The sequence below is a fragment of the Marinobacterium sp. xm-d-530 genome (assembly GCF_013283365.1).
Classification (GTDB): domain Bacteria; phylum Pseudomonadota; class Gammaproteobacteria; order Pseudomonadales; family Balneatricaceae; genus Marinobacterium_E.
The window spans coordinates 1-115,343 of sequence record NZ_WBYM01000003.1; the positions used below are offsets into that span (position 1 = coordinate 1).

The window sequence follows — 115,343 nt, forward strand, 5'->3', positions numbered from 1 at the left end:
TTGTCTTGTTAAGCTTTTGTGCTCAACCTCAACAAGCGCCCACACGCATTACCTGATTAATTGTTAAAGAGCGTGCCACCGATCTCTTGGTGGCTGCTTGAGTACTCGTCTCAAGCGAGGTGCGTATATTACCGACACCCGATTTTTATTCAACCCCTTTTTTGTAAAAAAACTAACTTTTTTACAAATAAAACAGGTGGTGTTTCTTTTTACCCAGTTTGACTAGGAAATATTTACCAAATAGGCCTGCTTCAGAGCTGAAAATTTCGTTGCCTGACATATTATCGGCCATACCACAGGCACGATCATTTACGATGACAGCGTCACGCTGCAGTGCATCTTTGATCTGCTTACCGGAATTCGCCATACCCGCATCAACCAACAGTGTCGTCAACGGTGTATCCGAAAGATCCGTTGGAACCTGTGTCGCCGGAAGACCATCTTGCTTAAGCTGCTCAAAGTCAGCTTCACTTAACTGACTAATATCACCTGAGAAGAGTGACTCTGTAATTCGCTTAGCCGCTTCTACTGCATCATTACCATGCACCAAGCGTGTCACCTCTTCCGCGAGAATCGCTTGCGCTTGAGGACGACCAGTCGCTGCTTTATCTTCCTCTTCAATGTCAGCAATTCTCTCAACATCTAAGAAAGTGAAGTAACGAAGGAACTTGTAAACATCTGCATCAGCCGTCGACATCCAGAATTGGTAGAAGGCGTAGGGCGATGTTTTAGTCGCATCTAACCAGATAGTACCTGACTCGGTTTTACCAAATTTTGTTCCATCTGACTTGGTTACCAGTGGCAGCGTAATACCGAACACCTGGTTGCCATTCATACGGCGTGATAGTTCGATACCACCAGTAATGTTGCCCCACTGATCAGAACCACCGATCTGTAAAGTACAACCGTGCGACTTATTAAGCTGCTGGAAGTCAAAAGACTGAAGAATCATGTAGGTAAACTCTGTAAAAGAGATACCAGATCCCTCACGATCAATACGCTGTTTTACAGACTCTTTTGCAATCATCGAGTTTACAGAGAAGTGCTTGCCCACATCGCGCAGGAAGGTCAGTACATCCATGCCTCGAGTCCAGTCGAGGTTATTTACAACCTCGGCACTGTTATCGCCGTTATCAAAGCTGATGAACTGACTCACTTGTGCTTTGAGTTTATCCACCCAACCAGCAACCGTTGAATCATCGTTTAACTTTCGCTCCTGTGCTTTAAAGCTCGGATCACCGATCAAACCGGTTGCTCCACCCACAAGAGCCAAAGGCTTATGGCCATACTCTTGAAAACGACGCAATGTTAACAGCGGCACTAGGCTACCAATGTGCAGACTATCTGCCGTCGGATCGAAACCACAATAGAGCGTTACAGAACCCTTCTCTAGGTGTTCCATTAACTCATCTTCACTACTCATTTGCGCGACAAGTCCACGCGACTGAAGTTCAGCGATTAAATTGATATTTGCCATGGTTTGTTTCAATCCGATGTTTGCGGTCTTAATTTGAGAGGCGAGATTCTACCGATTGATCATCTGTTAGACAAATTTGATAAGGGATCCATTTGATTAAAATCATCGCTAAATCGCTTTATCTATCGGAATCTAGATGGAACTTTTATACAATTAACTGTCTAAGGGACAAACACTCTGTTTCAACTAATATCTGGCTGTAGGTTTGGCTAAAAATATTTTCAGAAAAGCGAAGCGATTTCCTAAGATGCACCTTGCCGTTGTTGGGTCTCTGTCGTTTATCGCCTTGATGCTCTCGATACTTCCTTCATCGGAGGTAGAAGCCACTCGATCTCAGATCGAACTTATCTCACCCAAAGCCCTTCCAGAAGCACAACTACCGGTGGCTGAAACCACCTCTTCAACCCTTATAGAACACAATGAGCAAACCTCAGCCACCACTGAAGTGGCAGAACAGCCACCCGCTATTGAGTGGCAACGCTTTAAAGTCAAAAGCGGTGACAACCTAAGCAAAATCTTCAAGCGTGCCGGCCTAGGTGCTAAAGATGTTCATAAGATTGCCCAGGCTGATAAAAAAACCAAGCACTTCAATGCGCTCCGTCCTGGCCAGACGCTCAGTCTTCACATTGAAGATAACCAACTCATCACACTGCGCATTGAAAAGAGCCTGTTAGAGTCAGTTGAGTTTTCGCTGACGGATACGGGTTATCAGCAAGAGACCCTAGTACTTGAACCCGAGATGCGCCAGCGGTTCGTCACTGGAGAGATCTCCAGCTCGCTCTACCTTGCAGCCAAAAGCGCCGGTCTATCTGAGAACATCACCATGAAACTGGCCGAGGTATTTGGCTGGGACATCGATTTTGCTCTGGATATTCGCAAAGGCGACCAGTTTAGAGTGCTGTTTGAAGAGAAGTATTTAGATGGAAAAAGAATTGGCGATGGCGACATTCTTGCCGCGGAGTTCACCAATAACGGTGATACTTTCGCCGCCGTTCGCTATGAAGACTCCAACGGTGACGTAAACTACTTCACTCCGGAAGGCCGCAGTATGCGTAAAGCTTTCCTACGCTCCCCTGTCGACTTCCGCCGAATCAGCTCAGGCTTCACACGCGAGCGCTACCATCCAGTGCTTGGCGTAAAACGTCCTCACCGAGGAACTGATTACGCTGCTAAAACAGGCACACCCATCAAGGCAGCCGGGGATGGCAAAGTTATTTGGCGCGGTACAAAAGGCGGATACGGTCGTACGGTCATTATCCAACACGGTGGCAACATCACTACGCTCTATGGCCACATGAGCAAATACAACAGCAAGGTTAAAAAGGGTTCACGCGTTAAGCAAGGCCAGACCATTGGCTACGTAGGTATGAGCGGCACTGCAACCGGCCCCCACCTGCACTATGAGTTCCGAGTTGCGGGGGTCCATAAGAACCCACAGACGGTGAAACTTCCTGCCGCACAACCGATTGCTAAGAAAGAGCGTGCCAACTTCAATAAAGTGGCTAACGATATGATTGCTTCACTTCAGCAGAAGGCTATTGAGCAACTGATTGCCAGTGAGAGTCGTGCAGCAGAGTAAAATGTTTCTGGGCCTCATGTCCGGCACCAGCTTAGATGGGCTCGACATCGCTCTTTGCTACTTCGAACCTGAGTATCAACTACTGCACTCTCGCTGTTTCGAATTCTCTGACGAACTTAAACAGCGCATCCTTCCCTTTATGACTAGCCAGCCCCAATCGATTGATCAGATGATGATCCTAGATAGGGACCTGGCCACTTTCGCTGCGGAAGCCATTCTGATCTTTCTGCATGATCACCGCATTGATCCTAAAGAGGTCAACGCTATTGGCTACCACGGTCAGACCCTACGACATAGACCAGACGAAGGCTGCACTCTGCAGGCAGGTAACCCTCATATTCTGGCCGAGATGACCGGAATCGATGTCATTGCCGACTTCAGACGACGCGACCTTGCAGCAGGTGGTGAAGGAGCGCCTTTGGTACCTGCCTTCCATCATTTTCTAACCGAGAAGATGCGCCGACCCTTTGCCCTTTTGAACCTTGGCGGCATTGCCAACCTCTCTCTGTTTACATCAAACGGAGATATTCAAGGTTTTGATACCGGACCTGCCAACACACTGATCGATCAGTGGATCTACCAACATAAGGGGGTTCACTTTGATGCAGAGGGTGCATGGGCGGCGAGCGGTGATATAAACCAACCCTTGCTTGACGCTCTATTAGACGAGCCCTATTTCCATCGAGCCGCCCCAAAAAGCACCGGTCGGGAAACTTTCAATCTAGAGTGGCTCAATCATAAACTCGCAGACTTTGATCAGCTACCGCCTGAAGATGTTCAAGCGACGCTGACAGAGCTAACCGCAGTGACCATTGCTGACGCTCTAAAACAGGCCAAGCTGACCCACTGTCAACTGATTCTATGTGGCGGAGGCGCGCGAAACGATCATTTGATTGAACGCCTAACAGCACACCTACCTGACTTCACCATTATATCCAGCGACCTATTAGGCTGGTCAGCCGATGCCATGGAAGCCGCTGCCTTTGCTTGGCTAGCTTGGGCTTTTAAAAACAAAAAAGCTGGGAATATCCCAGCTGTGACAGGCGCCTTCGGTGAGCGTCGCCTTGGCGCGCTCTTTCCCGCTTAAGGCTGAAGGACGTAGCGCAACGTCTCCACTACCTGCTCATTCGTCTTGGCCCAGGCTAGAGATTGAGCATCAACCTCTTTAAGTGGGTGAATCAAATCTTCTGCATGCAGAGTAATGTAAGGCTTACCCAAAGCAGCACAGTAGCCTGCATCGAATGCAGCATTCCACTGCTTATACTTGTCACCAAAACGAATCACAACCAGATCAGCTTGTTCGATCATCCCTTTGGTTCTAATTAGGTTCACTTTGGATGACTGGTGATCACGCCAGAAATTATCTGACTGCTCTCCCAAGTGGTCGCCGGCAGCATCACTGGCAGGGTGATCAGTGACCGGAGCCAAATAGGTAATATCCAGACCCAATGCTTCAGTACCTTGGCGAATCACATCACGCCAATCGGTATGAATTTCACCCGACATATACACTTTGTAACTCATGATAGCCCCCTAATAAAAAAGCCAGCCACTCTTGCTAGGAGCCGCTGGCCTATAGCATTCATTTAAATTGAGAAAGATGAACCACAACCACAGGTCGTTGTTGCATTAGGATTGTTGATCACGAACTGGGAACCCTGTAGACCCTCTTTGTAATCCACCTCTGCACCCACAAGATATTGAAAGCTCATCGGATCAACCACCATGGTCACTCCCGCATTCTCAACCACAGTATCATCTTCAGCCACAGACTCATCGAAAGTGAAGCCGTACGAAAAACCTGCACAGCCACCACCAGTAATGAAGACGCGCAACTTTAGGTTATCGTTCTGCTCCTCTTCAATCAGAGTACGTACCTTATTTGCAGCAGAGTCAGTAAAGATCATATCGGCATCAGCGGACATGAATACACACCTCAAAATTCATTGGAATGGGTGAATTCTCACAAAACCAAGTAAAACAGTCAAGAATTATGGCATCAACGCTACGTTAGTGAGGCCTGCATTCTCTTTTAGGCCAAACATAATGTTCATGATCTGAATTGCCTGACCAGAAGCACCTTTCACTAAGTTATCGATGACTGAGAGAACCACGACCGTATCATCATCTTGTGGACGGTGAACGCTGATACGACAGAAGTTAGACCCTTTTACACTGCGAGTCTCAGGGTGAGAACCTGCAGGCAACACATCGACAAAAGGCTCGTTGGCATAACGTGCTTCAAAGAGCTCTTGCAGACCCGAATCAACAGGGTCTTTCAACGTAGAGTAGAGCGTCGCGTGAATACCACGAATCATCGGCGTCAAATGAGGTACAAAGGTTAAACCGACCGGCTTACCCGCCGCCCAAGTGAGTCCTTGGCGAATTTCAGGGAGGTGGCGGTGGCCAGGCACACCATAGGCTTTAAAACTCTCGCTCGACTCACACAGCAATGTACCAACACTGGCGCCACGACCGGCACCGGATACACCCGACTTACAGTCGGCAATCAAACGGCGTGTATCAACCAAACCCGCTTCTAGCAGCGGCAAAAAGCCCAGCTGAGTCGCGGTGGGGTAACAGCCAGCACAAGCAATTAACTGCGCATCTTTAATCTGCTCCCGATTCAACTCAGGTAAACCGTAGACCGCTTTCTCAACCAGGTCTGGGCAGCTGTGGTCCAGCTTGTACCACTTCTCCCAAAGCGGTACATCCTTGATTCGGAAGTCAGCACCCAGATCGATCACGCGCACACCACGGTCAACTAACGCCGGCGCCATCGACATGGCAACACCGTGCGGCGTTGCAAAGAAGACAACATCACAGGCGGCCAAGCGGTCAACATCTGGCACGGTAAACTCTAGATCGTAATGACCACGAAGATTGGGGAACATATCAGCAACTGGCATACCCTCTTCAGAGCGGGAGGTAATCACCTCGACAGAGACTTCTGAATGGTTGGCCAACAGTCTAAGCAGTTCAACGCCGGTATAACCCGTGCCACCCACAATACCTACTTTAATCACGATAGTTCCACGCTCCATGTTAGCCATACTGACTGAGTCTTAAGAATTCAGGTGCTGTATAATACGCCACAGTGATTTCCAACTCCAGATTCACGATCCAAGGGATTTGTTCAGGCGTACTACTGACACTCCCTTGCTGGCTGTGGATAATGGTCAAAAATGTTTACCGAGGTTAAGTTGATGTCTAAGTCAGAACAGTTATTTGAAGCCGCCCAGAAACACATCCCAGGCGGTGTTAACTCGCCCGTTCGTGCGTTCAAAGGTGTCGGTGGCACACCGGTCTTTGTTAAACGTGCCGAAGGCGCTTACATCTTCGACGAAGATGACAAACAGTACATCGACTACATCGGCTCTTGGGGCCCTATGCTGTTTGGCCACAACTACCCTCCTGTGATCGATGCGGTGCGTGATGCCCTAAACCACGGCATCTCTTTCGGTGCACCAACAGCAATCGAAACAGAGATGGCAGACAAAATTTGTGAGCTTGTACCCTCAATGGAGATGGTTCGCATGACCAGCTCGGGTACTGAAGCGACCATGAGTGCCATCCGATTAGCGCGAGGTTACACCGGTCGCGATAAGATCGTTAAATTTGAAGGCTGCTACCACGGTCATTCCGATTCACTGCTGGTCAAAGCGGGCTCAGGAGCACTGACACTGGGCGAACCAAACTCACCTGGAGTGCCTGCTGCACTGGCGGAGCACACCATCACACTGCAGTTTAATAACCTAGAGAGTGTCAAACAGGCCTTCGCTGAAGTGGGTAAAGAGATTGCGTGCATCATCGTTGAGCCAGTCGCTGGCAACATGAACTGTATCCCTCCAGTAGAAGGATTCTTGGAAGGCTTGCGTGCCATCTGTGATGAATACGAAACCGTTTTGATCTTTGACGAGGTGATGAGTGGCTTCCGCGTAGCGCGCGGCGGTGCACAAGAGCTTTATGGTGTCACACCTGATCTTACCACTCTAGGCAAGATCATTGGCGGCGGCATGCCCGTTGGCGCCTTTGGTGGCAAACTGGAGATCATGCATCAGATCGCGCCACTGGGCCCTGTTTACCAAGCGGGCACCCTATCAGGCAACCCTCTAGCCATGCGTGCCGGCCTTGCTATGCTAACCGCGATGGAGCGTGAAGGCTTGTACGAAGAGTTAAGCGCGAAGACAGAATACCTCACCGAAGGGTTGAAGGCAGTAGCGGCTAAAAACGGCATCTCTGTGACCACGACCGCAGTAGGTGGTATGTTTGGTCTGTTCTTCACCGATCGTGAGAACATCACTGGGTTTAGTGATGCAACCGCCTGTGATGTTGAAGCGTTCGGAAAGTTCTTCCACCACATGCTCGACGAAGGAGTCTATCTGGCACCTTCAGCGTATGAAGCGGGCTTCCTTTCCGCCGCTCATACAGAGGCTGACCTAGACGCAACCATTGCAGCGGCTGACCGCGCCTTTGCGAAACTGGGGTAATCTGCGATGACTCTGTTGGGGCAAATACTCCTGTTGCTAGCAGCCATAGCTAGCACGCTCTACCTCTTCAGAGGGACGCAAGATGACCTCGATAGCAGCAGTGAGATCAAAGTCACTCGACTCTCACTGCTGAGCATGATCATTGCACTCATTGGCAGCTTCACCCTGACCAGTGACTCCATGGACAGTTCGACACTGCTTCGGATACTGAACAATTTGGCCCTCTATGCAGGGGCCCCTATGATGGCTAGCGCACTGCTGGCACGTGCGGTTCAGCGCAGCTTCACCATGCAAACCTGGGGGCGTTACCTACTGGCACTGATTGCCCTGTTTGAGCTCTGCCGTAGAATGGATGCCGGAGCAGGTTACGCTATGGTGTTGGCTATTGTTCTAATAGGTGCATTAGGAGCAGCTGCCTTTCTTAGCAAAATCAGATCCCAACGTGCTTCGTTTTTGAGTGCTGCACTTCTACTGGCAATCGCTATTTTCAGCTGGAAAGCCAACACCTCTGATCTACTACTCTACTTAGCCCTTAGTTTGACGCTTCTGTTTGCCTCCAAAGGATTGAAGGCCAAAGCTTCACAGGCATAAAAAAGCAGAGGCGGTAAACCGGCTCTGCTTTTTAATCACTGATATCAATTAGTAGCGGTTCAACATGCCATCAAGGATGTTTTTCGGCGCTTCTGCGTAGTTTTCAAACTCCATTGAGTAGGTCGCACGACCCTGGGATGCTGAACGAAGATCGGTCGCATAACCGAACATCTCACCCAGTGGCACTGCAGCACGAATCACCTTGCCTGATGTCGTATCTTCCATACCCTGAACCAGACCACGACGGCGGTTAAGGTCACCCATCACGTCACCCATGTACTCTTCAGGTGTCACGACTTCCACTTTCATCATCGGCTCTAGAAGACAAGGATCAGCTTCCATAGCGTACTTTTTAAGTGCTTGTGATGCGGCGATCTTGAAGGCCATCTCATTAGAGTCGACATCGTGGAAAGAGCCGTCGTAAAGACGCGCTTTCAGACCGATCAATGGGTAGCCCGCAAGAACACCGTTCTTCATCTGCTCAGAGATACCTTTCTCGATCGCAGGAATGTACTCTTTTGGAATCGCACCACCGACGATCTCATTGATGAACTCCAACCCTTCGTCATCACTTGGCGAGAACTCAACGACAACGTGACCATACTGACCACGACCACCTGACTGGCGGGCAAACTTGTGGTTTGCAACAACACTGCTGCGGATCTTCTCACGGTAAGCCACCTGAGGCTTACCGATGTTCGCTTCAACCTTGAACTCACGTTTCATACGGTCAACGATGATGTCTAGGTGAAGCTCTCCCATACCCGAAATAATGGTCTGGCCTGTCTCTTGATCGGTCTCAACGCGGAAGGATGGATCCTCCTGCGCCAATTTGCCCAGTGCCAAGCCCATCTTCTCTTGATCCGCTTGTGATTTAGGCTCAACCGCAACCGAGATCACTGGCTCAGGGAACTCCATACGCTCTAGAACGATCTTCTTGTCAGCATCACACAGCGTATCACCTGTGGTCACATCTTTAAGACCGATCATCGCAGCGATGTCGCCTGCACGAACCTCTTTAATCTCTTCACGGCTGTTAGCGTGCATCTGCACCATACGACCGATGCGCTCTTTCTTCTGCTTAACCGAGTTATAAACGCTGTCACCAGATACCAACACACCTGAGTAGACACGAACGAACGTCAAGGTTCCCACAAAGGGATCGGTAGCGATCTTGAATGCCAGTGATGCGAACGGCGCGTTGTCATCCGCTTCACGCGTTTCAACGGTCTCAGCAGCATCATCCAATGTACCTTCGATCGCTTTGACCTCAGTCGGCGATGGTAGGTACTCAATAACCGCATCGAGTACTGCTTGAACGCCTTTGTTCTTGAACGCAGAACCGGCTAGCATCAAAACAATCTCGTTATTCAGAGTACGCTGACGCAGACCCGCTTTAATCTCATCAATAGATAGCTCACCCTCTTCAAGGTACTTATCCATCAACTCTTCATTGGCTTCGGCCGCCGCTTCTAGCAGCTCTTCACGAAGCTCTTCGGCACGGTCCTGTAGATCAGCTGGAATCTCTTCTAGATCATAGGTCATACCTTGATCGGCTTCGTTCCACATGATCGCTTTCATGCTGATCAGGTCAACGACGCCTTTGAATTCATCTTCAGCACCAATCGGAATATTAATAGGTACTGGTACAGCACCCAGGCGCTGTTTAAGCTGATCAACCACCATGTAGAAATCTGCACCGGCACGGTCCATCTTGTTCACAAACACCATACGAGGTACTTCGTACTTGTTTGCTTGACGCCATACCGTTTCAGTCTGCGGCTGAACACCCGAAGAGGCACAGAGCACAACAACGGCACCATCCAGTACACGCAGTGAACGCTCTACCTCAATGGTAAAGTCAACGTGCCCAGGAGTATCAATGATGTTAACGCGGTGCTCATCGAACTGCTGATTCATCCCTTTCCAGAAACAGGTTGTCGCAGCCGAGGTAATGGTGATACCACGCTCCTGCTCTTGCTCCATCCAGTCCATGGTTGCAGCGCCATCGTGCACTTCACCGATCTTGTGTGACATGCCTGTGTAGAACAGAACGCGTTCGGTTGTTGTCGTTTTACCAGCATCTACGTGAGCACAGATACCAATGTTACGGTAACGATTAATTGGGGTAGTACGAGCCATTGATCAAACTCCTGAAACGTAAAAAGCCCTCGTCATAAACGAAGGCTTTAAAAAAGCGAATTTAAAGCTGGCGAAATGATAACACCATTTCGCCAGATAAAAACGCTTAGAAGCGGAAGTGTGCGAACGCTTTGTTAGCGTCAGCCATGCGGTGAACGTCTTCACGTTTCTTAACCGCAGCGCCACGGCCTTCAGCCGCGTCTAGTAGCTCGCCCGCTAGACGAAGAGACATGTCTTTTTCGCCACGCTTACGCGATGCGTCAACCAGCCAACGCATTGCAAGCGCCATACGACGTGATGGACGAACTTCAACAGGTACTTGATAAGTTGCACCACCAACGCGGCGAGACTTAACTTCGACCATAGGCTGAACAGTTTCCAACGCTTTATCAAACAGTTCCAAAGGATCTGCTTTAGTACGCTCTTCAACTTTCGCTAGAGCGCCGTAAACGATGCTCTCTGCTACAGATTTTTTACCGCTAATCATCAAGTGGTTGATGAATTTAGCCAGTGTGATGTTTCCGAATTTAGGATCCGGTAGAATTTCGCGCTTTGCAGCGACGCGTCTTCTTGGCATGGATAAGCCCTCAATAAATCGTTTAAAAGGTCTTCAGGTTACTCAGGCAATTAAGCCTGCCCTTACTCTTATCGTCTCGGTCTAGCTACCAGCGCGGACTAGGTCCTGCTTAACAGCTTCGCCGACTCTCATAGAGAGTAGACGAACTTAAGACTTAGGACGCTTAGCACCGTACTTAGAGCGGCCCTGTTTACGGTCGTTAACGCCCGCACAGTCAAGCGCACCACGTACAGTGTGGTAACGTACACCAGGTAGGTCTTTAACACGGCCACCACGGATAAGAACAACACTGTGCTCCTGTAGGTTGTGACCTTCACCACCGATGTATGAAGAAACTTCGAAACCGTTAGTAAGACGAACACGACAAACTTTACGTAGTGCTGAGTTCGGTTTCTTAGGTGTAGTAGTGTAAACGCGGGTACATACGCCACGACGTTGAGGACAAGCTTCTAATGCACGAACATCAGACTTCTCTACAACGCGTTTACGTGGTTTGCGCACCAGCTGGTTGATAGTTGCCATTAAGCAAACTCCACGTTTAGTTAAACAACAAAAAGACTAGGACCGAAGCCCTAGTCATTCAGGGGGCGAAATTTTAATCAATTCCACCCCTTCTCGTCAACGTCTTCTGAAATTATTCAGAATCTTCCACTGAAGCGTTCAATGCTTCAGTCAAAGCTGCTTGTACTTCTTCAGCACTTACAGTGACGCTAGATTCTGTATCCTGCATACGTTTGCGTTTGCGTTCGCTGTGGTATGCAAGACCAGTACCGGCTGGGATCAGACGACCCACAACCACGTTCTCTTTCAGACCGCGCAAGTAATCTTTCTTGCCGGTTACTGCACCTTCCGTTAGGACACGAGTTGTCTCCTGGAACGACGCTGCAGAGATGAACGACTCTGTTGCCAGAGAGGCTTTAGTAATACCTAGAAGCACACGTTCAAACTTAGCTGGCTGCTTACCTTCAGCAACCAATTTTTCGTTTGCGATTGTCACATCTACGAATTCAGCCTGTTCACCCTGAATGAATTCAGAATCACCGCTATCTAGGATCTCTACCTTGCGAAGCATCTGACGCACAATCACTTCGATGTGCTTGTCGTTGATGCCTACACCCTGTAGACGGTAAACGTCTTGGATCTCAGAAACGATGTATTTAGCTAGCTCTTCTACGCCCAATACGTGCAGGATATCGTGTGCACTTGATGGACCATCTGAGATCACCTCACCCTTCTCAACTGTCTCACCTTCGAAGACGTTAAGCGAGCGCCACTTCTGAATCATCACTTCGATTGGATCCGCACCATCAGTTGGAGTGATCACAATACGACGCTTACCTTTGGTCTCTTTACCAAAGCTGACAGTACCTGAAATCTCAGCAAGCACAGCCGCTTCTTTTGGTTTACGCGCTTCGAATAGATCCGCTACGCGTGGAAGACCACCGGTGATATCTTTGTTGACAGTACCCTCTTGTGGTAGACGTGCTAGGACGTCACCAACACCCACATCTGCACCATCTTGAAGGTTCAAGATCGCATTAGGTGGCAGCATGTACTGTGCAGGCATTGCTGTACCAGCGTGAAGAACGTCTTCACCCTTGGCATCAACAAGCTTGATCATTGGACGGATATCTTTACCTGCCTGTGGGCGGTCTTTGATATCCAATACTTCGATCGTAGTTAGACCTGTTAGCTCATCCGCTTGGCGCTTAACAGTGATGCCGTCTTCAAGACCAGCAAACTGAATGCGACCCGCAACCTCGGTTACGATTGGGTGAGTGTGCGGATCCCAGTTAGCAATGATTGCGCCTGCTTCGACAGTGTCGCCATCTTTCGCTTTGATCACTGCACCGTAAGGTACTTTGTAACGCTCGCGCTCACGACCGTGCTCATCGGTTACACCGATCTCACCAGATCGTGAAGAAGCGACTAGGTTGCCATCTGCACGCTCAACGGTTTTAAGGTTGTGTAGACGAATTTCACCGCCGTTCTTAACCTGGATGTTATCGACAGCAGCTGCTCGTGATGCCGCACCACCGATGTGGAAGGTACGCATGGTAAGCTGTGTACCCGGCTCACCGATTGACTGTGCAGCGATAACGCCGACAGCTTCACCGATGTTAACCTTGTGACCGCGACCTAGGTCACGACCGTAACAGCTTGAACAGATACCGTGGTGTGATTCACAGGTAATAGCAGAACGAACGATCACTTCATCGATCGAGCTGTAAGTATCGTCATTATCTAGACGTGCTACCCAAGCTTCATCCATCAATGTACCCGCAGGGATCAATACATCTTTACCCTGTGGATCAAGAACGTCTTGTGCAATAACACGACCAAGAACACGCTCACCTAGACCAACAACTACGTCGCCGCCTTCGATTAGCGCCTGGATCACTAGACCCTCTTCAGTGCCACAATCTTGCTCTGTGATAACCACATCCTGAGCAACGTCTACTAGACGACGAGTTAGGTAACCCGAGTTCGCAGTCTTAAGTGCCGTATCGGCTAGACCCTTACGAGCACCGTGAGTCGAGATGAAGTACTGAAGTACGTTTAGTCCTTCACGGAAGTTAGCCGTGATCGGTGTCTCGATGATCGAGCCATCTGGCTTAGCCATCAGACCACGCATACCTGCTAGCTGACGAATCTGAGCCGCACTACCACGTGCGCCTGAGTCGGCCATCATGTAGACAGAGTTGAAAGACTCTTGCTCTTCCTGCTCGCCTTCAGCGTTGATCACTGTGTCAGACTTCAGGTTGTCCATCATCTTCTTAGCAAGCAATTCGTTTGCACGAGACCAGATATCGACAACCTTGTTATATTTCTCACCCTGAGTAACAAGACCGTCTGCGAACTGACGCTCGATCTCTTTCACTTCAGTGTCGGCTTCAGCAACAATGTTCACTTTCTCATCTGGGATAACGAAATCGTTAACACCGATCGATGCACCTGAAAGCGCTGCTTGACGGAAGCCCATGTACATTAGCTGGTCAGCAAAGATAACCGTATCCTTCAGACCACAACGACGGTACGCCTCGTTAAGAAGACGCGAGATCGCTTTCTTCTTCATCGCCTGGTTGATCAGTTCGAACGGAAGACCCGTTGGAACGATATCAAACAGCATTGCACGACCCACTGTCGTATCAACGATTGCAGTGCGAGACTCTTCGTTACCTTCGATGTCGCGGATCGTTTCGTTGATACGAACCTTCACGCGAGCCTGTAGGTGAACCTGTTTAGCACCATACGCACGCTGAACCTCTTTGATATCAGAGAATGCCATGCCTTCGCCCTGCGCATTGATGCGCTCACGAGTCATGTAGTACAGACCCAATACCACGTCCTGTGAAGGAACGATGATCGGCTCACCATTTGATGGCGAAAGAATGTTGTTGGTAGACATCATCAAAGCACGAGCTTCAAGCTGCGCCTCGATCGTCAACGGTACGTGTACCGCCATCTGGTCACCGTCGAAGTCGGCGTTATACGCAGCACACACAAGTGGGTGTAGCTGGATCGCTTTACCTTCGATCAAAACAGGCTCAAATGCCTGGATACCAAGACGGTGAAGTGTCGGTGCACGGTTTAGAAGAACTGGATGCTCACGGATAACCTCATCAAGGATATCCCATACAAGCGGCTCTTCACGCTCAACCATCTTCTTAGCGGCTTTAATCGTAGTTGCGTAACCACGAAGCTCTAGCTTAGAGAAGATAAATGGCTTGAATAACTCAAGAGCCATCTTCTTAGGAAGACCACACTGGTGAAGACGCAGTGATGGGCCAACCACGATTACAGAACGACCAGAGTAGTCAACACGCTTACCTAGAAGGTTCTGACGGAAACGACCCTGCTTACCTTTGATCATGTCAGCAAGCGACTTCAGAGGACGCTTGTTAGAGCCAGTGATGGCACGACCACGACGACCGTTATCAAGCAACGCATCGACAGATTCCTGCAACATACGTTTTTCGTTACGTACGATGATATCTGGAGCGTTAAGGTCTAGAAGACGCTTCAAACGGTTGTTACGGTTGATCACACGACGGTATAGATCGTTAAGATCAGAGGTTGCGAAACGACCACCGTCCAGTGGTACTAGTGGACGTAGATCTGGTGGTAGAACTGGAAGAACTTTTAGGATCATCCACTCTGGGTTGTTACCAGACTTGTAGAACGCTTCAAGTAGCTTAAGACGCTTAGACATCTTCTTAAGCTTAGTTTCTGAGTTAGTCGCAGGAATCTCTTCACGAAGAACTGAGATCTCAGCTTCTAGATCGATCGACTTTAGAAGTTCGCCGATCGCTTCAGCACCCATACGAGCGTCAAAGTCATCACCGAACTCTTCCAGTGCTTCAAAGTACTGCTCGTCGTTCATTAGCTGACCGCGCTGAAGCGTCGTCATGCCTTCATCGATCACAACAAATGATTCGAAGTAGAGAACGCGCTCGATGTCACGAAGGGTCATATCTAGCATCAAGCCGATACGAGACGGTAGTGACTTAAGGAACCAGATGTGTGCAACTGGAGAGGCTAGCTCGATGTGACCCATGCGCTCACGACGCACTTTAGTCATGGTCACTTCAACGCCACACTTCTCACAGATAACACCACGGTGCTTCATGCGCTTGTACTTACCACATAGACATTCGTAATCCTTTACAGGGCCGAAAATCTTGGCACAGAACAGACCGTCACGCTCTGGTTTGAATGTACGGTAGTTAATCGTCTCAGGTTTTTTAACCTCACCATAAGACCATGAACGAATCATGTCTGGTGAAGCCAGAGAGATACGGATCGAATCGAACTCGTCGCTCTGACTTTGAGTCTTCAACAGATTAAGTAAATCTTTCATTATCTATAGCTCCTCACGGGAGGGGGCTGCAGCACTTGGCATACAGCCCGATGTTCAATTAGGCCCTTACTCGTTCTCTAGCTCGATATCGATACCGAGAGAACGGATCTCTTTGATCAGCACGTTAAATGATTCAGGCATGCCTGGATCCATGCTGTGGTCGCCATCGACGATGTTCTTATACATCTTCGTACGACCATTCACGTCATCGGATTTGACTGTGAGCATCTCTTGAAGCGTGTAAGCTGCGCCGTACGCTTCCAGTGCCCAAACCTCCATCTCACCGAAGCGCTGACCACCGAACTGAGCTTTACCACCCAGCGGCTGCTGAGTAACAAGGCTGTAAGAGCCGGTTGAACGTGCGTGCATCTTGTCATCAACCAAGTGGTTAAGTTTCAGCATGTACATGTAGCCAACAGTCACTGGACGGTCGAACTTGTCGCCTGTGCGACCATCGAACAGATCCACCTGTCCACTGTCATTCATGTCTGCAAGACGCAGCAGCGCTTTGATTTCAGATTCTTTAGCACCATCAAAGACTGGAGTCGCTAGTGGAACACCCGCTTTGAGGTTTTCAGCCAGAGCCAAGATCTCGTCATCGCTGAATGACTTAAGATCTTCTTTACGAGCACACTCTAGGCCGCTGTGCTGTGCGTTGTAGACGGCTTCAAGGAATTCACGAACTTCCTTAACTTTTTCAGCCTTCTTACGCTCAACTTCCAGCATGGTGTTGATCTTACGACCAAGACCTTTCGCTGCAGCACCCATGTGAGTCTCAAGGATCTGACCTACGTTCATACGAGACGGTACACCCAGTGGGTTAAGAACCACATCAACTGGCTCACCGTTCTCATCGTAAGGCATATCTTCGACAGGCATGATAACTGAGATAACACCCTTGTTACCGTGACGACCTGCCATCTTGTCACCAGGCTGTACGCGACGCTTAGTTGCTACGTAAACCTTAACAATCTTAAGTACGCCAGGCGCTAGATCATCACCTGTCTGAAGCTTGCTCTTCTTATCTTCGAAGCGCTTATCCAGCATTTCACGACGCTCTTCAAGCTGCTTCTTAGCCGCTTCAAGCATCTCTGCAGCTGCACTGTCAGATACGCGAATCTTGAACCACTCATCGTGTTTAAGATCAGCAAGGAATTCAGACGTGATCTCTTGACCCTTCTTAAGACCAGCACCACCGTCAGCTTTAAGGCCAACTAGTGTGCGCTCAAGACGCTCGAAAGTTGCTACTTCAACAATGCGGAACTCGTCATCAAGGTCTTTACGGATGCTTGCAAGTTCAGCTTGCTCGATAGCGATTGCACGCTCATCTTTTTCAACACCGTCACGAGTGAAGACCTGAACGTCGATAACCTTACCAACAGTACCTGTCTTAACACGTAGAGAAGTGTCTTTAACATCAGACGCTTTCTCACCGAAGATCGCACGCAGTAGCTTCTCTTCAGGAGTCAATTGAGTTTCGCCTTTAGGCGTTACTTTACCTACTAGAATGTCACCAGGACCTACTTCAGCACCAATGTGCACGATGCCTGATTCGTCTAGTTTAGCGAGTGCAGATTCACCAACATTCGGGATATCCGCAGTAATCTCTTCAGAGCCTAGCTTAGTATCACGAGAGACACAGGTTAGCTCTTGAATGTGGATCGTAGTGAAACGATCTTCTTGAACAACACGCTCAGAGATTAGGATCGAGTCCTCGAAGTTGAAACCGTTCCAAGGCATGAACGCGATACGCATGTTCTGGCCAAGGGCTAGCTCACCAAGGTCAACCGATGGACCATCGGCTAGGATATCACCACGTGATACCTGCTCACCTAGGTTAACGATCGCACGCTGGTTGATACATGTGTTCTGGTTCGAACGCACGTACTTAGTTAGGTTGTAGATATCTACACCTGCATCGCCTGCAGTAATTTCGTCATCGTTAACGCGAACAACCACACGGCTTGCGTCAACTGATTCAATAACACCGCCACGCTTAGCAACCACACAGACGCCAGAGTCACGAGCGATGTTGCGCTCGATACCGGTACCAACAAGCGGCTTATCAGCCTTCAGTGTTGGAACAGCCTGACGTTGCATGTTCGATCCCATCAATGCACGGTTCGCATCATCGTGTTCAAGGAACGGGATAAGAGCTGCCGCAACCGATACAACCTGACGTGGTGAAACGTCCATGTACTGTACGCGCTCTTTAGGCATTACGGTTGTTTCGTTCAAGTGACGAACAGTGACCAGCTCATCAGTCAGTTTGTTCTTCGCATCCACCGTTGCCGAAGCCTGTGCGATAACGAAGTTAGACTCTTCGATAGCTGATAGGTAATCGATGTCGTCTGTTACCTGACCATCAACAACGCGACGGTAAGGAGTCTCTAGGAAGCCGTAGTTGTTTGTACGAGCAAACACAGCTAACGAGTTGATCAGACCGATGTTTGGACCTTCAGGAGTCTCGATAGGACATACACGACCGTAGTGAGTTGGGTGTACGTCACGAACCTCGAAGCCCGCGCGCTCACGCGTTAGACCACCTGGGCCTAGTGCAGAGACACGACGCTTGTGAGTTACTTCGGAAAGCGGGTTGTTCTGGTCCATGAACTGTGACAGCTGCGACGAGCCAAAGAACTCTTTAATGGCAGCTGCAACTGGCTTAGCGTTGATCAGATCCTGAGGCATCAGGTTGTCTGATTCAGCCATGCTTAGGCGCTCACGTACAGCACGCTCTACACGAACAAGACCGACACGGAATTGGTTCTCAGCCATCTCACCAACTGAACGGATACGACGGTTACCAAGGTGGTCGATATCGTCAACAACGCCTTTACCGTTACGGATCTCGATCAGTGTCTTCATAACATCTAGGATGTCATCTTTAGACAGAATGCCTGAACCTGTCTCCTCTTCACGACCAAGACGGCGGTTGAACTTCATACGACCTACCGCAGAAAGATCGTAGCGCTCTTCAGAGAAGAATAGATTTTCAAATAGTGATTCTGCTGACTCTTTCGTTGGTGGCTCACCAGGACGCATCATGCGGTAGATCTCTACCAATGCTTCTAGCTGGTTACGAGTCGGGTCAATACGAAGAGTGTCAGAAACGAATGGACCACAATCCAATTCGTTAGTGTAAAGCGTTTCGAAACGTTCGATCTTAGCTTCTTGAAGCTTAGCTACCGCCTCTTCAGTCAGCTCGGTGTTACAAGGAAGCAGTACTTCACCTGTAGCAGGATCAACGATATCTTTAGCTAGAGCTTTGCCCACTAGGTACTCTGCAGGAGTCTCTAGTTGAGTCATACCCTCTTTCTGCATCTGACGGATGTGGCGCGGAGTGATACGGCGACCCGCTTCAACAATCACATCACCTTTAGGTGTAAGGATCTCGAAGCTCATTGTTTCACCACGTAGGCGCTCAGGAATAAGATCCATCTGAATCTTATCTTTCGATAGATTCCAGCCAGTCGTGTCAAAGAAGATATCTAGAATCTCTTCTGCTTGGAAACCAAGCGCGCGCATCAAGATAGTCGCAGGCAGTTTACGGCGACGGTCGATACGAACAAATAGAGAGTCTTTTGGATCAAACTCGAAGTCGAGCCAAGAACCACGGTAAGGAATGATTCGAGCAGAGTAAAGCAATTTGCCCGATGAGTGTGTTTTACCCTTGTCGTGATCGAAGAATACACCAGGTGAACGGTGGAGCTGCGATACGATTACGCGCTCAGTACCATTGACAACAAAGGTACCATTCTCAGTCATGAGCGGCATTTCGCCCATGTAAACTTCTTGCTCTTTAATGTCTTTAACCGCTTTCGTAGACGAATCGCGATCGTAGATCACCAGACGCACTTTAACGCGAAGTGGCGCTGCGTAGGTGATACCACGCTGCTGACACTCTTTTACGTCAAAGACAGGCTCACCTAGGCGATAACCAGCGTATTCCAAAGCAGCGTTTCCAGAGTAAGAAACGATTGGGAATACAGAATTGAATGCGGCATGAAGCCCCTCTTCGGTGCGACCTTCAGAAGTAGCGCCCGCCTCTAGAAACTTACGATATGAATCCAGCTGTGTCGCGAGCAGGTAAGGTAGTTCCATTACCTGACCGAGTTTACTGAAATCCTTTCGGATACGTTTCTTCTCAGTGTATGAATAAGCCATCAGTGTTCCCCAGCATGTGCATCTAGGTTGAGAAACCAAACTCGATAAATTATCGAGCAATTCGTTCCGTTAAAAAGTCTATCTACTAATAACGGAAAAAGGCCGGTGGCATTTTTGCCACCAGCCATACGCTTTTTAAGCAGCGTAGAGCTGCTTAATGCGCAGCAAGCTCAAGTTATTACTTAAGCTCGACAGAAGCGCCAGCTGCTTCAAGATCAGCTTTGATCTGCTCAGCTTCTTCTTTAGAAGCGCCTTCTTTAACAGTTGAAGGTGCACCGTCAACCATCTCTTTCGCTTCTTTAAGACCAAGGCCAGTTACTGCACGAACTACCTTGATTACGTTTACTTTCTTATCGCCAGCAGAAGCTAGAACAACGTCGAAGTCAGTCTTCTCTTCTGCAGCACCGCCAGCATCGCCAGCAGGACCAGCAACTACTGCAGCTGCAGCAGATACGCCGAATTTTTCTTCCATTGCAGAAACTAGTTCAACAACGTCCATTACTGACATTTCAGCAATTGCATTTAGGATATCGTCTTTAGACAGAGACATGATTAATTCCTTTATTAAATCGGTTACTTAGCAACCAGCCAATTAAGCTGCTTGCTCTTCTTTCTGAACGCGTACCGCATCGATAGCACGTACGAGCTTGCCAGCAGCTGCTTCTTTCATGCAGCTCATTAGCTTCGCTAGTGCTTCGTCGTATGTCGGTAGGCTTGCTAGCATTGCGATATCAACGATCTCGCCTTCGAAGGCAGCTGTTTTCAGCTCAAACTTGTCATTGCCTTTTGCAAAGTCTTTCAAGATACGGGCGCCAGCGCCTGGGTGCTCTTGAGAGAAAGCAATGATAGTTGGACCTACGAACGAGTCCGCTAGACATTCATAAGCTGTACCCTCTACTGCACGACGTGCTAGCGTGTTACGTACGACTTTAAGCCATACACCCGCTTCACGTGCCTGCTTACGCAGTGCAGTCATATCGCCTACTTCAACGCCGCGGGAATCCGCAACGACAGCAGACAATGCAGAGCCAGCAGCTTCCTGAACCTCAGCGACGATCGCTTTTTTCTGTTCAAGTCCTATTGCCACAATTTACTCCTGGTTGTCTTTCGACATATTTACCAACCACCCCGCTTACGCGAGGCATGAGTACGGCTAAAATGATTCCGAGGAATCTCACCGTCTGCGCAGGCTGGTTGGCCCATTAAGATGCCACTGAAGAATCAATAGCATCACCTGCGGTCTTTGACGGTCTTCGTCTCTGTCAGACAGGTCTGAAGACCCTCAAATACCTTTGCTGGAGGATTAAGCGTCTAGTGACGCAACATCCACCTGTAGACCCGGTCCCATAGTGGTAGACAGGGTTACTTTCTTAACGTAGACGCCTTTAGCAGACGCTGGCTTAAGTTTCTTAAGCTCAGCAAGTAGAGCCGCTACGTTTTCAGCGATTTGGTTTGGCTCGAAGCCTACTTTACCAACTGACGCGTGAATGATGCCGTTCTTATCAGTACGGAAACGTACCTGACCAGATTTAGCATTCTTAACTGCACCAGCAACATCTGGAGTTACAGTACCAACCTTAGGGTTTGGCATTAGGCCACGTGGACCAAGCACTGTACCTAGCGCACCAACAACGCGCATAGCGTCTGGGCTTGCAATTACTACGTCGAAGTCTAGGTTGCCAGCTTTAACTGACTCAGCAAGATCTTCAAAACCAACAACGTCCGCGCCCGCTTCTTTTGCTTTCTCAGCGTTTTCGCCTTGAGCAAATACAGCAACACGAACTTCTTTACCTGTACCGTTTGGAAGAACACTTGAACCACGTACAACCTGGTCAGATTTCTTCGGATCAACACCTAGGTTGATCGCAACATCTACAGACTCAGCGAATTTAACAGCAGAAACTTCTGAAAGAATCTGAGCAGCATCAGCAGCAGCGTACAATTTACCCGCTTCTACTTTTTCAGCGATCGCCTTTTGACGTTTAGTCAACTTAGCCATTACTCATCACCCTCCACAACTAGACCCATGCGACGTGCAGAACCTGCAATCGTACGTACCGCTGCATCCATGTCCGCAGCAGTAAGGTCAGCCATTTTAATTGTTGCAATCTCTTCAAGCTGAGCGCGAGTAACAGTACCCACTTTCTCAGTGTTTGGACGAGATGAACCAGATTTAAGACCAACCGCTTTCTTCAATAGGATTGAAGCTGGTGGAGTCTTAGTGATGAACGTAAAGCTACGATCAGCGTATACAGTGATAACCACTGGAATTGGCATACCAGGTTCCATCGATTGAGTCTGTGCGTTGAACGCTTTACAGAACTCCATGATGTTCACACCGTGTTGACCTAGCGCAGGACCTACTGGCGGACTTGGGTTCGCCTGACCTGCTTTAACCTGCAACTTAATGTAGGCTTCTATCTTCTTAGCCATTGAGCTACTCCTTTGGGTACAAGCGCCTCTCGGCTCCCCTTTACACAACAAAAACCGAGCAGCCTTTCAGCCACTCAGTTCGTTAAAAACCTTCGTTAAACTTTTTCGACCTGACGGAACTCAAGTTCAACCGGTGTTGAGCGACCGAAGATCAATACAGCCACTTTCAGACGTGACTTCTCGTAATCAACCTCTTCAACAACACCATTGAAGTCAGCGAATGGGCCATCATTAACACGCACCATCTCACCCGCTTCAAACATCGTCTTAGGACGTGGCTTATCAACACCACTCTCTACACGACGTAGAATCTCATCAGCTTCACGCTGAGTAATTGGTGCAGGCTTATCTGCCGTACCACCTATGAAACCTAGAACACGTGGCGTACTCTTAACCATGTGCCAAGTTTCGTCGTTCATAACCATGTTAACGAGCACATAACCTGGGTAGAACTTGCGCTCAGACTTACGCTTCTTACCATCACGGATCTCTACAACCTCTTCTGTTGGCACAAGGATATCGCCAAACAGATCTCCCATACCGTGACGCTCGATCGCTTCTAGCAGACCAGCCTGAACACGCTTCTCATAACCAGAGTAAGCGTGAACAACGTACCAGCGCATCTTTTCTGAACTCATAGAAACCTCTTAACCAATAAAGCCAGACACTACCCAGCCGAGTAGCGAGTCCAGACCCCAAAGCAAAAGACCAACAATCAATACAGCCACAACAACGATCAAGGTCGTCTGCAACGTCTCTTGACGAGTTGGCCATACCACTTTGCGAATCTCATTCTTCGCCTCTTTGAATAGACGGAAGAACGCTTTACCTTTTGCCGTTTGAAGTGCAACAAAGCCAGCTACAATTGCGAGCGCAACTAACGCAAGCACACGATAGAGCAGTGACTCGTTAGCGTAGACGGAGTTACCGACCACACCAACAGCAACGATCGCAATAACAACAAGCCACTTCAGGCTGTCAAATTTAGACACGTCGTCAGAAACTTTTGAGTTCACCAGAACCTCTACTAATCAAACACTTAAGCTAGATTTGCTGCATATAAACCACCTGTAAAAGGTGGCAGGGTAGGAGGGACTCGAACCCCCAACCTGCGGTTTTGGAGACCGCTGCTCTGCCAATTGAGCCACTACCCTATACAACAAGGGACGCGCATTATACCCGCCTAAAATCTCAGTTTCAACTGATAAAACCAAGAAATTCAGCAGCCTATGCGGTATTGAAAACCCACTTCAAAACGCTCTGACACCTACTCCAAGACGTAAAAAAAGGCAGACAATTAATCTACCTTACATATGTCATGGAGCTCATGGGCGGATTTGAACCGCCGACCTCACCCTTACCAAGGGTGTGCTCTACCCCTGAGCTACATGAGCGAATATCGTCGATTGGAGCGGGTAGCGGGAATCGAACCCGCCTCTTCAGCTTGGAAGGCTGAGGTAATAGCCACTATACCATACCCGCCGAAGGAGCTATCGAAATGGTGGTGGGAGATGGATTCGAACCATCGAAGCTTTCGCGTCGGATTTACAATCCGATCCCTTTGGCCACTCGGGAATCCCACCAGTACTTATTGCTGAAATGGTGCCGGCACCAAGAGTCGAACTCGGGACCTACTGATTACAAGTCAGTTGCTCTACCAACTGAGCTATACCGGCTCAGCAATGAAGTGGGGCGTATCTTACTGATCAGGTTTCAGCGTTGCAACCCCTTCGCAGGGTTTTTTTTCAAATTGAGCGCCAGGCCACTGTGTCGCGACCATTTCGATCAATTCTTGATCAAATTCAAACCCTTGTAGGTAGCTTACAGTCACACGAAAAGCATCACTTTGAATGGTGTTAACCTTTTTACGCAACTTGCTCTGTAAATCATCTGGGAACTGCTTTCGCAACTCATCGACGGCAGCATCATCAGGATAGACGCCCATCACTAGTGCACCATCGCGACTCTCGGGAACCCAACCCAGTGACGCCAGCTGATCGAGCAAGGCAACACGACGATCGGCATCTGCTGGCAGGGGCAATTCAACTTTCCAACCTTGCGCAACAGGAGGAATCTTTTCGTAAGCGAGATCTACTCCATAGCCTTCAAGCTGAATAAGCAACCTCTCTGCCTCATAGTCACTCTCTAAAGGCTGAAAATAACCACACTCCCTTGGACGCAATACTAACTGCTCGCTTGCATCAAGTTCATTGGGAAGTCGAAGCGCGGCAGGCCTGATGTCTGGCTGCCTGACGGTGTCTGCAAATCGGTACTCTTGCGCGTACCACAAAAACAGCAGCGCATTCCCTAAAAGCACTAACAACACCAACCAACGTAACATTAAAGTGTCACCCTCTCCGCCAAACTCAATCCATCTAACACCAGGTTTGGCAGACACTCAACCCTAGGTTCTGACTTAATATATTCAAAAAGCTTAAGAGCATCACCACCGGTTAACAGAACACTCGCCTGCTCATTGAAATCTGCTCTTAGAGCCATAATAGAGTGAGCCAGACCGGCAAATACTAACTCCGCACCTGATGAAACACAGCTAGCAGTATCGACTCCACCAAAGGGTTGAGCACTAGCCTCTTGCTCAAAACGGATGTTTGCCGTTTGCCCCAGCAGCGCACTCTGCAGCATTTGGTAACCTGGGGTGATAAATCCACCTGTATGCTGCCCATTTGCCGTCAATAGATCGATGGTCACCGCACTGCCGGCATCAACCAGTATCGCGGGCACTCCCTTCCCTCTCTGAAAAGCAGCCAACAAAACCAACCAACGGTCGACACCTAATCGAGAGACCTCCTCATATCCACAGCGCACACCCGCGCACTCTTTCGAAACACGAGCAAACTCTGGAGTACAGCCATAGCGCTGTTCCAGTTCCGAGGAGAGCCTTTCATTAACCTCTGACGCCGCAACTGAGCTAATCCAAAGAGCATCCACCGATGCATCAGGCCATTGAGGATCAACCAGTCTGGTCACACCCTCGCGTTCAACCCGATCTGATACCAGGCGCCACTTAACTCGACTGTTGCCTATATCCAGTTCAAGACGCACTGTTAACTCCTCGTAAACTAATCTCACCAGCAGAGTAACGGTTTAGCTTACCCTCAACCTCCACTAGCACCTCACCCTGCGCATCCACACCTCGGCAAATACCCTCCACTTCAGCGTGACCCATTAAGAGCCTAACAGGATAATCTTGGAATGCATGGACCGCCTGCCACTGCTGAGCGTATGCCGAGAAACCTTTTGTTTCAAACTCATTTAACAGTTGAGTTAATGATCGGACAATCTCAATCAAAAGCTGAGAACGAGTTAGCGTACCTGACATGTAGTTGCCCAAATCCGACCACTCTTGGTCAATGCTCGAATTGACACTGTCCGGCATCTTCACATTGATCCCAACACCAATCACAGCAGAACACTCACCCGTCAGATCGCCGGCCAGCTCGATCAATACCCCACCCAGCTTACGCTTCTCTAATAGGAGATCATTCGGCCACTTCAACTGCACTCCTGTCACAGCAAGCGAACTCAATGCCTGCTGAACAGCCAACCCAACCGCCAAACTTAGACCTTGGAGTGCTGCCGCGCCCCCTTTAAATTGGCAGCCCAGTGAAAGATACAAATTGGCCGCAAAAGGGCTCACCCACTGACGTCCGCGTCTACCTCGACCCTGCCCCTGATACTCAGCTGCCACTAACACTTTGCGACAGCCATCAGACATATGGGTTTGCGCAACACGATTGGTCGAGTCGACCGAATCTAAAACGTCGATGCGGTCATAGTTAAGAGAGGACAACTCATTTGCGATAAACTGTTCATCAAGCAGATCTAGACCGCCATTGATGCGATAACCCCGCCCTCTCGATGATTGAATAGCGATTCCCAGAGCACTGAGTTTATCTAACTCTTTTCGAAGTGCGGATGAGGATATGTCCAGAATCGCAGCCAGACTGTTACCACTGCGATACTGGCCATCTGCCAGCAGCGATAACAGTCGTTGCACGGTTACGCCTCGCTGCGGTCGTAGACGATGAATGCGTAGGGGTAGCGGTTCGGCTGATCGCCGGCAGGAAAAGATTGACGACCCAACTCTTGCCACTGGCCGTAGTCAATTTCAGGAAAATGAGCATCACCCTCGGGTTCAGCCTCTACCTGTGTCAGGTAGAGACGATCAACAAGAGGTAGCGATTGTGCATAGATCTGAGCACCACCAATAATGACAGCCTCCTCTACCCCATCGATCATAGCCTGTGCCTCACCGACCTCGATAGCCTCTTCTAGGCTTGCCACGATTTTGACACCTTCAGCACTCCAATTCGAATCTCGTGTAATGACGATATTCAAACGACCTGGCAGAGGCTTGCCAATCGACTCAAAGGTTTTGCGACCCATAATAATGGGCTTACCCATGGTCACCTCTTTGAAATAACGCAGATCTTCAGGTAGGTACCAAGGCAGTTTATTGTCATTACCAATAACGCGATTTAAACCCTGAGCGACGATTAAAGCTAATCTCATAACCTCTCCTACTTATACAGAAAATGGGTATTGAATGGCGTCATGGTACTGATAGCCAACCACTTCAAAGTCATCCGTTGTCACCCAGGTTTCGATATCCTCAAGCGATTTAATATCGGGATTGATCTTTAACTGCGGGCTAGGGAAAGGTTCGCGCTTAAGCTGCACGTCACGCATCAACTCCAACTGATCTTCATAGATGTGCGCATTGACGATCTTATGATACGCCTTACCTGGTTTATGACCGGTTATCTGGGCCATCAACGCCAACAACACATAGACCTGAACCTGATTAAAATTGAGGCCCAGCGGCACATCACAACTGCGCTGATAGGATGTTAAAAAGAGCTGATCACCCAATAGCGAAAAGGTGTGGGTATGCATACAAGGACGCAGACAACCAAGATGAAACTCACCCGGGTTGTAGAAGGTCAGGATTTCGCCGCGATCATCGATCCCTTTAGAGAGGTTATCAACAATCTTCTTAAGCTGATCGGTGACGCTGCCATCGGACGCCATCCACTGACGACCCTGCACTCCGTAAACACGCCCCATGTCATCCTCACCTTTACGAGCAGGATTATTCAACCAAGCACCATTCTCGTTTGCGTTAGCATTCCACGTATTACAGCCAATATCACGAAACTGAGCCGCACTATCGTATCCACGTAGGTAACCCAATAGCTCAGCAATAGCCGCTTTGTAAAAACTCTTGCGCGTTGTGACGAGCGGGAACTGATTGCCCGCGACATCATATTCAAGATTGGCATCAATCACTGTTAAACAACGCTTACCGGTGCGCTCATTACCCACCCAGACGCCTTCATCAATGATGCGTTGGCACAACTCTAAATACTGTTTCATCCAATAACCTTAGATTAATTTTTCGACGCAACTGGGCGCATAAGCAGATAAAGCCCAATCAAAATCATGGGTAGAGAGAGTAACTGACCCATTGTTAAAACATCAAACCCAATAAAGCCAAGATGCGCATCCGGCTCCCTAAAGAACTCTACAGCGCTACGAGCAAGGCCGTAACCTAACAAAAAGAGCCCTGAAACCGACCCCAACTTGCGCGGTTTCATTGAGTAGATCCAGACAATTGAGAACAGAACAATACCTTCGAGCAGCGCCTCATAAAGCTGCGAAGGGTGTCTAGCTAACAGGTCGTTGGCACGTGGAAAGATCACACCCCAGGTCTGATCAGTGGCACGCCCCCACAACTCACCACCGATGAAGTTACCCATCCTGCCAGCAGCCAAACCTAAAGGCACGAGCGGGGCGACAAAATCACCGATCTCGAAAAGCGATTTACCCTGACTTTTAGAGAACCAGAGAATGACAGCAACCACCCCTAACAAACCACCATGGAAGGACATCCCCCCTTCCCAAACATGGAATAACCAGAGGGGATTTTCTAAGAAGTAGTCAAAGTGGTAGAAAAGGACATAACCGACTCGGCCACCAAGAATGACACCTAGAGCACCATAAAAAATCAGATCAGAAAGCTGCTTTTCGCTCCATAGACCGGTTCGCTTTGCTTGAACAGTACCCAACCAATAGGCCGAACCGAATGCGAGCAGGTACATAATGCCGTACCAATGAATTTGAAGCGCACCAAAGCCGACCGCAACTGGGTCAATATCATGAGTCCAGATCACGCCAACCCCATCAAGTTAATCAGCAAGAAACGAACACCAATGACCATTAAGAAGATGGCAAAGATCTTTTTCAGGTGTTTTTGTGGCAGAGAGTGCGCCAATTTCGCACCGACTCGAGCAAACTGTGAACTGGCAATCGCAATGCCCACAAAGGCTGGCAGATAGATGTAGCCAACACTATAGGCAGGCATACCCGCCGCATCTTGGCCGGCCCAGATATAAGCCAGAGCACTGAACAGCGCGATGGGCAAACCGACTGCGGCTGAAGTGCCGACTGCTTCACGCATCTCACTGCCTCGAGCGGTCAAGTAGGGCACCGTCAAGGTACCACCGCCGATACCAAAAATAGAGGAGGCTCCACCAATGACTGAACCCGCAACACCCAACTCTAAGTTTTCAGGCGTGCTTTTACCCTGACGCGGCTTCAAATCGAAAGCCATCTGCACTGCGACCATACAGGCAAAAACTCCAAAGATGATTTGAAGATTATCACCACTTAACTGATCAGCGATCCAAACACCGACCATAGCACCAACGGCAACACCGACAGCGAGCGGCTTAAACTGATCAAAGCGAACCGCACCGCGTTTATTATGCGCCAGTACCGAACTGATCGAGGTAACCACAATGGTTGCAAGTGAAGTCGCTACTGCAGCGTGGGTCACAACGACCTCTGGCATCGCCTGAGCCGTAAAGCTAAAGATAAGAACGGGGACGATCAAAAGACCGCCACCAATACCAAAGAGCCCAGCCACAACGCCAGCCACCGAACCTAGAACTAGGTAGGTAATTAATGTCTCTATCATCTAATCGTTTCCTGGAAGAACGGGACGCGTCAACTGTGTCAGACCCGCGTTTTGAAGCGTTTCACGAAGCAATAGGTGAATATCTGAAGACTCATCCATTTTCATCACCTGCCCTAAAAGCAACGCTGCATCTTTATATTCAACACTGCGAATCGCCAACTTAACTTTAGGTAAGTTGGTCGAGTTCATTGAAAGCACGTCATAACCCATCGCCATCAACAGCAACGCACCGCCGGGATCGGCCGCCATCTCACCACAGATAGAGACCTGTTTCTGGTATTTGTGCGCCTCATTAGCAATCAACTGCAGTGCCTGCAACACCGATGGGTGATAGGTGGTGTAGAGATCAGCAACACGCGGATTATTGCGATCAACTGCGAGCAGATACTGAGTCAAATCATTAGAACCGACTGAGACAAAATCGATCAAAGGCGCAAAACGGCCAATTTGATAGACCGCAGCGGGCACTTCAATCATGACGCCAATCTCAGGCTTCTGAAGATCCAACCCCTCCTCCAACAACTCGTTGAACGCCTGATTAATCTGCTCCAGCGCCGCTTCCACCTCTTGAACACTGCTGATCATTGGCAGCATGATCCTTAAGTTATTGAGCCCCTCAGATGCCCGCAACATAGCACGCACCTGAACAAGGAAGATCTCGGGATGATCTAAGGTGACACGAATGCCTCGCCAACCAAGGAATGGGTTCTCTTCCTCAATTGGGAAATAGGGCAACGCCTTATCACCACCAATATCTAGGGTGCGCATGGTTACAGGTTTGGGGGCAAAGGCTTCCAGTTGACGACGGTAACTGTCCGCTTGCTCTAGTTCAGAAGGAAAAGTATCCCTAATCATAAACGGAATTTCTGTACGATAGAGTCCGATACCTTCAGCACCGCGTTTAACCGCACGCTCCACATCTGCCGTCAGACCGGTATTAACCCATAACGTCTGATTGAAACCATCTTGTGTCTCAGCGGGAAGGTCGCGAAGTTGATCCAGGTTAGCCTCAATCGCTCGCTCCTCTTTGAGAATAGAGCTGTAGGCTTCTAACAGATCATCTGTCGGGTCAACGTAGATCCTGCCTGAGTAGCCATCGACAATAACCTGACGACCATCAAGCTTGGTATAGGGCAGCTCAACCACACCCATCAGCGTTGGAATACCCATTGAACGAGCCAATATGGCGGCATGTGAGGAGCCAGAGCCGGTCACAGACACCATACCGACCAACTTATCTTCAGGCACCAAACCGAGCATAGCCGGCGAAAGGTCATCGGCAATCAAAACCGTGTTATCTGGGAAATCAGGAACCCGTTCAGCCCCCTCTTGTTGCATTGCCGAGAGCAGACGACGACCTAAGTCACGAATGTCAGTTGCCCGCTCGCGCAAGTAGGGGTCCTCCATATCGGAGAACTGCCTAACATGAGCTTGAATAACTTCCCGAAGCGCACCCTGAGCCCAGTTTCCTGCCTCAATCTTAGTTCGCACTTCACTTGGAATGGCATTGTCATCCAGCATACGGAGGTAGACTTCGAAGAGCGCCTGCTCCTCTGTTCTAAGGCGCGTCGCTAGAGAGTCAGAGACCTTCTGAATATCTTCCCGCACTTGAACCAGGGCGTGTTCGAAATCTTGCAGTTCTGCCTGGATATCATTGGCCGGCTTGTCAGGCACACTGCGTAGATCTGCAGAGAGCGTTGCCACATAGACATTACCGATAGCGACACCGGGTGCGCCAGCGATACCGACAAAACGCTTCGCCGTGACAGGCTCATCATCCTGTTTAGCGGCAGCAAAAACATCAAGAATGGAGCCGGTGGCCTCGGCATGGGCAATCACGCCAGCGAGCTGAGCCGACAGAGTAACCATGAAAGCCTCTTCAGACTCATCAAAGCGTCGAACTTCCCGCTGCTGAACAACCAACACACCGTGCACTTTACGCTGATGGATAATCGGCACACCAAGGAAGGCGTGGAAGCGCTCCTCACCGGTCGATTGTAGATAGACAACCGAAGGGTGAGTGAAGGCATCTTCAAGGTTGATCGGTTCTGCACGAGAACCGACTAAACCCACGATACCCTCAGTCGAGGATAGAGAGACTTTACCCACCGCGTCCTGATTCAAACCCTCGGTGGCACGAAGCACATAACGATTCGTTTGCGTATCGGTTAGGTAGATGGAGCACACTTCAGTCGACATTGTCTCACGAATGCGACGCACAGTAAGGGAAAGTACCGACTCAAGATCGGACTCACTGCCTACTTCCTGCACAATCTGACGCAATCGAGCGAGCATGCTCATGTGCGACTCCTTTTAGACATTGTGTGTCTAGCGTTTAACGATACGTGTCAAACGAGGAGATAACTCCCGCATCGCTTTACGATAAACCTCTTTTTTAAATGAGACGACTTGCCCTACTGGGTACCAATAACTCACCCATCGCCAACCATCAAATTCTGGGGTGTCCGAACAGTCGATTTTCACTGCCTCGTCACGACTCAACATGCGCAACATAAACCACTTCTGTTTTTGACCTATACAGAGTGGAAACTGATTACGACGAATCATGCGTTTTGGCAGACGATACCTTAACCAACCACGGGTAACGCCGAGGATCTCCACATCCTTTTTCGTTAGGCCGATCTCTTCATGGAGTTCACGATACATGGCTTGTTCAGCGGTCTCATCCGCATTGATTCCACCTTGTGGAAACTGCCACGCATCTTGACCACAACGACGCGCCCACAGAACTTGACCCAGCGAGTTAACCAAAATGATACCTACATTCGGTCTAAACCCATCTGAATCGATCACTTTGTTTTCCTTAAAAAACTTTAACTTATGGTCCTATTGTTCCACAGTACCAACTTTTAAGAAATAGACTATTCACAGTGTCTTGCCAGTCAGCTCAGACACCCGTATTCTCTGCAGCGAATCCTAAACACGAGAACCTTATGAAACCCTTGGCTATTTTTGATCTGGATAACACCCTACTCAACGGCGACAGTGATCACGCATGGGGGGAGTTTTTGTGTCAAAAAGGCATTGTTGATGAGACCGCCTACCGAGCCGCAAATGATCGCTTTTTTGAACAGTACAAAGCGGGTACGATGGATATCAACGAATTTCTCGAGTTTGCGTTAAAACCACTGACAGAGCACAGCAAAGCTCAACTAGATCAGTGGCACAACGAATTCATGTCCGAGGTTATTGAGCCGATCATCCTGCCTAAGGCTGAAGAGCTCTTAGCAACACACCGCGCCGCGGGAGATAGGCTGATGATCATCACCGCGACCAACAGCTTTGTCACAGGACCCATTGCTAAACGCTTAGAGGTAGATGAGTTTCTTGCCACTGAGCCAGAACAGCTCAATGGTGCATACACAGGAAAAATAGCGGGCACACCCTGCTTCCAATCTGGCAAAGTTACCCGACTCAACGAGTGGCTCAAAGAGCACAACGCCAACCTCTCTGGCAGCCACTTCTACAGCGATTCAATCAACGATCTACCTCTGCTTGAGCAGGTAGAACGCGCCGTAGCCGTTAACCCAGACGAACGACTAACAGCTGAAGCTCAGCAGCGCGGCTGGCCGATCCTTGATCTTCGCCGCTAATCCTACGCAACTGTTTTAAGCGGATTTTTTGGTATTCGCCAGCGTGTCATTAAGTGCACGCATCACATTTTTACGGGTTACTATTCCAAGCAACTTACCCTCTTCACAGACTGGGTAAACCTTAGGCTTACCACCTTCCATGCGCTCAGCCAGCTGCAACAGCGTCTCTTTAGGAGAGACCGTCAGTGGTTGGCGATACATGATATCGCTGACACAGGTGCGATCATCAAGATAGTAGCTACTTGAGATGAGGTAGCGCAGGCAGTCATGCTCTGACAAGAATCCTGAAATTTTGCCCTCAGTGTTAACAACGGGCAGACCCGGGTAGTTAGAATCAACAAGGTGGGCAACCGCCACCTCCAAAGAGGCAGACTCTTGCAGAGGCACGACCGAAGCATCCATTAGATCTGAAACCAGTTTCTGGGAAAACATTACTCTCTCCTATTGATTAGAGTCACACTTTAATTGTGGTTCAAAATCCAATTTTTTCCACACTCAGACTTAAGAGATAATCAATCAAATGATCTGGCACAAAAAAACGGAGCTAGGGCTCCGTTTTTCTCTTCCATAAATTCTGATCACTCATTCGCCAATAAGCGCATGAAATAAGCTTTCAGATACTCAGTTTCAGGAATCGCTGGGTGAATAGGGTGATCCGCTCCCTGATAGCCCTGTGCGAAAATTTGCCCCTGACGATCCAGCTCACGACTGTTGGTCCGTAGCATATCGACTAGACGGTCTGTCTGCAGGTGCATTGAGCATGATGCCGATACCAACACACCACCACGCTTCAGCAGACGCATCGCAAAGTTGTTGATACGTGCATAAGCACGCTCACCATTACGAATGTCTTTTTTGCGCATAATAAAGGCAGGTGGATCGACGATCACCACATCAAAGCGCTCTTTATCAGCTACCAGTGTTTTACAGATATCGAAGGCATCGCCTTGCAGAGCTCTAAATTTCGGCAGAGCATTTTGTAGACGCGCATTCTCTTCAGCCACTTCCAGTGCGCCTGCAGACGCATCAACACAGGCCACTTCAGACGCGCCGGCAGCCAGTGCTTGAGCACCCCAGCCACCCACATAACTGAACAGATCAAGGACCTTTTTACCCTTCACCATCGTCTGCATACGTGCTCGGTTTTCACGGTGATCGTAGAACCAACCTGTTTTTTGCCCCGTCAACAGGGGTGCAACTAGGTTAACGCCATTTTCAGACAGTGGTGACAGATCGCCGACTTCACCTTGAACCACCTCAACGTAGGCCTCAAGACCTTCGGTTTCACGGAACTTACCGTCATTACGCAACACAATGGCGGCCGGCATAAAGACCTTGTTCAAGGCATCAATCACATGATGCTGAACCTTCTCCATCCCTGCCGTCGAAATCTGTATCACAAAGATATCGTAGTATCGATCGATCACTAGGCCAGGTAGACCGTCCGAATCGCCATACACTAAGCGGTAGCAGGGCTGATCAAAACTCATCTCGCGCAAAGACAGTGCGATGTTGAGACGGTGCACAATCAGCGAGCGATCGAGCTCTTGCTCTGGATCACGACTAAACAGACGACCACAGATCAAGGTATTGGGGTTGATAATCGCACTGCCTCTTGGGCGACCTTGGGAATCTACAACCTGGACCTGCTCTCCCACCTCAAAATTTTTCAGGGGTGAGGCTTTATTGTCCACCTCATTACTGTAGATCCAGACGTGTCCTCCACGAAGACGGCGATCTGCACCCTGCTGTAGAACTAAAGATTTTGCTTTCATCTAGCGATTACCAAAAATAAAAATACCCCGGTTGGCATTGAAACTTTCAAGCCAACCGGGGTTTTAGTCAGATCAGATTACTCTTCTTCGCAAGCAGCTGAGTATTCGTCAGCGCTTAGAAGGTCATCCAATTCACTCTCATCAGTCAGTTTAAGTTTGAAGAACCAGCCATCACCATAAGGGTCGCTGTTAACCATCTCTGGTGCATCTTCAAGATCATCGTTAACCGCAACGACAACACCGCTAACCGGTGCATAGATATCAGATGCTGCTTTTACAGACTCAACCACACCTGCGTCATCACCAGCAGACACCTCTGCATCGATGTCAGGCAACTCAACAAATACCACATCGCCCAGTGCTTCTTGCGCGTGGTCTGTAACACCAATCGTTACAGTGCCATCACCCTCAACACGGATCCACTCGTGGCTGCTTACATACTTCAATTCGCCAGGAACGTTACTCATCTTTTATCACCTGATCTGATTATTCAAAAACTTTTTTGCCGTTGCGGACGAAAGGCGGACGGACGACTCGAACGTCGATCTCTTTTCCACGCATTTCAACTTTCGCAGCAGCACCAGTACCGGCAGGCACTCGAGCCAGAGCGACCGAGAAGCCTAAGGTTGGGGAGAATGTACCACTGGTAATTTCACCCTCACCAACACCGTCAACAATAACACGCTGATGCCCTCTTAAGACACCTCTTGTTTCAAGCACCAAGCCCACTAACTTATCGTAGCCGCCATTCGCTTTTTGCTGATCAAGAACCTCACGACCGACAAACTGTCGATCAGATGGTTCAAACGCCACCGACCATGCAATGCCGGACTCTAACGGAGTCACAGAATCGGTCATATCGCTGCCGTATAGATTCATACCCGCCTCCAGGCGAAGCGTATCACGCGCACCTAAGCCACAAGGTGCGACACCCGCTTCAGCCAGTGCAGACCAAAACTGAGCAACTTCATCATCAGGCACCATGATCTCAAGACCATCTTCACCGGTATAACCAGTGCGGGCAATAAACCAACCTTCCGACTCAAACCCTTGGAAGACCGATAGTTCGTTAATGGCCTGCTCACGCGATCCACCAAGAAGCGCAGCGACTTTTGCACGCGCCTTAGGACCCTGCACAGCGACCATGGCCAACTCAGGTTGCTCATTTAACGTCACATCAAAACCGATCGCTCGATCCGCCATCCAGGCCAAATCTTTCTCACGCGTCGCACAGTTAACCACCAAGCGGTACCACTCGTTAGAGGAGCCATTTTCGGTCATCAAGTAGATAATGAGATCATCGATAATGCCGCCCTGCTCATTGAGCATGGCTGTATAGAGCGCCTTACCTTTAACTTCTAAACGCGCGACATCATTAGCCACAAGATATTGAAGATACTTACGTGATTCCTGACCTGATACGTCAACAATGGTCATGTGCGACACATCGAACATACCTGCATCTTGGCGCACGATATTGTGCTCTTCTAGCTGAGAACCATAGTGCAATGGCATATCCCAACCGCCGAAATCGACAAGCTTACCGCCCATTGATGCGTGCAACTCATAGAGTGGAGTTTTGTGTCCCATTTACAGTCCTGTTATTCAATCAATAAACTCCGCTTCTCTGCGGAGTTTCAAAAAGGGACAAGAAGTTTACCCTAAAATGGGTTTAGTTCAATCTTTGATCAACGCTTGCCGACGCTGCTCGTCGCATCCGAGTCGGTAGATCGCCGGAAAGGCCCATCGCTTCTGACATAATGTGCTGCTTAATTGGCTCAACGCGATTGAAAAGACGCATACCAACACTGCGCGCCCATTCGATCGGAGCTGGTTGTGGAGCAAATAGACGCCTAAACCCTTCCATCACCGCGCTCATGCGCAGGTTACTCATCTGCCTTGAACGCTCATAACGCTTTAACACCTTCGCATCACCGATCGGCTCACGACGCATCTGTGCCTGAGCAATCACGTCGTTGAGCGCAGCGCTGTCCAAAAAACCTAAATTGACACCCTGCCCTGCAAGCGGGTGGATCGTGTGTGCAGCATCGCCGATCAGTACTCCTCCCTCAACAGCATAGTGCTTGGCGTGACGCTGTCTTAACGGAACCTTTTGAATACCAGTTGCCGACGCCACTCGGCCCAACACATCACGCGAACCAAAGCTGACGGCTGCACAAAAGGCATCCTGATCCATCTCTAATAGTTCTGCTGCATGTTTAGGCGAGGTCGACCAGACCAACGAGACATGATGAGCGCTTGCGGTCTTAAGAGGGAGCAGTGCAAGAGGGCCATCCTCTGTAAACCGCTGCCAACAGGTGTGTTGATGAGGCCGAGTCATCTCAAGCGTTGCCACAACGGCATGCTGACCATAGTCCCACTCATGAGTAGCCAGACCCAACTGCTTACGTGTATTTGAGTGGGCACCGTCAGCACCTACCACAAGCTGCGCAGATAAAAGATCACCATCTTCGAGCTCTATGAGTCGACTAGACTCTTGGAATCGCCCCAGTGTTTTAATACGTGAGGCGAAATTGAGCTTAAGATTTGCACGGTCAAGTGCCGCTTTTAATAGACCTAAAACAACCAGGCGATTCTCTACGATAAAGCCCAACTGCTTCTCGTGAATATCAAAACAGTCAAAATCGACCTCGCCACGCGTTTCACCGTCCCAGACATGCATTTTCTCATAGGGTTCTGCTCGCCAGCTAAGAATATGCGACCAAGCTCCCAAGGATTTCAGTAACTCGACTGAGGCCAGTGTGAGTGCACTCACACGAGAATCAAAAGCCCCCTGCATGAGTTGAGCAGCCTGATCATCAATGGTCGACAGATCCATACCAAACTGATCCAACACCTCAACCTTCAAACCAAGATCCGCCAGTTGAATCGCCGCTGCCAAGCCGGTCATACCTGCACCAGCAATGGCAACGTCCATTGAGCGAATAGCATTTTTATCAGTCATTGGACTTTAACCTCGCTGCCGGAGTATCCAAACCCATTGCAGCCCTCGCCAATAGAGTGCGCGCCGATGGAATCAAGTCGAGGGTTTGCAATGCCAAGCTTCGACCCAAACGGAGGGCAGGATTAGTAGAGCTAAAGATTTTCAATGCAGAGTCGCCAAACCCGATCGTACGACTTTGATCTTTTCGGCGCCCGTCAATGAACTCCTCCAACATGGCTAATGCACCAATATCTTGGCCCGCTTGCTTGGCCAGAATAATCCGCTCCGCTAACTCACAAACACCGCGCAAGGCTAGGTTGAACCCCTGACCTGCAATGGGGTGCAGAGCATGAGCGGCATTACCAAGAACCACCAAACCACGGCGAACCTGCTCATCAGCCAAGGTTAAATGCAGTGGGTAGGAGAATCGCTCACCCACTCCAATCAAGCGACCGGCACGATATCCAAAGGCTTGTTGAAGATCGGCCAAAAATTGCTGATCGATCTGCCCCATGCGGGAATTGACCTGATCGTCAGACAGCGTCCACACCAACCCCATTCGATGGCGCCCTTCGTGATCCTCGATCGGAAGCAGTGCAATGGGGCCATTTTCGGTAAAACGTTCATAGGCGATGCCATCATGAGGGCGATCAATTTCGACGTTGGCAATCAATGCATGCTGATGATAGGGGGTCTGGCGATACTCAATACCCATACGTTGTCTCAGCTCAGAACGTCCACCATCCGCCATGACCACCAGTGGTGCTGTTAAGGTTATCGACTCACCATCTTGATCTATCACTACATGACGCTGACCCTCCACCCACTCAACCGATTCAACGGTTGCCGGCGAATAGAGTTCGACCTGATCGCGCGCGGCCAGTACCGAGCTCATTAACACCTGACCTAACCAGTGGTTCTCGACAACATAGCCCAGTGCGTCGACGCGCTCCTGCTCAGCACTCATGGTCGTTTGACCCCAGCGTCCTCGGTCAGAAACATGGATCCGATCGATGGGAGTCAGGTGTTCATAGAGAAGCTCCCACACACCCATAGACTCAAAGGCGGTTCGGGATCCATAAGCCAATGCGGTAGAGCGTGCATCAAAGCTGGGCTGAAACTGAGGATTGGGCTTAGCCTGCATAGGGCTCTGCTCAACAAGAGCGATCTTAAGACCTAAGGATTTGGCAGAAGGTGTTAACGCAGCGACTAAACTGGCGCCCACCATGCCACCACCACAAATGATTAGATCAAACTGCGATTCATGCACGGCGCATCAATGCCTCTATCTCATCAATCTCTTTGGGTACTGCAGAGGTTAAAACTCGCGCACCCTCTTCTGTTACCAAAACATCATCTTCGATGCGAACACCGATGCCGCGCCAGCGCTCTTCGACGGTGTGATCATCGGGGGCGATGTAGAGACCCGGCTCAATGGTCGTAACAATGCCAGGAGAAAGCTCGCGCCACTCACCCTCTACACGGTAGGAGCCAACATCATGAACATCCATACCTAACCAGTGCCCAATGCGGTGCATATAGAATCGACGATAAGCGCCCGATTCAATTAACTGATCCACCTCACCCGACAGCAAACCGAGCTCAACCAACCCTTTAGTCAATATTTCGACAGACAACTGATGCAGAGAGTCCCAATTACAACCCGGTTTGACCGCGTCAATGCAGGCTTTGTTGGCGTCTAAGACCAACTGATAGATGGCACGCTGCTCTTCGCTGAACTGGCCGTTAGCAGGGAAAGTCCGGGTAATGTCACTGGCATAGTTATCCAATTCACAACCTGCATCTATCAGAATGAGATCACCCTCATTAATGGGCTGATCGTTGTCGATATAGTGAAGAATACAGGCATTTTTCCCTGCCGCCACAATAGGCGTGTAAGCTTGAAAACGAGCACCCTCAGCCATGCAGTGACTCTGAATAATCGCTTCCAGTTGGTACTCATTCATGCCAACCCGGCACTGCTGCATCGCTTTAACATGAGCCTCTGCAGAGATATCGGCCGCTCGCTGCATGATGGCGATCTCAGCATCGGATTTAAACAGACGCATCTCATGCAAAATAGGATCTGAATCACTCAAAGCCTTGGGAACTTCAGCGCCCGCTCGAACACGTTTAGCCAGATCCTGAATCCAACCTTTTACCCGGGAGTCCAATGCAGCATCGCGTGCTAACGGGTAGAACAGCTGATCAACGCCATCGATTAGGCTGGGAAGCTGTTGATCAATCTCTGAAAGATTGTATGCAGCATCCGCGCCAAAGGTCTCAATGCAACCCTCTGGACCTGCTCGGTAACCAGTCCAGATCTCCATTTCAGGATCACGTGGCTGACAGAACAGTACCACCGGCTGATCTGAACTTGGCTTAAGCAGCAACAAACCATCCGGTTCATTAAATCCCGTAAGGTAGTAGAAATCACTCGACTGCCTAAACGGAAACTCAGCGTCGGCGTTGCGGCTGACCAAAGAGGCCGCAGCGATAATCATGACCGAATTGTCAGGTAACTCAGAGAGCAGTTTAGCTCGACGCTCTTTGTAGATTGAGAGATCAATTTTCATCAGTGCATTACCGGTTTATCAGACTCAGTAGACTCCGCTTTATTACATTCACTAAATAGCAGCATGGCAGCCATACGAACGTACTCTTCCACCTCCATCAGGAGATTCTCGTCCTCTTCGGCCTGGCCGTCCGCCTCAATTTGCGCAATTTGCACCAGATCTTTAAGACCATCTTGCGCATCATTAGAGAGATGTTGCCCTTGATCGCCAATCGCCATGCCAAAACCTGCTAGGAACCCAGTCACCCAAAGGCCTAACTGCTCTGCACGCTCAGCCAGAGGTTGCTCATCATCCGGTAGTAAAATGGCCAACTCAAAAGCGGATGATTCCAGCTGTTCTAAAATCTGGGTGTAGAGTGCCATCAACTTTTCGCTGCTGCTCTCAAGAGCGATACGAGTGATATCCATTTGAGTGACACAAAACGCCTCAAGACTCGCTTTATCAAAACGTTTAGCGGCGGTGAGCTGCCCAACGATCGCGCCATGTAACTCAGAGGGTGAAAAGGCGATAGCCCCCTCTTCAATCATTAAATTGGCTAGTTGATCAAAATCTGGCGCGCTCATCGACTCTCACTTATTACGGTAGAAATAAAGGTTCAGATGCTATTCAGAGGGCGTTTAAGACGACCGCTTTCAAGAGCATTTATTGGGGATGATCCTAGCACTTTGCGGCCTTTGGAGCTATGCAGAACATTGACCCAATGCAACTGCCTGCTAATATGGTCGGAATTCAAAACGTTCGAGGCAGTCAATGTCAGAAGTAAACCCATCAACGCTCGCCACCAAAGTGGATCAATTGATCGAGTTGGTACAAAAGTTGGATGAGCAGAATCGTCACTTACAGACACAGAACCTGAAGTTGAAAGAGGAGCGTGCTCAGCTACTCAAAATACATGAGGGCACCCGTAGTCGTGTTGAATCGATGCTAAATCGCCTTCGTGTTTTGGAGAAAAGCTCATGAGTAACACACTGACCGTTGCCCTTCTTGATAAAGAGTACACACTTAGCTGCCCAGCCGGTGCTGAGGCAGGCCTTATTGCTGCAGCAGAAAACTTGGACGAGAAAATGCGTGAGATCTCTAGCAGTGGCAAACTACTGGGCATGGAACGTATCGCAGTGATGGCGGCTCTCAACCTGAGTTATGACAATTTGAACTCATCAAAAGCCGAAGCGAGCTCAAACGATGAATCCAAGCAGTTGATCGATAAGATCGACGCGACGCTTGCAAAATTTTCATAGTTTTTCCGGTCTTAAACCCTTTAATAGCGGCTTCATAGGGTTATAATTAACTCAACCCTGGGATGTTCGACAGTTGTTCAAGTCCCTCGAGCCGATAATCATTTTCCCGGATGCGGGGAATAGGTATTGTGAGCATGTCCGCGTGCGGAAAGCCTAATATATCTATACTCGTATCCACTCTGAACCTTCGGGTTCAGGGCCAAGAACACCACCGGCATCCTGGGGTCTTTTCTCTATGCTCAGTATCGAAGATAGAAAAACCATTCGTCTTGAGAAACGTCGAGCACGTCGTGCGCTCTCCAGTAAACAGCAGAAGCGTGCTGCACTCTCATTAGTTCACCAACTAAGAAAAGCCCCCTACTTTCATCGCGCTAAACGCATTGCCGTTTACCTAGCTAACGATGGTGAAATCGATCTTCAACCGCTCATCAAGTTGTGTTGGAAACTTAAGAAATCGGTCTACCTGCCGGTACTGCATCCGGTTCGACACAATCGACTCTGGTTTACTCAATATCAACCCAACACCTCAATGAACCAAAATCGCTACAAGATTTGGGAGCCAAAATTAAAGCGCTCACACTCTCCTGCCTGGGCAGTGGATCTAGTACTGATGCCGCTGGTTGCATTTGATCAGCAAGGTGGACGCATGGGCATGGGGGGCGGTTACTACGATCGAACCTTCGAATTCACACAGAAAAAAGGGTTCATGCACGGCCCTAAACTCATTGGCGTGGCACACGACCTGCAAAAGGTTGAGAAGCTACCGATACAACCTTGGGACGTTCCAATGCACGGCATTGCGACTGACAAGGGACGCTATATTGCTTAAAGAGTGAGATTAGATCGATTGGATCAACCCGGTCACTGCAACTCTGGTTACTAAGGTAACCGTGAGTAGCAGTAATAGGTCTGGAGATTGTTTCATTTTCATATTTTGAACTGAAACTAGGAGGCTTATTAAGTAAGACCTCAGCATCAGAAAAAAGTTCAAAATAAGTTCAAAAAAATTTCAAAATTAATATCAATTCACAAAATCAGGCTCGGCAAGGATAGCGCCACCGGCAATGTCAGCATCGATAACAGAGTCTGTGCAGAGAGAATATTTGCAACCAAAGGCGCATCTCCATTCAGCTGTTTTGCAAGAATATAGGCCGCTGAAGCCGTTGGTACCGACGCAAACACCATAAAAATCAGCAGCGACTCTGATGAGAGTTGAAGCATCGCACCAACCGCCACTGCCAGTAGAGGCATAACGATTAATCGAGCAGCAACGCCCATCATCAGCGGTAACCCTGAAGATCGCATCGCCTTTAAATTGATCCCCGCACCCACCGCCAACAGACCTAGCGGTAAGGCAACCTGAGCCAACAGTTCCAACACCGGTGTAACAAGAGAAGGTATGCCCAACTTAGAGAGGTTCAGCGCCAAACCCAGCAGACAGGCAAGAATCAGTGGATTGCTCAATATCTGTTTCAACACAGTTAAAACAGAGGGGCGTTTATCGCTGTAGAGGGCAAACACCAACACACAGAGTAGATTGAGCAGAGGGATCATGACGGAGGCGATGATCGCCGCAATCACTAACCCCTTACCGGGAATCAGGCTCGCAGCAATAGCCAGTGTGATGTAGGTGTTAAAACGCAGTCCGCCTTGGTAAACCGAAGTAAATGAAGCCGCACTGAATTTGAAAAGCCTCTGCAACGCGAGTAAGAACAGCGAGCCTAGCGCTAGAAGTAGTAGCACCGCTTCAATCAACACCAGAGATTCACTGCCATTAAAGTCAGCCGCGGCCAGCCGTGTCACTAACAGGGCTGGGAAGCAGAGGTAGTAGATGATCTTCTCTGCGCCGTTCCAAAAGTTGTGATCCACGAACTGGACTCGATTGATCAACACACCTAACAACAGAAGTGCGAAGACAGGCCAAAGGGCCGCAAAAATATCCATCAGTTATGCACTCTTGCCAAACAAAGTGCTAGTCTTTGAGACAAATCTAGTAACGATCATGCTTTAGAGCATCCTATCTGTGGAGCGACGACAATGAAATCTTTAGTGCTCAGCTTTATTGCTGATGATAAACCAGGATTGGTAAACCTTATCTCTGCAGCCATCTCAGAGCACCAAGGCAACTGGTCTGAATCCAGTCTATCGCAACTGGCGGGTAAATTCGCGGGCGTTGTAGTGGTTGATGTACCTACCGCAAACTTAGATGGTTTAACTCGCGCATTAGACGACCTAAAAGAGCAAGGCATTCGCGTCTCTTGTGAAGTCAGCAACAGTCAAGAGAGTGATACCGAGTATGAAACCGTGACGCTTGATCTGGTTGGACATGACAAACAGGGTATCGTTCGTGATATCTCCAATACCTTGTCGCTACTGGGCGTTAACCTCGCCAGTTTAGAAACCGAACTGACACCCGGCTCTATGTCATCTGAGCTTTTGTTTAAAGCCAAAGGTGAACTGCAAGTACCGAAAAGCGTTGATTTAGACAGCGTACAAGCAGCTCTTGAAGAGATCGCATCCGATCTGATGGTCGACATCACCTTTGCATAACGAGACCCTAAAACCAAAAAACTGCCCGTAGGCAGTTTTTTTGGTTTAGCAGCGCCGAATATTACTCAGCGCGTTTCGCCAACTCGTTTCGACCCGCCGCAACCGCCAAACGAACTTGGTTAGGTGCTGTACCACCAATATGGTCACGAGCGGCCACCGAGCCCTCAAGGGTTAACACTTCAAAGACATCTTCATGAATCTGATCTGAGAACTGACGTAGCTCTTCAAGAGTCATATCGGATAGATCTTTGCCTGTTTTAATACCATAAGCCACCGACAGCCCAACGATTTCATGGGCATCACGAAAGGCAACACCTGCACGCACTAGGTAGTCAGCCAAGTCCGTTGCGGTAGAGAAACCACGGCGAGCCGCTTCGCGCATCTCTTCAGGACGAGCCTCAATCGCAGGCACCATATCACCAAACGCGCGCAGACAGCCTTGAACCGTATCGACAGCATCAAACAAAGGCTCTTTATCCTCTTGGTTGTCTTTGTTGTACGCCAGCGGTTGTGACTTCATCAACGTCAGCAACGACATCAGATGTCCGTAAACACGGCCCGATTTACCACGTACCAGCTCAGGCACGTCTGGGTTCTTCTTCTGTGGCATGATTGAAGAGCCGGTGCAGAAGCGATCTGGAAGATTGATAAAGTTGAACTGTGCAGAGGTCCAAAGCACCAACTCTTCTGACATACGAGTCATGTGCATCAGCAACACGCTTGAAGCAGCACAGAATTCAATCGCGAAATCACGATCTGACACAGCATCTAATGAGTTGCGAGCTGGCATCGTAAAATCTAGAAGCTCTGCAGTGTAGTGACGATCGATTGGGTAGGTCGTACCGGCCAAAGCCGCGGCACCGAGTGGCATCACATTGACACGCTTACGACAATCCGCAAAACGCTCGTAATCACGACAAAGCATCTCGTACCAGGCCAACAGGTGGTGACCAAAGGTAACAGGTTGTGCCGTTTGCAGGTGAGTGAAGCCAGGCATGATTGTGTCAGCATTGCGCTCAGCCAGATCCAAAAGACCCGCTTGCAGACGCGTGATTTCAGACAGTATCTGGTCAATCTCATCACGCATGTAGAGGCGGATATCGGTCGCTACTTGGTCGTTACGCGAACGTCCGGTATGCAGCTTTTTACCGGTAATGCCAATCTTCTTAGTCAGTGCCGCTTCAATGTTCATGTGCACATCTTCCAGTGCAACAGACCATTCGAACTCACCACGTTCAATCTCAATGCGAATCTCACCCAGACCTTTAATGATTGCATCGCGCTCATCTTCAGTCAGAACACCCACTTTGGTCAGCATGCGTGCATGCGCAATAGAGCCCTGAATGTCTTGGCGATAGAGACGCTGATCAAAATCAACAGAGGCTGTGAATCGAGCCACAAACGCATCGGTTGCCTCACTAAAACGACCACCCCACTGCTGGTTCGTTTGATCACTCATCTCATTTACCTCTCTTGAAACTGTCTCGGTGGATGACACCGCATAAAATAGTGGCGCGATTATAGCACTCTCAGCCGATCTAATAACCCGTCCGGACGCTCAATTTAGTAGAGACATCTGATACACTTAGAAAATTCGAAAAAAAGATCTCTATTTGGAAGTTTCATGTCACGCACACTCCGCATTGCGACTCGCCAGAGCTTACTCGCTTTATGGCAAGCAGAATTCGTAAAAGCCCGTCTTGAAGAGCTACATTCCGATCTTAACGTTGAGCTAGTTACTATGGTGACCCGCGGCGATAAGATTTTGGATACCCCTCTCGCCAAAATCGGCGGCAAAGGCCTGTTCGTTAAAGAGTTAGAAGTCTCCATGCTGGAAGGACGCGCTGATATCGCCGTGCATTCAATGAAAGATGTACCGATGGAGTTTCCAGAGGGGCTAGGATTGTCTGTTATCTGTGAGCGAGAAACACCAACGGATGCGTTTGTCAGCAATACTTACAACCACTTTGATGAACTGCCGCAGGGGGCTGTGGTGGGTACCTCATCGCTTCGTCGCGAGGTGCAACTGCGTGAACGCCGTCCTGATTTAGAGATCAAAACCTTGCGTGGCAATGTTCAGACCCGCCTTGGAAAACTCGATGCCGGTGAATATGACGCCATTATCCTTGCATCAGCCGGACTGATTCGCCTTGAGCTGAAAGATCGCATTAAACATCAAATCGACTCTACCGAGAGTCTTCCCGCGGGTGGCCAAGGCGCAGTCGGTATCGAGTGTCGAATGGATGATCTAGAGACTCAGGCTCTGTTAGCACCACTGAACCACGACGAAACGGCGGCTCGTGTCATTGCCGAACGCGCTATGAACAAACGCCTAGAGGGCGGCTGTCAGGTTCCAATCGGTTGCTATGCCGAACTGGAAGGCGATCAACTCTGGTTACGCGGCCTAGTCGGTCGCCCTGATGGCACACTGGTATTGCGCGATGAGATTCGTGGTCACAAAGAGAGTGCCGAAGCCTTGGGGATTGAGTTGGCTGAAAAGCTCCTTGCAGCAGGTGCCGGTGAGATTCTAGAGCAGGTGTATGCCGAGCGCGGCTAAACCCAGCGTACTAACTACGCGCCCGGCAGCCATGCAGGGCGCGCTAACGTCTGCCCTGAAAAAGAGAGGCTTTACGCCTATCCCACTGCCTCTTCTCGAGATCATTCCTGAAGAGCTAGAGAACCCATCTACCCCTGGTCTGCAAAGCAAACTACTGGATCTCGACCTCTATCAACACGTCATCGTTGTCAGCCGTAATGCAGCCAGTATTGCCATTGATCTACTCGATCAACTCTGGCCTCAACTGCCTATTGGGGTGCAGTGGCACGCCATCGGCAAAGGGACGGCTGAAGAATTGGCCAGTTATGAGATTCATGCCAATACTAATGAAGGGCTCGATTCTGAAGCCCTTTTAACACTGCCTGCATTTGCACAACCCTCTGGAGAACGAATCCTAATATTCAAAGGCGTTGGCGGTAGAACACTCCTAGAAGAGACTCTAGTCGAGCGCGGTGCAAAAGTTGAAACCATCAGCCTATACCAACGCCAAATGCCCGAATACACTGACGCTGAACTTTCAGAATGTTTTAAACAGGCACCAGGCGCTATACTCATCAGTAGTGGCGAAGCGTTAGAGCATTTAGCGAAGCTTGCCGATGAGTGGGGCATGTTTGCCGATACACCCATTTTTGTTCCCAGTCAGCGTGTTGCCGATCTGGGAAATACCTTAGGTTTTACCGATATCACAGTCGCAGAAGGTGCTGATGACAGTGCCATGATCGCGGCCCTAGAGCAGCGATTTTAATAAAGGAATAGAGCGATGAGTCACTCCGATAAAGAGAATCAAACCGATCAAGTAGAAGATGCCGAGATTCTCGAAGCTGAAGTTGTCGAGTCAAAGGTAGAAGAGACCGTCAGCGAGCAGGCTGCAGATAGCTCCGAATTGAAAGAGGCCTCAGATGTAAAAGAGACCGGCCCAGCCAAAAAAAGCGCGTCAGCAATCTTAGCGACGATCATCAGCTTGGTTGCTCTAGGGGCGGTAGGTGCTGGCGGCTACCTTGCCCAGCAAAAACTCACCCAACTCGAAGAGCGCTTTAATCAGCGCAGTGCCGCTCAACAGCTGGAAGCCACTGCAGCGGTCAATGATGCCAATGCAGCAGTTGCCGAGTTGACTGAGAGCTTTCAACAGATCCAAGCGGAAAAAGTGGCACAAACGGCCGAAATAGCCACTCTACAAGAACGCCTAAGCGATGCCATCAAACAGGTTGAAGCCGGTCGTGAACGATCAGAAAGTGACTGGCGTTTGGCTGAGGCTGAGTATCTATTACGCTTAGCGAACCAACGCATCTTAATGGAGAACCGCGCCGAAGGTGCGCTGGCCCTCTTGCGCAGTACCGACACCATTCTTAAAGAGTTGGATGATGTCAGCCTCTACCCACTGCGCCAAAGCCTTGCCAGTGATATCTCTAAACTCGAATCAGTACCCAATTTGGACATAGAGGGCACCTACCTACGAGTTGCAGCACTGATTGAGCGTAGTAAAGACTTACCCACACTCACCTTAGAGCAACAGCGCCAGTTGCCTGAGCTGATCGACAACGTCATTTCTGAGCAGGTAGATGCCGAGACACAGCAGAACATCACCAATGGTTTTGCCAAAGCGATCAGCAAACTTGAGTCGCTGATCGTTATTCAACGACACGATCAGCCGGTAGAGCCGATCCTATCACCGGATCAAGGTCACTACCTTCGCCAAAATATCCAGATGTTGTTAGAACAGGCGCAACTGGCGCTATTACGTCAACAGCAGTCTGTATTCACAACCAGCTTGTCACGCGCGCAATCTCTGTTGATGCAGTACTTTGATAAGGATAACTACACAACCAGTGTTCTGATCCAATCCCTAGCGGAACTGACCACCCTGAATGTGTCGCCAACGATTCCGGACATCTCGGGATCCTTAAAGGCTCTGCAGCAGCATCAAAAAGAGATGGCTAACCTGCGCAGGGAGGCACAGTAATGAGACGCTTTTTAATCCTACTCTCACTCCTACTATTAGTAGGTGCTTGGGTCGGGCAGGCCATGATGAAAGACAGTGGATATGTCTTGATTGCCTACCAACAGGTCTCCATTGAGACCAGTCTTTGGGTGCTTCTGATCGCGGTGGTTCTGCTGTTCACATTGACCCACTGGCTATTCAATCTATTCTCGAACTGGCGCTCACCTGCCGAGAAGCTTCGCCGCTGGAGCGAAGCGCGCGGTGATAGAAAAGCCGGCACAAAATCCAATCAAGCACTGGATGCGGAACTGGAAGGTGACCTATGGAAAGCTCGCCGCCTGTTTATCCAAGCTGCAGAACTCAGTCGTACCCCTGCCCTATTCTATTTAGAGGCGGCTCGATGCGCAGCAGAGCAAGGGGATGAAAAAGAGGCACACCGCATTCTTATCAAAGCGGCTAAAGAGTCACCCGAGTCAGAGTTACGCCTTCAACTCGAGCAGGTACGTTTTGACGTTAAATCAGGTCACCATGAGCGGGCTGGCGAACTGCTCAGCAGACTTGCAAAAGAGCGCTCAAACTCAACCGCTGTAGATCGTGAAAAAGCGACGTTGCTGAGTGCGAAACGCGATTGGAACGCGCTACTGCCAATGCTACCGAGCCTGCAAAAGCGCAAGGTTTTAAACAGCAGCGACATACAAACTTTAAGACGCACAGCCGCTCTCTCTAAATTGAACAATCTAGAAGAGACGTCTCGCACTGCACTAGACCAGTGTTGGGAAGATCTGAGTTACGAAGCACAACAAGATCCAGAAGTTCGCCGCGCTTATATTGGCCAGCTAACCGCCCTAAACGAAACCGCTGATGCCTGCTCGCAGATCATTAAGTGGTTAGCTAAACACTGGGATAACGATCTAGCGGTTCGCTTCAGCGAACTGCCCTGTGACGATCCAGATTCCATGATCAAAACGGCTAAAGGCTGGTTAAAACAGCAGCCTGACAATGCGGCGGTAGAACTGGTTCTGGCACGTCTATCTCGTCGCGCTCAGTTATGGGGAGCCGCGTTAACGCACTACAGAAAATCACTCGAACTCAACCATCAGGCACAGACGTTGATCGAACTAACCGAGCTCTACCTACAGCTGGGTGAACAACGCGAAGCGTCTCAACTGTTGAGTTCCAAGAACGCACCGCTTCAACTGCCAACTCCGTCGGAAGCGGATCGCACGACACGACACCATTTAACTCATTAAGGATTGCACCGTGGCTGAACGTTTTATTGAGCGCTTGATGTATTCAACTCGCTGGATTTTAGCGCCCATTTACTTAGGACTTAGCTTAGCCCTGGTCGCATTGGCCATTAAGTTTTTCCAAGAAGTGATACACGTCCTGACCGATGTGACGGTTCTACCAGAGGCTGATCTCATTTTGATCATTCTCTCTCTTATTGATATCGCGTTAGTCTCGGGATTGATCGTCATGGTCATGTTTACAAGCTATGAAAACTTTGTCTCGCGCCTCGATATTCGTGAATCGACAGAAAAGCTCGAATGGCTTGGCACACTCGATACCAACTCTCTGAAGAACAAAGTCGCCGCCTCCATTGTTGCCATCTCTTCAATCCACTTACTTAAGGTCTTTATGAATGCGAGCAACATCGATAACGATAAACTGCTCTGGTACGTCGTCATTCATCTAACCTTTGTTATCTCAGCAGTGGCAATGGGCATGCTTGATAAGATCACCCGCAAAAGCCCTAAATGAGAGAGCTGATCGAGCAAAATTCGATCAGTAGTGATAGAATCCGCACAATTCAATTTGCTAGACCCCAACCACAGGAAAACCATGACCACACTGATTCTTGATGGCAGCGCCGTTGCTAAAAAAACCGAAGCTGAACTCGCTACACGCGTTGAAAACCTTAAAGCGAAAAGCGGCGGTCAAACGCCTGCATTAGCCACTATTTTGGTAGGCGCTGACCCAGCGTCAGCAACCTACGTGCGCATGAAGCAGAATGCCTGCAAACGTATCGGCATGGAATCAATCACGGTTGAGATGGGTGCAGAGACCACCACCGAAGAGCTGTTAGAGAAAATCCAAGAGCTGAACAGTAATCCAAACTGTCACGGCATCCTGCTTCAGCACCCAGTTCCAGAACAGATTGATGAGCGTGCCTGTTTCGATGCCATCGCTCTAGAAAAAGACGTAGACGGTGTCACCTGTCTTGGCTTCGGTCGCATGGCGATGCAGGAAGAGGCCTACGGCTCCGCAACTCCACAAGGCATTATGCGTCTTCTAGACGCTTATGACATTCCGCTTTCAGGTAAGAACGCTGTCGTAGTTGGTCGCAGCCCTATTCTAGGCAAGCCGATGGGCATGATGCTGTTAAACGCTGATGCGACTGTGACCATCTGTCACTCACGCACCCAAGGACTAGCCGACATTATCAAACAGGCTGATATCGTCGTGGGTGCGGTTGGCCGCCCAGAATTCATTAAAGCAGAGTGGATCAAAGATGGCGCCATCGTTGTCGATGCTGGCTACCACCCAGGCGGTGTGGGTGATATCGAACTTGCACCACTAGAGAGTCGTGTTGCTGCTTTGACTCCTGTCCCAGGCGGCGTTGGCCCTATGACCATCAACACTCTAATATTCCAGTGTGTCGCAGCCGGGGAAAAGAAGATATCTGGCTAAAGCTGAATGCTAACTGATTGCATTTAAAACCAACGAAGGAGAGCAGTAGCTCTCCTTTTTGTTTCTTATCGGCACAACGCAGACGGCTACTCACGACCCATTTGAGACACTCAAGTTAAATTTACACTCCACGTTTCAAAGGTCATTTCAGCATTATCGTGACATGTTTTCAGTGAATAAGATTTTGGTATAGGCAAACACAAAAATCAAAAAGCCTATACTCCAAAGTAGAGCTGATGACGCTATAACTATTGAATATTCCATGCCGAGTAATGACCCTGTAACGCGGTCAATCGCAGCAAAACTAAGGGCTAATACGGAACAAGTAACCCAAACATTAGCCTTAATAAGTCGTCCAGTATGGCCTAATGAAACTCTCGATATCATCGATAAGATCATAAGCCCCATCCCGCCAACCGTGATCGAATGAAAACCAATTGAAACACTTGGAATTAAATGCATTTTTGCCAAGGCGAGTAGAATAAAACCTAGACTCATAGCTAAGTAACTAAGATGTAAGGACCATACTAGTGGGACCTGCAACGTCACCCATAGCCTCCATCGCAAAGCCCTAAATAGATTTGAAATCCCTGCCACGAATAGAACGGCAATGCTAAGAGTGTTCGGTACAAAGTTTTGAGTCAACGTTGTAATAAACACAATCACAATGCTTAGAATCGAAAGTTGCTCTAACCACCCAATCGAGTTAACCCGAGGTGTCTTTGTTCCGTTGGCCGTGAACATGGGAAAGACTCGCCCCCCCATTATGCTCATTACTAGCGCTGCAAGGATGACCATGGCGTGCGAAATAGTGGTGATATCAACGATAGAGTCACTCGACAATGAAAAATGAAAGACAGCATTCATCATCGCCATCACAAGTAGGATAGGTACAAAAAAGAGATTCCTCCACATCTTGGCTTGCAGTATCGGGCGCGCTAAAAAGCCAGCACAGGCTGGCAAGAAGAGAAGATCTATAACGATTGTGTAATCACGAAAAAAGGCGGGTTGAAAGGCAAGTGTTATACGACCTAGAAGCCATGTCAGTACAAGAGCAGCTAACCACCATCCTTCAATGCATTTTCGCTTTGTCCAGGTTTGAACAGCAGTTAGGAGAAACCCAACCATGATTGCTGGAAAAAAACCGAATAGCATTTCATGTAGGTGCCACGCATAGGCACCGCCATATAGGTTCAATTCAATTAAACCCAGAAAGCTAAGTGCCCAAGCGGGTATGCTTAATGCACCAAACAAGGCACCTAGCCAGAAGAATGGTCTAAAAGCAGCATTCAAAAACGCAGGGTGGAGCTTCTTTGTGTTTTGTTCGTCAGTTATAGACCCGTCAATTTGTATTAGCGCCACAAATACTCTCTTAGTTTGTCGATGACTTAGATTTCAGCTCATTAACAATTGCATACAGTGAAGGCACAACAATCATGACCAATACTGTAGATGCTAGCAAACCGAACACAACAGAGATCACCAATGGTTTAAGGGTTTGCGCTTGAGTCGATGTTTCCGTGAGTAATGGAGCCATTCCCATTATGGTCGTTGAAACTGAAACAAAAATAGGACGAAATCTAGAGCGAACGGCTTCGCTGGCGGCTTCTATTACTGACTTGGTATCAGATGCTCTCTCTTTGATGACACCGATTAACAATATTGCATTGTTTACAACGATACCCGAGAGTGAAGCTGCACCGACAAGGGATGGCATAGATATGTTGTAACCCATTAAATAGTGTCCCCATACAACACCAAGAAAAGCCATTGGGATAGTTAAAAGCACTATAAAGGGTTCAACATAGCTCCTAAATTGGAATGAAAGAATCAGATATACACCCACGATTCCGATCAAGAAGCCACGAAGAATAGAGGCGACAGTTTCAGCCGAATTCGCTGCTTGCCCTGCTATTTCAAACGTAATACCCGAGTATTCTGATTGAATATTAGGTAACAGGTTTTTCTTTATGTCTGCAGTAATGGCATCAGCATTGGCTATACGGCCATCCACATCCGCTTGAATTGTTACAGATCTTGCCCCATTTCGTTGAGTAACTGAACTCCACTCTCTAGTTTCATAAAGCTGGACAACATTAGGTAAGAGAACTGTTGATCCATCACTCAGTTGTAGCTCAAAAGCCAACAGATCGTTGATGTCTTGTGTGCTGTTATCTGCAAACTTCACTTCAATCGCGTATTGGAGTTCACCAACGCGAATATCATCAAGGGTTTCGCCAAGAAACGCTCCTCGCAACTGATTAGCAATAGCTAATGGCGTTAAGCCTAAAGCTTGTCCGTCAGAAGTTATCTGCATGCCAAGTTGAGGCTTGCCAACATTTAGATCATGTTTGGAGTTTAATACGCCATTGTACTTCTCTACTTCACTTAATAGCTCTTGCGAAGCCTTCGAAAGCAAATTCAAATCCTCATGGAAAAGTCTTAGCTCTACGGCTATACCCTGCGGACCAATACCAGGCTCTGTAATAATTAGGGATGTGATGCCTGGTAATACCCCAATTTCACGTTTCCATATTTCAATGAGTTCATCGAGCGTTGTAGCTCGAATCTCTGCAGATAATAGATCCGCTGAAACCGTAGCCACATGACTTCCGCTCTCTCCAACAGATAAATTTCTTCCGAATCGAGTTATCACACGTTTCACAAGGTCCTGTTGTTGCGGTTGTTTAGACTTTAGCTCGATATTCACACGCGCAAGGGCTTCTTCCACCTGGCGGACAGCTTCCTCAGTTCTACCGAGCGATACCCCCATGGGTAGTAAAATTCGTGCTTCAATTACATCACCATCAATTTCAGGCATTGCTTCCCGCTTCACTACGCCTGAACCTAGGGCTCCAATAGTAAGGATCAATAATCCAACAGCGACTCCAACAACTAGCCAGCGATGATCAATAGCCCAGTCTGCTAGCCTGCCAACGCCCCGCTCTTTAAATGAATTAAAGATCTCTTCGAAGCGGACTTTGAATTTGTTGGGCGAATAATTCGATTTAGTTAGGCTTTGTTTTAGGTGGTGAGGAAGTATGAAAAAAGCCTCAACTAGGCTTGCTGTTAACGCAGCTAAAAGAACGACTGGAAGTACCTCAAGTACAGCGCCAAGCTCACCTGCTAAAAATGATAACGGCAAAAATACAGAAACAGTTGTAAGGAATGAAGAGACTACACCTGGAGCAACCGCTACAACGCCCTGAACTACTGAATTCAAAGTCACGTTACCATGAGAATGCACTGCTATGGAGTCGGATAATACAATCGAATCATCCATAACAATCCCTATAGCCATAAGTAACGCAACTACGGTGATCATATTTAAACTTTCACCAGTCAATGACATCCATGCAAAGGCGCCTAGAAACGCTACAGGCAATCCCATTGCTGCCCATGCTGCATAAGCTGGTCGGAAGAATAGGCTCATTACGAGTACAACAAGGACTAGACCAACGACGCCGTTTTGAACCAGCATTGTTAATCGATCTCGTATAATTGAAGTTACATCCTGAACGACTTCAAGGTGAATCGAGCCAATACCTCTGCTTTGCTCGGCTTTCACCGTATTTGTTAGGTCGTCGAGAGATCTTAAAGCGTCAGCATCCAGGGGTTTGTGTACTTCAAGTAGGATGACAGGAACGCCATCTAAATAGGCTGCGTTACTCGCTGGCTCATAATGCTCCTCTACGCTAGCGATATCACTCAGATTGATCACAGCACCATTGGTTAAGGTGATAATGGGTAGGTTGAATAGGGCATTCTTAGATAGCGCTTCGGAGTCAAATCTGATGTTGTATTCACCGCTTTCTCCTTCAAGAGTTCCAGCAGGAACATTAATGCTGTGTTGTTTAAGTGCATTGGCGATAGAGGAGGTTGTTAAACCGTACTCTTTCAAAACACGAGGATCAGCCTGTATTGACCAGGTTCTCTCCCCTACACCAGAACGAATGACTTTCGCTACAGTATCGAGTGAAGCTAACTTGTCTTGTAGAATCTTTGAGTAGTGATCAAGTTGTTCCAGTGGTAGCTCACCAGATACAGCGACAGAAGCCACAAGATCTGTGCGATGAAGTTCACGAATAATGGGAGCTTCCGCTAATAATGGAAATGAATCAATTGCCGAGATTTCAGTTCTTAGATTGCTGACAAATCTAACGGCATCCCCACTTGGCTGCATTGTCGCTACAGCGTGGGCTAAATTGTTTTGTGCTGTACAGACAAATTCACTCAGTGATTCAACCGATTGAACGGCATCCCATAGGGGTTCACATATTTTCTTTTCAACATCGGAAGGTGTTGCGCCACGATAAACAACAGATACTTCCGCTTCGACAGGGCGAAAGTCTGGAAAAGTCTCTCGTAGAAGGGTCGGTGCTGAAAACGATCCAACTGCTATAAACACTAACAGCAGTAAATTAGCTGAAGTGGGATGGGATGCAAACCATCTGATCATTTCGCCACCTCAATCCCAGTAAACTTTTGTCCTGGTATTGCAGTTATCAGAGAGTCGAGTATCAATCTGTCGCCTGCCTTGAGCCCGCGAGTAATTTTCACTTGGTTCTCTTGCATGAGACCAAGCTGAACTTCTCGAAACTCAATTTCATTCTCTTTATTTAGCAAAAGAACCTGATCTTGGTGAACCGCAGATAATGGAATTGTAATGACGCTTGAGGGCTGAATCGTTTTAAAAACCAACTCAATTGGTTGATTTGGTAACAGTGGGAAATTCTGTGCAGTGGAATGGCTCGAATATGGATCATCCACCCTTACTACGATTTGAAGGGTTCTTGCTCGGTTATCCAGCTCAGTACGAACAGATATTATCTCTGCCTTCCAAGATTCGCTTACGCTCCCAACTGTTCGCACTTCGGCAGAAACCAATTGATTTAAGGTTTGAGTTACAAATTCATTATTCAGAGTGGAAGGTGGCGTATTGAGACCAATTAAATCTCTGAACTTATCGATGTTTGCTTGTGCAGTAACATTGGCTGATTTAACACCCACCCCTTCAATTAAAGGCTGCCCAACGTTAACAGCCTGATAGTCTTCAACAAGAAGCTTAGAGATCCTAAGTGGGTAAGGCGCGACAATATCTGTTCGAGCTAAATCCCTATGTGCACGGTCTAGTGAGATACTTAACGCTTGCTTTTGAGCTAGCAGCTTCTGCTTTTTAGGTTCTACAAGCAACAAGCCATTATTAATGTCTGTAACGATCTTCTCTGAAGTCAGAGTGGCTCTTTGGACATCATCTAATTGCTTACGTGTTGCGGATCCGCTGGCATATAGCTTTTGGATTCGATCTAGATCCGCTTTTGCATATGTAAGCTGTCGCTGCTCTAAATCTAAGATCCGTTGCGTGTTTTCTGCCTCGGCATTCAGAAGTGAAAGCTCGTACTCAATACCAGTCAACTCAGCACTAATTTGAGAAATAGCAAGCTCATAGTCCAAAGGATCTATCTTGAGAATGACATCACCAGCGTCAACCCAAAGCCCTTCAACGATTGAGTCATTTGATCGGTAAATTTCCCCTTTAACCTGTGCAACAGCCGACCATTTGTCGCTTGCCTCAATTGTTCCCGAAATCGACATCTCTGAGAATGCTTCCTCGGGCTGAACAACTAGGTATTTAACCGCTTTGATTTCTATTAACGATGCGCTCTTTTCTGGTGGTTTGACGCCGTTGAGTAGTAATGCAGTTCCAGCAATTCCCACAACAATAGGAATTCCAAACTTTAAGTAACGAGTCCACTGCATCTTGTTACTTCCTTGCAAGAAACATTCGATTCAATAAACCATCTTTCATTATGAAATGATGGTAAAGAGCAGCTAAAACATGCCCAAGAACTGTTATTAAAAGTAATACCTTAAAAAGGTTGTGTGCATTGGCCGCAGCGTCAATATTGAAGAACCATGCCATTCCACCGCTAAGTACCATCATCAGTAAAATTGCATAGAGAAGCTTATGCGCTATGTTTGATAATCTGTTGCCGAGTAAGTCTTTTGTTTCATGGGTGCTTATTGACCTCAAACGCAATCGTATGAGTACAATTGCTGCTATAAAGATACCGCCAGCTACGTGTGATAGCACTAGCGGATCAAATGAAACAGACTTGCCTGATTGGATGAGTTCCCAAGCGTTTACAATAGAGTCATGAAGCACGTATTGAGCTATAACAAGGGCTACTGTACTCCAATGGAGTACGATTTGAGTTTTGCTATACCAGCGTAATTGATCGGACATGGTTTTGGGTCCTTAAACTATTAATTAGATAGCTCTAATGTTATGTTAGTATTTAATTACTTACAAGAGAAAACGTTTTGCTAAAAAGAATGTCCGCATCAAAGCGCAAAGATGAACTTATCAATGCACTTCTAGAGTTGGCTTATGAAATAGGACCAGACCGCCTTACTACCAGTGATATCGCAGCGCGAATTGGAGTCACTCAGGGAACGGTTTTCCGCCATTTCAAAAATAAAGATGAGTTGTGGGTAGCAGCAATACGCAAAGTCACTGATGGACTGAAGAGCGCATGGGCTGAAAATTTACTCCTATCCAAGGAGGTGGATGCCAAACAGCGAGTTGCTCGATTAGTCCATTGCCAGCTTGAACTTATTCAAAATACACCAGCTTTGCCCTTGATTCTCTTTTCACGTGAGTTAAACACGGAGAATGAAGAGCTGCGAACGATTATCAGAGAAACACTGTTTGTGTTTGATAGCCATCTCTCATCTCTGATTGAAAAGGCGCTCATTGGTCGTGACCAATCGGAAATTACAGTGCCTGATATAGCCAAATATTTAACATCGTTAATACAAGGTCAGGCGGTACGATGGGGATTAAGTGATAAGAGCTTCGATTTAGTAGCTAGTGGCAATCAATTATCCCTCAAATTGATTGATGTCTTAATTAGCTAGCCCATCAACTGTGAGCGGCGGCTATGTGCCGTTAGGCGATCCTCACTAATAGACTTCAGTAGTCAAAACATATTAAGAGACAACCTTTTGCGCCAATTTGATAAACAGAGCGCGCTCGTCATCACTTAAATTGGCTACCACTTGATCCTGTAACGCCTTAACCACCGGGGTGATCTCCTCCAGAGCCTTACGCCCTTCTTTGGTTAGCGTCACCAATTTAGCGCGTCGATCTTTGGGGTTTGATTTACGCTCTACCCAACCACGTTTTTCGAGTCGATCAATCACGCCTCCAATCGTCGCTTTGTCGTAGTGAATCGACTGCGCGATCTGTGACTGCTCCATCTCGCCATGCAACTCTATTGCCTGCATTGAGGCAAATTGCACCGACGTGACATCGGCACCGATACGCTTCATCTCATCTTGAAACACCTGATTCGACTGCTGACTTAAGCGACGTATCAGGTGACCAGGCATCTCGTAGTAGGACAACTCGTTCTCCAACACTTTTTACTGTTTGTTCCATCCTATTTGAAAAGAACTAGTTTGTATACTTACTAGTTTACAACCACATAAAACTTTGGTTACACTATGAGCACAAATAGTAAGCATACTTACTAACAAGGTTCTCTGAGCCGCACTAAGAGACAGAAGATAATAAGGAGTCTAGTGATGCAATATTACGAAGATGGTTTCCGTGGTGGTAACCCAGATCGCAAAAATGCTGCACCTAACCGTCGCGAATTCGCGCCTAATGCCATTCTTCCTGAAAAAGTCGATGTACTGATTGCAGGTACAGGCCCTGCAGGCCTCTGTCTGGCGGCTCAGCTCTCTCAGTTCCCCGAGATCAGCACGATGATCGTTGAACCAAGCCCAATGAATATCCAAAAAGGTAAAGCCGATGGTATCAACACGCGTACCATGGAGATGTTCCAAGCCTTTGGTTTTGCCGATGCCGTTAAGCGTGAAGCTTACTGGGTAAACCAGACCAACTTCTGGATGCCAGACCCAGAAAATCCAAAGAATATCCAACGCATTGGCCGTGTACAGGATGTTGCTGATGACTCATCTGAAATGCCTCACATCATTGTTAACCAGTCACGCATCCACCAGTGGTTCCTTGAGGTGATGGATAACTCACCGACGCGTATGCAACCAGATTACAACTGGTCGGTAGAGACGTTGGAAGTAAACCCATCTCTTGATGAATACCCAGTGACAGTGACTCTGGTGAACACCGGTGTAAACAAAGGCCAGAAGAAGATTGTTCGCGCTAACTACGTGGTCGGCTGTGACGGTGCACGATCTAACGTTCGTACCGCCATTGGTGGCGAGCTGCACGGCGATGCTGCTCACCAGGCTTGGGGTGTAATGGACATCCTAGCTAACACAGATTTCCCTGATGTTCGCCAGAAATGTTTGATCACCTCTGCCACTGAGGGCAACGTACTGATCCTTCCTCGTGAAGGTGGTTACATGTTCCGTATGTACGTGGAGCTGGATAAACTAAAAGAAGATGAGCGCGTTGCCAACCGCAAGTTCACATCGGATGACACGATCGCAGCGGCTAACCGCATCATGCACCCATACAGCATCGATGTGAAAGAGGTTGTTTGGTGGTCTGTTTACGAGATTGGTCACCGCATGACGGACCGTTTCGATGATGTGACTGATGAAGAGCGTGCAACTCGCAACCCTCGCGTATTCACTGCGGGCGATGCCTGTCACACGCACAGCCCGAAAGCGGGTCAGGGTATGAACGTATCAATGCAAGATACCTTCAACCTAGGCTGGAAGTTAGTCCACGTACTGACTGGTCAATCAGACGCATCTCTACTACACACTTACTCTAAAGAGCGTTGGACAGAAGCGAAACGTCTTGTTGAGACCGACCACGAGTGGGCGCGCATCATGTCGGCACCTCCTGGTACGTCTGAACTGGATAAAGGCGATGAGCCTCGTTTCGTTCGTGCCTTCAAAGAGAATCTGGAGTTCACCGGCGGTCTGGCCGTTAAATATGATGAATCAATTCTAACCGGTGCACAAACTTACCAAGCACTAGCAACAGGAGAAGAGATTGGACGTCGTTTCCACTCAGCGCCGGTTCTACGCCTATCAGATGCTAAGCACATGCAACTTGGTCACGCAGCTCAGGCCGATGCTCGTTGGAGAATCTACGCATTTGCAGGCAAAAACGACACCAGCTCAAGCTCTGCCATTCATACGCTAGCGGACTGGTTAGAGAACGACAGCAACTCACCGGTTGTTAAGTACACCAAGTCAGGTGCTGACATCGATTCAGTCATTGATGTTCGCGCTGTATTCCAGCAGACATTCTACGACTTGGATTACGATAAAATGCCTTCTCTACTGATTCCTAAGAAGGGCAAGCTGGGTATCCAGGATCATGAGAAAGTCTTCTGTGTTGATCATAAAGGTAATGGCGACATCTTCGATATGCGCGGTATCGATCGTGAGCAAGGCTGTATGATCGTCGTTCGTCCAGACCAGTACATCGCACACGTACTGCCACTATCGGCAACCGACGAATTGGCCGACTTCTTCTCCAACATCTTTGTTGAGCAGAACTAAGTTCAGATCCAAGGATCAAAGGCACCTCAGGGTGCCTTTTTTATTGCGCACATCAACGGTTTCGCGAAGTGAATTCCGCTGTTTTTCCGCTTGAGTGAATGAACGCCTTAACTTAAGGTTCTTATAGTGTCTTAACCCTAGGTAACCTCATGTCTAAACTGCTATGGCAGCCAAGTAATCAACGCATTGCAGCTGCACGCTTAACCGAATTCCAAAACCGCGTGAACGACCAGTGCTCACTGGCACTGTCGACTTATGATGATCTGTGGCAGTGGAGTATCGATCAGCCCGATCAGTTTTGGGGCTCGGTGTGCCAGTTTCTCGATATTGAGTTCAGTCAGCCAGCACAAGAGGTTCTACAAACCGGGATTGGAATTCGTGACGCCCGTTGGTTTGAAGGGGCCAAGCTCAACTTTGCCAAGCATCTATTAAAACGTCGCGATGACAGCATTGCGATCATTTTTCGGGGTGAGAATGGCAAACGCAGAACGCTGACCTATGCAGAGCTCTTTCAGCAGGTTGCATCGGTACAGGGCTACCTGAAAAAGATGAATATCGGCGCCGGCGATCGTGTTGCAGGTTACCTACCCAATGCGCCAGAGGCGATCATTGCGATGTTGGCCACCACAGCACTGGGAGCGGTTTGGACATCCTGCTCACCTGACTTTGGTGTCAATGGCGTCGTCGACCGGTTTGGGCAAGTTGAACCGAAACTGATCTTTACGGTAGATGGCTACCACTACGCAGGCAAACAGATTAACAACCTCGACAAACTACCGGAGATCGTTGATCGCATTCCCAGTGTAGAAGGGGTCGTGGTCTACCCGTTTCTGAATGATTCACCCGATCTAACGGGGATCAAGGGAGCACAGCCTTGGTCAGAGGCACTGGACGACCAAGCCGGCGACATCGATTTTGTTGAACTCCCTTTTGATCACCCGCTCTACATCCTCTACTCATCGGGCACGACAGGAGTTCCTAAATGCATCGTGCATGGCGCTGGCGGAACACTGCTCCAGCACATGAAAGAGCTAGCCCTACATACAGACTTAGGCCCTGACAGCCGGTTAATGTACTTCACAACCTGCGGTTGGATGATGTGGAACTGGATGGCATCTGGTTTAGCAGTTGGTGCTTCACTCGTTCTGTTTGATGGCTCCCCTTTCCACCCGACTGCCTCGGCACTGTGGGACATCGTGGAGCAAGAGGAGATCACTGCCTTCGGCACCAGCGCCAAGTACATAGCCGCGATTCAGAATGCCGGTTACTTACCCAATCAGCACCACAGCTTTGCTCAGCTTAGATCGATACTCTCGACCGGATCGCCACTCTCACCGGAAAGTTTCGAGTTTATCTATGACTCAGTTAAACAAGACCTTCATCTGGCCTCTATCTCAGGCGGAACCGACATCGTCTCATGCTTTGCGTTGGGTGTGCCGACCCTCCCCGTCTACTCAGGCGAGTTACAGGCCAGAGGCTTAGGTATGGCCGTTGATATTTATGACGATGAGGGCAACTCTTTGCTCGAGGAGAAGGGTGAATTGGTGTGTACAGCCCCCTTCCCTAGCCGCCCCATCGGTTTTTGGAATGATCCGCAGGGTGAACGTTACAAAGCAGCCTACTTTGAACGCTTCGATAACATCTGGGCGCACGGTGATTACGCTGAACTGACAAAACGAAAGGGCGTGATCATCCACGGTCGCTCTGACGCGGTATTGAATCCAGGCGGTGTCCGAATCGGTACAGCCGAGATCTACCGTCAAGTCGAAAAGGTCGCGGGAATCACCGATAGCATCTGCGTCGGGTTACCCAAAGAGGATGATGTCGTGGTAGCGCTCTATGTCGTGCTCGCAGACGGCCTGGAACTCACCGACGACCTAGTGGCCGAGATAAAACGCACCATCCGCAACAACACCACGCCGAGACATGTACCCGGTATCATCAAAGCGGTTACGGACATCCCGAGAACCAAAAGCGGAAAAATCGTTGAGCTAGCAGTACGCAACGTGCTGGTTGGCGAGCCGGTTAAAAATAGAGAGTCACTGGCTAATCCAGAGGCGTTAGAGCTGTTTGAAGGGTTAGGAGTTTAGGAATTAAAACGACCCAAACTAATTAATTTTTAAACTTAGCAATCGCTGCAAACTGACCTTGTGTGACTCTCAACAGGTCAGTTGGTGCCAACTCAATCTCAAGTCCACGTCTGCCAGCGCTGACATACAAAGTCTTCAAAGACTCGGCACTCTGATCAATTAAGGTAGCAAAAACTCGCTTCTGCCCCAGTGGACTGATCCCTCCAACCAAGTAGCCGGTTAAGCGCTGAGCAACCTGAGGATCCGCCATCGATACTTTTTTCTGTTTTAGCGCTTTGGCTGCGGCTTTGAGATCCAACGTTGCTGCTACTGGTATGACTGCGACCGCTAGCGCATTTGGGCCTCGGTCAGTCTCAAGCATCAAAGTTTTAAAAACCTGACCTGGGTCGAGGGCTAACTTATCTGCAGCTTCGAGGCCGTAAGCGGCCCCGGGTGCATGTTCATACTGATGCGTATTGAAGGATATTTTTGCCTTTTTGGCAGCATCAATAGCAGGGGTCATAGGTGAATTTAATGATTAAGGACGCGGAGCGTAGGCAAACACGTCAGATTTCATCTGACTCTGAGTAAAGCCCTGCTCTTCTAAAGCATCCAACAGTGCATACACCATTGCCGGCGATCCGCATGCGAACACCTCTGCTTTTGTCAGGTCGTCAACATCTTCCACAATGGCCGCTGGTAGTAAGCCCGTACGTCCACTCCAACCCGGGCTCTTATCTGGTTCACTAACGACAGGAATAAAGTGAATGTTGGCGTGGTGCTCTGCCCAGCTCTTCGGCAACTCTTCGAGATACATATCGTCTTCAACCCGCGCGCCCCAATAGACATGGATCGGATTTTTGCGCGCACTGGCGATCAGGTGCTCAACAATACTTTTCACCTGTGAAAAACCGGTACTGGCGGCAGCAAAGATGATGGGCTGATCGTCATTGAGCTCATCTAGATTGATGGTGCAGTCGCCCATCGCCAACTCCACTTCAACGCTCGGTTGATGCAGCAGGTGTTGGACAATCGAGTCGTTGAACTCACTGTCAGGCATGTGGCGAATGTGAAGTTCTAATTCACGACCTGCCTCGGGTGCCGAGGCAATAGAGAATGAAGCTTTTTTCCCGTCTGGCAGGCAGATATCTAGATACTGTCCCGCTTTAAATTCAGCGCCCGCTTGCTCAGACTCAGGAAGCAAAAGGCGGATACGGTAAACATCCCTATTTAACAGATCAGCCGATAAAATCGTCGTAACTTTCCTTGCCACGTTCACTCTCCAAATAACAGTCCACGCGATGCGTGAATTAACAATTTACTCTAGTCAGGTAACTAAATAGTGGGGACTTAGTCGTCGATTCCAAGATCAGCCCAGATATCATCTACTCGACGTTTCACCGACTCATCCATGGTAATGGGCTCTCCCCATTCACGATCCGTTTCGCCCTGCCACTTATTGGTCGCATCCAATCCCATTTTGGAACCCAACCCAGACACAGGGGATGCAAAGTCCAAATAGTCGATCGGGGTATTCTCAATCATCACCGTATCCCGAGCCGGATCCATACGCGTAGTAATGGCCCAGATGACATCCTGCCAGTCACGAGTGTTCACGTCTTCATCCACAACGACAACAAATTTGGTGTACATGAATTGACGCAAGAAGGACCATACACCCAGCATCACACGCTTAGCATGACCCGGGTACTGCTTCTTCATACTGACGACCGCCATGCGGTAAGAGCATCCTTCTGGTGGCAAGTAAAAATCGACAATTTCTGGGAACTGCTTCTGCAGAATCGGTACAAACACCTCGTTCAATGCAACGCCCAGAACAGCCGGTTCATCCGGTGGACGGCCCGTGTAAGTACTGTGATAGATCGCATCAGCACGTTTCGTGATGCGTTCCACCGTAAAGACGGGAAAACTGTCGACCTCGTTGTAGTAGCCGGTGTGGTCACCAAACGGACCTTCGTCCGCCATTTCGTCAGGGTAGATGTAACCCTCTAATACGATTTCTGCACTAGCAGGCACTTGCAGGTCGCTACCAATACAGGACGTCACTTCCGTTTTCCCACCCCGTAACAGTCCAGCAAAAGCGTACTCGGACAGAGTATCGGGAACCGGTGTCACAGCGCCCAGAATGGTCGCCGGATCCGCACCCAAAGCCACCGCAACCGGGAACGGCTCGCCTGGATGCTGTTGCTTCCACTCAAGAAAATCCAACGCACCACCGCGATGCGACAGCCAGCGCATGATCAGTTTGTTCTTAGCAATTTTCTGCTGACGGTAGATACCTAGGTTTTGACGCTTTTTGTTTGGGCCGCGAGTAATGACCAATGGCCAGGTCACCAAAGGACCAGCATCACCTGGCCAGCAGGTTTGAATCGGAATCAGATCCAAATCGACAGCATCACCCTCAAGTACCACTTCCTGACAGGGCGCCTTTTTGACTACCTTAGGCCCCATATTCAGCACTTGTTTGTAGAGCGGTATTTTGTCCAGTGCATCTTTAAAGCCCTTGGGTGGTTCAGGCTCTTTAAGTTGCGCCAGCAATTTACCGACATCGCGCAGTGCCGAAACGGACTCTTCCCCCATGCCCAGTGCAACGCGATCAGGTGTACCAAACAGGTTGCCTAATACCGGCATGTCATAACCAACCGGGTTTTCAAACAGCAGTGCTGGACCACCGGCTTTTAACGTGCGGTCACAGATTTCTGTCATCTCTAAATTGGGGTCGACAGGATGCGTTATTCGCTTAAGCTCACCACGAGCTTCCAGCTGGCTAATAAAATCACGCAGATCTCTGTACTTAGGTGTCGCCATACAATCCTCGGCAAAAACAAAAAAGGGCGAGTGGTAAATGCTCGCCCTGTTTCAATACTAAGCCAAATAAACGCTCAGATTGATTACTTACGCTTCATCGAAAGGAAGAACTCTTCGTTGGTCTTGAAGTCCTTCAGTTTATCGATGACAAATTCAGTTGCGGCCGCATCTTCCATTGGATCCAACAGCTTACGCAGAATCCACATACGTTGGAGCTCTTCTTCTGTTGTAAGAAGATCTTCACGACGCGTACCTGAACGACGAATGTTGATCGCAGGGAAGACACGCTTCTCAGCAACGCGACGATCCAGGTGAACTTCGGCGTTACCAGTACCTTTGAACTCCTCAAAGATGACTTCATCCATCTTAGAGCCCGTATCAACCAGAGCCGTAGCAATGATCGTCAAGCTACCACCCTCTTCGATGTTACGTGCCGCACCAAAGAAACGCTTAGGACGCTCAAGTGCATGCGCATCGACACCACCGGTCAGTACTTTACCCGAAGAAGGCACAACCGTGTTGTAGGCACGGGCTAGACGGGTAATCGAATCAAGTAGAATGACAACGTCTTTCTTGTGCTCGGTTAGACGCTTCGCTTTCTCTAGCACCATTTCAGCCACTTGTACGTGACGTGATGGCGGCTCATCAAACGTTGAAGCTACCACTTCACCACGCACCGTACGCTGCATGTCGGTTACCTCTTCCGGACGTTCATCAATCAGAAGAACAATCAGGTAACACTCTGGGTTGTTACGTGTGATGCTATTAGCAATGTTCTGTAGCATCAGTGTCTTACCGGCTTTAGGTGGAGAAACCACCAATGCACGCTGACCTTTACCAACCGGAGTCACTAGGTCTAAGACACGAGCGGTAATATCTTCTGTACTACCGTTACCGATCTCCATACGCAGACGCTTTTGAGCGAAGAGTGGCGTAAGGTTCTCAAACAGAATTTTGTTCTTGGCATTTTCAGGCTTGTCGTAGTTGATCTCAGCCACTTTAAGCAGTGCGAAGTAACGCTCACTGTCTTTCGGTGGGCGGATCTTTCCGGCAATGGTGTCACCCGTGCGCAGATTGAAACGACGAATCTGGCTTGGCGATACATAAATATCATCAGGTCCAGCTAGGTAAGAGGAGTCCGCTGAACGAAGGAAGCCGAAGCCATCCTGTAGGATTTCAAGAACACCGTCACCGTAAATATCTTCACCACTGCGGGCGTGCTTCTTAAGGATCGAGAAGATGACATCTTGTTTACGAGAACGAGCAAGGTTATCTAGGCCCATTTCTGCTGCGATATCGAGCAGTTCAGGCATGCTTTTTAGTTTGAGTTCGGTAAGGTTCATTTTTTCGTTATGAATAGTGTCGTGCACGACGAGAGCCGCGAGACAGGAATGATTGAAATTAGAAGAAGATTATTTGGGTTGGTCAGAAATCAACCAACGGAGTTAATATATAACCAGTTGGTGGTGCTGTCTAGCCAATAGACAAAGAAAAGGCGGGATATCCCGCCTTTTACCTAATATTTAGATGTTTGCGTCAACAAACGCCGTTAGCTGCGACTTAGACAGTGCGCCAACTTTGGTTGCTTCAACGTTGCCGCCTTTGAAGATCATCAGTGTTGGAATACCACGAATACCAAACTTAGGAGCGGTTTCAGCGTTTTCGTCGATGTTCAACTTACACACTTTCAAACGACCCGCGTACTCAGTCGCAACTTCTTCTAGGACCGGTGCAATCATCTTACAAGGGCCACACCACTCTGCCCAGTAATCAACCAGTACTGGACCTTCAGCCTTTAGGACGTCCTCTTCGAAACTTGCGTCAGTTACGTTTAGGATGTTTTCGCTCATCTGTTCTTATCTCCAATGCGTTTTACGCGAAGCGGTTGCAAGACTTGTCTTAACAAGACATCAACCTTAAATTGCAAAATAACTTGCCCAATAATAGCATCTGCTCACCAATAATGGGAATGATGTCGAGAACTGTGATGAATCCACTAATGAAACACCTGCGTGAAGTCACAGAGGACAGTGTTCGCGTTACCCTGACCCTGTTCAAAATACTCATCCCAGCCATCGTCATTGTACGCCTATTGGAGCTAATCGGTGCAGCCGACTTCTTAGCCGACACACTCAGTGCACCTATGGAGTGGCTAGGTCTACCAGCCATTGCCGGCATTGTATGGGCCACCACGCTGCTCACCAACATCTACGCAGGCTTAATTGTCCTATTCACCTACTCACAAGCCTGGACACTTGAGCAGATTACGTTGATGGGCATCCTGATGCTGGGTGCGCACAACTTGATTGTTGAGATCGCCATCACCTATCGAGGGGGTTGCCGATTATTGCCGATGATTCTAATTCGCATCGGCGGCGCACTCGGGCTTGCGATCTGTATGCACTGGGTCTACCAAGATATGCCCAGCATGCAGCAGCTGGTTAGCTTCGATTTTGCCCCAGAGATTGGTGACAACAGTTGGACCGCGTGGCTAAGTGCACAACTCGAGATGCTATTTTGGACCGTTGTCGTCATTTTTGGTTTGGTAGCCGTTCTAAGAATTGCCAAAGTGACGGGTTTAGAGCGCGCCATCGAATATCTACTTAGACCGATTCTCAAACTGATTGGTATTAAACGAGAAGCCCTACCGATGAGCTTAATAGGGATGACACTGGGATTAGCCTATGGTGGCGGATTACTGATTCGTGAAGCAGAGCGAGGCACCATCAGTGGACGCGATATTTTTGCCTCTTTTGCCCTTCTTGGCCTGTGTCACAGCCTGATTGAAGATACCCTACTGATCGCACTAACCGGTGCAGAACTGCACGGCATACTCTGGGCTAGATTGGCTTTTGCACTGATTATCATTGCCCTACTAACGCGGCTACTACCTCTGATATCAGATCAAACCTTCTATCGATTCTTCATGAGAAAGCAGGAGTAATATTAAAAACTGAGAGGCGGCTTTGAGTCGTTGAAGTTTTTACCGCCCCCAATCCTTACCACTCATTTCGACCAACCGAGACGCGGCTCGTCGAAAAGAGAAGGCTAGATCATTGGCGGCCGATAATTTTGCCAGTGACGCGCCATTTAGACCCGTTGCCGACCACTCCATATCTTCACCCTCTTTGGAACGAATCATGGTCGTCGCAAAGGAGCTTGAGTTGCCCCCTTTTTCACTAACAAACAACTCTTCATTGCCATCGCTGCGTTCAATTTGCGCTGAGAAATCGACAAACAGTTCATCGAGTGGGACGTTGGCTGCCAGCACCAAGCGGGTGCGAGATTCATAACACAGGTCAATGAGGGTCAAAAATCGTCGCCCTTCGTCAAGGTGATTGACGTCTAATTGCGGAACACCGTCGATGATGAGGACCGGAAATCGGTCGCAAAGGGAAATATAATCGGACGCGCCAAGCGGCTGGTGACACAACTCGGAAAAATCAAACCAGGCGCACCGGTCATTATGTCGTTTGACCTGGACGGTGCGGCCGAAGCGTACGTCAATGACCTCGTCCTCAGTTCCCGATACAGTGCCACCAAATATATCTTTAAGCTGCGACTGAATGTTGTTATTGCCATGTACATCCTTGTTTGACCAAAAATAGGAATGACCATCTGCTCGAGTTTCGAGTCGATAATCTCTGGCGGAATCCTCCATGGAGATAATGTCGAACCTGTCTTTTAACATGTCTATGAATGGCAAAAAGAGGGATCGGTTAATGCCTCCCTCATACAATGTATCCGGGGAGCGGTTTGAGGTGGCGACCACTACGACATTCCTATCCAATAATAATGAAAACAGTCGCTTCAAAATCATGGCATCGGCAACATCGGTTACTTGAAATTCATCAAAACAGAGGAGTTGAGCTTCCTGTGCCAATTGTTGTGCAACAACAGGCATCACATCATCTAGTGGGTGCTTCTGTTTGAAGACAAATAGGCGATGGTGCACGTCTAGCATGAATTCATGAAAGTGGACGCGGCGCTTGGTAATAGAAGCCTTAACCGACGCGTAAAAGAGGTCCATTAGAAAGCTCTTGCCGACTCCGACCGGACCATGGATATAGATACCGCGCGGTGGTGGACTAAAAGACCACAAATTGAGTTTCTTTCGAAGAGAGAACTGAGCGGACGCTAAGGATCGCCCAAGTGAAATCGGGCTGTTGCTAGTAGTACTGCTCGCTATCGATTTATCGGAACCCACAGGGACAGGCGGGAGCAAGGCAAGCGACTCATGCAGAGCATCGAGTTTTGCGGCTAGTGTGACTTGTGCCTCATCTCGTTGCACCTCCCCCGCATCCACCATGCGTTCATAAGCCTCAGTCACGGGGCCTATCGATAGGGGTCGCCGGGTGACGCAATGTTGTGCTGCCATATTCTTCCTAACCGTACTCATCATGAATCTGATCAGTAATACGGTATGGTAGGCAATATATGATCAAGTCTTTCATTGAAACCACTCATCGCGTTTCTCCTGTTTGTTAGATAGTTAAAATTTACCCCCAAGCCTCAGTAATATGAAATTAGATCTGTTTATCGGTCTGATAACCTTTTGGCTATAGTTTATAACGAGAGTTATTTGAGCTCAGCTCTGCAAAGGTCTGCAAACTGAGGCAGAACATAAATTGGCTTGTCCCCATCATAGAACTTCAGCTTTACGCCGAATTGGCGAGTCACTTCGTCGAAACTAGTCATCACCCCATGAACTAGAGGGCATGTTTTGGAGACGACAAACGTAAATTTGCTACCCCAACAGTTGTGAGGCTCACACAGACTATAAATTTCAAAAACGAAACCGCCCTCCTCTACGTACTCAACTGGATGCTCCACGGCACCGTTGTCCAGGTATTCAGCCAACCACTGATCTACACCAACCTCGCCTTCAAACAGACCGTTCCATTTCATCCGATAGTCCGGTTTGTCGATCACGTCTGTGAGATAGTCAGGCATTGGTTGTTTTAATACATCGGAGAAATCGTCACGCGTTGGGTTTTCTTCGGCTTGAACTGGAACCGCTAGCATTAACACGCTCAACACAGCTGCTATTTGATTGTTCATAGAAGAGCCCCTCTGTCCTGAGTGGATATCAGTCTCATTTATTTTTTTTGTTTCTGCTGCCCACTTGTTCACCTGCTTTGAAAGCTGCAAGTATTCCTGACAACCCCTTCTTATTTTTTGCCTCGCGAACCGCATCGATTTCAGATTGGTTCAAAGTTATGGCTGGTTTTTTGGACGTGAATTTTATGGAAACAATGAAGCCTACAGCGAAGAAGATGAACAACCCACCAAAGTGCCAAGCTTCAGAAAAACCAAGCCAACGAAGTATTTGGTATACAGGTCCGAGCCAGTCTGCGATTAAGTCCTCATCTAACATCGTTCAGACCCTCCTTTAAACCCTTGATATTTTTTTCTATTGAATCACAGATTAACTTACACCGCCAAAGCCAGGTGTTTCTTACATGGAGTACCCAAGGTTTAAGTTCGAAATTAGTTTTCACAGCAATAAAAAAGGCGACCTTAGGTCGCCTCTCTATACTGCATGCAGCCTCTTAAATTTGAGGGCCTGCAGCAATGATCTTCTCATCAACACCTTCAAATTTTTCGAAGTTGTTAACGAACTGTGCGGTCAGATCGGCACAAGCAGCATCATAATCGGCGCCGTTTGCCCAAGTATCACGTGGCACAAGTAGGTTGTCATCAACACCCTGAACGGTCACAGGCACTTCTAGGTTTAGACCAGGGATGTGCTTAGTTTCCACATCTTTAAGGTGTCCGTGTTGGATCGCTGAGATAATGCCGCGAGTCGTTGGGATGCTGAAACGCTCACCTGTACCGTAGCTACCGCCGGTCCAACCGGTATTCACTAGGTAAACTTTAGAGCCGTACTCTTCGATACGCTTGATCAGTAGTTCTGCGTACTCGCTTGGTGGACGCGGGAAGAATGGTGCACCAAAACAGGTTGAGAAGGTCGACTTGATGCCGCCGCCTGAACCCATCTCTGTAGAGCCAACCAACGCTGTGTAGCCAGATAGGAAGTGGTACGCCGCTGCCTCTTTGCTCAGGATAGAGACAGGAGGCAGTACGCCGGTTAGGTCACAGGTTAGGAATACGATGTTATCTGGCTCGTCACCCATATTAGTCGCCGAACGCTTCTCAACATGGCTCAACGGGTAGGCACAACGACCGTTCTCTGTCAGGCTGACATCGTTGTAATCCGCTTCACGACACTCGTCTAGAACAACGTTCTCGACGATTGCACCAAAACGGATTGCATCCCAGATGATCGGTTCGTTTTTCTGGCTAAGGTTGATTGTCTTAGCGTAACAACCGCCTTCTAGGTTGAAGACACCGCCTTTCGCCCAACCGTGCTCATCATCACCGATTAGGTAACGGCTTGGGTCTGCAGAAAGGGTTGTTTTACCAGTACCTGAAAGACCGAAGAAGAGCGTCGTTGAGCCATCTTCACCAATGTTCGCTGAACAGTGCATTGGTAGCACGTCTTTTTCAGGTAGAAGGAAGTTCTGTACAGAGAACATCGCTTTCTTCATTTCTCCCGCGTAACGCATACCGGCGATCAACACTTTACGTTGTGCGAAGTTCAGAATGACACAGCCATCAGAGTTGGTGCCATCACGCTCTGGCTCACACTCGAAACCAGCAGCGTTAAGAATTTGCCACTCTTCTTTACCCTTAGGGTTGTAGTCGCTTGGACGGATGAAGAGATTTTGACCAAAAAGATTTTGCCATGCAGTTTCAGTTGTCATACGCACTGCAAGGTAGTGACTTGGATCAGAACCGACATGCACTTCAGAAGTGAAAGACTCTTGCTCAGAAATGTACGCTTCAACACGCGCCCATAATGCATCAAACTTGTCTGCGTCGAATGGACGGTTGATTGGCCCCCAATAGATGGCATCGGATGTGCTTGGCTCTTGGACGATGAAACGATCCATTGGTGAACGACCTGTACGCTTACCGGTAGTAACGACAAGTGCACCTGTGTTTGCTAGTACGCCTTCATTGCGTGCGATAGCAGCCTCAACCAACGCGGCAGGCGTCAGGTTAAGGTGATTCTCTGCGATTGACTCTTTAGTCATCAACTGATCCCTTGGGCTTTAACCCATTTGTACCTAAAAGTTACCGTCCTCAAAGAGGGCGGAACGCGGAAAATAATTTAAATAATATTTTTGGTGGTTGGTTTGAAAGGTCGTGGCCAACTCTTTTTGTAGGTGCGCGATTATCTCATAGCCGGGGGCTCTAACAAACCCCCAGATCGATAACCTTTAGTGTAACGAGTCACTCTCGTTCAATGCCCCATCGTTGTGGAACAGTGCTTTAATGTCTTGCGCATCAAAATCATAGCTGCGATTACAGAAATGACAAGTTGTTGATACGACACCCTTGTGCTCTTCAGCAAGGCTTAAAAGTTCCTCTTCGGTCATCGTTTGCAGTGCGGCCGCACTGCGTTGACGTGAACAGTCACACGAGAAGCTTAACGGCTCGGGATCTGTGATACGTGCGCTCTCTTGGTGGAAAAGACGATACAACAGTGTCTCGTTATCCAACTCGAGTAGCTCATCGTTTTGCAGGGTTTGCGCCAGAGTAGAGATGTGATTCCAATCCTCATCGCCATTGCCAGCAGCCGGTAACACTTGCAGCATCATGCCAGCGGCACGCTGACCATTGGTGGTCAGAATCAGTTGCGTGGGTAGCTGCTCTGATTGGCGGAAATAGCCTTCGATACACTCGGCAACGCTCGCCCCTTCAAGCGGTACAATGCCTTGGTAACGCTGACCCTGTTCAGGCTCCATGGTCAACGCCATGCGACCATTAACAAAGGAGTGATCGAAACGCTCGCCGTGCTTCAGGGTCTCTTCGTCAAAACGAGCAATCGCACGGACCTGGCCTTTATCGTTGCACTCAGCAAGAAGCAGACGCAGTCCACTGTCGCCCTGTGCTTGAAGTGACAAACGCCCTTCGATCTTCAAGTTTGAACTGAGTAGCACAACCGCCGCCAACATCTCGCCCAACAGGTGGCGAATCTCATCCGGGTAGTCACCATAAGCAATCGCTTGCTGGAAACTCTCTTCAAGACCGACAACAACGCCTCGCACGTCGGCATTATCAAACAGGACGCGTTGAATTTGATCAGGTGTGCTCATCAGAAGACCTATAATAATTTAACAATTGGGGCGCGATTTTACGCGGAATTGGTGCAGGTTTCAGCTATCAATCTCGTAAATAACCTTTAACCCGCAACAACTCACGACGGCTCTTTTTATCCGGTCGTGCATCAGGCCCTGAGCCCAACTGCTTACGCATCGCTGCGTTCTCTTCGCGCTTATTGATACTGGCTTGAGTCTCAACGTAGAGTTTTTGAGCTTCTGGCGCGCCACGACGTTGATCAGAGAGTGCAACGATCTCGATCTCTTTCTCGTCGTAGCCCTGACGAATCTTAAGCTTGGCACCAATCTCAACCGCTTTACTGCACTTTGCTCTTTGCCCGTTGTAGTGCACCTTACCGCCTTCAATCATCTCTTTGGCAATGCCTCGGGTCTTGTAGAACCGGGCAGCCCAAAGCCACTTATCTAGACGGATACCGCTACTCATTCGTTTACCATTACCTCATTAAAATCATTGATCGACATAAAATCACAATCACTCATGTCGCGTGGGGGCATCTGCAGATCAGGCTGATCAATCGTTAGCAGATGCTTGATGCCGAAATCATGTGCGGACTGCAGAACCGGTAGACTGTCATCCACCATCAATGTACGCTCAGGGTCGAAGGGCTCATGCTTCATAAGAGTCTCCCAAAAGGCTTGCGACTCTTTCGGATAGCCATAGTCGTGTGAACTGATCACACCCTGTACCTCATCCGCTAAATTGGTACGAGAGAACTTTAAATCAACCCCTGCACGGTGCGAATTGGTGACAATCAGCACACGTCGGCCACTCTGTTTGAGCCAAGCAAGAAACTCGGGCACAGAGTGGCGATAGCCAATCTTATCGGCCACCTCATGTTTTAACTCAGCAATCGGAAGCTGAAAGCGTTCGCTCCAGTAGTCAAAGCAGTACCAGTTTAATGTCCCCTGCTCCTCCATAATGTTCGACAGGATATATTTCTTAGCCTCTTCAACATCGATTTGGTGAATCTCTGCGTAACGAGCAGGCAGAAACTCAAGCCAGAAGTGTGAATCGAAGTGAAGATCCAACAGGGTGCCGTCCATATCTAAGAAGACGGTGTCTATCTCTTGCCATTGAAGCATAATCGGGGAACACTCTAGGAAACGTTATTTGGATACCAGTATGCCGATCAAACCGGAAATTTTGAAGGTCACTAAGCCAGAGAAGAGTGCGCTGTTTCATGTCGAGCAGGTCGACCTTCGCTTCAGCAATGGTGAGGAGCGTCGATTTGAACGCCTGGCATCCAAGGGCCGAGGCGCCGTCATGGTGCTTGCCATCGATGCCCAACAGAACATCGTTCTGATTCGAGAGTATGCGACCGGCTTTGATGATTATGTCTTAACACTACCCAAAGGGGTGATCGATCCTGGCGAAGATGCACTACAGGCAGCCAATCGTGAGCTTCAAGAGGAGGCGGGTTTTGCTGCCAATCAACTTCAGGTTATCCGGAATATGAGCGCGGTGCCCAACTACATGGGCAACTCACTGACGCTGGTTGTGGCACAAGATCTTTATGAGAGTCGCTTAGAGGGGGATGAGCCAGAGCCTCTGGAAGTTGTGAAATACCCACTGGCGGATATCGAGACACTGGCGATGCAGAGTGATTTTCATGAAGGCCGAGCCATTGCCGCACTGTTTCTGGTCAAGCAATGGCTTGCCGAGCAGTAGTTACTGATCCGCAGACTTACAGGCCAACGTACCAGCTGCAATAACGCGATCCACGCGCTCAGAAAAACCAGCATCAGACCGATCACTACGCAGAATGCGACCGACTTCCAAGTCGTCAAAGCGCTCGTGGACATAATCGGTTAGACAGCTGCAGCGCGCTTCAGAGGCACCTGACACCAGACAACCGTTCATAAACGGTTCGTAGGTTTTGGATCCAAAGTAGTTAACACGAACAATGTAGATGGCGCCCATAACAACGGCGATCCACAACAGAACCTTTGACATGCTTTAAGCCTTGTAAATGATCAAGATGGCCGCATTGTAATCAGAGGTGAACATAATTTCAGCTATCTTTAGTTGCAGATACGAAACAACCGAGTGATCTAAAGACATTACTTTTTGTGCCATTAATAGTCGGGCGAAAGGTGATATGATCGCATCCACTAACTTACCGCCAGGGTTTTTATGCCCTGACTAACTGAAATGATTGGAGCATAAAATGAGCTTTGAACTTCCAGCACTGCCATACGCAAAAGATGCACTAGAACCACACATCTCTGCTGAAACTCTAGAATTCCACCACGGCAAACACCACAACACTTACGTGGTTAAGCTAAACGGCCTAGTACCAGGTACTGAGTTTGAAGGTAAATCTCTAGAAGAGATCATCAAAACGGCACCAGCTGGCGGCGTATTCAACAACGCAGCACAGGTATGGAACCACACCTTCTACTGGAACTGCCTATCACCAAACGGTGGCGGTGAGCCAACAGGCGCTATTGCTGACGCGATCAACGCTCAGTGGGGCTCTTTCGACAAGTTCAAAGAAGAGCTAAACGACAAAGCGGTTAACAACTTCGGTTCTTCATGGACTTGGTTGGTTAAAAACGCTGACGGTTCTCTAGAGATCGTTAACACTAGCAACGCAGGCACGCCAATGACTAACGGTCAGACTGCGATCCTAACTGTTGACCTTTGGGAACACGCTTACTACATCGATTACCGCAACGTACGTCCAGATTACCTAAACGGTTACTGGTCACTTGTGAACTGGGACTTTGCTAACGCAAACCTAGCGGCTTAATCAGTAGCCCGTCATTGAAAAGAGAGCTTCGGCTCTCTTTTTTATTGTCTACTGCACGCCTATTTCCGGTCCCACAACGCTCATCACGGTCTTAAGAATGATCGGCTGGGCTACCGCTTTAGGGTGTAAGCCGTCTGACTGCATCAGATCCCAATCGGTCGCCACGCCCTCTAATAAGAAAGGCACGAGTGGCGCATCAAATGCATCAGCTAGCTGAGGGAATAGATTAAAAAAAGCGCGGGTGTATCGTGGACCATAGTTGGGCGGTAGCTGAATACCAATCACAATCAGCTTTGCACCTGACTCTGTAATCTTATTGGCCAATGCTTCAAGATTGGTTTGAATAATATTCAGAGGGGTACCGCGTAAACCGTCATTGGCTCCTAACTCAAGCAGGACCCATTTAGGTTCGTGTAGCTCTAACAGATCGGGAAGTCGCGCCAGCCCCCCGGCTGTGGTTTCACCACTGACACTGGCATTTAATAACGTCAGACCGGAACCTTCCAAACGCTGTTCCATTAACTCTACCCAACCTTCACCCGGGGTTAATCCATAACCGGCCGAGAGGCTATCTCCCAACACCATAATATCCGCTGCCTTAACCGGCAGCGCTAACCCAAAAACGATGAATAAGTGCAGTATAAAATTCTTTAACAAAACGACCTCGAACCTTTAAAAGCGACGTAACAAACCCAAAATTAATAATAGTCGTAAGGGTATTAGAAGACTATTGGATCATTAAGAGGACACCATGACTTGCCGCTCCGTTCTACTTGAAGCAAAACAGCTGGGAAAACAGTTTAAGACCGGAAGCGGAACACTGGATCTGTTCGTCAATCTCAACCTAACCATTAATGCCGGGGAGACGATAGCGATCATCGGTAAATCTGGCGCCGGTAAATCGACGCTACTCAGTCTGCTTGCGGGGTTGGATACGGCCACCTCTGGGACAGTCGAATTTGAAGGTAAGCCTTTAGAGTCACTGTCGGATGCAGAACGAGCAAAACTCAGAGCCGATAAAATTGCCTTTATTTTCCAATCCTTTCACCTACTGCCCGAGCTAACAGCACAGGACAACGTCGCACTACCCCTTGAGATTCGCCAGCAGCAAAACGCGGAGGCAACAGCGTCGGAATGGCTACAAAACGTCGGGCTGGGTGATCGAACTGATCACTATCCTTCACAACTCTCCGGTGGCGAGCAGCAACGCGTGGCGATAGCGCGTGCTTTTGCAGGTAACCCTGCCCTGCTCTTTGCCGATGAGCCTACCGGCAACCTCGATGAAGCGACGGGGCAGCAAATCGTTGAACAGCTCTTCTCATTAAACGAGCAACAGGGCACAACGCTGATATTGATCACTCACGACCTTGAGCTAGCAAAACGCTGTCAGCGTCGAATTCAACTGAGTAATGGGGCTATCGAGGAGCTATCATGAGTTCTGCCATCCCCCGTATTGCAAGGCGTCAGCTGTGGGTCCAACTGCGGACCATTGAGTGGCGAGTATTAATCCTTGCGGCTCTACTCGCTGTGACACTGACCAGCTTTTTATCGATCGTCAGTGATCGTTTAGAGAGTGGCCTCCTCAGAGAGAGTGCCTCAGTGCTAGGGGCCGATCTAGTCGTTCGATCCAGTCGACCCATTAATGAACAACGCACGGACCTAGCTGAAGAGCTGGGGCTAACCACCACCCGAGTGATTCAATTTCCCACCATGGTCGGTGCTGGTGACAACCTCATCCTAAGCTCAGCCAAAGTAATCTCTGATCCCTACCCGCTCAGGGGAGAGGTGATTACTGATCCACCTATGCAAGTAGCGGCACCTGAGCCGGGAACCGCATGGGCTGAAGAGCGCATTATTGATCAACTGGGTCTGTCGATTGGAGATACCCTGCAGTTCGGTTACGCCGATCTAGTGCTTACCGCCAGGTTAAAGCAGTCCCCCGATAGAGGCAGCGGTTTCAACACACTCAACCCACATCTTCTGGTCAATCAGCAAGATCTTGAGAAGAGCGCGGTACTGGGTCCTGGCTCTAGAGCCGAGTTCCGTCTACTGATCAGTGGTGACAATGATCAGCTTAAAACGTACGAGGCACGTCTAAAACCGACGCTGGAGAACCACGAGCGGATACTGTCACTGATCAATGATCAACCGGTCACCGGTAACGCTCTCGCTAACGGTCTCTCCTATGTTCGCTTGAGTTCACTGACGACCCTACTGCTTGCATCACTGACCATTCTGTTGGCACTGCGTCGCTTCGGTCATGCACAGCAGAGTCGCAGCGCGCTCTTCTTAAGTATGGGTCTTACACCCAACGCCTTAGTAAGGCTCTATTTTTGGCAGCTTGGCATAGCCGCAACCCTTATCGCGGTGATTGGTGGTGTCGCTGGCACTCTTCTCGCTGGCCTAGCCGATATCTGGCTATCCGGTCTGCTTCCACAAGCGCTCCCTAACGCGCAGTGGAGTAGTTACTTAATAGGCCCTACGTTGGGGTATGCGATGCTACTTCTACTCGGCATGCCTCCAGCACTGGAGCAGGCCAAGGTGCCCGTTGCACAGTTACTACGAAGCGACCAGACAAACACGACTCAAAAAGCGAGCTGGGGGCTCTACCTCATCAGTCTGGTACTGCTAAGCGCCGTCTTACTGCTATTTTTGGCGGCGCCTGCCGCTGCTGCGGTATTACTGATCATGCTGGGTATCAGCGGCCTACTGTTCGGGTGGTTGGCCCAACTGATTCTGCACAGCCTCGGGCGTTTTTTAGCTAACCGCCTTGCCCTTGGGCGTTTGCTCATCATGCGTTTGCGCCAGCAACGTAAATGGCACCGATTACAAGCGGGGGTCATGGTTCTGTTGCTGATGCTGTTAAGCGTTATCTGGGTGGCTCGTCAGGACTTAGTCAAAGAGTGGCAAGCGCAGTTCCCTGAGGACGTGCCGAACTACTTCTTAATCAATATCCAAGAGTGGCAAAAGCCAGGGGTCGATCAGTTTTTGGCGGATCGCGACATTGATACCGAACTCTATCCCATGATACGCGGGCGATTAGTGGACCTTAACGATGCACCGATTAGACCTCAGCTCAACGAAGAGCAACTAAAAGATAACTCTCTACGCCGTGAGTTAAACCTGACCTGGCGTCAGCAACCACCGGTGCATAACCAAATCATCCAAGGTGAGTGGTGGGATTCAGACTCTAGCGAGCATCAGATCTCAATCGAGCGGGACATGCTGGAGGATCTAGGGCTTAAACTGGGTGACAAGCTCGGCTTTGACGTCGGTGGCCAACCCGTCAGTGGTGTCATCACCAGTGTGCGTGAAGTGAAGTGGGAATCTTTCCAGCCCAACTTCTACGTCATTTTTTCGCCAGCAGCACTGCAATCTTATCCGGGCACATGGATCACTAGCTTTAAACTGGCCGAGGAGCGCAAAGCACAGGCGAACGAACTGCTTCGCGAATTCCCGTCGTTAACCTTGATCGACATCGATCAACTGATGAAACAGCTCGCTGGCTGGTTAGAACGACTCGCTGAAAGCTCGGCTTTTGTGTTGATCATGACACTGGCGACTGGCCTTATTCTGGTCACTATCACCCTGCTCCAAGCTTTAGAACAGCGTAAAACTGAGGTGGCACTGCTGCAGACATTAGGGGCAAGAGCGACTGAGACCAAACAGCTTGATCTCTTGGAGTTTGGTCTTTTGGGTCTAGTGTGTGGCTCACTCGCTGTGTTCAGTGCAGAGATCACCTTGGCAGCCATGAATCAGTTTTTGTTGAAGATACCGCTCTCTGCTCACTGGGAGCTGTGGTTCACTCTGCCAATACTGGCCAGTTTCGCGTTTATTGCGATAGCCAGTCTGCTGCGTGCTCCACTTAAGATAGAGCAGTGCTATGCCATTCTTAAATCCCATGGGTAAAACTACGGCTAATTCCACTATTGGAGTAGTGTTATTTTTGATCAAAGATGTGTAGAATTCGCTCAAATTTTGATCTAAATCAACAAATTTGAGGGTTTAAAACCATGGCACACGACGAAAACTTCCGTGACAATTCTGGCTGGGGCTGGATCGCAATCAACCTAGTTGCTCTTGCTTGGATCACTATGCCAGTCAGCATCGCATTGACTCAGGTTGTTCAGTGGTAAGCCACTCAACCAACAAAAAAGGAGCCTAATGGCTCCTTTTTTTTGGCTGTACTTTTCCGACTTAGACAGTCAGTGTCTCAACACCCTCTGGCGTTGCCATCAGAACAATATCTGCAGGACGAAGCGCAAACAGACCATTGGTGACAACACCCACCAAGTCGTTCAACTCTCGCTCTAGCCCTTTTGGATTGAGGATCTCCATATCGTGGACATCCAAGATGATGTTGCCATTATCGGTTACAAAGCCCTGGCGGTATTCAGGCTGAACACCCAGCTTCGCTAACTCGCGAGCTACGTAAGAACGAGCCATCGGAATTACCTCTACCGGCAGAGGGAAAGCACCCAATACATCCACCTGTTTAGTCTGGTCGACAATGCAGACAAACTCTTTGGATGCTGCTGCGACAATCTTCTCGCGAGTCAACGCACCACCACCACCTTTGACTAGGTTTAGGTGTGGATCGAACTCATCGGCGCCATCGACGTAGACCTCAATGCCTGAGACTGAGTTCAAATCAACCACTTCAATGCCATGTGCGCGCAGACGCTCGGCAGAAGCTTCCGAGCTCGCCACGGCCGATTCAAATGCACCTTTGTGTGCTGCCAATGCATCAATAAAGCAGTTAGCCGTAGAGCCGGTTCCGATACCAATCACCGAATCCGCTTTTAATTTTGGCAGTACATAATCCAGTGCCGCTTGTGCGACAGCCTGTTTCATTTCGTCTTGAGTCATCAATCCATCTCTAAACAGTCAATTTTTGGGTGTTTTAGCAGCCATTTGCCTGGCTATCTAGACGCAATAGCAGTGAGTCTATACCATTTGCATCCATATTTCTTAAGCAAAACAGCTCTTGATCACTATGCAGCGATACATACGAAAAATTCTTGAAGCGCGTGTTTATGACGTAGCCGTCGAAACCGCACTGGATGACGCACCCGGTTTGTCCGAGCGCACAGGTAACAAAGTCCTACTAAAACGTGAGGATGAACAACCTGTCTACTCGTTCAAAATTCGTGGTGCCTACAACCGTATGGCTCAGCTGACCGATGAAGAGAAGGCGCGCGGTGTTATTACTGCATCCGCCGGCAACCATGCTCAAGGCGTTGCAAATGCGGCTAAGTACCTTGGTATCAAAGCGACCATTGTCATGCCCAAAACCACGCCAGACGTGAAAGTCACCAACGTGCGTCGCTTGGGCGGAAAAGCGGTTCTGCACGGTGATGCCTTTGACGATGCGCGCCAGCATGCTGCAAAACTGGAGCAAGAGAAAGGCTTAACGTACATCCCGCCCTACGATGATCCCGATGTCATTGCAGGACAGGGTACCGTTGCGATGGAGATGTTGCGCCAGCATACTGGCCCCATCGAGGCTATCTTTGTACCGGTCGGCGGTGGCGGCTTGATTGCCGGTGTTGCTGCTTACGTTAAATACCTTCGTCCCGAGACCAAGATCATTGGCGTTGAATCGGATGAGTCCGCGTGTCTTGCACTGGCTATGGAGAAGGGTCGTCGTGCCACACTGCCACAAGTTGGCATCTTTGCGGACGGTGTCGCCGTAGCTCAGATCGGTAAGCACACTTGGGAAATCTGTAAAGATCATGTCGATGAAGTGATCACCGTCAGCGTGGATGAGATCTGTGCGGCCATTAAAGATATCTTTGACGATACCCGTGCGGTGTCAGAACCCGCAGGTGCCCTAGCGGTTGCCGGCCTCAAACGCTATGTCGAGCGCGAGCAGTGCACCGGCAAAAATCTAATCGCCATCAACTCAGGGGCCAACGTAAACTTTGATCGTCTGCGTCATGTTGCTGAGCGTTCAGAGATCGGTGAAAAACGTGAGTTATTAATAGCGGCCAAAATCCCAGAGCGACCAGGTGCCTTTAAGCAGTTCTGTAAAACGCTGGGGAATCGCAACATCACTGAGTTCAACTACCGCTATAGCGACAGCGATGCGGCCGTGGTGTTTGCCGGTGTTCAAATCCGAAAAAACAACGATGGTCGCGAAGAGTTACTGGCCGAACTTAACGACGCATTAGATGAAGTGACAGACCTTACCGATAACGAGGTGGCAAAAAGTCATATTCGCTATATGGTTGGCGGTCACAAGCCTGATGCCTGTGGTGACGAAGCGCTCTTCCGCTTTGAATTTCCAGAGCGTCCAGGCGCGTTGATGAAGTTCCTAAATACTCTGGGTGGGCGTTGGAATATCTCAATGTTCCACTACCGCAACCACGGCGCTGCCTATGGACGCGTTTTAGTGGGTATGGAAGTGCCTAAGAAAGAGCGTTCTGAAGTGCGTAAGTATTTAGACGAGTTGGGCTACACCTGGTTTGAAGAGACCACCAACCCAGCCTACCAGCTCTTCCTAGGTTAACCGAAAAACATCAGTGGTGTTCTGGGGTCTCGGGTGAGACGTCGAACACCTCTTTAGTTAGCGCTTTCATTCCGTATACCAGCAACGAAATAGTTCCCCAGGTCAGACCCAGTAGGACACCAGCATCGACAATGCCGCGCCAAGGTTGCGGGATAGAGTGCACCACAATGATCAACACAATGATAAATGTGGTCAGTGAATAGCTGACGATTTTGCGCTTCTTAGTGGTATGGAAGAACCCCATGCAAAAGAGCGGTGCGAGTACCAAACGCGCAGGCGTCACATGGTGACGAAGGTAGCGAGCTCGCGCTGCTGCACGAGGTGAAAAGTTTTGCTGGAAGCCTCGATATCCCTCTGCAAATCCCATAAAAACCAACGAGAAAGCCAGTGCCACCCAATGGCCAAAACTCAATTCAGCAAACGGAAGTTCCAAAGCCATGGGGGCTAAGCGATAGATTGCACTGCTCAACAGAGCAACAACGCCAACAATACCCCAAACAGCTGCAATTGAACCCAACATAGAGAGTCGCCTTATATTCAAACAAGCGGGCAAGTATAACGAATAGTCAGGTCCTGACAACCGGGTGCGTTATTTGTAGTCCGCTTTATCAAGACCGTACTTACGCATTTTGTCAGAGAGGGTTTTTCTGGGTAGACCTAAGGCCGCCAGCGTCTCTTTGATTGAGCCAGCATGACGCGCCAATTCGGTTTGAATCAACGTTTTCTCAAAGTACTCAACGCGATCAGGCAAGCTCATTACGGTGTTCTGATTACTCTCCAACTCGCCCGCTTCCCCGCAATTGAGCTCACCGAGTAGCACAAAACGCTCCGCCACATTGCGCAGTTCGCGCACGTTACCTGGCCAATCATAGGCGACAAGTTGCTGAATCTGCTCCGGTGTTAGCGGTTCGACTTCACGGCCAAACTGACCTGAGGCGACCAGAGCAAAGTGTTTAAACAGCAGTGGAATATCCTCACGCCGTTCCCGTAAGGCGGGTAGATCGACTCGAACGACATTGAGTCGATAGTAGAGATCCTCTCGGAAATCGCCCTGGTCGGCAGCCTCACGCAGGTCCACTTTAGAGGCGGCGATGACTCTTAAGTCCAGTGAAATAGGGTCGTTCGAACCTAAACGCTCAATGACACGCTCCTCCAACACACGCAGCAGTTTAACCTGCAAAGAGATCGACATGCTTTCGATCTCGTCTAAGAACAGTGTTCCACCTTGAGCATGCTCTAACTTACCAATTCGACGACTTTTGGCATCGGTAAAGGCGCCCGCCTCATGACCAAACAGTTCACTCTCAATCAGGTTTTCAGGAACCGCCCCACAGTTAATGGCGACAAAGTTGGCCCCGCGACGGCTGCTGTTTTCATGGATATAGCGAGCTAGCAGATCTTTACCCGCTCCGGTCTCACCGTGAATCAAAATATCCGCAGGGGTATCAGCAACCGCTCGAACAATATTACGCAGCTGTTGAATGCGCGGACTGGCGCCAATTAAACGAGGGCCTGCCGCGTTGTGAGTGGCTAGTTCCTCTTTAAGCGCTCGGTTTTCGAGAGTTAACGAGCGCTTTTCGATCGCACGACGTACGACATCAATCAGCAGCTCAGAGGCAAAGGGTTTTTCAATGAAATCGTAGGCGCCATCACGGATCGCCGTTACCGCCATAGAGATGTCGCCATGACCGGTAATAATGATGACCGGAATATCAGAATCGATGGCTTTGATCTTAGCCTGTAGCTCTAAACCGGTCATACCCGGCATGTTGATATCGGTGACGACAATCCCCGACCAACCTGAACTGATGATACCCAACGCCTTTTCAGCACGATCACAGGTCACCACAGAGTAACCTTCAAGCTCCAGCGTTTGCCCAGCCGAATCCAAGATGTAGGCGTCATCATCTACCAGTAATACTTGAATCTCGTCAGCTCTAGACTCTGTCACTCGGACTCCTTAGTTGCTTGTGCACTGGGTGGTTGAGCCCTATTTAGAAGAATACGAAACTCGGCGCCACCCTCGGGTAAGTTGTGGGCGCTAAGCATACCACCAAGCTACTCGACAATCCGCTGCGAAATAGAGAGACCAAGCCCCAAACCAAGCCCCTGCTCTTTTGTGGTAAAAAATGGTGTAAAGATCTGCTCTAACGCCTCATCACTTAAACCGGGTCCGGTATCGCATACAGAGATGGCGATCTGCTCCCCGAGAAACTCTGTACGAACCTGAATCTGCTTATCTTCACTCTGCTCCATCGCTTGAGCAGCGTTGTTGATCAGATTCACCATCACCTGCTCCATACGCAGAAGATCCGCTTTCAACCAAATTTGATCCGAGTTATCGGGCCAGGTGATCTCAACATTTTGACGCTCTAACTGCCCGTAAAGGATAGACATAGCCCCATCGCGCAGATCACGCAGCGACACACTACTCTGTTGCGGATCTTGCTTACGCGAGAACTCTTTCAGGGGGTGCAGTATGTTGGCCATTCGCTGCGTCAGATTGGCAATCTGCTGCAGATTGCTCGTGACTCGTTCTGCATTATTCAGTGTCTGAAACTTCAAGGCGTTATCGGCGTAATTGCGAATTGCCGTCAGTGGTTGATTCAACTCGTGGTTTATACCGGCTGACATCTGACCAATGGTCGCCAACTTAGCCGCCTGTACCAACTCGTTCTGAGTTAACTGGTGATTTTCGATCTCGGACAATAGCTTTTTGTTGGCGGCCTGAAGGTCCTGAGTACGCTCTGCAACACGACGTTCAAGCTCATTTTGTGCACGCTGTAAGGCCTGTAAATGCTCGCGACGTTCGGTGATATCAACCAAGGTGACAATCAGGTGATAACGGCCACTCTGCTCCATGTTACTGAGGGTCAGTTCAACCGGGATAACGCTACCATTAGCGTTGAGGCAATCCACCTCCAGCTTCAGATGCTGTTCACGGGTTGCGACCTCTAACTCAATATAGCGCTTCAGTAGTAACTGATCCTGCGGCGACAGTAGCTCATGAAACGGCTTGCCGATGATCTGATCCAAGCGATACCCCAGCAGTCTCTCCAGCACCGGATTAAAGTACTCAATCTTACCTTCTGTATCGATCAGAGAGAGGCCAACCTGAGTATTATTAATCACGCCTTCAATGCGCGCTTCCTGCTCTTTTCGAACTCGGCTTTCACGCTCAGTATAGCGCTGACGCTCAATGCGAATGCGGCGTCGCTGAAAGGCCACAAGACTGGCCAGAACGATCAACACACCCAGTATCGTGGTAATCAACTGCACCACCAATACGCGATCTTCAACCGTTTGCAGATTGGCGAGATGGCGAACGGTCAGACCAGTGTTAGAGATCTGGTCCGCCAACAGCAGATACTGTCGTGTGTCGAGCTCGGCCGATGCTGCAGGGTTGTCACTCTCATTGCGCAGCACAGTAATGATCTCAAACTGCTCATCCTCCACACTGCGTTTAGCAATATTCAAAGAATTAAGCGGCTGATCACCGTATCGAAGACTTTCGGCTATCCGCTTCATCTGCTCATCTGACAGCGGGCTGAGTGTCTTAAACATCCAATCTGGCTCGGTACTGATAACGATAACGCCATCCTCATCTGACACCATCACTTCGGTGGCCGGGTTGTTCCAGCGCTCTTCGATCTGATCCAAGTCGATCTTAACGACGACAACCCCAATGATTTCACCATTGCGGTGCATCGGGTGACTGAAGTAGTAGCCCCGTTTATTCGTCGTACTGCCCAAAGCAAAATAGCGCCCCGACTGCCCTTTCATGGCATCGGTGAAATAGGGCCTAAATGAGAAGTTCCGCCCAATAAAACTGGTCTCTTTAAACCAGTTGCTGGAGGCTCTGGTGTAGCCCGCACTGTCCATCACATAGATATCCAATGCATTGACCAGATCAACGGCTCGTTGCAGATAGAGATTCGCCTGCCCAACACGCTCCTCTTCGGCGCCAGTGACCGCATCAGCCAGTAATTCATGATCGGCTAACAGTTCGGGCAAGCTACGAAAACGATCCAGTCTCTGCTCCACTGACACTCGGTAACGATCAAGCTCACTGGAGGCCTGCTGATGCAGCTCCTCTAATGCCTGTTGATGGGTAATCAGGGTCAAGTAGATCAAAGAGACGACAAACAGCGTAAGCACACCTAGAATCACTTCGGGTCGGAAAGGTAAGAACTGTTTGGGCGTATAACGCTCGGGCATCGACTATCCTGTATAGGCGTTTTAAATAAACAGATATCGATTTTTCCACCTTGCAGGGCATCCCTCAACCCCGATGTTGAATATGAAATTAAATCGTCTGCAATCCTCGTGGTTTCTGAAGGCTCTCTGATATACTTCGCCAACCAAGAGTAAGGAAGCTTCAAGGTGTTACAAGCAGTTAAAGAGAATCTGGATCGCCTCGTTGCAAGCGGTCATCAACATCTGTTGCGTGAGCTAGGTCACGGCATCGAGAAAGAGGCACTTCGAATCGACAGTGCCGGTCATATTGCCAAGACAGACCACCCCGCCGCGCTGGGTTCTACGCTGACCCATGGACAGATCACGACCGACTACTCTGAAGCTCTGATGGAGTTCATTACCGGAGTCAGCACCGATGTGCGCGACTCACTCAAAGAGCTGACCGAACTGCATCAATTCACCTACTCTTTACTAGGTCATGAATCGCTCTGGTGTGCCAGCATGCCCTGTGCGATCAAATCGGTAGATGACATACGCATTGCCGAATACGGCAGCTCCAACATTGGACAACTGAAGTACATCTATCGTGTGGGCCTTGAGCATCGTTACGGAAAGATGATGCAGACCATCGCAGGCATTCACTACAACTTCTCGATTTCGGAAGCCTTCTGGCCAGCGTGGAAACAGGTGTGCGACTCGGAACTTAGCGACCAAGATTTCGCCTCCGATCGTTACTTTGCACTGATTCGTAACTTCCGTCGTTACAGCTGGTTGCTGCTCTACCTGTTCGGTGCATCACCGGCTGTCAGCAAAGATTTCTTGCACTCTGTAGAGCACCACCTAGAGCCTCTCGACGATGATACCTATTACCTCCCCTACGCAACGTCACTGCGTATGAGTGATCTGGGCTATTCAAACAGAGCCCAAGAGGGGCTGAACGTCTGCTTCAACCATCTTGATACCTACTCAGACTCTCTTCAGGCTGCGATACACCAACCGCACCAACCCTTTGAAGCGATTGGTATTAAAGTCGATGGCCAGTATCGCCAGCTCAACTCCAATGTGTTGCAGATTGAGAATGAGTACTACAGTGACATTCGTCCGAAACGCGTTGCCTTCAGCGGTGAAAAACCTGTCCACGCACTGATGGAACGAGGGGTTCAGTACATCGAAGTACGTAACACCGATATCAACCCACTGCTGCCGATTGGTATCGATCTGCAGCAGAGCCTCTTTATGGACGCCTTCCTGTTAACCTGTTTATTTGCAGGTGAGCAACTACTTACTAGCACTGAATGCGCTATGGTAGCTCACAACAAAGACAAGATTGTCTCTGAAGGGCGTCGCCCAGGTCTGATGCTTGAGACTCTTGAGGGCGAAGTGTCACGTGAGCAGTTTGCTCGCGACATCCTCGATCAGGTGACTCTGGTCGCTGAATTACTCGATCAGATCCACGGCGGAAATGCCTATCAACAAGCGGTTCAAAAACAGTATGAACTGGTAGCTGATCCGCAGCTGACTCCTTCAGCTAAAATTATTAGCGAGCTGAAATCGAGCTCACTCACCTTCCAACAGTGGACGCTCAAAATGGGACAAGTGCACCGAGAGACTCTGTCACGCGAACCGCTTGACCCAGCCGTTAAACAGCGACTAACTGAAGAGGCTGAACAGTCACTGGCCAAACAGCGCGATGCTGAATCACAAGATGAAGCACCCTTTGATGAATTCCTTCAGCACTACCTAGCCTCCTAAGTGGAACTTAGTTATCACTTGCCAGCACTCTATCGATCGGCATAGACTGAAATCTCAGTTGGAGGTTTTGTTATGTTAGAGAACTGCAAAGATGCTCGTGAACGCTGGGGCGGTGTCAGCACCATTATTGACCATTGGCTGGATGAACGTGCCGCGTTAATTCGAATTCTAATGGAAATTCCCCATACTCAAGTGGGCGAAGAGTTGGATGCGCGACTGGGTGAATTTTGCCAACTCTTGGTAGACTACCTCTCATCAGGACACTTTGAAGTTTACCAACAGCTGGTAGCAGAGGGAGAAGCCTTCAGCGATTCACAACTAGCAGAGGCTCAAGCACTCCTTCCCAAGATTCAGATTTCAACCGATCTTGCGCTCGATTTTAACGACCGTTTCTCTGATCTGCCTGCAGCGACCGTTGAAGATATCCGCTACTTCAGCGAACAGGTCTCTAAACTGGGCGAAGCCTTGGCTGATCGATTTGAGTTAGAGGATCAGATGATCGCCATGCTGCATGAGACACATCGCGAAGCCGTTAGCTAAATTTGCGGGACACTGAAACAAAAAAGGCTGCCCAAATGGCAGCCTCTTTTATATATGAGCAATTTACTCAGCCGGATTGATCGCAAGCAGTTCAACTTCGAACACTAGCGTCGCGTTTGGTCCGATCATACCGCCAGCACCGCCAGGGCCGTAAGCCAGATCAGATGGGATCACTAGACGTCCTTTACCACCCTCTTTAATCATCTGCAGACCTTCAGTCCACCCTTTGATAACGCCAGACAGCGGGAAGGTCACTGGTTCGCCACGACCGTAAGAGCTATCGAACTCTTGGCCATTGATCAGCATACCTTTGTAGTGCACTTTGACGTTATCTTCTGCTGTTGGTGTAGGGCCTGCGCCCTCTTCCAAAATCTCTACCTGAAGACCCGTATCAGTAGTGACAACACCTTCACGCTTAGCATTCTCTGCCATGAAGTCTTGGCCATTTTTCAGGTTAGCATCCGCTAGTGCTTGCTCTTTCGCCTGTTCAGCTTCTAGCTTTTTCGCTTGGAATGCCATCATCACATCAGACAGCTCCTGCATGGTCATCAACGGCTTGTTGCCTTCGAACATGTCCTTAACACCCTGACTCAGTAGATCGTAGTCAAGAGAGTCGAAATCAGCCATTAGACGCTCACCAAGTACCAAGCCCATGCCGTAACTCAACTTTTGATCATCGGTCGTAAGTTCAGTCGCCTGAGAAGGTGTCGCTAGCATTGCAGAAGATAGAGCAAGCGCTAATACCGCTTTTTTCATTGGAAAATCCTTATTCGTGTTATCAATGAGACCAGTGTCTCTGAATGAGATGAAAGAAACATTAAAACCTATACACCGCAGGATTAAAACCCATTAGGTTTGCGGTTTCAGGCGTTGAAGAACGGCATCCTTATCCTGATCAATATCACTGACGCCGGCTGAGACTCTGTCCAAATTAGATTGCGCTGTTATCAGGTTCATCGCTTTAGGCTTGGGCGCAAGCCACTGATGAAGCATCGCTATCTCGACGCGCTCCATGTTCAGCTCCACCCCTTTTAAATGCTGATACAGGGCTTCAAGTTCGGGGTAGTCATTAAGCTGAGGTTTTAACGACATACGCTGCGACCGAATCGGCAAAATTTTTTGATGCCACGCCTCAATAGCGTCGGGAACCGAATCAGGCCATTCGATCTGCTCAGAAGCCGACCAGAGCGCGGCCAACATTAAATTGACTCGCCCACCTTTCGACTGAATCGATAGCATCGGCTTAGCGACTGACGGGTAGATCTCTAGGGCGAAAGACCACAAAGGGTTGTCGAGTTTTAATCCTGAAGGAACCACGATATCTCCAAATATAAGGAATCTAACAGAGAGGATTACGGCCCTTGCTGTGATAGACTTGCCGCCCATGATACGACTTGAACAGCTCAGTTTACAACGTGGCGCCCAGCGCCTAATTGACCACGCCGACCTAAACATCCATTTTGGTTGGAAGGTCGCCCTTATTGGTGCCAATGGCGTCGGTAAATCGAGTCTATTTAAGCTGATTCTAGGTGAGCTATCACAGGACACCGGGGAGCTACACAAACCCGCTCCTGGCAAGATTGCGCATATGGCCCAAGAGGTCTCCAGCAGTGATCGTTGCGCGTTGGATTATGTACTCGATGGTGACAAGGAGCTGCGCCAGCTGCAGAGCAAACTGGCCATTGCCGAGCAGGAACATAGCCCAGAGTTAGGTGAGCTTTACGCACAGCTGGATGCCATTGATGGCTACCGTGCCGAATCCCGCGCCCACACTCTACTCAATGGTTTAGGCTTTGCACCTAATGACGCTAGCAAACCCGTTCAGAGTTTTTCGGGTGGTTGGCGCATTCGTCTTAACCTTGCTCAGGCATTGATGTGCCGATCTGAACTGCTACTACTGGATGAACCGACCAACCACTTAGATTTGGATGCCACCATCTGGCTAGAGCAGTGGTTGAATCAATACCCAGGCACCCTGATTCTGATTTCGCACGACCGCGCCTTTGTCGATGCAACCGCTAACCAAGTCGTACACCTCTATCAGCAACAGCTCACCCTGTATAAAGGCAACTACTCCGCTTTTGAACGCATGCGCGCTGAACGACTCGCGCAACAACAAGCCGCTTACGACAAGCAGCAGGCACAAATAGCACACATCGAAAGCTTTGTGCGTCGATTTAAAGCCAAGGCGAGCAAAGCCAAACAGGCGCAGAGCCGCATTAAAGAGCTAGAGCGCATGGAGATGATCTCCGCGGCACACATCGATTCACCGTTTAGTTTTCGATTCGACTGTTCCGACAAACTCTCATCGCCCCTGCTGAATCTCTACAACACGGAACTGGGTTACAGCGAACAGAGTAAAATTCTTAACGGTGTATCACTTAGTCTTGTACCCGGTCAGCGAATTGGCCTACTGGGTAGAAACGGCGCTGGTAAATCGACCCTAGTCAAAAGCTTGGTCGGAGATCTACCTCTAATCAGTGGCGAGCGCTCCTGTGGTGAGCATCTAAAGATTGGCTACTTCGCACAGCATCAGCTCGAAGCACTGGATATGAACGCCTCGGTTCTGTTGCATCTGCTGCGTATTGCTCCTAAGGCAACCGAAGCTCAACTGCGTTCGTTTGCCGGTTCTTTTGGTTTCAGTGGCGATGATGCACTGGATCCGATTGGACGTTTCTCTGGCGGTGAAAAGGCTCGCCTTGCATTAGCATTGATCGCTTGGCACAAACCCAATCTGCTGCTGCTCGATGAGCCCACCAACCACCTGGATCTGGAAGTTCGTCACGCACTGACTCTAGCCCTTCAGGACTTTGAAGGCTCGATTATCTTGGTGTCCCACGATCGCCATCTACTGGCGAACACCGTCGATCAGTTTCTTCTGGTCGCCGAGGGCAAAGTGACCGAGTTTGACGGTGACCTCGATGATTACCACAAATGGCTAGCGACCCAACGGCAAGAGGACTCTTCACCGGTCATCGCATCGGAAGGCCGCTCACAAAGCGCCGCCGATCGGAAAGAGCAGAAACGCATCGAGGCTGAAAAACGCTCTAAATTACGCCCTTTGCGAAAAGCGCTTGAGAAGCTTGATGCGAAAATGGAGAAGCTCAATCAATCGTTGGAAGCCCTAGAGTCACAGCTTGCCGACACGGATCTGTATACGGATCAACGCAAAGATGAGTTAAAGGCCCTACTAAGCCAGCAGGCCGAAGCTAAAAGCGAATTAGAGGGTGTTGAGCTGGAGTGGTTTGAAACTCAAGAGCAGCTCGAAGAGCTTGAACAAGAGCACGCCTAGGCTAAATTCGACTCACTCGGGTCACTTGCTTAATAGCACGCAGCTTTTTCATAACCCGCGCCAGATGAACACGGTTGGTCACTGTCAGTTCAATGGTAACGGCATTCATCTGACCATCTTTCTCGCCTGACAGTAGCTGATTGACGTTCCCGCCTACTGAAGAGACCGCCATCGCCAGCTGTGCGATGATGCCTCGTTGTGATTCAACCTGAACTTCTAAAACGGTGGTGTACTCATCCTCACCTGTTTCGCCCCACTCGATGTAGATGTTGCGATTGGTGGTCTCGTCACGCTTACCGTTGAGGTTGCGACAGTCAGAGCGGTGCACCACCAAGCCACGTCCTGCCGAGATATTACCGACAATATTGTCGCCAGGAATGGGGTAACAACAGCGAGCAAAGTGCATGACCATGCCTTCTGCACCCCGAATCGAGATCGGTTTACCGTCTGTACCAATAAGTGATTCTGGTTCGTCAGATTCACCATCCGTCGGTTGTAGACGCTGAGCGATGACGTAAGCCATTCGATTACCCAATCCGATATCTTCTAACAGATCATCGAGAGTCTCGAAGTTCAAATCTTGTAACAGCTTGTCCAGCTTATTCTGATCAAGCTGTTGATCACTGATCTCATATTGAGCCAAGTACTGGTTCAACAGGCGACGACCTAACTCGATCGACTCATGCTGTTTTTGGTTCTTCAAGAAGTGGCGAATCGCTGTCCTTGCTTTACCGGTCACAACAAAGTTGAGCCAAGCCATATTGGGTTGGGCACGTGGGGTTGTGATGATCTCAACGGTCTGACCGGTTTTCAGCGGCTCTGACAGCGGCGATAGATGTCGATCAACACGACAGGAGATACAGGAGTTACCCACGTCGGTATGAACCGCATAAGCAAAGTCGACCGGGGTTGCCCCTTTCGGTAGCTCAAGAATGCGTCCCTTCGGAGTGAAGACATAGACCTCATCTGGGAACAGCTCTTTCTTAACGCTGTCGATGAACTCCATCGAGTCACCGGCAGCCTGCTGCATTTCAAGCAGGCCTTGTAGCCATTTGCGCGCACGGTTGTAAGAGCCTTCGGCACTGCTGCCATCGCCACTCTGTTTGTAGTGGCTGTGTTCGGCAATACCCTGCGCAGCGACGGCATCCATCTCATGGGTTCTGATCTGTACCTCAATAGTAATATCGCGTGCACCAAACAGATCGGTATGCAGCGATTGGTAGCCATTTGCTTTTGGGATAGCAATGTAATCTTTGAAGCGCCCCGGTACGGGTTTAAACAGGTTATGTACTGCGCCTAAAATTCGGTAACAGTTATCAACAGATGTCGTAACAATACGAAAAGCGAACACATCCATGATGCTGGCAAAACTGCGATTTTCGCTCTTCATTTTGCGATAGATTGAGTAGAGGTGTTTCTCACGGCCGGTCACTTCACCGACTAACTCCTCCTGTTTCAAGCGGCGATTAATGGCCTCCTGAATCTCAGAGATAATATCTTTACGCTGCCCCCGCGCTTGCACCACCGCACGGCGAATGTACTTAGCACGCATCGGGTGGAAAGATTTAAACGCTAAATCCTCTAGCTCTACCTGAACATCACGCATACCCAAACGGGCTGCAATCGGTGCGTAGATATCCAGAGTCTCTTTAGCGATACGACGCTGTTTATCTGGGCGCATAGCACCCAACGTACGCATATTGTGAAGACGATCCGCTAGCTTAACGATGATGACGCGAATATCTTCTGCCATCGCTAAGACCATCTTCTGGAAGTTTTCTGCCTGCGCTTCCGCTTTGCTCTCGAACTCAAGATGCGTCAGTTTAGATACACCATCAACAACTCGTGCAACGGTTTCACCAAACTGGCCAGAGATACCGTCAAAATCGATCTCAGTATCTTCGATGACATCGTGCAACATGGCTGCTATTAGACAGTCGCGATCCATGTGCATCTCAGCAAGAACACTGGCAACGGCTAGGGGATGGGTAACGTAGGGCTCACCACTTTTACGACGCTGACCATCATGGGCCTGTTCCGCGTAAAAATAAGCACGCCTTACCTTTCGGATCTCATCGGAGTCCAAATATTCGGTAAGGCGTTCAGATAGAGCGTCTATAGTGGGCATCAGTTATCGCTTAACAAACAATATGATAAGGATGATGCCCCACTTTGAAGAGAGTTGGAAGAGTTAGTCTAGAACTGGCTCGTCAAGGACAGCGCGAGTTGTGTGACCTTCGGCGATTTCACGAAGAGCAACAACCGTTGGTTTGTCATTTTCCCATTCAACTTTAGGATCTTGACCACCAGTAGCGATCTGACGCGCACGTTTAGACGCAACCATTACAAGTTCAAAACGGTTATCAAGATTGTCTAGGCAATCTTCTACAGTAACACGTGCCATGAGTAACCTCTTTAAAGAGTAGTAACAAATTCGAACCGGCGATTGTACAGAGTTTAGGCAGCTCTCTACAAGAGTTCAGCGAGTAAACTTTGCTGCGCCTGCTGTTGAACCGCCATTTCTAGACGATTTGCGGTAAATATTGCAGCCAATTGATCCAGTGCAGTGTCGAATTGGTCGTTAATCACCAAGTAGTCAAAGTCGCCGTAGTGGCTCATCTCAGATTCAGCTTGCGCCATACGACCGGCAATCACCTCGTCGCTGTCGGTGCCGCGACCGGTCAAACGACGCAGAAGCTCTTCACGACTCGGCGGTAAAATGAATATAGAGCGGGCTTCGGGCATCTTTTCACGAACGATTTCAGCGCCCTGCCAGTCGATCTCGAGAATCACATCAATACCTAGTGACAGTTGCGAATCAACCCAGCCTTTGGACGTACCGTATTTATTAGTGAAGACTTCCGCGTACTCGAGAAACTGTCCCGCTTCGATCAGACGATCAAATTCCGTTAGATCAACGAAGTTGTAGGCAACACCATCTTCCTCGCCAGGACGAGCAGCACGGGTAGTGTGAGATACCGACACACGAATGCGCTCGTCACGCTCCAACAATGCTTTTACGAGACTGGTTTTACCGGCACCGGAGGGTGCAGAAATGATGTAGAGGAAGCCCTGAGCTGCTTGCATAACAAAAACCCTGATTACTGAGTCGCGAATGATATAACAACTCAGCGCGTCTGTTTAGGGATAGATCAGTAACGCAGCTTACCGTTTTTACGGAATTCACTCGGCGTCATGCCGCGCACTTCCATAAACCTACGGTTAAAGTTGGCGACGTTGTTAAAGCCAACGCTGTAACAGATAGTAGAGATATACTGATCCGTATCGAGCAGTAGCTGACTGGCCTTGTTGATACGCATGCGCGTGACAAAGTCAGTAAAGGTATTGCCTGTAGCTTTACGGAAATAGCGAGAGAATCGGCTCTCACTCATACCAAACTTTTCAGCGACTTCCGCCATGTTGAAGTTGGTTGAGTAGTGCTCTGAGACATAGCCAACAATTTCACTGATCTCATCGAGATGGTGTTGATCATCTCGACTCTGCAACTGTACAGACGAGAGCAGTCGGTAGTTTTCATGCTTAGCCAAAACAGCCATTAACTCAATGAAATTGGCCAGACGATCCATACCTGAGCTGACTTTTATGCGATCCATCATCGCCTCAACTTGAGCGCTGATACCGTAGAATTCGACACCGTTAGCCGCACGATCCAAGAAATTCATTAAAGAACGCATTTCGGGAATCAATTCAGCACTGCGCACAAGAGGCTCGCGACGGAACTGCAATACCTTGTCACGCACTTCAACATGATCTTGGCCGTTAGGGTATTCCGTGGAGATCCAGTTATGAGGCAGGTGAGGCCCGGTCAGGACAAGCTGACCCGGCTGGAAGTGACCAATGTAATCACCGACAAAAACTTTGCCCTTGGTTTCGGTGATCAAATGAAGTTCATACTCTTCATGAAAGTGCCAACGAATCAACTGGTGAGGTGCACCATGCTCCAAAAAGCGAATAAAGCCCTCATCAATCTGCTCCTCATAACCGAGGTCAGGATGACGGTGAAAATCACTCTCTTTTTCTGGCGGTCTAATGACCTTCAAATCATTTGTTTGCATATGCACCTCGATGCTGACTCAGTCAGCTTATTATCAACGCCCCTCCCGACGTTCAATAAATTCATTCACCTGTTGGTAAGCGCTTCTCATTGCGGCCAACAAAATCTCATTGCCTGCCAACTCATTGAATAGCAGGCGCTCAGCAACAAAAGCATTTACCGGATCTTCTGCACCAACAATCGCGTCAGCCACTGCAGCATCCATTAGCTGATCTTCGTAAGTGTAAGGGATATCCCCTCGACGCTCACGAATCAAGAAAGCTAAAAATAGAGCCGGAAGAATAGAGACCGATTTTAGATCTAATCCACGCTCTAAACCATCTCGAATGGTTGGCAGAATGAAACCGGGGATCTTCGAAAAACCGTCCATGGCAACTCGTGCGTTGGTATCTTGAATGTTCGGATTAGAGAATCTATCCAACACCACATCACGATATTTTGCCAAATCCAACGGGCAGTCTGGCAACGCTGGAATGACATTGTCGGTTACATAATTATAACCCAACTGACAGATCTCTTTATCCTGCGTACCTTCATGGATATAGTCCATACCGGCTAATGTACCCGCCCAAGCGATACAGCTATGCGTCGCGTTTAGACAGCGTATTTTAGCCTCTTCGTAGGGGCCTACGTCCTCAACCATCTCTACGCCGACTTTCTCCCAAGCGGGACGCCCTGCAATAAAGTGATCTTCAATAACCCATTGAATAAATGACTCACCCATCAGAGCGGATTTGTCATCTATACCCGTCGCAGCTTTGACACGCTCTACCACATCAGCGGTTGGGCGCGGTGTAATTCGATCCACCATCGCATTGGGCGCTGAGGTATTGTTTTCGACCCAAGCTTTTAGCTCTGTCTCGTTACGCAGATCTAAAAACTGTAGGAAACCTTTCATGAAGCGATCACCATTCGAACGAAGGTTGTCGCAGTTCATTAGAGTAACAGGACCTGCACCCGCCGCTAAACGAGCCTTTAACAAACGCGCCAAAGCGCCGTAAAGCGTAACAACTGTCTCACCTTTAAGGTCAGTGACCAGGTCTGCATAGCTTTGATCCAGCTGATCTTGTGAGTCTAGGTAGTATCCCGCTTCAGTAACGGTAAATGAGATGATCTTTGTCTTCTCATCCACAGCGACCTCTGTCAGACCATTGAGCTCAGCATCGAATGGAATGATCTGTTTAATCGCCTCAATACGCTTATAGTCACGCTCACCCTGAGGCGTCACTGTCTCAAGCGTGTAAGCACCTGACGAGGCTTGAAGGGCTGCAATCGTATCGGCCATGTCAGGACGAATATTACCCCCGGCTAGAACCCAAGATTGATCACCCAGATCATGTAACCACTGCAAATAGAGCGCTTGGTGGGCTCGATGAAAAGAGCCCAAGCCTAAATGCAGGTTAATATTAGGTTGTGTATTACTCATACCGAGACCTCAGCGAATCGCCTCACCCTTCGCATCAAATTGATGCAGGTGAGAAGCGTCGTAATTGATTGAGACAGAGTCACGAACTTTGATGCTTGGCTGCTCATACTGGCGAACAATCAATTTCTCGCCACTACCTTCAAGGCAGACGTGAATCAGCGTTTCGTTACCCAGGGCTTCGATCAATTCAACCTGACCGGAAATAGCACCTTGTCCCGCATCCACAATAGAGAAATGCTCTGGGCGCACACCCACATCGACCGCATCGGCAGAGATACCGCTGAAGTAACTCGCAGAGAGTAGGTTCATCTGAGGCTGACCAATAAATTGAGCAACAAACTTGTTTGCAGGTGCTTCGTATAGTTCCATCGGCGTACCGACCTGCTCAATCACACCACCCTGAAGGACAACCACTCGATCAGCCAGTGTCATTGCTTCGACCTGATCGTGTGTTACGTAGATGCTAGTCGCGTTCAAATCACGGTGTAGCTCTGCAATCTCTACACGTGTTTGACCACGAAGAGCAGCATCAAGGTTTGATAGCGGCTCATCGAACAGGAATACTTTTGGCGAACGAACAATCGCACGACCGATCGCGACACGCTGACGCTGACCACCTGAAAGTTCCTTAGGAGTGCGCTTCAAGTAGGGCGTTAGGTTCAGCGTCTCTGCAGCCTTAGCGACCTTTTGATCAATAATCGACTGTTCTTCACCTTTGATACGCAGAGCGAACGACATATTCTCTTCAACCGTCATGTGTGGGTAGAGAGCGTATGACTGGAAAACCATCGCCAAATCACGCTTAGATGGAGCCTGGTGAGTGATCTCATTGCCATCTAACACTAGATCGCCATCGTTGATCTCTTCTAGACCGGCAATCATGCGAAGCAGCGTGGATTTACCACAACCGGATGGACCTACGAATACAATGAATTCGCCTTTGTTGATGGTAAGGTTAACCCCTTTGATCGCGTGTACATCGCCGTAGTACTTATCGACGTTTTTTAATTCTAAATATGACATGTGTAAAAACTCCAAATACTTACTTCACGGCGCCGAAAGTCAGGCCTTGAACCAACTGTTTCTGTGAGAACCAACCGATCACAACGATTGGTGCAATAGCCATTAGGGACGCTGCAGAGAGCTTCGCCCAAAACAGGCCTTCAGGGCTTGAGTAACTGACCATCATGGTTGCCAACGTACCAGCATCTGCTGCCCCGAGGTTTAGCGCCCAAAATGCTTCATTCCACGCCAGTACCAGACATAAGAGGCCAGTAGAGGCTAGACCACCAATACCCAGTGGAAGCAACACATGGCGAAACTCCTGCCAAACCGAAGCACCGTCCATACGCGCAGCTTCTAAGATTTCGTGTGGAATATCTTTAAAGTAGGTGTAGAGCATCCAAACCATAATAGGCAGGTTCATCATGGTGAAGATGATGACCAAAGCCGTCTTGGTATCTAACAGACCGAGTTGTTGGAAGATGACATAGATCGGAAGCAACGCACCGACTGCAGGCATAAACTTAGTTGATAGCATCCACAACAACAGACCATTAGTGCCCTTGGTAGGCGAAAACGCCATACTGTAAGCAGCAGGTGCAGCAATCAGTAGACCTAAGACAGTTGAAACAACCGAAGTGACCACAGAGTTCCAGGCAAACTGGACGTAGTCAGAGCGCTCGTTAACGACATGGAAGTTCTCCAGTGTCGGCTCAAAGGCCCAAAGACTAGGAACAGCGATAGCCTGCAGCTCTGTTTTGAACGCTGTAAAGCCCATAAATATAAGTGGAAAGAAGAGCAGCAACGCAATACCCCAAGCTGCTGCCGTTCTAGCAATAAGGGCTGGAGTCCATTTAGATTTTTTAGTACTCATCTTACTTCTCCAGATTTTTGCCGATGATACGGATCAAAAAGATCGCAACGATATTCGCTAGGATGATGGCAAAGACCGCGCCAGCTGATGCAACACCAATATCGAATGCCTGCAAAGCCTCATTGAAAATCAAGTAAGCAAGGTTGGTACTCTGTGTACCTGGACCACCGTTCGTGGTTGTGAAGATCTCTGCAAAGACAGACAGTAAGAAGATCACTTCAATCATGATGACAACAGAGATCGGACGAGCTAAGTGAGGTAGATACATGTAACGGAATTTCTGCCAGTAATTGGCACCGTCCATTTCAGCTGCTTCAAGCTGCTCGCGATCCATCGATTGCAGTGAGGTCATAAGAATCAAACAGGCAAAAGGGAGCCACTGCCAGCTGATCATTATGATGACTGAAAAAAGTGGCAGATCTTGAAGCCAGTTGATCGGGGTTAGCCCAAAAAATGTCCAAACTTGAGCCAACACACCATAAATAGGGTTCATCATCATGTGTTTCCACAAAAGTGCATTGACGGTTGGCATGACAAAGAACGGAGAAATAAGTAGCAGACGAACAATACCTCGCCCGGGGAATGTTTCATTGATGAGAAGCGCTATCGCTAATCCACCAATCACAGTAATAGCAACTGTCGAAGCAAGCAGAACCAAGGTATTGATAATGGCATCACTGAATGCAGGGTTGGTGATCATGAACTCGTAGTTCATCCACCCAGCAAAACCGGTGCTATCTGGTTGCATCAAGTTATAGAAAATCGACGAAAAATAGATCGTCAAAGCCAGTGGCACGACCATCCAGATCAACAGTGTGATCACAGCTGGACTTAGTAGTAACCGAGGCATTAAGCGACTGCTTCGAGATTGCGAAGACATAATAAATTACCGTAAATAGATCAGAAAAAGTGCCCCCAGCTAAAGATTAGCTGGGGGCTTTTTAGGGTAAAAGAATACTGAAACCCTAAATTACAGCTTGCTTAGTAGTAGCGAGCTTTACGCATTTCGCGGTCAGCGTAAGCCTGTGCTGCAGCCAACGCCTCTTCTACACTTTTCTCACCTGCAAGAGCAGCAGCGAACTGCTGACCAGCCGCTGTACCGATAGCCTGGAACTCAGGAATCGCAGCAAATTGAACACCTGTGTATGGTGTTTTCTCGAAGGTAGAGTCGTATGGATTTGCGCTGTTGATAGCATCCATCTCAGCGCTTGCGAAGTTAGCAGCTGCCTGGAATTTCTCGTTAGCGTAAGTCGATGCACGAGTACCAGTTGGAACACGGCCCCAACCGTTAGTCTCACCAACTAGGTTGATGTAGTCAGCAGATGTAGACCACTCTAGGAACTTCATTGCAGCATCTTTCTTCTCAGAAGAGGCTGGGATACCTAGAGCCCAAGCCCATAGCCAGTTTGCACCACGTTTAGTTTTCTGAACTGGAGCCTGTGCATAAGCAATTGAGTCAGCTACTTTTGACTGGGCTGGATCAGATACGAAAGATGCAGCGATTGTTGCGTCAACCCAAGAGCCACACTTACCTTCGTTCATTAGAGCAAGGATTTCGTTGAAGCTGTTAGCTGTTGAACCTGGAGGGCCGTACTTAGTCATTAGGTCGACATAGAAGTTAATAGCAGCATTCCACTCAGCAGAGTCTAGCTGTGGCTTCCAGTTCTCATCAAACCAACGCGCACCGAAAGTGTTAGCAATCGTTGTGATGAATGCAGCATTGTCACCCCAACCTGGCTTACCACGAAGACAAGTACCGTACACACCATTTTCTGGGTCATGCATTGCAGCGATTGCCTGCTCCATATCTGCCCAAGTTGGGTTGTATGGAAGAGTGATACCTGCTTTATCTAGTAGGTCTTTACGGTACATAACCATAGACGACTCACCGTAGAACGGAGCAGCGTATAGGTTACCTTCGTGAGATAGACCACCGCGCATCGCTGGTAGGATATCGTCTACGTTGTACTCAGCAGAGAAATTTAGAGGCTCTAGCCACCCTTTCTCACCCCAGATAGGCGCTTCATACATACCAATAGTCATGATATCGAACTGACCACCTTTAGTTGCGATGTCAGTCGTAACACGTTGACGAAGAACACCCTCTTCAAGAGTTACCCACTTAACTTTGATACCAGTCTCTTCTTCGAACTTAGGCGTTAGCTTCTGCATCTCGATCATGTGACCGTTGTTTACAGTAGCGATTACTAGCTCAGTGCCGCCGTGTGATCCAGCGAACGCTTGAGTTGATAGCATTACGGCACCTGCAACGGCAGCCGAGAGCATTTTTACTTTCATGACGTACTCCTGTCGATTTTTTTCTTGCTTTGACACTAAATGTACTTTTATTCGCAAATTCGAATATAACCCTTAGCATCTGAGCAACACAGTAGCATTAGATTTTTTCAAACACTTATACAAAAAAACTCAATGATTGTATTTTATTGCAATTCTATTTCGCATATGCGTTAACCAGTGCAATATAGTTTATAAATACGTCAAATAATGCAAAGTTTCGACGTTGAATATAGCCAATGCATTTTTTGGAATAAAAATAGTAGGTAGTTGAAATGTATTTAGGACTCGACCTAGGAACCTCTGGGGTTAAAGCCCTGTTAATGGATGACTCACAGCAGGTTGTGGGCAGCGAAACTGCTTCGATCACTGTCTCAAGACCTCACCCGGGTTGGTCAGAACAGGACCCTGCCGACTGGATTGCGGCCTGTGAAGAAGCGATTACTAAACTGAAAAGTCATCACCCAGAAGAGCTTGCTGCAACGCGTGCTATATCATTTTCAGGCCAGATGCACGGTGCCACACTGCTGGATGCTGAGGGCGAAGTACTTCGTCCATCTATTCTTTGGAACGACACTCGCAGCTACAAAGAGGCCGCTGAATTGGATGCTATGCCAGAATTTAGACAAGTATCGGGCAACATCGTATTCCCAGGTTTTACGGCACCCAAACTCGTATGGGTAGCAAAAAATGAACCCGAAATTTTTAACAAGGTAGCCAAGGTCCTTTTACCCAAAGACTACATTGCCTATTGGTTAAGTGGCGAATACATTTCTGAGATGTCCGATGCGGCCGGAACAAGCTGGGTAGATGTTAAGAATCGCTGCTGGTCAGAAGAACTTTTATCATTGAGTGGAATGACGCTTGATCAGATGCCTCGTCTTGTTGAGGGATCTGAAGCGGCAGGAAGGTTACGTACTGAGTTAGCCAGCAGATGGGGTTTGAGCAACGACGTAATCATTGGCGGCGGTGCAGGTGACAACGCAGCTTCGGCTATCGGCATGGGCGTTATTGATGAGGGCCAAGCCTTCCTCTCATTAGGCACTTCCGGCGTCCTATTTGCAGCGACCAATGGTTTTAAACCACTTCCAGAGAGCGCTGTTCATGCCTTCTGTCATGCCATCCCAAATACTTGGCACCAGATGGGGGTCATACTCTCTGCTACCGACGCACTGAATTGGTATGCCAGGCTAACGGGCAAGTCAGCAATAGAACTTGATGCCGCACTGGAGGCCGAGCCTAAGGGGCCTGCTAGCGTCACTTTTCTGCCCTATCTTTCGGGTGAACGAACGCCCCATAACGATGCGCAGGTAAGGGGGATGTTCATCGGCTTAGATCACAGTTCTGACCAGAAGCTACTGACTCAAGCCGTTATGGAAGGGGTCGCTTTTGCTATTCGCGATAATCTTGAAGCTCTTATTGCTGCAGGCTCATGCGTCAACGAGATCATTGCGGTAGGAGGCGGCTCAGGGTCAACGTTTTGGTTACAGACGCTGGCTAATATTCTGAACAGAACTCTGCTGCTTCCATCCGATGGGGATTTTGGTGCCGCCTACGGTGCGGCACGTCTAGCAATGCTGGCTCACCGGAAAGCTAGCCCTGAATCACTACTGACTCAACCTAAGATTGAAGCTCGCATTGAGCCAGATGCAACTCTGTTGAATCAATATGAAGCAGCCTATCAACGTTACCGCTCTCTTTACCCAGCAATTAAGTCACTGAATCTATAAAGAGTATGTTAGCGTAAAGCTTGGCTTTACCAATCTAGAATTAACGAAAACTTAGAAGGGGTTAGCATGCAGTTCAGCCGTTTAGGAACCAGTGGATTAAGCGTTTCAAGAATCTGTTTGGGCACAATGACCTGGGGTAAGCAGAACACCCAAGCGGAGGCCGACGAACAGATCGAACACGCCTTATCAGTTGGTATTAACTTTTTTGATACAGCCGAAATGTACGCAGTGCCGCCAACAGCAGAGACCTACGGTAAAACAGAAGAGATCATTGGTAACTGGCTTGCTCGAAACCCATCCCGTCGCAGCGAGATGATCATTGCCACCAAAATCGCAGGTATCGGGTTACCTTGGGTAAGAAGCGGCGGCCCAATTACAGGCAAGGCAGTGATTGAGGCGGTCGATAATTCATTGAAGCGCCTGCAGACTGACTACATCGATCTCTATCAACTACACTGGCCAAACAGAACTTCACCTCACTTTGGCAAGCATACTCCGAACTTCTTCAAGTTTAGCGACATTAAAGCGGCTGAACATGAAGCTCAAATGTTGGATATCCTTAAAGGTTTAGCGCAATGCATAAGTGACGGAAAAATCCGTCATTTCGGCCTCTCAGATGATACTACCTGGGGCATCAACACCTATCTAAAACTGAGCCGACAGCATGACCTACCCAAACCGGTCTCGATTCAGAATGAGTTTAGTCTGTTGCATGCGAAAGATTGGCCCTACTTGATCGAGAACTGCGTTCACGAAGAGATCGCCTATCTTCCTTGGTCACCGTTGGCATCAGGATTACTCTCTGGCAAATACGCTGATGGAGCAATGCCGAAAGGAAGCCGCTGGAGCATCTCAAACCCCGCTGCCCTGCATCGGAATACACCCCAGGCTCATGAAGCTGTTGCAGAGTACGTCAAGTTAGCCAAACAGTTTGGTTACACCCCGTCACAGCTTGCACTCGCATGGTGTGATCAGGTTGATGGCGTAACCTCTACCATTATTGGGGCGACCTCAATGGATCAACTAAAAGAGGACATCGCCGCTTTTGATATGCTACTGTCTGAAGAGCTACAAACTGAGTTAGCGGCTGTCTTTAAGCGCTACCCTCAACCCTTTTAAGAGGCGGCTATCCTGATAGCCGATGCAAAATAAGAGATTGATATGAGCGAACAATTAAAAGGCAAAATTGCCGCGGTTACAGGCTCTGCGTCAGGCATTGGTTTCGCCAGTGCCAAAGCGATGCTGGATGAAGGTGCCACAGTTATCTTTATCGATCGAAACGAGTCTGCGCTGTCTGATATCTGCAGTCGTCTTGGGGATAAGGCTCTACCACTGGTCATTGACCTGCTCGATCCGGAACAGTGCAAAGAGATGGTGCCACGCATTCTGGAGATGACTGGGCATCTGGATATCTTTCACGCCAACGCTGGGCTCTATGTCGGCGGAGATCTCATGGAGTCTGACGCTGACCAGATTGATCGAATGCTGAATTTAAATATCAATGTGGTGATGAAAAACGTACAAGCTGTGTTAGCGCATATGATTGAGCGAGAGACCGGTGACATTTTGGTGACCAGCTCGCTAGCAGCCCACTACCCGACGCCATGGGAACCTATTTATGCCTCATCAAAATGGGCGATCGACTGTTTTGTTCAGACGACTCGACGTCAGATGTTTAAGCACGGCATTCGTATTGGATCGGTATCACCTGGGCCTGTGGCAACGGGATTACTCTCGGACTGGCCGGAAGGTAAATTAAAAGAGGCTCGTGCCAATGGCAGCCTAATCGAGCCAGAAGAGATCGCAGAGGCGTTGCTGTTTATGTTGACTAGGCCACGTCATATGACTGTGCGTGACATGGTCATCATTCCAACGAATTTTGATCTCTGATGGGCGAGTAATTTTCGCTTCGCACCGAGTGCTAGCTCCTAAGGCAGGTTTCATACCTTGGAGCTAGCGTTAAAACTACTTCAGCTTTCAGAAATTCGCTTAACCGCTCTTCGCATCGACAGACGATAAAGAAGCGGAATCACAAACAGCGTTAGCACAGACGAGAAGCCCAAGCCCCATACGATCGAGGTGGCGACTGGGCCCCAGATCAGTGACTTACCACCCAGACCCGCTGCAAGCGAAAATAGACCCGCCATGGTGGTCAGGGTAGTAATCAATACCGGAATGACCCGTCGACGCGAAGCATAAAGCGTCGCATGCATCAGGCTCATGCCATTGCCAATTCGGTCATTGGCGGCCGATATCAGTACGATCGCGGCATTCACGGCAATACCGGCTAAGGCCACGACACCGTACATAGTGTAGAGACTGAGCGGGTTTTGCGTCACGATCAAGCCCAATACAACACCGGTAAACGCCAGTGGCACTGTCGCCAAGATCATTAATGGCTGCCAGTAACTGCGGAACTGCGTGCCCAATATTAGGTACATCAAGCCGACGCCGACCAAGAAGAGAATCGCAATCGAATCCATACTCTCTTGGATATCATCCAACTCACCCGAGAAGTCGAGATCGATGGCAGGATATTGCGCTTCGTACTCCTTCCAGCGCTCTAGCAAGAAGGCGTTGGCTTGTACGGTATCCATACCGCCAGAGCGAAGGTCAGCCTCTAAGGTGATTGCACGACGGAAGTTGTAGTGACGAATGTTACCCAACGACTGTTTACGCTCCTCTATTACCAACTCCGACAGAGGAATAGCACCGCCCGCGGGAACAGGAATACGGTAGCTAAGCAGACGCTCAAGAGAGGGTAGCGACTCAGGATTAGCACGAACACGAACATCCAGGCGTTCACCGGCATCTCGCATACTCGCGACAACTTCACCGTCGACCAATAGGCGCAGGGTGCGACGAACATCCGCAGGGTTCAAACCTGTACGATTGATCGCATCACTGTCTAACTCCAGACTCAACTCATAACGACCACGAGCCGCATCGTCTTCAACATCCACGAAATCTTCGTGACTGTTCAGAATTTCAATCAGAATGTTGGTAGCGTCGCGAATCTCTTGGTAATCATCACCACGTACCTTGACCGAGATCGGTTTAGAGGCAGGCGGACCACCCGATAGGCGCAAGAATGAGATGCGAATCGGACCGGCAATGTCACCCAAATCTTCACGCACCGCATCGGTCATCTCTTCAACTGTGCGCAGTTCAGGTGTTTTAGGGTTTAGACCGACAAGAATCTGGCCGTACTGCTCGCCAATACGCGGCTCTGTCTCGGTAAACATCTGACCGGCATAGCTTGCGATGGCGCGCACTTCCCCGTCACGCACATTTTGACGGACACGCTCTTCCACACGTGAGACCACCTCCATCGTTTTCGCGACAGGCGTCGCTGCCGGCATTTCAACGTTCACATAGAATAGGCGGACAGGATCGGCCGCAAAGAAATCCATCTTAATGTAGCCGTTGCCTAGGGCACCGACCGCGCCTATCAGTGGCAATACGGCGACAATCAGTGAGAGAACCGGACGGCGCAGCGCTTTGATCAACAGACGAACATAGGTGATCTGCACGCGGTGGGTCATGGTTTCACGCAGACGCTGAATTCGACTCGGTTTATCAAACCCAACCTTAGCCGCCAAAATGTGGGCAGGCAGCATCCAAAAGGCTTCAATCAGACTGATCGCTAGGGCGATCGACACCACCATAGGAATAACCTTCATGAACTTGCCCAAAATACCGGGCAGTAGCATCAGCGGTAAAAAAGCGGCGATGGTGGTCAGTACCGCCGCTGTGACGGGAGCCGCTACCTCTTTCAACGAACCCTGAACGGCGGCAATCCCAGTAAATCCTCGCTGTAGCCGATAGTAGATCGATTCGACCACAACGACGGCGTCATCAACCAACATACCCAATACAATCACCACACCCAACAGCACGGTGACGTTCAACGTTTCGCCCAGTCCCGCCAGTACCCAGAAGGTGGCTGCCAAAATAAAGGGGATGCCGATCGCTGTGAGCAGTGCGATGCGTGTACCTAAGAAGAGCCAAGCCACAACCAACACCAGGATCAGACCGATCAGTGCATTGTTCTCCATGATTTGGATCGACTTGCGCGTCGCAATGGTCTGATCATCAATCAAGACCATCTCGACACCGGTCTCAACCGATAGAGCATTTCGCTCATCCATGTAGGTCTGAACACGCTCAACCAATTCCAGGGTGTTGGCACCCTCTTTCTTCATTACCGCCAACAGCACAGCCGGTTTATCATCGACACGTACTAAGAAACTAGAATCTTCACGAGCGCGCTCGACACTGGCGACACGTGACAGTGGCACTTCTCCCGATGCCCCCAATACCGGTCGATTGGCCAGATAGCTTGGGTAAGCGGCCGTACCGACAACACGCACCAACCAGTTACGATCGCCTTGTACCAAGTTACCAGCCGCCTCATCTTGGAAGAAGGCAGTAACGGTGTTGGCAACCTGTTGTGGGGTAATGCCTAGGGCTTCCAGTTCAGAGACATCCAGATTGACCTGCAGTTCTGGGTCAGGCAGTGCCACAGGGTCGATGCGAGAAACGCCTTTAAGCTGGGACAGATCTTTGTCGATACGAGTCGCTTGCAGACGCAGGTTCTCGTCATCCGCCAAGCTGGTCACCGCCACCGTTGCGGCAGGGAAGGCATTGGAGCTGGTGATCTCCAGAATCAGTGAATCTAACGCAGCATCCGGCAGTTCAGATTCAGTGTTTTGTATTTCACGACGCAGATCGGCTAAGCGTTTATCGAAGGTACGATCATCGATGTCCTCAAAGCGCACTAGGATGCTAGAGATCCCTTCGCGTGAATTACTCGAAACAAACTTTACATCGGCCAGTGAACGTAACGCATCTTCAAGCGGATCCGTCACCTTACTCTCGACATCAAGTGCCGTAGCACCCGGTAGCGGTGTGGTGACGATGATCCAGTTGAAGTTGATGGTTGGATCTTGCTGACGGGGCAGTCCTTGATAACTCAACAGACCGACCGCCAGTACTAGCAAGAAGGTCAGGTTAGCTAGCACATGGTTAGTAATGAAGCGTTGCCACATATCAGCGCACCTCTACCGCTTCGCCCTCGACTGCGAGCAATCGACCCTCGGTAATGACCTGTGACCCCTTGGGAAGATCAACCGCCGCAGGCTGACCCTCTATGGCACTGTCGACTACGAAGAATTGTGCGACACCCTGCTTTTCAAGCAACAGACCAAGCTTCCATTCGCCATCCACTTTACGGCGAACCAACAGTTCAGAGGAGACGTGCGGTTGATTGGCGGTCCAGGTTAAACGACCCGTTGCACCAATCTCGGGCGTCGCTTCAGTAAAAATAAAACGGTAGGTCTGCGTGCGTTCGCGACGATCAATAATGGGCAATTTAGCTCTTAACTCAACCGCGAAAGATTGGCCGTTGCTTTCAAACCACACCTTGCTCTCAGCAACCCCTTTTCCAGGGGCGACTTTGGCTTCTAGTTCTGCCCCATCCGTTTGAACCAACTGAAGCAGAGGCATACCGGGAGCGGCTAAGGCACCTAGCTGAGCCATTCGTGCTGCAATGACTCCATCGAATGGAGCAACCAGCGAACAATTTTCAGTCGCAATACCAGCCAGTTCAATCTGACGGTTTTGCACATCGATGCGGGCATCCAATGAGGTAAGCGCCGTTTCACGCTGTTGCAGAGCATCGTCACCTAGATTGCCTCGTTTGTTCAGAGTCTTGGCACGTTCGTATTGATCACTCAAAAGTGGGCGTTGTGAGCGCAACTCACTCAAAACCGCTTTTTGCGTCGCCAACTGACTCTCGTAGGTACGGCAATCTAAATTCACCAGTGAGTCGCCCTGCTTCACTCGATCACCCACCTCAACATTAATCTTCACAATACGTGCGGAGAGTTCAGCACTCAGCGCTGCATCATTGGCACTGATAACTTCAGCAGGTGCTGAGAATGTTGGGTAGTAGACCAAGTCCGCTAAAGACTGGGTCGACACCACAGGTGCTGCGTGAACACTGTTAGATAGGCCAAACACTAAAGCAAAAAGAAGGGAGCGCATCATTAACCTCGATTGTGACGGATGGTCTAAAGATCTAGACCGATATCTACGCAGTCTAGCGAGGAATGGTGCATTGCAAAATAAAAGAGTGAGAGGGTAGCCGACTGCACCCTCTCTTCAGGGATCAGAACTATTTAAGATCAGCGGTTAAAGTAACCTGAGTTTCAGGGTCTACTTCATCTATATGGTGCTGATAGTTGGGGTGATCCACACCAACGGCAAGGGCCGCGCCCGCTTTAAGTGTCGCAATCATCTCATCAGTTAATTCAAAACGCATGAAGTGGACGGCACTGGTCTTCTCTTCAGTACTGCGTTCTAAATCTTCATCGGCTATCGCAAACACCTTTTCATGGCCGAATACCTGAACATAGGTTTTGTGTTCAAGCCCGACCAACTTACCCAGTGCCACTTTGCGCTCGTCTGGATCGGCAAATTCAATGAGCTGTGTACACTTCAGGTTGGTCCCATCAGGAATCAGCGGGTTGTAGGCATCCAACTCATCTTGAATACCCTCTTCATCGAAGGTTTTCTCGATACGAAGCATCTCTTGGATCTGGTAGCGGATGGTCAACTCATCTTCAAACTGAAGCGTGACGTTGGGACCAATAAAGACCGTTCTTCGACGGCGGTGCTCCAGTGCCTTTTTACGAAATTCAGGACGTTCTTTGTGGTAGGTTTCCAGCGACATTAACGAGTCGCGTACTAATTGGGTCATACTCTACTCCTTAAATGCCATAAGCCTTGCGCAATAGTGATATTGGGTGTGACTTTTCTGGCTGCTTATCGTGATTTTTATCGATACCTTGTGCGATGTGAGCTCCTCCCAATGGGCAGTCACTCGAAATATAATCCGGATCAAAATCAGCCATCTGACGGAATACCGGCTTACCTATCTTCATCGCTTTTTCATGAAACTCTTTCTTAACACCGTAGGTGCCAGCGTGACCACTGCATCGCTCTACTGTTTTTAGTTCGGTATCAGGAATCTGCTTCAACATCTCTTCGGTTTTCTTACCGACGTTTTGCACGCGACCGTGACAGGGAACATGGTAAGAGACTTTACCTAGTCCTTGTTCAAACTCCGCTTTCAATAGACCATCTTTTTGACGTGCGATCAGGTATTCAAACGGATCCCAAAATGCTTCCTGGACCAACTTAACCTCTTCGTCATCCGGGTACATTAGTGGCAGCTCTTGTTTAAACATCAAGGTACAACTTGGCACAGCCGACGTCAGCGCATAACCCTCTTTGGCTAACTTAGCCAGTTGCGGGATATTGATACGTTTTAGCGAGTCCACCCCTTCAAGATCGCCCTGCTCTAGCTTCGGCATGCCACAGCAGACCTCTTTCTGAGCAAAGGTCCAGGGAATGTCGTTGTGCTCTAGTACGGCAATAAAATCTTCACCAATACCCGGCTCGTTGTAATTGATGTAGCAGGTCGCAAACAGTGCCACTTTTCCGGGTGTGCGTTCACCCGCTACAACGTCAAAAGTCTCATTCGGCTTGGCTTTGCTGCGTAACTTCTTGCTTGCAAATGGAGGTAACCATGCCTCTTCGTCAACGCCTAAGGTCGCAGAGAGTGCTTTGCGTGTCGGCTTCCAATGGTTAACCGTATTAATCGTCTCACTGACAATGGGGATACCGGCTAGCTTACCGGTGGTGTCAGTGCTGGATAAAATCTTGTCGCGCATGGGGAGACCCTTCTCTTTGGTCTCAACCGCTTTAGCGCGCAGCATAAGATGCGGAAAATCTAAATCAAACGGGTGTGGAGGTACGTAAGGGCACTTCGCCATGTAACACATGTCACAGAGGTAGCACTGATCAACAACCTTCTTGTAGTCCTCTTTAGCAACACCATCGACTTCCATAGTTTCGCTTTCATCAATCAGATCAAACAGCGTTGGGAAGGCGTCACATAAACTCAGGCAACGACGGCAACCGTGACAGATATCAAAGACGCGCTCCATCTCTTGGTGAAGGTCATCTTTGTCGTAAAAAGTTGGATTTTTCCAATCCAGAGGATGGCGTGTTGGGGCTTCTAGGTTGCCCTCTTTTTTTGTACTCATAACACTCTCCAGGCAAAGATCGATAGGTCGAACAGCTTGCCCGACCTATCGTAGGCTGATTACGCTTCCGCTTTGTAAGCTTCCAGAGTTTTCTGGAACTTATTAGCGTGACTGCGTTCTGCTTTTGCAAGCGTCTCGAACCAATCAGCAATCTCGTCAAAGCCCTCTTCACGAGCTGCTTTCGCCATGCCTGGGTACATGTCAGTGTACTCGTGAGTTTCACCTGCAATCGCAGATTCCAGTGCTTCCGCCACATTACCTGCAGCTAGACCAGTTTCAGGGTCACCTGAACCACCATCGATTAGGTATTCCATGTGGCCGTGCGCGTGACCAGTTTCACCTTCAGCCGTATTACGGAATACGTTGGCTACTTCTGGAGCACCCTCGATGTCTGCCATGTTGGCAAAATATAGGTAACGACGGTTTGCTTTTGATTCGCCAGCGAATGCTGCCTTTAGATTCTCTTCTGTTTTAGTACCTTTGAGATCCATGATGTTCTCTCCTATTTTTGTTAGCTAACTAAACAGAGCTTGGACAAGAAAATTTCTTGTCTCACTTAAAAATACGCCAGGATCTCAAAATTGGCTTAATTTTAATTTTCTATGGTGCTGATAGATCTTTCCTATTCACCTTTCAACCCTAAAGCTGGCAACATAAAGCGGTCTCTTTAAGAAACGAAAAAGAGAGCTAAAAAGCTCTCTTTAATTAGTAATTCACCAGGCCGCTAAACCAATGCCTGATTTACATGTTCGGGTAGTTAGGGCCACCGCCACCCTCTGGTGCCACCCAACGAATATTCTGCGTGGGGTCTTTGATGTCACAGGTCTTACAGTGCAGGCAGTTGGCTGCGTTAATCTGAAGGCGTGGTTCGGCTTCATCTTCAAGCACTTCATATACACCGGCTGGGCAGTAACGCTGTGCTGGCTCGGCATACAGAGCAAAGTTAACGGTGATAGGAACACTGCTATCCTTCAGCTGTAGGTGACAAGGCTGATCCTCCTCATGCACGGTGTTCGAAATAAACACTGACGAAAGCTTATCGAATGATAGCTTTCCGTCTGGTTTAGGGTAATCGATCTTCGTACACTCGCTTGCTGGACGCAGCATCTCATGGTCGACGTGAGTATCGTGCAGTGTCACTGGGATACGACCACCAAAGATGTTCTGATCCAGCGTATTGAAAGCGCCACCAAGAATTGGACCAAACTTATGTAGAGCTGGGCCAAAGTTACGTGAGCTGTACAACTCTTGGTACAACCAAGAGTTTTTGTAGAGATCATTAAATGTGGTTGCCGTGTTTGACTCTTCAGCAATAGCAGAGACTACCGCTTCGGCCGCCAACATGCCCGACTTCATTGCCGTGTGAACACCTTTGATGCGCGAGAAGTTCAAGGTACCGGCATCACAACCGATCAATAGACCACCAGGGAAGGTCATCTCTGGAAGACAGTTGTAACCACCCTTAGCAATGGCACGTGCACCGTAAGAGACACGAGTACCGCCCTCTAAGTACTGCGCGATTTTCGGGTGGTGCTTCATACGTTGGAATTCATCAAAAGGACTGACCCAAGGGTTTGAGTAGTTCAAATCGACGATTAGGCCCACAACGACCTGATTATTCTCAGCATGGTAAAGGAAGAAGCCACCACTTGTACCGTCACTCAATGGCCAACCAGAGCCATGAATCACCAAGCCCTCTTTATGTTGCGCAGGATCGATATCCCATAGCTCTTTAATACCAAGACCGTAGTGCTGAGGATCTTTGCCCTCATCCAAGTTGAACTGACTGATCAGCTCTTTACCTAAATGACCGCGACAGCCTTCGGCAAAGAGTGTGAACTTAGCCTGCAGCGCCATGCTCGGCACGTAGCTATCTTTCTCTTCACCGTTTTCGCCAATGCCCATCGCACCGGTGAGAACACCTTTGACACTGCCGTCTTCGTTATAAAGAACTTCAGCCGCAGGGAAGCCAGGAAACACCTCAACACCCAAGGCTTCAGCCTGTTCTGACAACCAACGTGACAGATTGCCAACAGAGGCGATGTAACAGCCGTGGTTGTGCATCGTTTTAGGTGCCACAAAGTTAGGCACTGTAATCGATTTTATCTCGTTTTTCAGAAGGACGATTTCGTCTGTTTTCGCTTCAGTGACCAGGGGTGCGCCCTGCTCTTTCCAATCTGGGAAGAGTTCAGTTAACGCTTTAGGATCGACCACCGCGCCTGACAGGATATGACCACCCACCTCAGCCGCTTTCTCAACAACACAGACCATCAGATCAGCATTGAGTTGTTTGATCTTACAAGCAGCTGCAAGTCCCGCAGGGCCTGCACCTACAATTAGGACATCAAAGTCCATTACTTCATAATCCATTGATCTCTCCTAAAACGACTCAATCACTGAAATGTAAATTAAAACTGTTCGTCACTCAGCACAAATGCGGCATCAAGGCCCGTCATAATCGTTTGTGCATGAGCTTCTGCTCGTGGCAAGTAGTGCTCTGCATAAAAGCGCACGGTGGCAACTTTAGCGGCCAAAAACTCATCCGAGTAAGCAGAACCTGCTCCGCTTAAGGCTTTAGCTCGAATGGCCTCTTTTGCCATTAGGTAGGCGCCGGTGAGGTAGCCCATCTGCATTAAGAAATCGAATGCGACCGCACCCATTAAGCTGCGATCGGCAGCAGCACGATCAAGAATAAACTCTCGAATCTCTCGTGCGCGGGCCACGGATGCCACAAAACGATTGGCCATCTTATCAAGTCCGCACGCTCGAAGATCGGCTTCAATAGCCGCCATTTCATCAAGCAGATCCGCTAACGCTGCACCGTTATCGCTCAAGGTTTTACGACCAATCAGATCCAGTGCCTGAATGCCGTTAGTACCTTCATAAATGGCTAAGATACGGGCGTCACGGTAGTGCTGAGCCGCGCCAGCCTCTTCGATAAAGCCCATGCCACCATGAACCTGAATATTCAGAGAGGTCAGTTC

The 115,343-nt window shown here is 49.1% G+C and carries 106 protein-coding genes, 5 tRNA genes and 1 other RNA gene (1 of these 112 running past the window's edge); 32 read left to right on the top strand and 80 right to left on the bottom strand.

Going from position 1 to position 115,343, the window contains the following annotated elements; genetic code table 11:
• Nucleotides 1–181 precede the first annotated feature (181 nt).
• A complete protein-coding gene (tyrS, locus tag XMD530_RS05315; protein ID WP_173481805.1) occupies nt 182–1,477 on the bottom strand; it encodes a tyrosine--tRNA ligase in 1,296 nt (431 codons plus the stop codon).
• A gap of 205 nt (nt 1,478–1,682) precedes the next feature.
• Between tyrS and XMD530_RS05320 the strand changes: the two genes are divergently transcribed.
• Nucleotides 1,683–3,056 (top strand): OapA family protein, encoded by a 1,374-nt coding sequence (locus tag XMD530_RS05320; RefSeq protein ID WP_254442858.1) that lies wholly within the window; start codon nt 1,683–1,685, stop codon nt 3,054–3,056.
• 1 nt (nt 3,057) lies between these two features.
• The gene (locus XMD530_RS05325) at nt 3,058–4,143 is read left to right on the top strand and encodes an anhydro-N-acetylmuramic acid kinase (RefSeq protein WP_173506866.1); all 1,086 of its coding nucleotides are present in this window, start codon (nt 3,058–3,060) and stop codon (nt 4,141–4,143) included.
• On the opposite strand, the gene XMD530_RS05330 is transcribed toward XMD530_RS05325, so the two are convergent.
• The 3 genes from XMD530_RS05330 to argC form a co-directional block, all read right to left on the bottom strand.
• Entirely contained in the window at nt 4,140–4,580 is a 441-nt protein-coding gene (locus tag XMD530_RS05330) for a YtoQ family protein (RefSeq protein ID WP_173481803.1), read from the bottom strand. The two genes, XMD530_RS05325 and XMD530_RS05330, sit on opposite strands and share 4 nt — an antisense overlap.
• A gap of 62 nt (nt 4,581–4,642) precedes the next feature.
• Entirely contained in the window at nt 4,643–4,981 is a 339-nt protein-coding gene (gene erpA / locus XMD530_RS05335; protein ID WP_173481802.1) for an iron-sulfur cluster insertion protein ErpA, read from the bottom strand.
• A 66-nt stretch (nt 4,982–5,047) separates the two neighbouring features.
• Nucleotides 5,048–6,082 carry an N-acetyl-gamma-glutamyl-phosphate reductase gene (gene argC, locus XMD530_RS05340; RefSeq protein WP_173481818.1) on the bottom strand — a complete coding sequence of 345 codons (1,035 nt, stop codon included), beginning with the start codon at nt 6,080–6,082 and terminating at the stop codon, nt 5,048–5,050.
• 180 nt (nt 6,083–6,262) lie between these two features.
• Between argC and hemL the strand changes: the two genes are divergently transcribed.
• On the top strand, nt 6,263–7,546 hold the full coding sequence (hemL, locus tag XMD530_RS05345; RefSeq protein WP_173481801.1) for a glutamate-1-semialdehyde 2,1-aminomutase: 1,284 nt from the start codon (nt 6,263–6,265) through the stop codon (nt 7,544–7,546).
• Between the two features lie 6 nt (nt 7,547–7,552).
• A complete protein-coding gene (locus XMD530_RS05350; RefSeq protein WP_173481800.1) occupies nt 7,553–8,137 on the top strand; it encodes a hypothetical protein in 585 nt (194 codons plus the stop codon).
• 48 nt (nt 8,138–8,185) lie between these two features.
• Here XMD530_RS05350 and fusA read toward each other — a convergent pair whose 3' ends face one another.
• From fusA to rppH, 25 genes are all read right to left on the bottom strand, one after another.
• Complete coding sequence (gene fusA, locus XMD530_RS05355; RefSeq protein ID WP_173481799.1) at nt 8,186–10,279, bottom strand: elongation factor G; 2,094 nt, start codon at nt 10,277–10,279, stop codon at nt 8,186–8,188.
• A gap of 106 nt (nt 10,280–10,385) precedes the next feature.
• The gene (gene rpsG / locus XMD530_RS05360) at nt 10,386–10,856 is read right to left on the bottom strand and encodes a 30S ribosomal protein S7 (protein WP_173481798.1); all 471 of its coding nucleotides are present in this window, start codon (nt 10,854–10,856) and stop codon (nt 10,386–10,388) included.
• A gap of 147 nt (nt 10,857–11,003) precedes the next feature.
• Entirely contained in the window at nt 11,004–11,378 is a 375-nt protein-coding gene (rpsL, locus tag XMD530_RS05365; protein WP_173481797.1) for a 30S ribosomal protein S12, read from the bottom strand.
• A gap of 112 nt (nt 11,379–11,490) precedes the next feature.
• Complete coding sequence (gene rpoC, locus XMD530_RS05370; RefSeq protein ID WP_173481796.1) at nt 11,491–15,717, bottom strand: DNA-directed RNA polymerase subunit beta'; 4,227 nt, start codon at nt 15,715–15,717, stop codon at nt 11,491–11,493.
• A 66-nt stretch (nt 15,718–15,783) separates the two neighbouring features.
• Complete coding sequence (gene rpoB / locus XMD530_RS05375) at nt 15,784–19,884, bottom strand: DNA-directed RNA polymerase subunit beta (RefSeq protein WP_173506255.1); 4,101 nt, start codon at nt 19,882–19,884, stop codon at nt 15,784–15,786.
• Nucleotides 19,885–20,062: 178 nt separating this feature from the next.
• The gene (gene rplL / locus XMD530_RS05380) at nt 20,063–20,434 is read right to left on the bottom strand and encodes a 50S ribosomal protein L7/L12 (protein ID WP_173481794.1); all 372 of its coding nucleotides are present in this window, start codon (nt 20,432–20,434) and stop codon (nt 20,063–20,065) included.
• Between the two features lie 42 nt (nt 20,435–20,476).
• On the bottom strand, nt 20,477–20,971 hold the full coding sequence (gene rplJ / locus XMD530_RS05385; RefSeq protein WP_173481793.1) for a 50S ribosomal protein L10: 495 nt from the start codon (nt 20,969–20,971) through the stop codon (nt 20,477–20,479).
• A gap of 216 nt (nt 20,972–21,187) precedes the next feature.
• Nucleotides 21,188–21,883: a 50S ribosomal protein L1 gene (rplA, locus tag XMD530_RS05390; RefSeq protein WP_173481792.1), complete on the bottom strand. Its 696-nt coding sequence runs from the start codon at nt 21,881–21,883 to the stop codon at nt 21,188–21,190.
• A complete protein-coding gene (rplK, locus tag XMD530_RS05395) occupies nt 21,883–22,317 on the bottom strand; it encodes a 50S ribosomal protein L11 (protein WP_173481791.1) in 435 nt (144 codons plus the stop codon). Before rplK ends, rplA begins: the two co-directional genes overlap by 1 nt.
• A gap of 95 nt (nt 22,318–22,412) precedes the next feature.
• A complete protein-coding gene (gene nusG, locus XMD530_RS05400) occupies nt 22,413–22,955 on the bottom strand; it encodes a transcription termination/antitermination protein NusG (RefSeq protein ID WP_173506867.1) in 543 nt (180 codons plus the stop codon).
• Between the two features lie 9 nt (nt 22,956–22,964).
• On the bottom strand, nt 22,965–23,333 hold the full coding sequence (gene secE, locus XMD530_RS05405; RefSeq protein WP_173481789.1) for a preprotein translocase subunit SecE: 369 nt from the start codon (nt 23,331–23,333) through the stop codon (nt 22,965–22,967).
• 62 nt (nt 23,334–23,395) lie between these two features.
• Nucleotides 23,396–23,471, bottom strand: a tRNA-Trp gene (locus tag XMD530_RS05410).
• Between the two features lie 165 nt (nt 23,472–23,636).
• A tRNA-Thr gene (locus XMD530_RS05415) sits at nt 23,637–23,711 on the bottom strand.
• A gap of 13 nt (nt 23,712–23,724) precedes the next feature.
• Nucleotides 23,725–23,799, bottom strand: a tRNA-Gly gene (locus XMD530_RS05420).
• A 17-nt stretch (nt 23,800–23,816) separates the two neighbouring features.
• A tRNA-Tyr gene (locus tag XMD530_RS05425) sits at nt 23,817–23,900 on the bottom strand.
• Nucleotides 23,901–23,917: 17 nt separating this feature from the next.
• Nucleotides 23,918–23,993: transfer RNA gene (locus XMD530_RS05430), tRNA-Thr, on the bottom strand.
• A 23-nt stretch (nt 23,994–24,016) separates the two neighbouring features.
• The gene (locus XMD530_RS05435; RefSeq protein ID WP_173481788.1) at nt 24,017–24,658 is read right to left on the bottom strand and encodes a hypothetical protein; all 642 of its coding nucleotides are present in this window, start codon (nt 24,656–24,658) and stop codon (nt 24,017–24,019) included.
• Nucleotides 24,658–25,380, bottom strand: coding sequence for a type III pantothenate kinase (locus XMD530_RS05440; RefSeq protein ID WP_173482537.1), 723 nt, complete (start codon nt 25,378–25,380; stop codon nt 24,658–24,660). The genes XMD530_RS05435 and XMD530_RS05440 overlap by 1 nt, the downstream gene beginning before the upstream one ends.
• Complete coding sequence (birA, locus tag XMD530_RS05445) at nt 25,370–26,335, bottom strand: bifunctional biotin--[acetyl-CoA-carboxylase] ligase/biotin operon repressor BirA (RefSeq protein ID WP_173481786.1); 966 nt, start codon at nt 26,333–26,335, stop codon at nt 25,370–25,372. Before birA ends, XMD530_RS05440 begins: the two co-directional genes overlap by 11 nt.
• A gap of 2 nt (nt 26,336–26,337) precedes the next feature.
• Complete coding sequence (locus tag XMD530_RS05450) at nt 26,338–26,850, bottom strand: dihydrofolate reductase (RefSeq protein WP_173481785.1); 513 nt, start codon at nt 26,848–26,850, stop codon at nt 26,338–26,340.
• Nucleotides 26,851–26,862: 12 nt separating this feature from the next.
• Nucleotides 26,863–27,714: a thymidylate synthase gene (locus XMD530_RS05455; protein ID WP_173481784.1), complete on the bottom strand. Its 852-nt coding sequence runs from the start codon at nt 27,712–27,714 to the stop codon at nt 26,863–26,865.
• A 14-nt stretch (nt 27,715–27,728) separates the two neighbouring features.
• Complete coding sequence (gene lgt / locus XMD530_RS05460; protein WP_173481817.1) at nt 27,729–28,508, bottom strand: prolipoprotein diacylglyceryl transferase; 780 nt, start codon at nt 28,506–28,508, stop codon at nt 27,729–27,731.
• A complete protein-coding gene (locus XMD530_RS05465; RefSeq protein WP_173481783.1) occupies nt 28,508–29,317 on the bottom strand; it encodes a sulfite exporter TauE/SafE family protein in 810 nt (269 codons plus the stop codon). Before XMD530_RS05465 ends, lgt begins: the two co-directional genes overlap by 1 nt.
• A complete protein-coding gene (gene ptsP, locus XMD530_RS05470) occupies nt 29,318–31,612 on the bottom strand; it encodes a phosphoenolpyruvate--protein phosphotransferase (protein ID WP_173506959.1) in 2,295 nt (764 codons plus the stop codon).
• A gap of 33 nt (nt 31,613–31,645) precedes the next feature.
• Nucleotides 31,646–32,131 (bottom strand): RNA pyrophosphohydrolase, encoded by a 486-nt coding sequence (gene rppH / locus XMD530_RS05475; RefSeq protein ID WP_173481782.1) that lies wholly within the window; start codon nt 32,129–32,131, stop codon nt 31,646–31,648.
• Between the two features lie 140 nt (nt 32,132–32,271).
• On the opposite strand from rppH, the gene XMD530_RS05480 reads away from it, so the two are divergent.
• A complete protein-coding gene (locus tag XMD530_RS05480) occupies nt 32,272–32,931 on the top strand; it encodes an HAD family phosphatase (protein WP_173481815.1) in 660 nt (219 codons plus the stop codon).
• Nucleotides 32,932–32,946: 15 nt separating this feature from the next.
• On the opposite strand, the gene XMD530_RS05485 is transcribed toward XMD530_RS05480, so the two are convergent.
• The 8 genes from XMD530_RS05485 to XMD530_RS05520 all read right to left on the bottom strand — a co-directional run bounded on the left by XMD530_RS05485 (nt 32,947) and on the right by XMD530_RS05520 (nt 40,789).
• Nucleotides 32,947–33,363, bottom strand: coding sequence for a CBS domain-containing protein (locus XMD530_RS05485; RefSeq protein WP_173481781.1), 417 nt, complete (start codon nt 33,361–33,363; stop codon nt 32,947–32,949).
• 146 nt (nt 33,364–33,509) lie between these two features.
• Nucleotides 33,510–34,706 (bottom strand): class I SAM-dependent rRNA methyltransferase, encoded by a 1,197-nt coding sequence (locus tag XMD530_RS05490; protein ID WP_173481780.1) that lies wholly within the window; start codon nt 34,704–34,706, stop codon nt 33,510–33,512.
• A 77-nt stretch (nt 34,707–34,783) separates the two neighbouring features.
• Entirely contained in the window at nt 34,784–35,173 is a 390-nt protein-coding gene (gcvH, locus tag XMD530_RS05495) for a glycine cleavage system protein GcvH (RefSeq protein ID WP_173481779.1), read from the bottom strand.
• Between the two features lie 19 nt (nt 35,174–35,192).
• Complete coding sequence (gene gcvT, locus XMD530_RS05500) at nt 35,193–36,296, bottom strand: glycine cleavage system aminomethyltransferase GcvT (RefSeq protein WP_173506868.1); 1,104 nt, start codon at nt 36,294–36,296, stop codon at nt 35,193–35,195.
• Between the two features lie 82 nt (nt 36,297–36,378).
• On the bottom strand, nt 36,379–37,671 hold the full coding sequence (locus XMD530_RS05505; RefSeq protein ID WP_254442857.1) for a UbiH/UbiF/VisC/COQ6 family ubiquinone biosynthesis hydroxylase: 1,293 nt from the start codon (nt 37,669–37,671) through the stop codon (nt 36,379–36,381).
• Nucleotides 37,664–38,920: a 2-octaprenyl-6-methoxyphenyl hydroxylase gene (gene ubiH / locus XMD530_RS05510; protein WP_371731530.1), complete on the bottom strand. Its 1,257-nt coding sequence runs from the start codon at nt 38,918–38,920 to the stop codon at nt 37,664–37,666. The genes XMD530_RS05505 and ubiH overlap by 8 nt, the downstream gene beginning before the upstream one ends.
• On the bottom strand, nt 38,913–40,226 hold the full coding sequence (gene pepP, locus XMD530_RS05515; RefSeq protein WP_173506869.1) for a Xaa-Pro aminopeptidase: 1,314 nt from the start codon (nt 40,224–40,226) through the stop codon (nt 38,913–38,915). The genes ubiH and pepP overlap by 8 nt, the downstream gene beginning before the upstream one ends.
• Complete coding sequence (locus XMD530_RS05520) at nt 40,226–40,789, bottom strand: UPF0149 family protein (protein WP_173481775.1); 564 nt, start codon at nt 40,787–40,789, stop codon at nt 40,226–40,228. Before XMD530_RS05520 ends, pepP begins: the two co-directional genes overlap by 1 nt.
• A gap of 187 nt (nt 40,790–40,976) precedes the next feature.
• Between XMD530_RS05520 and XMD530_RS05525 the strand changes: the two genes are divergently transcribed.
• The 4 genes from XMD530_RS05525 to XMD530_RS05540 all read left to right on the top strand — a co-directional run bounded on the left by XMD530_RS05525 (nt 40,977) and on the right by XMD530_RS05540 (nt 42,293).
• Entirely contained in the window at nt 40,977–41,186 is a 210-nt protein-coding gene (locus XMD530_RS05525; protein WP_173482543.1) for a TIGR02449 family protein, read from the top strand.
• Complete coding sequence (locus XMD530_RS05530) at nt 41,183–41,464, top strand: cell division protein ZapA (RefSeq protein WP_173482544.1); 282 nt, start codon at nt 41,183–41,185, stop codon at nt 41,462–41,464. The genes XMD530_RS05525 and XMD530_RS05530 overlap by 4 nt, the downstream gene beginning before the upstream one ends.
• A 51-nt stretch (nt 41,465–41,515) precedes the next feature.
• Nucleotides 41,516–41,694, top strand: a non-coding RNA gene (gene ssrS / locus XMD530_RS05535) — 6S RNA.
• A gap of 5 nt (nt 41,695–41,699) precedes the next feature.
• Nucleotides 41,700–42,293 carry a 5-formyltetrahydrofolate cyclo-ligase gene (locus XMD530_RS05540; protein WP_173482545.1) on the top strand — a complete coding sequence of 198 codons (594 nt, stop codon included), beginning with the start codon at nt 41,700–41,702 and terminating at the stop codon, nt 42,291–42,293.
• 197 nt (nt 42,294–42,490) lie between these two features.
• Here XMD530_RS05540 and XMD530_RS05545 read toward each other — a convergent pair whose 3' ends face one another.
• Entirely contained in the window at nt 42,491–43,408 is a 918-nt protein-coding gene (locus tag XMD530_RS05545) for an AEC family transporter (protein ID WP_173498295.1), read from the bottom strand.
• A gap of 93 nt (nt 43,409–43,501) precedes the next feature.
• On the opposite strand from XMD530_RS05545, the gene XMD530_RS05550 reads away from it, so the two are divergent.
• Entirely contained in the window at nt 43,502–44,014 is a 513-nt protein-coding gene (locus tag XMD530_RS05550) for a glycine cleavage system protein R (protein WP_173484091.1), read from the top strand.
• A 61-nt stretch (nt 44,015–44,075) separates the two neighbouring features.
• Here the strand turns inward: XMD530_RS05550 and argH are convergent, their stop codons facing one another.
• Nucleotides 44,076–45,473 carry an argininosuccinate lyase gene (gene argH, locus XMD530_RS05555; protein WP_173498296.1) on the bottom strand — a complete coding sequence of 466 codons (1,398 nt, stop codon included), beginning with the start codon at nt 45,471–45,473 and terminating at the stop codon, nt 44,076–44,078.
• A 165-nt stretch (nt 45,474–45,638) separates the two neighbouring features.
• Between argH and hemC the strand changes: the two genes are divergently transcribed.
• From hemC to folD, 6 genes are all read left to right on the top strand, one after another.
• Nucleotides 45,639–46,571 (top strand): hydroxymethylbilane synthase, encoded by a 933-nt coding sequence (gene hemC / locus XMD530_RS05560; RefSeq protein WP_173481768.1) that lies wholly within the window; start codon nt 45,639–45,641, stop codon nt 46,569–46,571.
• Complete coding sequence (locus tag XMD530_RS05565) at nt 46,555–47,316, top strand: uroporphyrinogen-III synthase (RefSeq protein WP_173498297.1); 762 nt, start codon at nt 46,555–46,557, stop codon at nt 47,314–47,316. Before hemC ends, XMD530_RS05565 begins: the two co-directional genes overlap by 17 nt.
• 15 nt (nt 47,317–47,331) lie before the next feature.
• Nucleotides 47,332–48,531, top strand: coding sequence for a uroporphyrinogen-III C-methyltransferase (locus XMD530_RS05570; RefSeq protein WP_173506870.1), 1,200 nt, complete (start codon nt 47,332–47,334; stop codon nt 48,529–48,531).
• Nucleotides 48,531–49,760: a heme biosynthesis HemY N-terminal domain-containing protein gene (locus tag XMD530_RS05575; protein WP_173506871.1), complete on the top strand. Its 1,230-nt coding sequence runs from the start codon at nt 48,531–48,533 to the stop codon at nt 49,758–49,760. Before XMD530_RS05570 ends, XMD530_RS05575 begins: the two co-directional genes overlap by 1 nt.
• Before the next feature lie 10 nt (nt 49,761–49,770).
• On the top strand, nt 49,771–50,271 hold the full coding sequence (locus XMD530_RS05580) for a TIGR00645 family protein (protein ID WP_173481764.1): 501 nt from the start codon (nt 49,771–49,773) through the stop codon (nt 50,269–50,271).
• Nucleotides 50,272–50,352: 81 nt separating this feature from the next.
• Nucleotides 50,353–51,201 carry a bifunctional methylenetetrahydrofolate dehydrogenase/methenyltetrahydrofolate cyclohydrolase FolD gene (gene folD / locus XMD530_RS05585; protein ID WP_173481763.1) on the top strand — a complete coding sequence of 283 codons (849 nt, stop codon included), beginning with the start codon at nt 50,353–50,355 and terminating at the stop codon, nt 51,199–51,201.
• A gap of 153 nt (nt 51,202–51,354) precedes the next feature.
• Here folD and XMD530_RS05590 read toward each other — a convergent pair whose 3' ends face one another.
• The 4 genes from XMD530_RS05590 to XMD530_RS05605 are packed head-to-tail and all read right to left on the bottom strand — an operon-like array spanning nt 51,355 to nt 57,448.
• On the bottom strand, nt 51,355–52,563 hold the full coding sequence (locus tag XMD530_RS05590; RefSeq protein ID WP_217364165.1) for an NnrS family protein: 1,209 nt from the start codon (nt 52,561–52,563) through the stop codon (nt 51,355–51,357).
• A gap of 10 nt (nt 52,564–52,573) precedes the next feature.
• Nucleotides 52,574–55,660 carry an efflux RND transporter permease subunit gene (locus tag XMD530_RS05595; RefSeq protein ID WP_173506872.1) on the bottom strand — a complete coding sequence of 1,029 codons (3,087 nt, stop codon included), beginning with the start codon at nt 55,658–55,660 and terminating at the stop codon, nt 52,574–52,576.
• A complete protein-coding gene (locus XMD530_RS05600; protein WP_173498300.1) occupies nt 55,657–56,961 on the bottom strand; it encodes an efflux RND transporter periplasmic adaptor subunit in 1,305 nt (434 codons plus the stop codon). The genes XMD530_RS05595 and XMD530_RS05600 overlap by 4 nt, the downstream gene beginning before the upstream one ends.
• Nucleotides 56,962–56,965: 4 nt before the next feature.
• Nucleotides 56,966–57,448 carry a cytochrome b gene (locus XMD530_RS05605; RefSeq protein WP_173498301.1) on the bottom strand — a complete coding sequence of 161 codons (483 nt, stop codon included), beginning with the start codon at nt 57,446–57,448 and terminating at the stop codon, nt 56,966–56,968.
• Nucleotides 57,449–57,537: 89 nt separating this feature from the next.
• On the opposite strand from XMD530_RS05605, the gene XMD530_RS05610 reads away from it, so the two are divergent.
• Complete coding sequence (locus XMD530_RS05610; RefSeq protein ID WP_173506873.1) at nt 57,538–58,122, top strand: TetR/AcrR family transcriptional regulator; 585 nt, start codon at nt 57,538–57,540, stop codon at nt 58,120–58,122.
• A 72-nt stretch (nt 58,123–58,194) separates the two neighbouring features.
• Here the strand turns inward: XMD530_RS05610 and XMD530_RS05615 are convergent, their stop codons facing one another.
• On the bottom strand, nt 58,195–58,611 hold the full coding sequence (locus tag XMD530_RS05615) for a MarR family winged helix-turn-helix transcriptional regulator (RefSeq protein ID WP_254443635.1): 417 nt from the start codon (nt 58,609–58,611) through the stop codon (nt 58,195–58,197).
• 180 nt (nt 58,612–58,791) lie between these two features.
• Between XMD530_RS05615 and XMD530_RS05620 the strand changes: the two genes are divergently transcribed.
• A complete protein-coding gene (locus XMD530_RS05620) occupies nt 58,792–60,711 on the top strand; it encodes an FAD-dependent monooxygenase (protein WP_173481758.1) in 1,920 nt (639 codons plus the stop codon).
• Between the two features lie 149 nt (nt 60,712–60,860).
• Nucleotides 60,861–62,801 (top strand): acetoacetate--CoA ligase, encoded by a 1,941-nt coding sequence (locus XMD530_RS05625; RefSeq protein WP_173481757.1) that lies wholly within the window; start codon nt 60,861–60,863, stop codon nt 62,799–62,801.
• A gap of 22 nt (nt 62,802–62,823) precedes the next feature.
• On the opposite strand, the gene ybaK is transcribed toward XMD530_RS05625, so the two are convergent.
• The 5 genes from ybaK to trxA all read right to left on the bottom strand — a co-directional run bounded on the left by ybaK (nt 62,824) and on the right by trxA (nt 67,459).
• On the bottom strand, nt 62,824–63,303 hold the full coding sequence (gene ybaK / locus XMD530_RS05630; protein WP_173481756.1) for a Cys-tRNA(Pro) deacylase: 480 nt from the start codon (nt 63,301–63,303) through the stop codon (nt 62,824–62,826).
• A 15-nt stretch (nt 63,304–63,318) separates the two neighbouring features.
• On the bottom strand, nt 63,319–64,053 hold the full coding sequence (locus XMD530_RS05635) for an NAD(P)H-flavin reductase (protein ID WP_371731732.1): 735 nt from the start codon (nt 64,051–64,053) through the stop codon (nt 63,319–63,321).
• A gap of 77 nt (nt 64,054–64,130) precedes the next feature.
• A complete protein-coding gene (gene ubiD / locus XMD530_RS05640; RefSeq protein WP_173494634.1) occupies nt 64,131–65,609 on the bottom strand; it encodes a 4-hydroxy-3-polyprenylbenzoate decarboxylase in 1,479 nt (492 codons plus the stop codon).
• A gap of 83 nt (nt 65,610–65,692) precedes the next feature.
• Nucleotides 65,693–66,952: a transcription termination factor Rho gene (rho, locus tag XMD530_RS05645; protein ID WP_173481811.1), complete on the bottom strand. Its 1,260-nt coding sequence runs from the start codon at nt 66,950–66,952 to the stop codon at nt 65,693–65,695.
• Nucleotides 66,953–67,132: 180 nt separating this feature from the next.
• Nucleotides 67,133–67,459, bottom strand: coding sequence for a thioredoxin TrxA (gene trxA / locus XMD530_RS05650; protein ID WP_173481753.1), 327 nt, complete (start codon nt 67,457–67,459; stop codon nt 67,133–67,135).
• A gap of 137 nt (nt 67,460–67,596) precedes the next feature.
• Between trxA and XMD530_RS05655 the strand changes: the two genes are divergently transcribed.
• Nucleotides 67,597–68,553 carry a hypothetical protein gene (locus XMD530_RS05655; protein ID WP_254443081.1) on the top strand — a complete coding sequence of 319 codons (957 nt, stop codon included), beginning with the start codon at nt 67,597–67,599 and terminating at the stop codon, nt 68,551–68,553.
• Between the two features lie 39 nt (nt 68,554–68,592).
• On the opposite strand, the gene zapE is transcribed toward XMD530_RS05655, so the two are convergent.
• From zapE to yrfG, 7 genes are all read right to left on the bottom strand, one after another.
• Nucleotides 68,593–69,987 carry a cell division protein ZapE gene (gene zapE, locus XMD530_RS05660; protein WP_217364166.1) on the bottom strand — a complete coding sequence of 465 codons (1,395 nt, stop codon included), beginning with the start codon at nt 69,985–69,987 and terminating at the stop codon, nt 68,593–68,595.
• 200 nt (nt 69,988–70,187) lie between these two features.
• Nucleotides 70,188–70,670, bottom strand: coding sequence for an Ivy family c-type lysozyme inhibitor (locus tag XMD530_RS05665; RefSeq protein WP_173481750.1), 483 nt, complete (start codon nt 70,668–70,670; stop codon nt 70,188–70,190).
• Nucleotides 70,671–70,704: 34 nt separating this feature from the next.
• Nucleotides 70,705–70,986 carry a hypothetical protein gene (locus XMD530_RS05670; RefSeq protein WP_173481749.1) on the bottom strand — a complete coding sequence of 94 codons (282 nt, stop codon included), beginning with the start codon at nt 70,984–70,986 and terminating at the stop codon, nt 70,705–70,707.
• Between the two features lie 175 nt (nt 70,987–71,161).
• On the bottom strand, nt 71,162–72,709 hold the full coding sequence (locus tag XMD530_RS05675; protein ID WP_173506876.1) for a phosphoenolpyruvate carboxykinase: 1,548 nt from the start codon (nt 72,707–72,709) through the stop codon (nt 71,162–71,164).
• A 186-nt stretch (nt 72,710–72,895) separates the two neighbouring features.
• Entirely contained in the window at nt 72,896–73,774 is an 879-nt protein-coding gene (gene hslO / locus XMD530_RS05680; protein WP_173488793.1) for an Hsp33 family molecular chaperone HslO, read from the bottom strand.
• 67 nt (nt 73,775–73,841) lie between these two features.
• Nucleotides 73,842–74,222, bottom strand: a complete 381-nt coding sequence (gene hslR, locus XMD530_RS05685) for a ribosome-associated heat shock protein Hsp15 (protein WP_173481746.1) — start codon at nt 74,220–74,222, stop codon at nt 73,842–73,844.
• Entirely contained in the window at nt 74,219–74,881 is a 663-nt protein-coding gene (gene yrfG / locus XMD530_RS05690; RefSeq protein ID WP_173481745.1) for a GMP/IMP nucleotidase, read from the bottom strand. The genes hslR and yrfG overlap by 4 nt, the downstream gene beginning before the upstream one ends.
• A gap of 40 nt (nt 74,882–74,921) precedes the next feature.
• Between yrfG and nudE the strand changes: the two genes are divergently transcribed.
• Nucleotides 74,922–75,467: an ADP compounds hydrolase NudE gene (nudE, locus tag XMD530_RS05695; RefSeq protein ID WP_173481744.1), complete on the top strand. Its 546-nt coding sequence runs from the start codon at nt 74,922–74,924 to the stop codon at nt 75,465–75,467.
• Here the strand turns inward: nudE and XMD530_RS05700 are convergent, their stop codons facing one another.
• Nucleotides 75,468–75,752 carry a hypothetical protein gene (locus tag XMD530_RS05700; RefSeq protein WP_173481743.1) on the bottom strand — a complete coding sequence of 95 codons (285 nt, stop codon included), beginning with the start codon at nt 75,750–75,752 and terminating at the stop codon, nt 75,468–75,470. It lies immediately after the preceding gene.
• Nucleotides 75,753–75,966: 214 nt separating this feature from the next.
• Here XMD530_RS05700 and XMD530_RS05705 point away from each other — a divergent pair, with 214 nt between their 5' ends.
• Nucleotides 75,967–76,551: a superoxide dismutase gene (locus tag XMD530_RS05705; RefSeq protein WP_173481742.1), complete on the top strand. Its 585-nt coding sequence runs from the start codon at nt 75,967–75,969 to the stop codon at nt 76,549–76,551.
• Between the two features lie 48 nt (nt 76,552–76,599).
• Here XMD530_RS05705 and XMD530_RS05710 read toward each other — a convergent pair whose 3' ends face one another.
• Nucleotides 76,600–77,208: an arylesterase gene (locus XMD530_RS05710; protein WP_254442853.1), complete on the bottom strand. Its 609-nt coding sequence runs from the start codon at nt 77,206–77,208 to the stop codon at nt 76,600–76,602.
• A gap of 94 nt (nt 77,209–77,302) precedes the next feature.
• On the opposite strand from XMD530_RS05710, the gene XMD530_RS05715 reads away from it, so the two are divergent.
• The 3 genes from XMD530_RS05715 to XMD530_RS11420 all read left to right on the top strand — a co-directional run bounded on the left by XMD530_RS05715 (nt 77,303) and on the right by XMD530_RS11420 (nt 80,687).
• Nucleotides 77,303–77,986 (top strand): ABC transporter ATP-binding protein, encoded by a 684-nt coding sequence (locus XMD530_RS05715; RefSeq protein WP_173488791.1) that lies wholly within the window; start codon nt 77,303–77,305, stop codon nt 77,984–77,986.
• On the top strand, nt 77,983–80,460 hold the full coding sequence (locus tag XMD530_RS05720) for an ABC transporter permease (protein WP_173506877.1): 2,478 nt from the start codon (nt 77,983–77,985) through the stop codon (nt 80,458–80,460). Before XMD530_RS05715 ends, XMD530_RS05720 begins: the two co-directional genes overlap by 4 nt.
• Nucleotides 80,461–80,564: 104 nt before the next feature.
• Nucleotides 80,565–80,687 (top strand): hypothetical protein, encoded by a 123-nt coding sequence (locus XMD530_RS11420; protein ID WP_256368476.1) that lies wholly within the window; start codon nt 80,565–80,567, stop codon nt 80,685–80,687.
• A gap of 61 nt (nt 80,688–80,748) precedes the next feature.
• Here the strand turns inward: XMD530_RS11420 and rpiA are convergent, their stop codons facing one another.
• Nucleotides 80,749–81,420, bottom strand: a complete 672-nt coding sequence (rpiA, locus tag XMD530_RS05725; protein WP_173488789.1) for a ribose-5-phosphate isomerase RpiA — start codon at nt 81,418–81,420, stop codon at nt 80,749–80,751.
• A gap of 127 nt (nt 81,421–81,547) precedes the next feature.
• Here rpiA and ilvA point away from each other — a divergent pair, with 127 nt between their 5' ends.
• On the top strand, nt 81,548–83,062 hold the full coding sequence (ilvA, locus tag XMD530_RS05730; protein ID WP_173481738.1) for a threonine ammonia-lyase, biosynthetic: 1,515 nt from the start codon (nt 81,548–81,550) through the stop codon (nt 83,060–83,062).
• Between the two features lie 10 nt (nt 83,063–83,072).
• On the opposite strand, the gene XMD530_RS05735 is transcribed toward ilvA, so the two are convergent.
• The 3 genes from XMD530_RS05735 to XMD530_RS05745 all read right to left on the bottom strand — a co-directional run bounded on the left by XMD530_RS05735 (nt 83,073) and on the right by XMD530_RS05745 (nt 87,280).
• The gene (locus XMD530_RS05735) at nt 83,073–83,582 is read right to left on the bottom strand and encodes a hypothetical protein (RefSeq protein ID WP_173506878.1); all 510 of its coding nucleotides are present in this window, start codon (nt 83,580–83,582) and stop codon (nt 83,073–83,075) included.
• 69 nt (nt 83,583–83,651) lie between these two features.
• A complete protein-coding gene (locus XMD530_RS05740; RefSeq protein ID WP_173506879.1) occupies nt 83,652–85,013 on the bottom strand; it encodes a sigma-54 dependent transcriptional regulator in 1,362 nt (453 codons plus the stop codon).
• 107 nt (nt 85,014–85,120) lie between these two features.
• On the bottom strand, nt 85,121–87,280 hold the full coding sequence (locus XMD530_RS05745) for a PAS domain S-box protein (RefSeq protein ID WP_173506880.1): 2,160 nt from the start codon (nt 87,278–87,280) through the stop codon (nt 85,121–85,123).
• 165 nt (nt 87,281–87,445) lie between these two features.
• Between XMD530_RS05745 and gshA the strand changes: the two genes are divergently transcribed.
• On the top strand, nt 87,446–89,011 hold the full coding sequence (gshA, locus tag XMD530_RS05750) for a glutamate--cysteine ligase (protein WP_173506881.1): 1,566 nt from the start codon (nt 87,446–87,448) through the stop codon (nt 89,009–89,011).
• A gap of 72 nt (nt 89,012–89,083) precedes the next feature.
• Nucleotides 89,084–89,551 (top strand): sigma D regulator, encoded by a 468-nt coding sequence (gene rsd / locus XMD530_RS05755; RefSeq protein ID WP_173481733.1) that lies wholly within the window; start codon nt 89,084–89,086, stop codon nt 89,549–89,551.
• A gap of 63 nt (nt 89,552–89,614) precedes the next feature.
• Here the strand turns inward: rsd and XMD530_RS05760 are convergent, their stop codons facing one another.
• Both XMD530_RS05760 and XMD530_RS05765 read right to left on the bottom strand, forming a co-directional pair.
• Nucleotides 89,615–90,307, bottom strand: coding sequence for an FKBP-type peptidyl-prolyl cis-trans isomerase (locus XMD530_RS05760; protein ID WP_173482565.1), 693 nt, complete (start codon nt 90,305–90,307; stop codon nt 89,615–89,617).
• 93 nt (nt 90,308–90,400) lie between these two features.
• Complete coding sequence (locus XMD530_RS05765; protein WP_173481731.1) at nt 90,401–90,868, bottom strand: TIGR02444 family protein; 468 nt, start codon at nt 90,866–90,868, stop codon at nt 90,401–90,403.
• A 67-nt stretch (nt 90,869–90,935) separates the two neighbouring features.
• On the opposite strand from XMD530_RS05765, the gene XMD530_RS05770 reads away from it, so the two are divergent.
• On the top strand, nt 90,936–92,843 hold the full coding sequence (locus XMD530_RS05770; protein ID WP_173506882.1) for an ATP-binding cassette domain-containing protein: 1,908 nt from the start codon (nt 90,936–90,938) through the stop codon (nt 92,841–92,843).
• Between the two features lies 1 nt (nt 92,844).
• Here XMD530_RS05770 and spoT read toward each other — a convergent pair whose 3' ends face one another.
• From spoT to XMD530_RS05815, 9 genes are all read right to left on the bottom strand, one after another.
• The gene (spoT, locus tag XMD530_RS05775; RefSeq protein ID WP_173481729.1) at nt 92,845–94,971 is read right to left on the bottom strand and encodes a bifunctional GTP diphosphokinase/guanosine-3',5'-bis pyrophosphate 3'-pyrophosphohydrolase; all 2,127 of its coding nucleotides are present in this window, start codon (nt 94,969–94,971) and stop codon (nt 92,845–92,847) included.
• 63 nt (nt 94,972–95,034) lie between these two features.
• Nucleotides 95,035–95,247, bottom strand: coding sequence for a DNA-directed RNA polymerase subunit omega (rpoZ, locus tag XMD530_RS05780; RefSeq protein WP_173481728.1), 213 nt, complete (start codon nt 95,245–95,247; stop codon nt 95,035–95,037).
• Between the two features lie 65 nt (nt 95,248–95,312).
• On the bottom strand, nt 95,313–95,930 hold the full coding sequence (gene gmk / locus XMD530_RS05785; RefSeq protein ID WP_173506883.1) for a guanylate kinase: 618 nt from the start codon (nt 95,928–95,930) through the stop codon (nt 95,313–95,315).
• A 65-nt stretch (nt 95,931–95,995) separates the two neighbouring features.
• The gene (locus tag XMD530_RS05790; protein WP_173482567.1) at nt 95,996–96,919 is read right to left on the bottom strand and encodes an AraC family transcriptional regulator; all 924 of its coding nucleotides are present in this window, start codon (nt 96,917–96,919) and stop codon (nt 95,996–95,998) included.
• A gap of 33 nt (nt 96,920–96,952) precedes the next feature.
• Nucleotides 96,953–98,344 carry a D-arabinitol 4-dehydrogenase gene (dalD, locus tag XMD530_RS05795; protein ID WP_173482568.1) on the bottom strand — a complete coding sequence of 464 codons (1,392 nt, stop codon included), beginning with the start codon at nt 98,342–98,344 and terminating at the stop codon, nt 96,953–96,955.
• Between the two features lie 9 nt (nt 98,345–98,353).
• Nucleotides 98,354–99,367 (bottom strand): ABC transporter ATP-binding protein, encoded by a 1,014-nt coding sequence (locus tag XMD530_RS05800; protein WP_173482569.1) that lies wholly within the window; start codon nt 99,365–99,367, stop codon nt 98,354–98,356.
• Nucleotides 99,368–99,386: 19 nt separating this feature from the next.
• Complete coding sequence (locus XMD530_RS05805) at nt 99,387–100,220, bottom strand: carbohydrate ABC transporter permease (RefSeq protein WP_173482570.1); 834 nt, start codon at nt 100,218–100,220, stop codon at nt 99,387–99,389.
• A 1-nt stretch (nt 100,221) separates the two neighbouring features.
• Nucleotides 100,222–101,100, bottom strand: a complete 879-nt coding sequence (locus XMD530_RS05810; protein WP_173498309.1) for a carbohydrate ABC transporter permease — start codon at nt 101,098–101,100, stop codon at nt 100,222–100,224.
• Between the two features lie 101 nt (nt 101,101–101,201).
• The gene (locus XMD530_RS05815; RefSeq protein ID WP_173482572.1) at nt 101,202–102,518 is read right to left on the bottom strand and encodes a sugar ABC transporter substrate-binding protein; all 1,317 of its coding nucleotides are present in this window, start codon (nt 102,516–102,518) and stop codon (nt 101,202–101,204) included.
• Between the two features lie 272 nt (nt 102,519–102,790).
• Here XMD530_RS05815 and xylB point away from each other — a divergent pair, with 272 nt between their 5' ends.
• The 3 genes from xylB (at nt 102,791) to XMD530_RS05830 (ending at nt 106,135) form a co-directional block, all read left to right on the top strand.
• Complete coding sequence (xylB, locus tag XMD530_RS05820) at nt 102,791–104,245, top strand: xylulokinase (protein WP_173484114.1); 1,455 nt, start codon at nt 102,791–102,793, stop codon at nt 104,243–104,245.
• A 66-nt stretch (nt 104,246–104,311) separates the two neighbouring features.
• Nucleotides 104,312–105,364: an aldo/keto reductase gene (locus tag XMD530_RS05825; protein WP_173482574.1), complete on the top strand. Its 1,053-nt coding sequence runs from the start codon at nt 104,312–104,314 to the stop codon at nt 105,362–105,364.
• Between the two features lie 42 nt (nt 105,365–105,406).
• Nucleotides 105,407–106,135 carry an SDR family oxidoreductase gene (locus XMD530_RS05830; RefSeq protein ID WP_173481725.1) on the top strand — a complete coding sequence of 243 codons (729 nt, stop codon included), beginning with the start codon at nt 105,407–105,409 and terminating at the stop codon, nt 106,133–106,135.
• A gap of 80 nt (nt 106,136–106,215) precedes the next feature.
• On the opposite strand, the gene XMD530_RS05835 is transcribed toward XMD530_RS05830, so the two are convergent.
• The 7 genes from XMD530_RS05835 to XMD530_RS05865 all read right to left on the bottom strand — a co-directional run.
• Nucleotides 106,216–109,296, bottom strand: a complete 3,081-nt coding sequence (locus XMD530_RS05835; RefSeq protein WP_173506884.1) for an efflux RND transporter permease subunit — start codon at nt 109,294–109,296, stop codon at nt 106,216–106,218.
• 1 nt (nt 109,297) lies between these two features.
• The gene (locus XMD530_RS05840; protein ID WP_173494628.1) at nt 109,298–110,296 is read right to left on the bottom strand and encodes an efflux RND transporter periplasmic adaptor subunit; all 999 of its coding nucleotides are present in this window, start codon (nt 110,294–110,296) and stop codon (nt 109,298–109,300) included.
• Nucleotides 110,297–110,423: 127 nt separating this feature from the next.
• Nucleotides 110,424–111,008 (bottom strand): DUF3501 family protein, encoded by a 585-nt coding sequence (locus XMD530_RS05845; protein WP_173494627.1) that lies wholly within the window; start codon nt 111,006–111,008, stop codon nt 110,424–110,426.
• 10 nt (nt 111,009–111,018) lie between these two features.
• Nucleotides 111,019–112,359, bottom strand: coding sequence for a heterodisulfide reductase-related iron-sulfur binding cluster (locus XMD530_RS05850; RefSeq protein ID WP_173494626.1), 1,341 nt, complete (start codon nt 112,357–112,359; stop codon nt 111,019–111,021).
• 59 nt (nt 112,360–112,418) lie between these two features.
• Nucleotides 112,419–112,850, bottom strand: a complete 432-nt coding sequence (locus tag XMD530_RS05855; protein WP_173481720.1) for a rubrerythrin family protein — start codon at nt 112,848–112,850, stop codon at nt 112,419–112,421.
• Between the two features lie 250 nt (nt 112,851–113,100).
• A complete protein-coding gene (locus tag XMD530_RS05860; protein ID WP_173495334.1) occupies nt 113,101–114,729 on the bottom strand; it encodes an electron transfer flavoprotein-ubiquinone oxidoreductase in 1,629 nt (542 codons plus the stop codon).
• A gap of 38 nt (nt 114,730–114,767) precedes the next feature.
• Nucleotides 114,768–115,343, bottom strand: partial view of an acyl-CoA dehydrogenase gene (locus XMD530_RS05865; protein ID WP_173482579.1) — the 3' end only. 1,194 nt of this gene lie beyond the right edge of the window; only the last 576 of its 1,770 coding nucleotides appear in the window; the start codon falls outside the window, past its right edge; the stop codon is at nt 114,768–114,770.

Excerpts from the sequence above, each read along its gene's own strand:
- tyrS (WP_173481805.1), bottom strand. The coding sequence starts at position 1,477 with ATGGCAAATATCAATTTAATCGCTGAACTTCAGTCGCGTGGACTTGTC.
- XMD530_RS05325 (WP_173506866.1), top strand. The coding sequence starts at position 3,058 with ATGTTTCTGGGCCTCATGTCCGGCACCAGCTTAGATGGGCTCGACATC.
- XMD530_RS05330 (WP_173481803.1), bottom strand. The coding sequence starts at position 4,580 with ATGAGTTACAAAGTGTATATGTCGGGTGAAATTCATACCGATTGGCGT.
- erpA (WP_173481802.1), bottom strand. The coding sequence starts at position 4,981 with ATGTCCGCTGATGCCGATATGATCTTTACTGACTCTGCTGCAAATAAG.
- hemL (WP_173481801.1), top strand. The coding sequence starts at position 6,263 with ATGTCTAAGTCAGAACAGTTATTTGAAGCCGCCCAGAAACACATCCCA.
- XMD530_RS05350 (WP_173481800.1), top strand. The coding sequence starts at position 7,553 with ATGACTCTGTTGGGGCAAATACTCCTGTTGCTAGCAGCCATAGCTAGC.
- fusA (WP_173481799.1), bottom strand. The coding sequence starts at position 10,279 with ATGGCTCGTACTACCCCAATTAATCGTTACCGTAACATTGGTATCTGT.
- rpsG (WP_173481798.1), bottom strand. The coding sequence starts at position 10,856 with ATGCCAAGAAGACGCGTCGCTGCAAAGCGCGAAATTCTACCGGATCCT.
- rpsL (WP_173481797.1), bottom strand. The coding sequence starts at position 11,378 with ATGGCAACTATCAACCAGCTGGTGCGCAAACCACGTAAACGCGTTGTA.
- rpoC (WP_173481796.1), bottom strand. The coding sequence starts at position 15,717 with ATGAAAGATTTACTTAATCTGTTGAAGACTCAAAGTCAGAGCGACGAG.
- rpoB (WP_173506255.1), bottom strand. The coding sequence starts at position 19,884 with ATGGCTTATTCATACACTGAGAAGAAACGTATCCGAAAGGATTTCAGT.
- rplL (WP_173481794.1), bottom strand. The coding sequence starts at position 20,434 with ATGTCTCTGTCTAAAGACGATATCCTAAATGCAATTGCTGAAATGTCA.
- rplA (WP_173481792.1), bottom strand. The coding sequence starts at position 21,883 with ATGGCTAAGTTGACTAAACGTCAAAAGGCGATCGCTGAAAAAGTAGAA.
- rplK (WP_173481791.1), bottom strand. The coding sequence starts at position 22,317 with ATGGCTAAGAAGATAGAAGCCTACATTAAGTTGCAGGTTAAAGCAGGT.
- nusG (WP_173506867.1), bottom strand. The coding sequence starts at position 22,955 with ATGAGTTCAGAAAAGATGCGCTGGTACGTTGTTCACGCTTACTCTGGT.
- XMD530_RS05435 (WP_173481788.1), bottom strand. The coding sequence starts at position 24,658 with ATGTTACGTTGGTTGGTGTTGTTAGTGCTTTTAGGGAATGCGCTGCTG.
- XMD530_RS05450 (WP_173481785.1), bottom strand. The coding sequence starts at position 26,850 with ATGAGATTAGCTTTAATCGTCGCTCAGGGTTTAAATCGCGTTATTGGT.
- XMD530_RS05455 (WP_173481784.1), bottom strand. The coding sequence starts at position 27,714 with ATGAAACAGTATTTAGAGTTGTGCCAACGCATCATTGATGAAGGCGTC.
- XMD530_RS05465 (WP_173481783.1), bottom strand. The coding sequence starts at position 29,317 with ATGATAGAGACATTAATTACCTACCTAGTTCTAGGTTCGGTGGCTGGC.
- ptsP (WP_173506959.1), bottom strand. The coding sequence starts at position 31,612 with ATGCTCGCTCGATTGCGTCAGATTGTGCAGGAAGTAGGCAGTGAGTCC.
- XMD530_RS05480 (WP_173481815.1), top strand. The coding sequence starts at position 32,272 with ATGAAACCCTTGGCTATTTTTGATCTGGATAACACCCTACTCAACGGC.
- XMD530_RS05485 (WP_173481781.1), bottom strand. The coding sequence starts at position 33,363 with ATGTTTTCCCAGAAACTGGTTTCAGATCTAATGGATGCTTCGGTCGTG.
- XMD530_RS05490 (WP_173481780.1), bottom strand. The coding sequence starts at position 34,706 with ATGAAAGCAAAATCTTTAGTTCTACAGCAGGGTGCAGATCGCCGTCTT.
- gcvH (WP_173481779.1), bottom strand. The coding sequence starts at position 35,173 with ATGAGTAACGTTCCTGGCGAATTGAAGTATGTAAGCAGCCACGAGTGG.
- gcvT (WP_173506868.1), bottom strand. The coding sequence starts at position 36,296 with ATGGGACACAAAACTCCACTCTATGAGTTGCACGCATCAATGGGCGGT.
- XMD530_RS05505 (WP_254442857.1), bottom strand. The coding sequence starts at position 37,671 with ATGACTGATAAAAATGCTATTCGCTCAATGGACGTTGCCATTGCTGGT.
- pepP (WP_173506869.1), bottom strand. The coding sequence starts at position 40,226 with ATGAAAATTGATCTCTCAATCTACAAAGAGCGTCGAGCTAAACTGCTC.
- XMD530_RS05520 (WP_173481775.1), bottom strand. The coding sequence starts at position 40,789 with ATGAGCGCGCCAGATTTTGATCAACTAGCCAATTTAATGATTGAAGAG.
- XMD530_RS05525 (WP_173482543.1), top strand. The coding sequence starts at position 40,977 with ATGTCAGAAGTAAACCCATCAACGCTCGCCACCAAAGTGGATCAATTG.
- XMD530_RS05530 (WP_173482544.1), top strand. The coding sequence starts at position 41,183 with ATGAGTAACACACTGACCGTTGCCCTTCTTGATAAAGAGTACACACTT.
- XMD530_RS05540 (WP_173482545.1), top strand. The coding sequence starts at position 41,700 with ATGCTCAGTATCGAAGATAGAAAAACCATTCGTCTTGAGAAACGTCGA.
- XMD530_RS05545 (WP_173498295.1), bottom strand. The coding sequence starts at position 43,408 with ATGGATATTTTTGCGGCCCTTTGGCCTGTCTTCGCACTTCTGTTGTTA.
- XMD530_RS05550 (WP_173484091.1), top strand. The coding sequence starts at position 43,502 with ATGAAATCTTTAGTGCTCAGCTTTATTGCTGATGATAAACCAGGATTG.
- argH (WP_173498296.1), bottom strand. The coding sequence starts at position 45,473 with ATGAGTGATCAAACGAACCAGCAGTGGGGTGGTCGTTTTAGTGAGGCA.
- hemC (WP_173481768.1), top strand. The coding sequence starts at position 45,639 with ATGTCACGCACACTCCGCATTGCGACTCGCCAGAGCTTACTCGCTTTA.
- XMD530_RS05565 (WP_173498297.1), top strand. The coding sequence starts at position 46,555 with ATGCCGAGCGCGGCTAAACCCAGCGTACTAACTACGCGCCCGGCAGCC.
- XMD530_RS05570 (WP_173506870.1), top strand. The coding sequence starts at position 47,332 with ATGAGTCACTCCGATAAAGAGAATCAAACCGATCAAGTAGAAGATGCC.
- XMD530_RS05575 (WP_173506871.1), top strand. The coding sequence starts at position 48,531 with ATGAGACGCTTTTTAATCCTACTCTCACTCCTACTATTAGTAGGTGCT.
- folD (WP_173481763.1), top strand. The coding sequence starts at position 50,353 with ATGACCACACTGATTCTTGATGGCAGCGCCGTTGCTAAAAAAACCGAA.
- XMD530_RS05595 (WP_173506872.1), bottom strand. The coding sequence starts at position 55,660 with ATGATCAGATGGTTTGCATCCCATCCCACTTCAGCTAATTTACTGCTG.
- XMD530_RS05600 (WP_173498300.1), bottom strand. The coding sequence starts at position 56,961 with ATGCAGTGGACTCGTTACTTAAAGTTTGGAATTCCTATTGTTGTGGGA.
- XMD530_RS05605 (WP_173498301.1), bottom strand. The coding sequence starts at position 57,448 with ATGTCCGATCAATTACGCTGGTATAGCAAAACTCAAATCGTACTCCAT.
- XMD530_RS05610 (WP_173506873.1), top strand. The coding sequence starts at position 57,538 with ATGTCCGCATCAAAGCGCAAAGATGAACTTATCAATGCACTTCTAGAG.
- XMD530_RS05620 (WP_173481758.1), top strand. The coding sequence starts at position 58,792 with ATGCAATATTACGAAGATGGTTTCCGTGGTGGTAACCCAGATCGCAAA.
- XMD530_RS05625 (WP_173481757.1), top strand. The coding sequence starts at position 60,861 with ATGTCTAAACTGCTATGGCAGCCAAGTAATCAACGCATTGCAGCTGCA.
- ybaK (WP_173481756.1), bottom strand. The coding sequence starts at position 63,303 with ATGACCCCTGCTATTGATGCTGCCAAAAAGGCAAAAATATCCTTCAAT.
- ubiD (WP_173494634.1), bottom strand. The coding sequence starts at position 65,609 with ATGGCGACACCTAAGTACAGAGATCTGCGTGATTTTATTAGCCAGCTG.
- rho (WP_173481811.1), bottom strand. The coding sequence starts at position 66,952 with ATGAACCTTACCGAACTCAAACTAAAAAGCATGCCTGAACTGCTCGAT.
- trxA (WP_173481753.1), bottom strand. The coding sequence starts at position 67,459 with ATGAGCGAAAACATCCTAAACGTAACTGACGCAAGTTTCGAAGAGGAC.
- XMD530_RS05655 (WP_254443081.1), top strand. The coding sequence starts at position 67,597 with ATGAATCCACTAATGAAACACCTGCGTGAAGTCACAGAGGACAGTGTT.
- zapE (WP_217364166.1), bottom strand. The coding sequence starts at position 69,987 with ATGGCAGCACAACATTGCGTCACCCGGCGACCCCTATCGATAGGCCCC.
- XMD530_RS05665 (WP_173481750.1), bottom strand. The coding sequence starts at position 70,670 with ATGAACAATCAAATAGCAGCTGTGTTGAGCGTGTTAATGCTAGCGGTT.
- XMD530_RS05670 (WP_173481749.1), bottom strand. The coding sequence starts at position 70,986 with ATGTTAGATGAGGACTTAATCGCAGACTGGCTCGGACCTGTATACCAA.
- XMD530_RS05675 (WP_173506876.1), bottom strand. The coding sequence starts at position 72,709 with ATGACTAAAGAGTCAATCGCAGAGAATCACCTTAACCTGACGCCTGCC.
- hslO (WP_173488793.1), bottom strand. The coding sequence starts at position 73,774 with ATGAGCACACCTGATCAAATTCAACGCGTCCTGTTTGATAATGCCGAC.
- hslR (WP_173481746.1), bottom strand. The coding sequence starts at position 74,222 with ATGAGTAGCGGTATCCGTCTAGATAAGTGGCTTTGGGCTGCCCGGTTC.
- yrfG (WP_173481745.1), bottom strand. The coding sequence starts at position 74,881 with ATGCTTCAATGGCAAGAGATAGACACCGTCTTCTTAGATATGGACGGC.
- nudE (WP_173481744.1), top strand. The coding sequence starts at position 74,922 with ATGCCGATCAAACCGGAAATTTTGAAGGTCACTAAGCCAGAGAAGAGT.
- XMD530_RS05700 (WP_173481743.1), bottom strand. The coding sequence starts at position 75,752 with ATGTCAAAGGTTCTGTTGTGGATCGCCGTTGTTATGGGCGCCATCTAC.
- XMD530_RS05705 (WP_173481742.1), top strand. The coding sequence starts at position 75,967 with ATGAGCTTTGAACTTCCAGCACTGCCATACGCAAAAGATGCACTAGAA.
- XMD530_RS05715 (WP_173488791.1), top strand. The coding sequence starts at position 77,303 with ATGACTTGCCGCTCCGTTCTACTTGAAGCAAAACAGCTGGGAAAACAG.
- XMD530_RS05720 (WP_173506877.1), top strand. The coding sequence starts at position 77,983 with ATGAGTTCTGCCATCCCCCGTATTGCAAGGCGTCAGCTGTGGGTCCAA.
- XMD530_RS11420 (WP_256368476.1), top strand. The coding sequence starts at position 80,565 with ATGGCACACGACGAAAACTTCCGTGACAATTCTGGCTGGGGCTGGATC.
- rpiA (WP_173488789.1), bottom strand. The coding sequence starts at position 81,420 with ATGACTCAAGACGAAATGAAACAGGCTGTCGCACAAGCGGCACTGGAT.
- ilvA (WP_173481738.1), top strand. The coding sequence starts at position 81,548 with ATGCAGCGATACATACGAAAAATTCTTGAAGCGCGTGTTTATGACGTA.
- XMD530_RS05735 (WP_173506878.1), bottom strand. The coding sequence starts at position 83,582 with ATGTTGGGTTCAATTGCAGCTGTTTGGGGTATTGTTGGCGTTGTTGCT.
- XMD530_RS05745 (WP_173506880.1), bottom strand. The coding sequence starts at position 87,280 with ATGCCCGAGCGTTATACGCCCAAACAGTTCTTACCTTTCCGACCCGAA.
- rsd (WP_173481733.1), top strand. The coding sequence starts at position 89,084 with ATGTTAGAGAACTGCAAAGATGCTCGTGAACGCTGGGGCGGTGTCAGC.
- XMD530_RS05760 (WP_173482565.1), bottom strand. The coding sequence starts at position 90,307 with ATGAAAAAAGCGGTATTAGCGCTTGCTCTATCTTCTGCAATGCTAGCG.
- XMD530_RS05770 (WP_173506882.1), top strand. The coding sequence starts at position 90,936 with ATGATACGACTTGAACAGCTCAGTTTACAACGTGGCGCCCAGCGCCTA.
- spoT (WP_173481729.1), bottom strand. The coding sequence starts at position 94,971 with ATGCCCACTATAGACGCTCTATCTGAACGCCTTACCGAATATTTGGAC.
- rpoZ (WP_173481728.1), bottom strand. The coding sequence starts at position 95,247 with ATGGCACGTGTTACTGTAGAAGATTGCCTAGACAATCTTGATAACCGT.
- gmk (WP_173506883.1), bottom strand. The coding sequence starts at position 95,930 with ATGCAAGCAGCTCAGGGCTTCCTCTACATCATTTCTGCACCCTCCGGT.
- XMD530_RS05790 (WP_173482567.1), bottom strand. The coding sequence starts at position 96,919 with ATGCAAACAAATGATTTGAAGGTCATTAGACCGCCAGAAAAAGAGAGT.
- dalD (WP_173482568.1), bottom strand. The coding sequence starts at position 98,344 with ATGAGTAATACACAACCTAATATTAACCTGCATTTAGGCTTGGGCTCT.
- XMD530_RS05800 (WP_173482569.1), bottom strand. The coding sequence starts at position 99,367 with ATGTCATATTTAGAATTAAAAAACGTCGATAAGTACTACGGCGATGTA.
- XMD530_RS05805 (WP_173482570.1), bottom strand. The coding sequence starts at position 100,220 with ATGAGTACTAAAAAATCTAAATGGACTCCAGCCCTTATTGCTAGAACG.
- XMD530_RS05810 (WP_173498309.1), bottom strand. The coding sequence starts at position 101,100 with ATGTCTTCGCAATCTCGAAGCAGTCGCTTAATGCCTCGGTTACTACTA.
- XMD530_RS05815 (WP_173482572.1), bottom strand. The coding sequence starts at position 102,518 with ATGAAAGTAAAAATGCTCTCGGCTGCCGTTGCAGGTGCCGTAATGCTA.
- xylB (WP_173484114.1), top strand. The coding sequence starts at position 102,791 with ATGTATTTAGGACTCGACCTAGGAACCTCTGGGGTTAAAGCCCTGTTA.
- XMD530_RS05825 (WP_173482574.1), top strand. The coding sequence starts at position 104,312 with ATGCAGTTCAGCCGTTTAGGAACCAGTGGATTAAGCGTTTCAAGAATC.
- XMD530_RS05830 (WP_173481725.1), top strand. The coding sequence starts at position 105,407 with ATGAGCGAACAATTAAAAGGCAAAATTGCCGCGGTTACAGGCTCTGCG.
- XMD530_RS05835 (WP_173506884.1), bottom strand. The coding sequence starts at position 109,296 with ATGTGGCAACGCTTCATTACTAACCATGTGCTAGCTAACCTGACCTTC.
- XMD530_RS05840 (WP_173494628.1), bottom strand. The coding sequence starts at position 110,296 with ATGATGCGCTCCCTTCTTTTTGCTTTAGTGTTTGGCCTATCTAACAGT.
- XMD530_RS05845 (WP_173494627.1), bottom strand. The coding sequence starts at position 111,008 with ATGACCCAATTAGTACGCGACTCGTTAATGTCGCTGGAAACCTACCAC.
- XMD530_RS05850 (WP_173494626.1), bottom strand. The coding sequence starts at position 112,359 with ATGAGTACAAAAAAAGAGGGCAACCTAGAAGCCCCAACACGCCATCCT.
- XMD530_RS05855 (WP_173481720.1), bottom strand. The coding sequence starts at position 112,850 with ATGGATCTCAAAGGTACTAAAACAGAAGAGAATCTAAAGGCAGCATTC.
- XMD530_RS05860 (WP_173495334.1), bottom strand. The coding sequence starts at position 114,729 with ATGGATTATGAAGTAATGGACTTTGATGTCCTAATTGTAGGTGCAGGC.